Here is a 115,343-nt window from a genome sequence, read left to right as displayed (position 1 = left end):
TTATTTGAAAAGTTAATTACTGATGGACATTCAATTGGCAACCACACCATGAATCATGTTAATGGATGGAAAATCCATACGAATGAATATATCGAAAATGTAAAAAACTGCGCTGCTGTTTTAGATGAGCAAGAGAAAGCTCCTCATCGTCTATTGTTTCGTCCTCCTTATGGAAAAATCAAAAAAGCACAATCTAAAATTCTTAGAAGTTTAGGCTATAAAATAGTTATGTGGGATGTTTTAAGTGCCGATTTCGATCAAAGCATTACTCCAGAAAAATGTCTAGAAAATGTAACCAAAAATGTAAAATCTGGTAGCGTAATTGTTTTTCATGACAGTATTAAAGCTTCTCCAAATTTAAGATTTGCTTTGCCTCGAACACTGCATTTTTTAAAAGAAAACGGGTATAAATTTGATATTATTCACTAAATAACATCAACAAAAGAGAAGTTATTTAGACGTTAAATTGTTCCTGAACAATTCCTATTATAGTATTGGCATCAAGCTCTCCAGATTGCCTCCAGATCATTTGTCCTTCTTTATAAATCATTAAAGTTGGAAGCCCTTTAATACGAAGTGCTTCTGCTAGTTCCTGATTTTTATCTACATCAATTTTGATTACTTTGGCTTTATCGCCAAGCGCAGCAGCTACGTCCTTAATAACAGGATGCATAGAAACTGAAGATTCATTCCAATCTGTGTAAAAATCAATTAACACTGGAACTTGGGCATTTATTAGTTCTCCAAATTTTGACATAAAACCAAAAAATTAAGTTTTTTAAATCTCTTAAAAGAAATAAATATTATACAAATGTAGCATTTTTAACGAATTAACCGACATTACGGCCTTTTTTTAGTTCAATTACTGTTATTTCAGGCATAATTCCTACTCGTCCAGGATAGGCGTGAAAACCAAATCCGCGGTTAACATAAACGTATCTTCCGACGTTTTCGTACAATCCTGCCCATTGTTTATAAATATACTGTGCCAAACTCCATTTAAAATACCCTGGAATCTCGATTCCGAACTGCATACCGTGTGTGTGGCCTGCAAAAGTAAGGTGAAAGTTCTTTGGATGATCTTTAATTTCGGCTTCCCAATGGCTTGGGTCATGGCTCATTAAAACTTTAAAATCGTCTTGATGAACATCTTTTGAAGCTTTATTTAAATCGCCTGCTTTCTTAAAATTCACTCCCCAGTTTTCTACACCAATCAAAGCAATTTTGTCATCGCCTTTCTGAATGTAAGTATGTTCGTTAAGCATAAGTTTAAAACCAATTTGGCCATACAAGTTTTTAATAGCCTTAAAATTTTCGTCTTTTTCTTTTTCAGAAGGCCAAGTCACATATTCGCCATAATCATGATTTCCTAAAACGGCAAACTTTCCATATTTATACTCTTTAATACGGCTAAAAGTTTCCAGCCAAGGATGCATTTCTTTTGCATGAGTATTTACAATATCTCCTGTAAACAAAATCAAGTCTGATTCTTGTGCATTGATCAAATCAATAGCATAATTTATTTTCTCTGGATTATCAAAACTTCCGCTATGAACATCAGAAATCTGCGTGATTTTAAACCCATCAAAAGCATCTGGAAGATCTGGAAAAAATATCGTTTGTTTGATTACCTTGAAATTATATTTCCCTTCAAATATTCCATAAATTATAGACAAAAAAGGAATCGCCGCCAAACCTAATGCAATCTGACTCACAAACTTTCTACGATCAGGCATCATTTCTTTTCTTGGAGCATTGTAAACAAAATAGTTTAAAATACTGGCACCTATTCTAAAAATATCCTCGCCAAACATTATTAGCGTAAGCAAAATTTTAGGCACATATACCGTCAGCATCAATCCTGTAGTAAACATAAATTGTCTAGTTTGACCAACAGAGCGATCTACTTGCGAAAAAGAATAGATGATAAAGACTAAGACCAGTAAGCTTATAACTTGATAACTAATCAAAACCCAACGTGTTTTGATTAAAGTTCGAAAAGCCTGATATGAATAGAACTCAATAAATAATAAAAGAGCACATAGAATTACAAAACGAAAAATCATTTAATATATAGTTTTAAACAAAGTAACAAAGAATGAAAATTCTATTTCTTTTTATTATAAAAAATTTAACGCTGTTAAAATAAAAAAGCTGAAAGATGACTCTTCCAGCTTTAACCTACCAACCTTTAAAACTATTTAATCTTAAGACTTAAAATCTTATATTATTTTGCTTTTGGAGTTTCTGTTTTTGCCGTTTCTGCTTTTTTCTCTCCTTTAGCTTTTTTGTTTGCTTTTTTATCGTGTTTCTCAGTTTTCACCTCTTTTGTTTTTGCTGGTGCTGGAGTTGTTTGTGCGTTTGCCATTGCAAATGTTCCTAAAACTGCTACTGCTAAAATTGCTAATTTTTTCATGACTTTAAATTTTTATGATTGTTATTTTCATTATTTATAAGTCAAAGGTATAACCACAAAATGAAGACAAAATGAAGAAAAAGTCTTACAAGAAATTTTAACTTTTAATTAGCTTTCTCAAACAGTAAAGTAAAAGTAGTTCCTTGATTTAAAACCGATTTTACCTTGATTTGAATATGATGAAAAGAGGCAATACTTTGGGCAATTGCAAGCCCCAACCCTTGTCCTTCTTGATCTGAACTGATTCTAGCAAAACGCGTGAATATTTTTTCCAACTGAGATTCGTCCATACCTATTCCTGAATCTTTTACTGAAATATAATAGTGTTCATCTGCAAAACCGTCTTCTATAATTATGCCTCCTTTTGGTTTATTGTATTTGATGGCATTAGTTACAAGATTATATATAAGGATATGAACTAAGGTTTTATTTCCTATAAAAACAAAATCATTCTCCATCTCGTTCATGAACTGAATATCTTTATCCTCAATTCTATCTTGAAGGTCTTCCTGCAGATCCGAAACAATTTCACGAAGATTAATCTCCTCATTCAATTCATATTGATTATTATCTATCCTAGAAATCAGCAATAAATTATTGATGATTTTTTTCAGCATATCCAGCGTCTTCAAAGAACCCGCAATTTTATCGACTGCATTATCATCTAAAGATTGATTCTGCAGCAAATTTTCAAGTTTGTTTTTGAGCAGTGCAATTGGTGTAAGAAGTTCATGCGAAACATTTGAGATAAACTGTTTTTCTTTTTTAAAAACTTCAGTAATTCGATCCATCATTTGGTTCAAAACAAAGTCTAATTCCCTAAAGTCTCTTGAAGTTGCTTTTATTGGAGTATGATCAAATGTTTCTGGTTCGTTTACACGCCTAATTTTGGTGTCAATAATTTTATAAAATGGTTTTAGAAGGTATTCAATATAAAAAGTGTCTGCCAAAAAAGTAATAAAAAGAATGACCACAAAAACAATTATAATGAAAAGCCTAATTACAAAAGTTAAATCGTTAACCTCACTTAAACTGCTGCCGATTTCGAGCTGATAATCTTCACCCCCATAAGTAAAATGATGCTGCAATATTCTGTATTCGCTTTCTTCATTTTCAATCTTACGATACTCGTTTGTAAAAGTTGTTTTTTTCTGATGCGGTTTTATCGGCATTTTAGAAAGCACCAAGAACTCACTGTGAAGTGTCGAAAATTCAGAAAAAGTTTGAGTCGAGTCATCTTGATTTTCCATAAAATCATTGATTTCCTCCTGATTAAGATGCTCGATAAACTTTTTCTTTTTCTCTAGCAGACTATTATTAATATGATGATAAACTACATTTTCTACCAAAATAGGAAGCATCAACCATAAAACCAAAATGACCAGCAATCTGGTCATGGCGTTAAAAATGGCTAATTGATGTTTTATTTTCACAAGAATAAATTTATTCGTTTATACGATACCCAACATTTCGAACCGTTTCAAACCAATCTATCGAAGTATGTTTGTCTAATTTTTTTCGAAGATTTCGAACATGAACATCTATAAAGTTGGAATCTGAATTGACTTCTAGAATATCTCCCCAAATATGTTCGGTCAATTGGAGCCTCGTAATAACTCGGTTTTTATTGAGAACTAAATACTGAAAAATATCAAATTCTTTTTTAGTGAGACTTAAGGGAATTTCATCAAAACTCACTTTATAATCTTGAAGTTGTAATAAAAAGCCATGAATACTTAAATTGTTTAAAGTAAAACCATGAATCCTGCGGATCACAGCAAACAATCTTGCTCCCAATTCTGTCAAGGCAAAAGGCTTTGTCAAATAATCATCGGCACCAAGATGAAGCCCGTTAATCCTGTCATCCAATTCTCCGCGCGCTGTAAGGACAATTACTGCAATCTTTGATTTTGTTTTTCGAATCGTCTGCAAGACTTCAAAACCATCGCCATCAGGCAAACCCAAATCCAACAGCATGGCATCATAATCATTGCTTCCAAATTCTTCCAATGCGTCGGCACAATTATTTGCAATTTTACAGATATAACCTGCATTGCACAGAAAATCGTAAACCTCTACAGCAAGTTCTTTATTATCCTCAACTATTAAAACATTCATAAACAAAGCATTTAAGCACAACTAAAATTAATCAATTATCAAAAGTCTAGCTGCACATTATTAAAAAATTAACGAATGAAAAAAGCTGACAAATTTCTTCATCAGCTTCTTCAATCGCATTCTCATAATCATTATTCCTGTTTTGCCTTCGTTACAATGCTTCGAAAACAAAACGAGAGCAATTTTTATTTTTTAGCTTTTGCGGTTTCTGCTTTCGGCGCCATTGGTTTTGCAGCTTCTGTTTTTGGAGCTTCCGCTTTTACAGTTTTTGCTTTTTTATCAGATTTGTGTTTAGGATGTTTTGTAGCTTTCACTTCTTTTGCTGGAGCTGTTTTTCCATCTTTTGCAGGAAATGCGTGAACCATTGCACTTGTTCCTAAAACTGCCACTAGTAACATTAATAAATTTCTCATGATTTCTAAGATTTAAGAATTAATACCTTTTATTTTACAGATCAAAATTACCTTCGCAACATGAAGAGAAAATGAAGAAATACCTGAATAAAAAATTTTAACTTGATATTAACGCTTTGCAGATTTTTACCATAATAAGTTATATAAGTTCATTTAAAAACTCTTCACAAATATGTAGACGCACTGCAGTGCGTCTCTACAGGCGCACCTCTACAGGCGTGTCTCAACTAAAATGAACTTATATAACTTATATGGTGGAAAAAAAATCCTGTTAGTCTAATTTTTGAGAACCCAATTGTTTATTTTTACAGACTAATATTTTTAATATGTCAACTCAAAAACGCCTTTTTCTTCTAGATGCTTATGCATTAATTTTTCGTGGTTATTATGCTTTTATAAAAAACCCGAGAATCAACTCAAAAGGAATGGATACATCTGCAATTATGGGTTTTATGAACTCACTTCTAGATGTTATTAAAAGAGAAAAACCAGACCATTTGGCTGTTGCTTTCGACAAAGGCGGTAGTCATGTAAGATCTGAAATGTTTGTTGATTACAAAGCAAACCGTGACGAAACTCCAGAGGCAATTAAAATTGCTGTTCCCTATATTCAAGAGTTATTAAGAGCCATGCATATTCCAATTATTGAACTTGCGGGCTGTGAAGCCGATGATTTGATTGGAACAATTGCCAAACAAGCCGAAAAACAGAACTATCAGGTATTTATGGTAACGCCCGATAAAGATTTTGCACAATTGGTTTCTGAAAATATCTTTATGTATAAACCTGCCCGAATGGGTAACGGAATCGAAATTTGGGGAGTTCCTGAAGTTTTGGCAAAATTTGAAATTGAAAGACCTGAACAAGTAATTGATTTTCTTGGAATGATGGGTGATGCTGTCGATAATATTCCTGGATTGCCTGGTGTTGGTGAAGTAACAGCAAAAAAATTCTTGAAAGAGTTTGGTTCTATGGAAAATCTTTTGGCTAATACAGATAAGCTAAAAGGTAAAATGAAAGAAAACATCGAAGCGAATAAAGAAAAAGGAATTCTTTCTAAAAAACTGGCTGCGATTATTACCGATTGCGATGTTACGTTTAATGAAGAAGATTACGAGCTTTCTCGCCCAGATATCGAAAAAACAGATGCTATTTTTCAAGAACTAGAATTTAGAAGAATGGCTGAGCAATTTGACAATTTGTTTAAAACAGATGGCGCTCAAACTGCTACTGCTGCTACAGATGCAAAACCAGCTAAAAAAACTGCCGCTAAAAATGAAGACCAATTTGATCTTTTTGGAAGCGCTGATGCAGACGAAGATACAGATGCTCCAAGAACTTCTTTTTATAATACTTTAGAAAACACAGAACATTCCTATCAGACCATTCAAGGTGATTTAGGAATTAAATTACTTTTACAGAATCTACAAAAACAACCAGCAGTTTGTTTTGATACAGAAACTACAGGAATCGATGCTCTGCACGCAGAATTGGTCGGAATGTCGTTTTCTTATGAAAAAGGAAAGGCCTTTTATGTTCCGTTCCCAGAAAATCAGGAAGAAGCAAAAGCTTTAGTCGAAAAATTTGTTCCGTTTTTTGAAAATGAAAACATTGAGAAAATCGGACAAAATTTAAAATATGATTTAAAAATCCTTTCTAATTACGGTGTAACTGTAAAAGGAAAGCTTTTTGATACTATGATTGCACATTATCTGATTAATCCAGATATGCGTCACAATATGGATATTTTGGCAGAAACGTATTTAAAATATTCTCCAAAATCTATTGAAACTTTAATTGGCAAAAAAGGAAAAAATCAGCTTAATATGCGCGACGTTCCTTTGGAAGATATTAAAGAATATGCAGCAGAAGATGCCGATATTACGTTACAATTGAAAGAAATCTTCACAACTCAATTAGACAAAACTGGAACTAAAAAGTTATTTGACGAAATCGAAATTCCGTTAGTAAGCGTTTTGGCTGATATGGAAATGGAAGGTATTCGTCTTGATGTTGATTTCTTAAATCAAATGTCGAAAGAAATGGATGTTGAAATCAAATCTTTGGAACAGAAAATTTACGAAACAGCTGGTGAGAAATTCAATTTGGCTTCTCCAAAACAATTAGGAGATATTTTGTTCGACAAACTTAAAATTGGCGGAGCAAAACAAAAGAAAACCAAAACAGGGCAATATGCAACTGGTGAGGAAGTGTTGACTTATTTGGCAAATGACAACCCAATTGTAAAAGATATTTTGGATTGGCGCCAAATGGTAAAACTGCAAAGCACATACATTTTAGCCTTGCCAGAACAGGTTGACAAAAAAACCTTACGCGTTCATACAGATTATATGCAGGCAGTTGCTGCAACAGGCCGTCTGAGTTCTAATAATCCAAACTTGCAGAATATTCCGATTCGTACCGAAAGAGGACGCCAGATTCGTAAAGCTTTTGTCGCACGTGATGAAAACCATACTTTAATCTCTGCGGATTACTCGCAAATTGAATTGCGAATTATTGCCGCTCTAAGTGGCGAAGAAAATATGATTAAAGCTTTCCAAAATGGAGAAGACATTCACAGAGCAACCGCTGCAAAGGTTTTTAATGTTGCTTTAGAAGAAGTTTCCCGCGAACAAAGAAGCAATGCTAAAACGGTAAACTTCGGAATTATCTATGGTGTTTCTGCTTTCGGATTAAGCAGCCAAACTTCACTTTCTAGAAGCGAAAGTGCCGCTTTGATCGATGCATACTACAAAACTTATCCGCGTCTTAAATCTTATATTTCTGAACAAGTTGAATTTGCTCGTGAAAAAGGTTATGTACAAACTATTTTAGGTCGTCGCCGTTATTTAAAAGATATTAATTCTGCTAATGCTGTTGTAAGAAGCGCCGCAGAACGAAATGCTGTAAATGCACCAATTCAAGGAAGTGCTGCCGATGTGATCAAAATTGCCATGATCAACATTCATAAAAAACTTCGTGACGAAAACTGGAAGTCTAAAATGCTTCTTCAGGTGCATGATGAGCTTGTGTTCGATGTTCACAATGATGAACTCGAAAAAATCCAGCCAATGATTAAACACGAAATGGAAAATGCTTTTAAAATGTCGGTTCCTTTAGAAGTAGAACTTGGTTTAGGTAAAGACTGGTTAGAAGCGCATTGATTTACAATGCGCTTTTTACTATTTTTTTTATAGAACTTAAAGATGAATCAGATGTATTCTTTTTAGTATAATTCATTACATTACTTTCAATTATAAACTTAAAGAATAAATATTCAATTTTATTTCCTTTTACTAACATTTGATTAATCTTAGAATTCTCCCAAATAGATGCAGCTGACAACTGATTTACATCTGACGGAGCAAGACATATTAAATAGGCCGCAATAAGATCATTATTCTCTAAATTAATATTTCCTAATGTTTTTTTTGATTGATTAATGGTAATCCATTTGTTTAAATTACCTATGGCAGAATTAATGTCTTTTATTTGATCTGAATTTTTAAATCCTTGCAAATAATTTTTCCTTTTTAAATCAAAATCTAGGAAATCATCAAAATATTTTGGATAAAACTCATGTAGAATTATTAAATACAACACCAAAATAGTCTCAAAATAATTCCTCTCTTCAGCATTCTTCTCATCTATATTAGGAAAAGGATAATATTTTTCAGGTAACTGTAAAAACTTTATATTTCTAAGTATTTGGTATTTGTTTAAAACTTTTTTAATCCTTCTAGGATTTGTAAATTCCAAATACTTAAAAAAAATATTTATTCTATGATTAATTGCTATTTTGCCATCACCTATGTCATAATAAGTATCATCAAAATAATGATTAATTAATTTTTCTAAGTCATCATGCTCAGGCATGGAAAAAGAAATATCAAATATCTTTTCCAAGTATTCATGTGCAATTACAATCTCACCATATTTTGTTTTAACAGCTTGCCCAACAGCTTTTTTATCAACGCCACAAAAGAAAATTGTTTTGCATCCATAAGTAAAAAATAATTTTATAGCTGAAAGCAAGTTTAAAACTTGTTCTGGTTCACATCTGTCTAAATCATCGATAAAAACTATATTATATTTTGGATTATCGCCTTTTGTAATATTGTCTTCTAAACGAATAAATTCTGTTTTAAAATTCCCTAATGCTTTATAAAATGTTAGCTCTTCGCTTTTAGAAACTTCTTCAACGAATGCTGATGGATCTAATTCTATAGCTGGCCCATTTGTAAAGAGTGGTATATTTAATTTTATAGATTTCCCTAAACCTCTTAAAATCCTTCCTCCATATTTAAGAATGTCATCAAAAAACTCTTCAGTGGTATCTTTTCTTTTATATGTAATAAACTCAAGCAAAGACATTGCTAAGTTTTCATCTTTCTCAAACTCCCAAGCTTCAAAGAAAAAAGTATTAAAATCTCCTTTTAATTCTTTTTCAAGATATTTCATTAAACTGCTTTTTCCACTTCCCCATTCACCATAAAGAGAAAACATCTTAATCTCATCAAACTGATCTTTATTTCCTTTTAAAAATGTTTTTATTAAATCTCCTTTATCAATTATTCCTAAATAATCAGTTTGAGAAGTTAAATCTTCAATTGGCAGATTTGATAATAATTTGGGGGTTGTCATAAAAAAGCTTTTTTTCAAATGTAGCTTTTTAACATAAAAAATCCATTCAAAAGAATGGATTTTTCACTTCATTAAAATAAAATGTTTTCAAGCTTTACGAATTTCACTTTTTCTTACATTTACTACTTCGTTTAAAGATTTTTAAAACTTAAAAGAACAGTAATGAAAAAATTTTTTTTCTTCCTATTTCTATTTTATTCAACTATCGCGTTTTCTCAAAACAAAATTTATTATCTCGAAGGAACTTTAGGCAAAAGCACTATTTTTATGACTGTTCAAGTTTATAAATCGGACAATGAAGCCAATTTAAATGCTGTGTATTTCTATAAAAATTCCCTAAAAGATATTAAGCTCGAAGGAAAACTTAAAGACAGCAATAATTTCACTTTCTATTTTAAACCTGGTGATAATATTACTGAAAAATTCTACCTCAAAAAATCGGGCAATAATTTTGATGGCTTTTGGTATGATGCCAAAGACAAGCAGTTAGCCGTTCATCTTGAACCTGTAAATTTTGATAACTATAAATCGAATCTCAAAATCAGATTTGATGATGAACGTCTCAATCTAGTAAAATATAAATTTCTGGAATTCAAAAAGCAGAAAACCACGATTTATAACAACAAAGAGTTTGTATGGTATTCTGAAAAACATTGCGATTCAGATTTCTTTAGATTGGGAAATAATTTCTCAGAGAAAAATAAAACTTTGATTAATCCAATTTTAGAAAAAATACATATTGAAAACACATTAGCTCAGCTTAATTGTGCGTCTAGTTTTGAATATAGCCAAGGGAAAGGCATTGAAGGAAATACAACAATTAATTTTCTGAACAATGACTTATTAGGTTTTCAAGTTTCGATGTTTTGGGATTGCGGAGGTGCTCATCCAGATTTTGGAAGCAGTGGATATCTAATTGATTTAAATAATGGAAAACAATATGGAATTGATGACATTCTAGCTTTTGACAAAAGCGTGACGGGTGACAGTGAAAATAATTTTGATGCTTTTTCAAAATATAGAAATGACTTTTTTTCTCCTAAATTACTTGCTGTAATTAATTCTCAGGAACATTTTGAAAAACCAAAAAATGAAGATGATTATTGCGATTACACCAATGAAGAATATTGGGATTTTCCATCTTGGAATTATACAGAAAAAGGAATTGAATTTACTCCAATCTTTTATAGAGCCGCAAGATCTTGCGAAGAACCTTTTTTAGTTCCTTTTGAGAAATTGAAAAAGTATAAGAACCCTAAATTTCCTTATGAGTTTAAATAAAAAAATCCCTTCAATATGAAGGGATTTTTAGTTTTATTTTTTTCGAGTTGATTCTCTTTCTTTCAATTTTGTCTTAATGACGATCGTTTCATATTCAGAAACTGTCCCTTCAGGTTCTTCCAATCTTTCAATTAATCTTTTGGCAGCCACTTCTCCAATTTCAACACCATGCTGACTTACTGTTGTCAAACTTGGCGATAAACGTCTTGAAGCTAAAATACCATCTGCAAAACCAATAATAGAAATATCTTCTGGAACTCTGTATCCTTTTTTCAAACTTACTCGTAGAGCCGCAACCGAATCATTTTCATCTAAAGCAAAAATTCCATCAATTTTATTGTCAAAAATCGCATCAATTTTAGCTTTCATATCTTCTTCAGAATCGGTACGAAGAATAATTTTTTCATTTACCGGAATATTATTGTCCGCTAAAGCTTTCAAATATCCGTCAGCTCTTAATTTTCCAACACTCAAGTTATCTACAGAAGATATTAAAGCGATATTTTTACATCCAAGATTGATTAAATGCTGTGTTGAATTTAATGCTGAATCGAAATCATCTACAACAACTTTGTCGCAATCTACTTCATCAGCAATACGATCAAACATTACGATTGGTGTTCCGTCGTTAATTATTTCAGAAAAATGATTGTAATCTTGAAGTTTTTGAGCTTCTTCTGAAACCGAAAGGATAAATCCGTCAATGGTTCCATTACTCAACATTTCAAGTGTATGAATTTCTTTCTCTAAAGATTCGTTAGAAATACAAGTAATTACATTATACCCTTTCTTATCGGCAACTTTCTCAATACCGCTAAAAACTTTCGCGAAGAAAGAATTTAGAATATTAGGAATAATTACCCCTATCGTTTTGGTTTTACGATTTTTTAAATTTAGACCAATAACATTCGGCTTATAATTTTTGAGTTTGGCATACTCCTTAATCTTAACCTTCGTTTGCTCACTAATTTCCGGACTGTCATTCAACGCTTTAGACACTGTTGACACAGAAACTCCTAGTTCTTTCGCAATTTGTTTTAGAGTTGCTTTAGCTTTCATCTATAAAAGTTTATGTAATTAATACAAATATAGTAGAATTACCGAAAATAAAACAAAAAACAACCATTTGTCTTTGAAATTATACTGCCTATTCGAAAAAAATCCATAAAAGAAGATTTTTCTGAAACCGCATCTCCTAAAATTTCGTTAATAATTAAATACCAAACAACTATGGCCAATGTTGTTAACCTAATAAAAAACTTGATTATGAAAAACGAAGTTAAAATTCATGAAGTTGACCCTTCACTGAATAGCAGAAGGAGCTTTCTTAAGCTCAGTGGATTAACATTAGTTACCACAGGTTTGGTTCTTGCTGGCTGCAGCGATAATGACGATAACAACAATATGGAGGACACATCCTTGCCTGGAGTCAGAAATGGCGTTTTTGACCTAGGCTCAGGCGACTTTGGTGTTCTCACTTACGCTTATGCTCTAGAACAGTTAGAAGCAGACTTTTATACTAAGGTGGTAAATTCTACAAACTTCAATACTATATTTAATGATACAGAACGTCAAGTTTTGACCGACTTATATCATCACGAAGTAGTTCACAGAGATTTTTTTAAAGCAGCTTTGACTGGAGCACTTCCAGATCCTAGCTCTCAATTACTGCCATCTTTAGCATTCAATTACGGCTCTTTAAATTTCAACAGCCGCACCGAAGTTTTAGCAACCGCAAAAGCACTTGAAGACACAGGTGTTGCCGCTTATAACGGAGCTGGAAAATTGATTAAAACTGCAGATTATTTACTATTAGCAGGAAAAATTGTTTCAGTTGAAGCCAGACACGCATCAGCGATAAGAAGCTTGATCAACCCAAATTCTAAAGATTTTGCTGGAGACGATATAGTAAATATGTCAACAGGATTAGACGATGCAAAAGATCCATCTAAAATCCTGCCGATTGCTGCTGGTTTTATCACCACAAAATTCACAGCTAAATACTTGCCTTAATCTTAACCAGCTAAAACTTAGAAATTATGAACATTTTAAAATTTATAGAATCCTTTACTGATGACAGTTTAATGAACAGTACTGGTTCCCGCAGAGACAGTTTTTCGCATTTTGGAAATATTGGAAAAAATTTAGCATTGGCATCTATCCCTTTCGGATTATCTGCTCTTACTAATAAAGCTTTTGCTAAAGACATAACAGCAACTCCCGCAACTCCAATTGGAGCTTTGCAATTTGCATTGACTTTAGAATATCTTGAAAACGAATTTTATGCGATGGCATTAGATTCAGGGGTTATTCCAGCTTCTGAAAATGGCGGACGCGATTTAAAAGTCTTTCAACAGATTGCAGATCATGAATCTGATCATGTCAAATTTTTAATTGCTGGATTGGGCGGAACGATGAGTCCTAACTTTGTTCCTAAACCAACTTTTGATTTTACTGTAGGTGGAGCATTTGATCCATTTCATGATTACCCAACATTCTTAGCTTTGGCACAAGCCTTTGAGGACACAGGAGTTAGAGCATACAAAGGACAAGCTGCAAATTTGATAACAACGCCAGATTTATTGACGGCAGCATTACAAATTCATTCCGTCGAAGCTCGTCATGCTTCTGAAGTTAGAAGACTAAGAGGCTTAAAAGGATGGATTTCTAATGCCGAAAGAGGCGCTGGCATGCCAGCAGCAACACAAGCAGTTTATGATGGCGAAGGCGTAACTATGCAAGCGGGGTTTAATACCGCAACCGCATTTGGTGCCGCAGCAGGCTCAGAAGCTTATGATGAGCCACTTACAACACAACAAGTGGTTGATATTGCCAATATATTTATTGTATAATCAATTTTATTTCTAAATATTTAACCGTCTTTACTTTATTGTGAAGACGGTTTTTTTATTCACTAAAAAATTAAAAAACTGAAGTCCTGATTTTCAGCAGATAAAATATTCTTTCAGGTATTTGGTTTTAAAATAATTAATTGTACTTTTGCATCCCCTTTATTGGGGATGGAATGTTTAATTAAAATAATATTATGGACGCATTAAGCTACAAAACAGTTTCAGCAAGTAAAGCCACTGTAACTAAAGAGTGGATTGTTGTTGACGCTGAAGGTCATAACTTAGGACGTCTTGCTTCTAAAGTTGCAATGATTTTAAGAGGTAAGTACAAGCCAAGTTACACACCGCACGTTGACTGTGGAGATAACGTAATTGTTATCAACTCAGAAAAAATTAACCTTACAGGTACAAAAATGAATGACAAAATTTACATGCGTCATACAGGTTACCCAGGAGGACAAAGAACTTTAACTGCTAAAGTATTGCAAGCTAAAAATCCAGCTGCATTAGTAGAAAAAGCTGTAAAAGGTATGTTACCTAAAAACAAATTAGGTGCTGAACTTTTTAGAAATCTAAATGTTGTTGTAGGAGCTGAGCACAAACACGGAGCTCAAAAACCTAGAACTGTTAACCTAAATGATCTTAAGTAATGGGAGTTATTCACAAAATCGGTAGAAGAAAAACCGCTGTTGCACGTGTATACGTTTCTGAAGGAACTGGAAACATCACTGTAAACAAAAAAGAATTCGCAACTTACTTTCCAACTGCAACTTTACAATACAAAGTTTTACAACCGCTTTCTATGACAGAAAACGCTAGTAACTTTGACGTAAAAGTAAACGTTTACGGAGGTGGTACAACTGGTCAAGCAGAAGCTGTAAGAATGGCATTAGCACGCGTAATGTGTGAAGTTAACGCTGAAAACAGAGCTATCCTTAAACCAGAAGGTTTATTAACAAGAGACCCAAGAATGGTTGAACGTAAGAAATTCGGTCAGAAGAAAGCTCGTAAGAGATTCCAATTCTCTAAACGTTAATATTACCTGTCTTGTTCAGATGGGACAAGACATTATCAATTATTTATTGAAATTAAAAAACACAGTTATTGTTGCTCTCCTATCGAGGTAGGATATAGTTTAGCATCTAAATGTATAAAGCCAGAGAAATCGCCATTTATACATTGCTAATCAACAGAACGTAAACTAGTACAAAAATGGCAAACAAAATAGAAGTAAAAGAATTACTAGAAGCAGGTGTTCACTTCGGACACATGACTAGAAAATGGGATCCAAATATGGCTCCTTACATTTATATGGAGCGTAATGGTATTCACATTATCAATCTATATAAAACTGCAGCTAAAATTGAAGAAGCTAACGAAGCTTTGAAAAAAATCGCTGCATCAGGTAGAAAAATCTTATTCGTAGCTACCAAAAAACAAGCAAAAGACATCGTTGCTGATAAAGCAAAAGCTGCAAACATGCCTTACATCACTGAAAGATGGCCAGGTGGAATGTTGACTAACTTCGTAACTATCAGAAAGGCAGTTAAAAAAATGTCTTCTATTGATAAAATGAAGAAAGACGGTACTTTCAACACTTTATCTAAAAAAGAGCGTTTACAAGTTGATCGTCTACGTGCTAAATTAGAGAAAAACTTAGGTTCAATTGCTGATATGTCTAGACTACCTGCAGCATTGTTCGTAGTAGATATCAAAGCTGAACACATCGCAATAAAAGAAGCTCAAAAATTAAACATTCCAGTTTTCGCAATGGTTGATACGAATTCTGACCCAAGAGAGGTTGATTACGTGATTCCTGCAAATGATGACGCTTCTAAATCAATTGACAAAATTTTATCTTTAGTAACTACTGCAGTAATCGAAGGTCTTTCTGACAGAGGTGCTGAGAAAGAAGTTGAAGCTGCTGAAGAAGCTCCTGCTGTTGAAGCTGAAGCTCCTGCAACTGAAACTGAAGAATAAATCAAAATTTAAATTCCAAATTTTAAATTCCAAAATCCAAGACAAAATTAAAAACGTTATGTTGATAATTTATTAAAATTGGAGTTTGGGATTTAAAAGCTGGAATTTTTTACTTTTAAAAACATATTAAAACTTAAAATATTATGGCAACAATTACTGCTGCAGACGTAAATAAATTAAGACAATCTACAGGTGCCGGAATGATGGACTGTAAAAAAGCTTTAGTTGAAGCTGAAGGAGATTTTGATAAAGCTATCCAAATCCTTAGAGAAAAAGGACAAAAAGTTGCTGCTAACCGTTCTGACCGTGAGTCTGCTGAAGGAGCTGCTGTTTCTTTTATCAATGCTGACAACACTAAAGGAGCTATCATCACTTTAAACTGCGAAACTGACTTCGTAGGTAAAAATGAAGCTTTCGTTGCTTTAGCTAAAGATTTAGTAGAAAGAGCTATCAACTTCTCTTCTAAAGAAGAATTATTAGCTTCTGATTTCAACGGAATTACAGTTGCTGAGAAATTAATTGAGCAAACTGGAGTTATCGGTGAGAAAATCGAAATCGGTGGTTTCGAAATTTTAGAAGGTGCTTACGTTGGATCTTATGTTCACGTTAATAAAATTGCTGCTTTAACTGCAATTTCTGCTCCAGTTGCTAACGCTGAAGCTTTAACAAAAGACATCTCTATGCAAGTTGCTTCTATGGGAGCTGATACTTTATCTTACAAAGATTTTGATCCTGCTTTCGTTGAATCTGAACTTGCTGCTCGTATTGCTGTAATCGAAAAAGACAATGAAGAAGCAAAACGTTTAGGAAAAACTTTGAAAAATGTTCCTAAATACATCTCTTTCTCTCAATTAACTCCTGAAGTTATCAAACAAGCTGAAGAAGATGCTAAAGCTGAATTAAAAGCTGAAGGTAAACCAGAGCAAATTTGGGATAAAATTCTTCCAGGAAAAGTTCAACGTTTCATCTCTGACAACACTACTTTAGATCAAGAGAAAGCTCTTTTAGATCAAAACTTCATCAAAGATGACAGTAAAAAAGTTGGTGATTACGTAAAAGGATTCAATGTTGAAATTACAGGTTTCAAAAGAGTTACTTTAGGTTAATATATTATTTTCAATATTAAAAAGCCCGAATATTTATTTATTCGGGCTTTTTTATTTTTAGCTTTCAACTGGAAAATTTCTCGCTCTCATCAATGCATCAGATTGTGGTGCATGGCCTCTAAAATTCTCATACATCTCTTCATTATCAATCGTATTCCCAACGCTTAAAACAGTTTCATAAAGACGCTTAGAAATTACTTTATCAAAAGGACCATTTCCTTGCAAAAATGCCTCATACGCATCTGCATTAATAACATCCGCCCATAAATAGCTGTAATAACCTGCAGCATATCCATCACTCGAAAAAATATGGGCAAACTGCGGAATCCTGTGTCGCATTACGATTTCAGACGGCATATTAATTTCACTTAAGATTTTCTTCTCAAATGCATGCGGATCGACTGTTTCGGTTGTTAAATGCAGCTCCATATCTACAAACGAACTTGAAATAGTCTCAACTGTTGCAAAACCTTCATTAAAATTAGCCGCTCTTCCAATTCTTTCCACCAATGATTGAGAGAGAGGCTCATTTGTTTTATAATGAAGCGCAAATTTATTCAGAACCTCCGGAGTCGCTAACCAATGCTCTAATAACTGAGAAGGAAACTCTACATAATCTCTCGCAACCGAAGTCCCAGAAAGACTTGGATAAGTAACGTTAGAACACAATCCATGAAGTGCATGACCAAATTCATGAAACAAAGTTGTCGCATCATCCCACGAAATTAAAACAGGTTCATCGCTATTTCCTTTTATGAAATTGCAATTGTTTGACACAATAGGAAGCACGTTACCTTTTATTTTCTGCTGGTCTCTATGCGAATTCATCCACGCTCCCGAACGTTTTCCTGCACGAGCATAAGGATCAAAATACCATAAGCCAATTGGCTCTCCTGTATTTTTATTATTCACTTCCCAAACGCGAACATCTGGATGATAAACCGGAACATCAAATAATTGCTTAAAACCTAAATCAAACAATTCTCCTGCTGTCCAGAACATTCCTTCGCGTAAATTTTCCAGCTGTAAATATTGTTTGATTTCATTCTGGTCTAAGTCGTATTTTGCTTTACGCACTTTTTCTGCATAATAGCGGTAATCCCAAGGCTGAATTTTAAAGTTATCGCCTTCTCGATCTACCATTTCTTGCATAGCCGCAACATCATTTTTTACTTTTTCTACCGCAGGTTTCCATACAGAATGCATCAAATCGAGCGTCTTTTGCGGATCTTTAGCCATCTTGTTAGACAAACTCCACTCAGCAAAGTTTCTAAAACCTAAAATCTTTGCTTTTTCTGCTCTTAATTTTAATATAGACACAAGAGTTTCATTTGTATCATTTTCGTTCTTATTATCGCCTCGCTTTACGAAAATACCAAAAGCTTTTTCCCTTAAATTCCTTCTGTTTGAAAAAGTCAAAAAAGGTTCAATTGAAGATCTTGTGTTTCCAATACATCCTAAAACATTTAAATTTCTTTCTTTCGCTTCTGCAATTGCTGCATTCTTAAATTCCTCAGGCAAACCGTCAAAATCAGCCACTGCCTCTAACTCTATATACTGATCGTTTTCTTCTGCCAATAACTTTTGACTAAAAGCGGTAAAAAGCGTTGCCAATTCCTGATTGATCTTAGCCACTTTATCTTTACCCTGTTCGTTTAACTCTGCTCCTTCCCTAACAAAATCAGTATAATAAAGCCATAGCAAACGTTGTTGCTCCTTAGTTAAATCCTTCTTTTCATCCGATTTATACAAGGCTTCAATTCTAGAAAACAGTTTGTTATTTTGATACAGTTTGTCATTGATCTCTGCCAATTTTGGCGACATTTCTGTATCAATAATATTAAATTCTGGAGTACTTAAATTAGATCTATAAATACCATAAACCGCATGAATTCGATCTAATTTTGCCCCTGAAAGCTCTAAAGCTTCGATGGTATTTTCAAATGTAGGTTTTTGTGGATTATTGGCAATTGCATCAATCTCTTCCAATTTTTCTTTGATCGCAAATTCTATTGTGGGCTTAAAATCTAAAATTTTATATGCCGTAAAATCTGGAATGCCTCCATAAGGACCAGACCAATCTTTTAGCAATGAATTATCTAACTCTATCGGTGTTTTCATAACAAATACATTAATTAATTCTGTGCAAAATTTCGATCAGAAAAAAGAGCAACAGAATCTCAAAATTAACCAATCGAAAGCAAACTTCATACGCCAACAGATTATAAAAATTAATCTGCTTCTAAGATTTAAAAAGAAATAGTTTATTTTTGAAATACCAATTTAAAAATAACATGTTTAAAACCAGAAAAGAAATTGTTTTTGTAATTTTAGCAGGAATATTTATTACCAATGCCGTTGTGGCTGAGTTAATTGGAGGAAAGCTAATTCAAATTGGCCCTTTTGTAATGAGTATAGGAATTTTGCCTTGGCCAATTGTATTCCTAACTACCGATTTGATTAATGAATATTTTGGTGAAAAAGGTGTAAAAAAACTTTCTTTTATAACTGCATGTCTGATTGCTTATGCTTTTTTGATACTTTTTATGGCAATTGTTATTCCCGCCGCAAAAGGAATTAGCCCAGTAAATGACAGTCAGTTTGAAGCTGTTTTTGGACAAAGTATGTGGATTATTATTGGAAGCTTAATAGCTTTCATGGCATCGCAGCTTATTGATGTATGGATATTTTGGTTCTTTAAAAACAGAACCGGCGAGAAAAAAATATGGCTAAGAACCACAGGTTCTACTGTAATTTCGCAATTATTTGATTCATTCATTGTTTTAGGAATTGCATTTTGGCTTCCTGGAAAAATTGATTTTGACACTTTTATATCTTCAGGAATGATAGGATATACTTTTAAGTTAGCAATTGCTATTTTATTAACTCCAGCAATTTATCTGGGGCATCATCTGATTAAGAAATATTTGGACGAAGATCCTGCACATAAAGGATAAAAAATAAAAACATATTTAGGTCATGAAAAAAAATTACTTGTTTATTTTATTCTCTGTTACCTATTTCTTTTTAAGCTGTGGCAATGACGAAAAAAAACAGCCTAAAGAAGCCATTCAACCTGTTAACAAGTTAACGCCAGCTCCTGTCAAAAAAGGTGTGAAAATTTCATCAAAAAACATTAAGACCTCTAAAGAATTTGGAATAGAAAAAACCGCTGTAAATCAAAAAGCTTTCGCTGTAAAAAATGCCATTGCGATAACTCCAGCTCCTGATCTTGAAAACAAAACTCAAAATGCAAATATTGATATTAAAAAAGAAGCAAATGACAAATTGCTAAACTTTATTAATATTCGAAAGATCCTCGATAATTGTAAAATGGGCCAAACAATGACACAAAAAGAGCTGACGCAAAACTTTGAAATTCCTGAGGAAGCTGTTAAACTAGTTAAAAGCGTCACTAAAACGGCTGAAAATGAGTTGTCTGTTAAATGGAAATCAACTTGGCTTGTTGAAAAAGTATCAGATGCTGAACTTGAAGATGGCAAAATGAAAGTAAAATTCAAAGCAAATAAAATGTACATGTCGGGCAATGCTATCGGCATTAAATACAACAGAAAAATCTACACTAATTTAATTATAATTGGACGCTCAGCTTACATTCCAACTGTAAAAGGATATAGCTGGCAGATTGGAAGATAAAATTAGAATTAAAAAATGGAACCAATAAGATGTGGCTGGTGTTCTGCCAGCGATTTGTATAAAAAATATCATGACGAAGAATGGGGAACTCCTATTTATGACGACCCAACTATTTTTGAGTTTTTAATTCTAGAAACTTTTCAGGCTGGACTAAGCTGGATTACTATTTTAAATAAAAGGGAAAACTTCAAAACTGCTTTTGACAATTTTGATTATAAAAAAATTGCTAATTATTCTGAAGATAAAATCGAAGAATTAATGCAGAATACACGAATCATTCGTAATCAACTCAAAATTAAATCTGCCGTTACAAACGCTCAGGCCTTTATGAAAGTTCAAGATGAATTTGGAACTTTCTCTGATTATATCTGGAAATTTACTGGCGGCAAACCAATTGATAACAATCCAAAAACTTTGAAAGATGTCCCGGCAACTACTCCAATTTCTGATGCGATCAGCAAAGATTTAAAAAAACGCGGTTTCAAGTTTGTTGGTTCAACCGTTATTTACGCTCACATGCAAGCAACCGGAATGGTCAATGATCATGTAGAAGATTGCTTTACTAGAGCTAAATAGTTTTCAGTCACAGTCTCATTTTTCAGTGACTTTTCTTAGTTTTAAAAACTGAAAACTGAGACTGTGACTGAAAACTTAAAAAAATTACATATATTTGCTTCACACTTTAGGGGTGTCTGCATCGCGCAGGCTGAGATTTTACCCTCTGAACCTGATCTAGTTCATACTAGCGTAGGGAAAAGTAAGATGACTTCTTGAATGCATTTCTATGCGTCATTGTAGCCATTCCTAAGGTGTATCTATACACTAAACTCAAAAGAGGAATGGAACTAAAAATCAATCAACAAACCAAACAATTCAATGCTGAATCGCTAAGCGTTCAATCATTGCTCGATCTCGAAATTCCGAACAAACAAAACGGAATCGCCGTTGCTGTTAACAATACTGTTGTTCCAAAACTCAATTGGAACGAATTCTTCGTACAAGAAACCGACGAAATTTTAATTATTTCTGCTACCCAAGGAGGATAATTTTTAAAATCCAATATAATCCCGATAGCTATCGGGACCAAATTCCAATTATATACTGGATGTAGACGCACTGCAGTGCGTCTCTACAGCAACTCATAACATATAACTCATAACTTCTTTTCCTATGACAAACGAAGAACAAATATCCAGAACCCCATTTCCGAATTCTAAAAAAGTTTATATCGATGGAGAAATTCACCCAATAAAAGTAGCCATGCGCGAGATAACTTTAAGCGACACTAAACTTTCAAATGGTGGAATAGAAAAAAATCCTCCTGTAACGGTTTATGACACTTCTGGAGCTTATACAGATCCAAATATCGAAATTGATATTAGAAAAGGATTGCCACGCTTACGCGAAAGTTGGATTCTAGACCGAAACGATGTCGAAATTTTAAACGAAATCACTTCAGATTATGGCCAAAGCCGATTAAAAGACGAAAGCCTCAATCATCTTCGCTTCGAATATCTTCATCAACCAAAACGTGCTAAAAAAGGCGCAAATGTAACACAGTTATACTACGCTAAACAAGGCATTATCACTCCAGAAATGGAATATATCGCTATTCGCGAAAACCAGAGAATTGAACTGTTAATCGAACAAACCAAGGCAATGCAATGCCAGCACAGCGGTCATAGTTTTGGCGCTAATGCTCCAAAAAGTAAAATCACTCCCGAATTTGTGCGCTCTGAAGTTGCTGCAGGACGAGCAATTATTCCAAACAACATCAACCATCCAGAAAGTGAACCGATGATTGTGGGGCGTAATTTCTTGGTGAAAATCAATGCTAATATTGGAAATAGTGCCGTGACTTCGAGCATCGAAGAAGAAGTTGAAAAAGCCGTTTGGGCTTGCCGTTGGGGCGCCGATACGATTATGGATTTATCAACAGGAAAAAATATTCATGAAACCAGAGAATGGATTATTAGAAATTCTCCCGTTCCAATCGGAACCGTTCCGATTTATCAAGCTCTTGAAAAAGTAAAAGGGATTGCTGAAGATTTAACTTGGGAAATTTTCCGCGATACTTTAATTGAACAAGCAGAACAAGGCGTTTCATACTTTACAATTCATGCTGGAGTTTTACTTCGCTACATTCATTTAACTGCCAATCGAGTTACTGGAATTGTATCTCGAGGCGGATCGATTATGGCAAAATGGTGTTTGTTTCATCATAAAGAAAACTTCCTTTACACACATTTTGAAGAAATCTGCGAAATCATGAAACAATACGATGTTGCTTTTTCTTTGGGAGACGGTTTACGTCCAGGTTCAATTGCAGATGCGAATGATGCAGCACAATTTGCGGAATTAGAGACTTTAGGAGAATTGACAAAAATCGCTTGGAAACATGATGTTCAGGTTTTTATTGAAGGCCCAGGACACGTACCAATGCACATGATTAAAGAAAACATGGACAAACAATTGGAACATTGCCATGAAGCTCCTTTTTACACTTTAGGCCCATTAACTACAGATATTGCTCCAGGTTACGATCATATTACTTCGGCAATTGGCGCTGCTATGATTGGCTGGTATGGCTGTGCAATGTTGTGTTATGTAACGCCAAAAGAACATTTGGGCTTACCGAATAAAAAAGACGTTAAAGACGGTGTAATCACCTATAAAATTTCTGCTCATGCTGCCGATTTGGCAAAAGGCCATCCGGGAGCGCAATATCGCGATAATGCTTTGAGTAAAGCTCGTTTTGAATTCCGTTGGGAAGATCAGTTTAATTTAGCTTTAGATCCAGATACTGCAAGAGAATTTCACGATGAAACGCTTCCTGCTGATGGAGCAAAAGTCGCGCATTTCTGCTCAATGTGTGGCCCTAAATTCTGCTCTATGAAAATATCTCAGGAAATTAGAGATGTTGCTGCTGCTGAAAAAGGAATGCAAGAGAAATCAGAAGAATTTATTGAGCAAGGGAAAGAGATTTATATATAACGTGAGTATTAAGATGGAAGAATTAAGTATTAAGATTTAAATAGAAGATCTCTTAATTCTTTCATCTTAATACTTAATACTTAATACTCTCAAAAAATGATTGTGATTACAAATCCTTTTACTGTTGAAGATGAAATAGATATTCTTCATTCTTTATTGGAGGAAGGATTGTCTTTGCTTCATATTCGCAAACCTGATTTTTCAGAATTAGAAATGGCACAGTTTCTTAATCAGATAAAATTAGAATTTCGAAATAAACTGGTTTTGCACAATCATCATCATTTAGCCGAAGATTTTGGCATTGACCGATTTCATTTTTCTGAAAAAGAGAGAAAAAGCAATCTTAATGATCCTGCAAGGTTTTCAAAACCTTGTAGATCTAAATCAACATCGACACATTCGATCGAAGATTTTAATTCGTTAGAAAATGATTTTGATTACGCATTCTTAAGTCCTGTTTTTAAAAGTATTTCGAAGGAAAATTACCATCCAAAAATCAATCTATTTGAAGCTTTAAAATCAAAAACAAACAGTAAAACAAAAGTGATTGCTTTAGGCGGAATTGATATTGAAAACATTCAAAAAACACTTGAAAATGGTTTTGATGATGTTGCGCTTTTAGGAAGTATTTGGAACCATGAGAATCCGTTAAAACAATTTAAATTATGTCAGAAAATCGTCCATTCGTACTCACAATCGCAGGTTTAGATCCGTCTGGTGGCGCTGGAATTTTGGCTGATATCAAAACATTTGAACAGCATAAAGTTTCTGGCTTTGCTATTTCGACAGCTAATACCATTCAGACAGAAAATGAATTTCACAAGATTGAATGGATCAATATCAATTTTGTGATACGATCTATTGAAGTCTTATTTCAAAGCTATACAATCAGTGCTGTTAAAATCGGAATTGTGCCTTCTCTTTCTTATTTAAATCGGATTCTTTCGACGATAAAATTAATTTCTCCTGATACAAAAATTGTCTGGGATCCAGTTTTAAAATCGACAACAGAATTTGATTTTCTAAATATTGAAGATCGTTCAGATTTATTTCAAATCTTGTCAAAAATCAATTTGATTACACCCAATTATATAGAAATCGAACAATTACTTCCTGGTTTCATAAAAGATCATCTTTGGATTGAGAATGAAATTTCGACCGCAATTCTACTCAAAGGCGGACATAATTCAAATGAAATCGGAAAAGATCAATTGTTTTTAAAAAATAAAATTCTTGATTTATTCCCAACGGAAAAAAACTGCCACGAAAAACATGGTTCTGGCTGTGTCCTTTCTTCGGCAATCGCTTCCAATTTAGCACTAAATCAAACTATGGAAGTAGCTTGCAAAAATGCAAAAATCTACATAGAAAAATATTTGAGTTCAACATCAACATTAATTGGATACCATTATGTATAGCAAACTGCAATATATTTCGCAAGGCGAAACAATTGACGACCAATTACGCAACATACATCAGGCACTTGATGCTGGATGCAATTGGGTACAAATGCGATTTAAAAACCAAACCCAAAAAGACGTTTTCACTTTAGCGGAAGCGGTAAAACCCTTATGCGAAGAATATCTTGCGAACTTTATTGTAAACGACGATTTGCATCTCGCAGAACAAATTGCAGCTGACGGAGTTCACTTGGGATTAACCGACACAAAAATCGACGAAGCCAGAGCCATTTTAGGCTCAACAAAAATTATCGGAGGAACTGCCAATACTTTTGAAGATATCGAAAATCATGTAAAAAACGGCTGTGATTATATTGGCTTAGGGCCTTTCAGGTTTACAGCAACTAAAGAAAAACTAAGTCCGATTTTAGGTTTGTCGGGTTATCATGAAATTCTTCAAAAACTGAAAAAAAATAAAATTGACATTCCTGTTTATGCCATTGGTGGCATCACAATGCGCGATGTAAGTCCGTTAATGGAAACAGGAGTTTTCGGAATTGCCGTGTCTGGAATCATTACTGAAAGTGATGAAAAACCAAAATTAATTCAACAATTAAAAGAAAAATTATATGCAGACATCATTGTTTAATATAGGAGATAAAACCTTTAAGTCCCGTTTGTTTCTCGGAACTGGAAAATTTGGTTCGAATGAAGAAATGGAAGATGCTGTTTTAGCTTCAGAAAGCGAATTGGTTACTGTCGCCCTAAAGCGTATTGATCTTGAAACTGATACAGATGCTATTTTATCGCACTTAAAACATCCAAATATCAATTTATTACCCAACACTTCTGGGGCAAGAAATGCAAAAGAAGCTGTTTTTGCCGCACAATTGGCTCGTGAAGCTTTGGAAACCAATTGGGTAAAACTGGAAATTCATCCTGATCCGAAATATTTAATGCCAGATCCGATTGAGACTTTAAAAGCAACAGAAGAATTGGCAAAATTGGGCTTTATTGTACTTCCATACATTCATGCTGATCCTGTTTTGTGCAAACACTTAGAAAGCGCTGGAACATCGGCCGTAATGCCGTTAGGTTCACCAATTGGAAGCAATAAAGGTTTAAAAACAATCGATTTTTTAGAAATCATAATTGAACAAAGCACCGTTCCTGTTATCGTAGATGCTGGAATTGGAGTGCCTTCTGATGCAGCAAAAGCAATGGAAATCGGTGCCGATGCCATTTTGGTGAATACTGCAATTGCCGTTGCTGGAAATCCGAAATTAATGGCTAAGGCTTTTAAGGAAGCTGTTGTTGCAGGAAGAAAAGCTTTTGAAGCGAAGATTGCCAATCAGCAAAATTATGCTTCGGCTTCTAGTCCGTTAACTTCTTTTCTTTATGAGTAATTTTTTTCTAACGCAAAGTTCGCAGAGTTTTTCCGCAAAGTTCGCTAAGCTTTGCGAACTTTTTGTCAAAAACAAGAACTCAAAGCTTAGCGAACTTTGCGTATTCTTAGCGCGCTTTGCGTTAAAAAACTTTTGCAGTAAAACTAAACTCACATGAATACTTTCAAATCCATTTTTGAGCAATATAATTGGGATGAAATCCAATCTAGAATATATAAAACCACATCAAATGATGTCGAACGCACTTTGGCTAAAACCAAATACAATCTCGATGATTTTTTGATTCTAATTTCTCCTATTGCTCAAAATTATTTAGAGCAAATGGCACAAAAATGCCATGAAATTACCAAAAACCGTTTCGGAAAAACGATACAAATGTATGCTCCACTTTATTTGAGCAACGAATGCCAAAATATCTGCACCTATTGCGGATTTAGTTTAGACAATAAAATCAAAAGAAAAACGCTGACTGACGCTGAAATAAAACTGGAAGTTGAGGCTCTAAAGAAAACTGGCTTTGATCATGTTTTATTAGTTACGGGAGAAGCAAATTATACTGTAAATATTAATTATTTTCTTAATGCTATTAATCTAATCAAAGAAAACTTTTCTATTATTTCTGTTGAAGTACAGCCACTTTCTACAGAAGATTATCAGCGTTTGCACGATGCGGGAGTTTATTCCGTTTTAGTTTATCAAGAAACATATCATCAGGAAGTTTACAAAAAATATCATACAAAAGGTAAAAAATCAAATTTCGATTATCGATTGGAAACTCCTGATAGAATTGGAACTGCTGGAATTCATAAAATTGGTTTGGGCGTTTTATTAGGTTTAGAAGACTGGCGAACAGATAGTTTTTTCAACGCCTTACATTTAGATTATCTTCAAAAAAAATATTGGCAGACCAAATATTCCGTTTCTTTTCCTCGTCTGCGTCCAGCTGAAGGAATTATCGAACCGAATTTTATAATGGACGATAAAGATTTGACGCAATTAATCTGCGCTTACAGATTGTGGAATGAAGATCTAGAAATTTCTATTTCAACTCGCGAAAACGAGAAATTTAGAAACCATATAATTCCGATTGGAGTTACGAGTATGAGTGCAGGCTCTAAAACAAATCCGGGAGGTTACGTTGTCGATCCGCAATCTTTAGAACAATTCGAAATCAGCGATGAACGTTCGGCAGAAGAAATTTCGAAAATTATTAAAAATGCAGGTTACGAACCTGTTTGGAAAGACTGGGACAAAAGTTTTATTTCAGATTTTAGAGTTTAGATTTCAGATTTTTTCACACTACTATTCATCAATCTAAAATCTAAAATCAACAATCTAAAATTTACAAAATGAGTGCTATACAAGAATTTTTACGTTACAACAGACAAACTATTCTGCCTGAAATTGGCGATGAAGGTCAGGTAAAATTAAAAAAAGCAAAGGTTTTGGTGATTGGCGCCGGTGGTTTGGGATGCCCAATTTTGCAATATATTGCGACTGCAGGAGTGGGATTTATCGCAATCATGGATTTTGATACGATCGAAATTCATAATCTACACAGACAGATTTTATATACCGAAAATGAAATCGGAAAACAAAAATCAATTGTTGCTCAAGAAGTCGTTTCAAAACTAAATCCGCTGATTGAGGCTGTTGCAATCAATGAAAAACTGACTTTGGAAAATGCCTCAAAAATCATTGAACAGTATGATATAATTGTAGATGGTTCAGACAATTTTACAACGCGCTATTTGGTAAATGATACTTGCGTTCAGCTTAATAAACCTTTGGTTTACGGAAGCATTTTAAAATTTGAAGGCCAGATCGCTGTTTTTAATCATAACGGAAGTAAAAATCTCCGTGATTTATTTCCTGAAATGCCTGACCCAAAAGATGTTCCGAATTGTAATTTGAATGGTGTTCTCGGAACTTTGCCTGGAATTATTGGCAATATGATGGCGCATGAAACTTTAAAATTGATTCTCGAATTGCCAACTTTAAACAATGAACTAGTAATTTTTAATACTTTAAACTGGAATTTTATAAAGTTGAATTTCTAGAAAACAACCTCATCGCCAACGCTGATAATTCCAGAATTCAGACTCACAATATTGGTTCCGAATAAAACCGAATTATCGACATTTCTGTATTTGCTTAACGTTTTTAGCGGTTCCTTTTTCAAACGCCCATTTTCTGGATCATTGTTCACCATAACACATCTTCCGCAGGGTTTTATGTTTTTAAATTGAACCTCTCCTATCGCAAAAGTCTTAAAATCATCTTCTTCGTGAGGATTTTCAGTGCTTACAACAATGTTTGGACGAAATCTTTTTATGGTAATTTTTTCATCCAATTTATCATTCAAAAAATCCAAACTTTTAGATCCAATCATTAAATAAGGATAACCATCTGCCAAGCTAACATTGAATGTTTCTTTTAATCTAGAGCTTTCGTGTTTACGAGCTCCATTTTTAAGTATTTTAACCAATTTGCATTCAAAACCCAAATGCTGGCTAAACCATTTTGACGTTTCAAGATTTACCTCAACCACTTCGCTTTTATCGTCCCAAACATTTACTTCTATTGCATTTTCTAAATGTTCGCTAATAGAAAATTCATGCTTTTGATCCTGAAAAGTAATGCTGATTTTCCCATTTGAAATCTGCGGATAAAACTGACTCATAATGCGATGTTCTCTTTGTGTCAGCATTTGATTTTCTGCATCAATAAGCATCCAACGGCGATCGTTTTCAAATCCCATTTCTTCAGCTTTTGCAGATTCAAGACTGATTCCTGCCAAACTTTTTATTGGATAAATATAAATTTCTTTTACGTTGTAAATGGCACTCATTTTCTATTTGCTTTTTAAAATGGACATAAACTCTTCACGATCAATTTCTCGGCAGCCTAAGCTCTCCAAATGCGGATTGTAAACTTGGCAATCCAATAATTTATAATTTTCTTTCTTTAAATATAGTGCTAAAGCAATAAAAGCTGTTTTGGAAGCATTTGAAACTTTAGAAAACATACTTTCTCCACAAAAAATATTTCCTTTTCCCAAATCAATTCCATATAAACCACCTACCAACACATCATCCTGCCAAACCTCAACTGATTTTGCAACTCCTTCTTCATTCAATTTGCAATAGGCTTCAATCATTTCATCAGAAATCCAAGTACCCTCTTGTCCCTCTCTTTTTATTTGTTGGCAATTTGAAATTACTTCTCTAAAATTTTTATTATAAGTGACCTTAAACACTTTCTTATTGAGAATTTTTCTCATGCTTTTGGATATCACCAACTCATCAAAAAATAATACCATTCTAGGATCTGGCGCCCACCAAAGAATCGGTTCTCCTTCATTAAACCAAGGAAAAATACCGCTTTTGTAAGCCAATAGTAAACGCTCTGGACTTAGATCTCCTCCTATCGCTAAAATTCCCTCTTCATCAGCTTCTTCAACTGGCGGAAAAAACAAATCGTTGAATAAATAATACATCTCTTTTTAATATTCAATTATGAAATTCCAAATTCTAATACAAACAGAAATCTCAATACTAAAAATTCCAAATTCCAAACTTTCAGAATATTGTCTTTTATTTAAAATAAAGCTCTAAACTAAAATTCCAAATCCCAAAACATAGTTATGAATTGGAATTTGGAATTTATAATTTGGAATTTAAACCTTTTTTAGAACGGTAAATCGTCTGGTTCGTCTTCATTTAAGTTTGTTGCTGGAGCAAAAGTTTCTGCCGCTGGCATTGCAGGAGCTTGTCCTGGAGTTTCTGCTGCTAATCTTTCGATTCTCCAACCTTGAATACTATTGAAATATCTAGTTTCTCCTTGTGGATTAACCCATTCTCTTCCTCTTAAATTGATAGAAACTTTTACTGCATCTCCTTGTTTATAGCTACTCAATAAATCGCATTTATCTTGCGTAAATTCGATTAAAATATGTTGTGGATACTGTTCCTCAGTAGTAACAACTAACTCTCTTTTTTTGAATGAGGCACTAACTTGCTGCTCTGGGTTAACCACTTTTACTTTTCCTGTAACTTCCATCTTCGTCTGTATTAATTATTGTTTCTATTTCTTTTATTTTTTAGCTAAAAGCACTTTCCAAGCCGATTCTACATCGCCATTATCCAAGTATTTTTTGGCTTCTAAATGTACTTTTTTCTGGTCGTCTGAGCTTAAAACTCCTTTGACTGTGAAATTTTCTTTCACAAATATACTAACTTCTTCTTTTGTAGGCAAGGCTTCAATGTTACCTAATTTTCCTAAATCATTCCCATCAAAAACAGGGCTTTCTTTTATAAAATCGGGTATTGCATCTACACCAACTCCCAATGTTGTCAAGGGTTTTGCGACTTCAAAAAGTCCTTGATTAGATCTTGAATACCAATTATTTCCAAGTCTTGAAACCAAGTCAATTTTATGCTGATCGATTGCTCCGTTTTCATCTAAAATCGATTCGTCAATATGAATTTTCACTACTTCACATAAAATCAAATTTCCTGCTCCACCTTCTGTTCCCAACGGAATAATCTGCGTAATCTTACATTCAAACTGAACGGGAGATTCTTTTACGCGATATGGTTTTACCAAATCTGAAGGAATTTGGGTTAATCCAGCTTTAATAAACTCATTTACTCCGTCTGCATATTCTGTACTTGCCAATGATGTTTGTTGTACAATATCATAATTAACAACATTTATTACCACTTCTCGAGTCGCTTCTGCATTAATTAAAGTATGTTTAATCGTATTATCGCGAACACGTCTTGATGGCGAAAAAACCAAAATTGGCGGATTGGCACTAAATACATTAAAGAAACTAAACGGAGATAAATTTGGAATTCCTGTTTCGCTAATTGTACTTGCAAAAGCAATAGGTCTTGGTCCGATTGAACTCTGAAGATAGCCTTGCAATTTGGCCGTTGGAATCTCTTTTGGGTTAACGCTGATCATACTTTAAAATTTAGACAGAATCTCATTTTAGCAGCTACAAAAGTATTGAAATGGTTTAATTCGAAGAAATAGTTTTGCAGATAAAAACGAAAAAATCTTTCTACATCGGCAAAATATAAAATGTTTATATTTCGTTATATTTATACCTCAAAAAAACTGATATGTCTTTTTCTGAAAGAACAAATACAACCCGCTGGATTATTATTTCGGTATGTTTTATAATCATTTCTCTAATTCTTTGGAACACTTATACTTTCTTCCAAATTTTTAAAAATGAAGAACGCTTGAAAATGAACCTTTTTGTAAAGGCGCAAATTTCAATAGTTAATGCAGATGAAAATACTGATGTCGAACTTCCACTTCAGATTTTCAACAACAACACTTCGATTCCGGGTATAATAATGCTTTACGATAAAGTGGTTAGCGCAGTAAATGTTCCCGACGAAATTCTTAACGATAAGAAAAAAAGAACTGCTTTCTTAAATAAGCTAAAAAATGAAAATGAGCCAATCACTTTCGAATATGCTCCAGGAAAATATCAGACGTTATATTACGGAAACTCTTCATTACTGAATAAACTCAAATATTATCCTATTGCCCTACTTCTGATTATATTTTTATGCATTGCCTTAATTTATAACTTTTACAAAAGCACTAAAATGGCGACCCAAAACAAACTTTGGGCAGGAATGGCAAAAGAGACGGCACATCAAATTGGCACACCGCTTTCTTCATTAATTGGTTGGGTTGAAATATTAAAAACAGAAAATATAGATCCGTCAATTAGCCTTGAAATTGAAAAAGATATCGAACGTTTGCAGACCATTACTGATCGTTTTTCTAAAATTGGTTCAGTACCCGTTTTAGAACTTCATGATATTGTAAAGGAAACTAAAACAGCTTATGAGTATTTGCAATCTCGTTTTTCTAAACAAGTTGCCTTTTCGTTTCATGCTCCAGATTCTCCTATTTTAGGAATGATAAACCCTACTTTGCATAGCTGGACGATCGAAAATTTGGTTAAAAATGCTATTGATGCCATGAAGGGAAAAGGAACTTTAGACCTTCAAATTGAACAAGACGCCAATCATGTAAAAATTAATATTAAAGATTCTGGAACTGGAATTCCCAAAAAACAGTTTAAAACCATTTTTGAAACTGGATATACCACAAAAAAACGCGGTTGGGGACTTGGACTTTCTTTAACTAAAAGAATTGTGGAAGAATATCATAATGGAAAAATAAAAGTACTGAATTCTGAAATTGGAAAAGGAACCACTTTTCAAATTGCGTTAAATAAAACTATTTAATTTATTGGCGCTCCAAAGAAGGTCACTTTACTGAACATTGTTTTTCTCATGATTTTTGATTTGCCTAGATACTTATCTACAAATAAAACATGTTCTTCTACTTGAGTTAATGTATTGTTTACTCCTGTTTTTAGAGAATTAACATTCGCTTGATTATTTTGTGAAACTGTACCCAAATTATCCAATAATTCTTTACATTTTACAAGTTTTGCTTTAGGTGAATCAATCATTTTCTTTAATTCTTCGTCTGAAACATTAGGCTTAAATTGATTGTTTCTAAATGTTACAAATAAATTAAATTCATTTATCCCATTATTATATAAATTAACAATCTCATTAAATTTCTGAACTTCAGCTTCGTTTCTTTTAAAAGATAAGCGATCAAAAATCATGGCATTTTTAACGCCATTTTTTTCAATTCTGTCTGCAGAATTTGTTAACTGATCAATATAAGATAACGAATTGTACTTTTCTATTTCAGTATCAAAATCAAATAGCGTCTTAGATTTATTTACAACAAAATTACCCACATAAAATTCTTGGTTTGTAATAGGATAATTTAGGAATTGCCACATATAATCAAAAGGCATATGAGTTGTTATGATTTTTGATGGATCTGCTTTAAAATAATAATCATTTATCTTCTTACTATATTTGCCAGCCACTATAACTCCTGAGCCCCAAGTTGGATCAAAAATACACCATTTATTATTTATTTTTGCTCCACACCAAGCATGCGAAATATAATCTACAAAACCTTTTTGCTTCGTAAACCCTTCAATTACAACTGACTTAATTCCAACCTTATTTGCAATTTCATTAAAAACTTCAGCATAATGAATACAAACTCCTTTTCGGGTTTTAAGTACTTTTTCTATTTTATCACGCCCGCTTTCATTAAAATTTACCGCAAACATGTTTTCAACATCGTATGAAATATTTGAAGCCGTCCAGTAATAAACAGCTCTTATTTTATCATCATCACTTTCAAAATTCGATTTAATATAATTGGCAATATCTTCTGTTGAATTATTAAAACTTGCAGGAATATCTTTGATTTTATTATCTACAACCTCATATTTGTTTTTAACTTGCCCTGCACTTACTACTGAGTAAAATGCAATTATTGAAACTATATATTTTTTCATTTAAAACTTTGCATAAAAAAATCACAATTAAAAATTGTGATTTTTTTTCTATATAACTCTTTCTTTTTTACAAATTTGACTGAATATCTTTTGCTAAAGCTTCAAATTCTTCTTTTGAAAGTGACACTTTATCAATAAAACGCATCTCGTCCATATGGTTTAACGGAATCAAGTGTACGTGTGCATGAGGCACTTCCAATCCAACAACTGCGATTCCGATTCTTTTGCACGGAACTGTTTTTTCTAAAGCTGCTGCAATTCTTTTTGAGAATTTCATTAACCCTAAATACAGTTCTTCGTCCATATCAAAAATCTTATCAATCTCTTGCTTCGGAATACATAGTGTATGCCCTTTAGCGTTTGGATTTACATCTAAAAATGCTAAATAATTATCGTCTTCAGCGATTTTGTATGCAGGAATTTCTCCGTTAACTATTTTAGTGAATATTGAACTCATGGTTTATTTTTAAATCTTAATAGTGTGATTGCTTCGTTCCTCGCAATGACTTAGTCTCTCGAAATTTCTAGAATTTCAAATTTCAAAACTCCATTTGGAACTGTAATTTCGGCTACTTCTCCAACAGATTTTCCTAATAAACCTTTCCCGATAGGAGAAGTTACAGAGATTTTACCTGTTTTTAAATCTGCTTCGCTTTCTGCAACAAGTGTATATTTCATCTCCATTCCGTTACTTTGGTTTTTGATCTTTACATTCGATAAAACCAAAACTTTAGAAACATCTAATTGCGATTCATCAATTAATCTTGCATTTGCATATACTTCTTCAAGTTTAGCAATTCTCATTTCTAATAAACCTTGCGCTTCTTTTGCTGCATCATATTCTGCATTTTCAGACAAATCACCTTTATCTCTTGCATCTGCAATATCTTGAGATGCCTTTGGACGCATTACACTCTTTAAATGCTCCAATTCATCTTTTAATTTTTTTAATCCTTCTGCTGTATAATAAGATACTTTACTCATAACTTCATCGTTTATATAAATACAAAAAATCCCATCGCGACGGGATTTTCTTACCACAAATATACTATAATTTTTAATAGTACATAATTATATGTTAATCATATATAGATTTCAAATCTAAATAAATTATTTTTGTTTTAACTAATTCTTATTCAAATAATGAAAAAAATCTGGTTCTTTATCGCATTTACTGCAGTTTTATTCGCTTGCAGTGACAATAACAGAAGTAATAACAATCCGTACATTCCCAATTATTCGATAAACGCGTATCTGGACACTAATCTTCCGACTTACAACAAACTACTGTATCCTAGTAACCCTGTTTATGTTGCTAATTATGGTGCAAAAGGAATTATCGTAATGAAAACTGGTGAAGGAACTTATACTGCTTTTGATGCAGCTTGTCCAAACCAAGCTTTAACTTCTTGCACCGCAATGACAATTGACGGAATTTACGCTGTTTGTTCCTGCGACAAAACTCAATATAATTTATTTACAGGACTTGGCGGAAAAGAATATCCGATGAAACAATATCGTGTCGAATATTCTGGAACTGTTATTCATGTATACAATTAAAAACAAAAAAGCCTGAAAATAATTTCAGGCTTTTTTGTGTTCTAGCTTAATTAAAATTTCAAACTCAAACCAATTAAGAAATTGGTTCCTGCTTGCGGATAATAGTATGGATAAACATCCCACATATAACCGTTTGAAACATATTTTTTATCGAAAATATTATTCACCAAAGCTGTGATTGTTATCGATTGAAAAATCGTTTTTGGTTTTATTTCGTAAGATGCATTAAAATCGTTCACAAAGTAATCTGCCAGTTTAGCGGCCGGAAGCTCAATATTATTCATGTATTGCTCTCCAACATATTTTTGCAATAATGAAAGATACAATCTTTCTATCGGCTTATACACAATCACGTTTCCTGCAATTACTTCTGGAGAATAGGCAATTTTGGTTGTTCCGTAATATTCTCCATCAACTGCTAAATCAACATTTTTATTACTGCTTAAAGTAAAGTTTGGTCTTAATGTGAATTTCTCAGAAAGCGCAATTGTGGCATCAAACTCAAATCCTAAACGGTAACTTTTCTCAGTATTCGCACGAATCGGGTTTCCAACATCGTCTAGTCTTCCTGTTAAAATCAACTGGTCTTTGTATCCCATATAATACAAATTAGAATTCAATTGAAATTTCTCTGAATTGAATCTCCAACCTAATTCAAAATCATTCAGTTTTTCTGGCTTTACATTTCCACCTTCGTAATCTGTTCTATTTGGTTCACGATTTGCTCTTGCGTAAGAGAAATACAAAGTGTTTTTTTCATTGAAAGCATAATTCAAACCAGCTTTCGGATTAAAGAAATTAAAATTATCGTCTACTAAACCAGTTTCTTTACTATTTGCTTTATATTTCACATTTCTGTACTGTAAATCTCCATAGAAACTTAATTTTTCTGTGAATTGATAATTTGCTTTCGCGAAAACGTTACCATCTGTTTTAGACGAATAATCATCATAGTAATGAGCCCCTAATGCTGATTGATCTGAATATTGCGCCCAGATTACTTTTCCGAAATGATCACCTTCATATTTATTCCAACCTCCACCTAAAATAACATTTAGTTTTTCTGTTACATATTTAGCAGAAAAAGTCGTTCCGTAGAAATCATTATCCAACCATTTTTGACGAATCAAATCGGTTACTGGAACTAAATTTCCATTGTCATCTTCAACTGTTTTTGTTGGCTTAATTGGCCCATAACCTTCAACAGGTTCGTCTTCTTTATAATTTTCGTAATATCCTTTTCCTTTTGTATAATGGAATGCCAAGTTTGTGCTCCATTTATCAGAAATAGATTCACTCCAGTGCAATTGATAATGATCCTGATTGTAATTATCGGTTTCGTTATCATAAAAATGAACATTTCCTGCATCGTCTGTGTACATTCCGGCAGAATTAAAAGTACGATTTGCATTAAGAGTTTCTGCATCGATTCCGTTCCAAGATTGATACGTTTTTTCAGTTCCTCCAAAAACCAACGCTTTAATCAAAGTTGTTTTGCCAACATAAGTTCCCTGCAAGAAATATGATTTCAAATCGGCACTTCCGCGATCAATATATCCGTGTGTTTTTATTGTAGACAAACGTCCAGCAATTTCAAAATGATCATTTAATAAACCAGTACTAAACTTTACTGTATTTTTAATTGTATTGAATGAACCTGCAGAACTTGAGATTTCACCTGTCGCTTTTCTAGCATAACTATCGGTCAATAAATTCAAACTGGCTCCGAAAGCTCCTGCTCCATTTGTTGATGTTCCTACTCCGCGCTGTAATTGAAGACTTTCTACAGAAGAAGCAAAATCGGGCATATTTACCCAAAACGTTCCTTGGCTTTCTGCATCATTGTACGGAATTCCGTTTATAGTTACGTTTACACGTGTTGCGTCGCTTCCTCGTACACGAATACCAGTATAACCAACACCATTCCCAGCATCTGAAGTAGTTACGACTGAAGGCATGTAATTCATCAGAACAGGAATATCCTGACCTAAATTTCTATACTTAATTTCCTTTTTATCCATATTGCTAAAACTCACCGGAGTTTTTGAAGTAACACGAACTGCAGAAACCAATACATCATCAAGCTGAGTTACTTTGGTAGAATCCTGCTGCTGTGCAAAAGAAAATAGGGAAAAGAAAATAGAAAATAGAGAAAAGAAAATAGAACTGGTTCTGCTCATCTTTTGAACCTCAGAACCTTTGCAACTTAGTACCTCAGTACCTTTAAAAATAGTTTTCATTCGTAAAGAATTACGAATAAAAGGGGGAATTATTCTTTTGTTAAATTAATAAATGTGTTTCACGACAAAATAAAGTGTGCACGCTCGATAATGTCGTTTTTCCCTTAGCAACATTACTCGCTCAGGTTCTTTGGGTATGATCTCAGCTCGTTATTTGGAGCACCCCTTTGAGACAGTGCAAATTTAGTGTTAAAATATTTAAAACTCCAAAAAAGAAATTCCAAATTCCAAAAACTTACTTTTAATTAGTTTATTGGAATTTGGAACTTTAAAAATTGATATTTAATCTAAGTTAGGTTTTCTTCTGGATTGCTTCAAATCAGAAATATTCTTCTTATCCTTAATTCTTTTTTTAATTACAGCTTTTGGAACTTTTGTCGCCTTTCTAATTTTAGGAACATAAAGTCCTTTTTTAATAATTTCCAGAAATCGTTTGGTTACAATCTCTTTGTTTTTAAGCTGACTACGGTCTTCGTCACAATTCAAGATCAAGATGTTTTCGGAAGTTAATCTTGCTGAAATATTTTCCAGTAAAAGTAATTTTTCGTCTTCAGTCAAAGCTTGAGAAGCATTCAGATCAAAACTCAAAACTACTTTAGACGAAACTTTATTTACGTTTTGCCCGCCAGAACCGCTGCTTCGAACGGCTTTAAAGTTTAATTCTGATATAATTTTTTCTGAATCCATATTATTGTGGCTGATGTGCCGCTTTCAACAAATCGTTTACCGTTTTTACGGGATTAAAAGTAATCAACGGAACTGCAACAAAAACAGTTAACCAATTGGCCATTGATCCGTTCCATAAACCTGGTAATTCGTAATTTTTAACCGATTTCCCTTCAACACTTTTTTCTACAATAAATCCGGCTTCTCGATCTACATATTGCAACAGATCAAACTTTTCGTCTTTATAGTTTTTTATACCACAAACCAAATCTACTGGATTAAAATGTGTTGCCTCAGCCAAAATCTTCTCTTGCTTTTTATCTTCTAAATCAACTTGAGAAGTCTCCACAATCTGAAGCGATTTTATCCCTTTTTTATTCATAACCCAAAACGGTCCACCTCCAGGCTCTCCTTCATTTTTTACCATTCCGCAAACGCGAATTGGTCTGTCTAAAAGTTCTTTTAGCTTACTTACTTTATTCTCAAAAGTAAATTTATTGAAATCCGCAGTCATTTCTACACTAAAACTCTTTTCTAAAAAATGAAGAATTTCTTCAATATTATCTTCTTTGATTCTCTCTTGATCAATTAATCTTAAATATTCAAAAACTTTTTGCTGCATCTCGACCAAAACACCAGCCAAAGCTTTTTTATATAATGTAATTTGATCAATATGATTCTGAATTACATTATCTATATTTTTAATAAAGATCACATCAGCATCCAAATTATTTAAATTTTCAATCAAAGCGCCATGCCCGCCTGGTCTAAAAACTAAATTGTCATTCTTATCTTTTACCAGTTTATTTTTTTCATCTATTGTAATAGAATCTGTGCTTTTATTTTGATAAGAATATCCGATATCAATCTTAATACCTGAAGGTTTTTCGATCTTCTCTTTAATTTCATCAACTGCTACTTCAAATAAATTTTGATGTATTTCTGAAACTGTAAAATGCAAATTGGATACATTTTTTGATGACGCATAATGTACGCACTCATTCAAATGTTCTTCAATCGGATTGGCAATATGTGTATCATATTGATGAAATGGTAATACAGCTTTGGGCTTGTTTGCTGAATTATAATAATCTGGAGACAATAGCAATTTTATAAAATAGTAATTTTTATAATCTCGTTCTAAAGTCTCAAATTCAGGATAGATTTCTCTTAATTTTTTGTCTACTGTTTCAAAAAAGGGAAACTTCTCCATACCAACGATAAAAATGGCAAGTTCTTTATCATTTTTTCTGTTGATGTAAGCGTTTATTGTTTCTCTTGTAATATCAAAATCATTCAGAAATGCCGTTAAGAATTTGTACATTCTTGTCGCTGCACCTGAAGCTGGAACAAATTTTTTAATTTTAAATTTATCCTTCTGCTGATCAAAAAATAACGCTTTCTGTTGAAATTCTTCGTCTGACAAACTCAAAATCCCATCGTTGACTGTAGCGGGTCTAATTAAATTGCTTTTTGCAATTCCTCTTTTAAAACTTTTTAATTGTTTTAAAATAGTCGCAAAAGAGATTCCTCTATTGTATATCTGGACAAAATCATTAGATGAAAAATCATGTTCTTTAGCTAAAGTCAATTCATCAATAATAGCTGTTGCTTTTGCCAAACGTGTTTCTTTATCACCTGATAAGGTTATAAAAGGCTTTTTTGTATCGATTAAAGTTTGTTTAAAAACAGAAAACACGCTTTCTCTTCCTTCAGGAGTATCACGAATATCATCTTTCTCCCAAGGAACATCAATGTCAGTAAGGAAAAACAAATCATATTCATGCTTGAGCGCCGCTTCATTCAAAAGCGGATCGCAAAAGCCATAATACATTTCAGAAAATACTTTGGTTACCATTAAATTGGTATCACAAAACAAGTATTTATTTGCATTGGCCAGTTTTTCGTTTTCTAATGCAGTCTGACCGTACGCAATTGGCATCATATCATCGGCTACACAAATATGCTTATTCTCCTCCCATTTTTCTTGCAAATAATCGCGTGCAAACTCAGGAACCCATTCGGTTTCGTAATAATCTGCAAGCTGTTTTGCTAAGGTTGTTTTTCCTGTACTTTCAGGACCAAACAAAGCAATTTTTATGATGGTTGTTTTTTGCTGTCTAAGATCTTTCTCCATTCTAAATAAGCTGAAATAGCCAAAATTGTAAAAATTATGTACTGAAGTGACAACATCCCTAAGCCACGATAAGCGTAGAGAGGCACAACAATAATATCACCAATAATCCAAAGTGTCCAGTTTTCTATTTTTTTTCTGGCCATATACCACATTCCTGCGAAAAATATTCCTGACGAAATCATATCAACATAATTGTCTTTATGTATTTCGTAATCAAAATATTTATAAATCCCGAAAACTACAAAAACAGTCACAATAAACAGTAAGATTCCGATTATTTTTTCATTAAAATTTGTACGGGTAATTGGCAGATTATCTTCTGCAGTTCCACCTTTTGCCCATACATACCAGCCGTAGATACTCATTATTGAAAAATACGCATTTATAATCATATCGCCGATATAACCTGCAACATAAAGCAGATATACTGATATTGCTGTCGCAATCAGTCCTGTCGGATACACCCAGATATTTTCTTTTTTAGCAAACCAAACGCTTAAAATCCCACAGACAAACACTAGGAACTCCAAAGCAATATGCCATAGCGGTGCGTTCTTATAACTTTCTAAAAAAAAATCTATCATGAAAATGTGGTATTTGTCTTTTATAACTCAAAAAAACGACTGTTATTTTCAAAAGCAGTTCCAATAACAACCAAATCTGCTCCAGCCTGATAGGCTTTTTGAATTCCTTGCAAATCTACAATTCCTCCACCAACAATAACAGGAATTTGAATGTTTTGAGAAATAAGTTCAATCATTTCTGTTGGAACAGACTGTTTTGCACCACTTCCCGCTTCTAAATAAATGAGCTGATTCCCTAGCATTTCACCCGCTTGTGCTGTTGCCAAAACCAAATCAAGATTCTCACGACTTAAAGGTTTTGTTTTACTCACACGGGCAACAGCTGTCTCATTGCCGCTTTCAATTAAAATATAACCTGTAGAAATAACTTCTAAACTTGTTTTCTTAAGAATTGGAGCAGCCTGAACCTGATATTCAATCAAATAATCTGGATTTCGGCCAGACAATAAAGAAAGAAACAAAATACCATCTGCTTTTGGTGAAATCTGAGAAGGGTCTCCTGGAAACAAAATAACAGGAAGGTTTGTTTTTTGCTTTAACTCCGAAATCAATTCTTCTAAAATGTTGTTCTGAACAATACTTCCTCCAACAAAAATGTGAGTCGCAGGCGAACCATTAATTTTTTCAATTAAATGATTGACATTTTCCAATACAATTTTATCAGGATCCAAAAGCACTGCCAGTAATTTTTGGCCATTGCTTTTAGCTTCTAAAATCTGTTGTCTAATAGTGAGTATTTGTTCTTGCATACGGGGTGTAAAAGTAAAAGATTTTTAATGTAGAAGAACTATTTTGAATGAATTATATTTGTTGAGCGTCTTTTGATAACGTAAATAACACATTATGATTACAGTTGGATTACTAGAAAAGTACGGAGTTATAAAAAAATCATTTACTAAAAATGACATTATTTTTGAAGAAGGGAATCTTCCGTCAAATTACTACCAGATTATTTCTGGTGAAGTAAAGATGAGTAATTACAATGATGACGGACGCGAATTTATTCAAGGCATATTTTATAATGGACAATCTTTTGGAGAACCTCCATTATTCTTAAATCAAAAATATCCAGCAAATGCAATAGCTGTTGAAAACACTGAGCTTTTTATTCTTCCAAAAGAAAACTTCATGAAGCTTTTAGAAGAAAATCCAAAAGTAAGTATTCAAATAATCGAAAATCTAGCACAAAGATTGTATTATAAATCAGTTATGGCTGCCGAAATCTCGACGCATGAACCCGAGCATCGCGTTCTAAAACTGATTGATCACGGAATTGCTTATTTCAATTTTCAAAAAGATAAAAATGGCTATCTCATTAATTTTACCAGACAGCAAATTGGAGATTTAACTGGTTTACGTGTAGAAACGGTTATTAGAACAATAAAAGCATTAGAGAAAAAAGGCGAACTGAAGATTATTAATCGAAAAGTATACAGATAAAAAAATTCCCGTTTTATGATTAAAGTCATAAAATGCAGTACTATTGTAGCTGTAATTTTGTTGATATAAAAAACTGAATACCATGACACTATATCAAACAACATTCGACATTTTCAATAGAAATTATATGGGTTCTGCTGCAATGGCAGTAATTGGACAAAGCTGTTTAGGAGGCGCTGCAGCTATGTATGTTTTAGCCAACGGAACTTCTATTCCGCAAATGATTCAATTAGGAATTATTGTTCTAGCCTGTGTTTTTGCAAATACATCTATCTTAGCGCAAATGAAACACAAAGTGGTTTTCAATCTTATTATGCTAAGCACACTTTTAAGCTTGTTCTTTATACTTTTGAATAGTTTTATTCTATGAAAAAACAAATAGAAAATAGAGCTGATGTATCTTTTTTAGTGCATCAATTTTATGCTAAAATAAGAGCCGATCGAGAAATCGGCTTTTATTTTAATGAAATGATTTCTGATTGGGATGCGCATCTCGAAAAACTGACAGATTTTTGGGAAACCAATCTATTTGGTGTCCGAAAATACAAAGGAAACCCTCATGCTGTTCACAACGAAGTTGACGCTCATTTTGATGAAAAAATTACTCCTAATGAATTCGGAATCTGGTTAAATCATTGGTTTCAAACTATTGACGAACATTTTGAAGGTGAGAATGCCGAAACACTAAAAAGACGCGCCCGTAAAATGAGCACTTTTCTGTACATGAGTATGTTTCAGCACAGACAAAAAGAAAGCGAGATTTAAAATTCTTTTATTTATTTAAAAGACATATGATTTACTTTGCGGAGTTTCTTGCGAAGATTCCTCGTTCCTCGAAATGACAAAATTGAAAATAAATCTTCATATTTGGAATTTGGAATTTGGAATTTTTATATTAAAACTTTATTTCTCAAAAGCATAAACCAAAGTAAAAGTTCCCTCAAAATTATCTGATTGAACTTCCTGATAATGAACATCAAAATCCTTAATCAAATTATCAAAATGAAGACTTGCCTGCGTTTGGGTTTCTTCTAAAGAGAAGTTGTTTACATTAATATGATCTTTAAAACTTATACCTTTTTCATTTCTAATTTTAAAGATTGCCTCTTTGGCACCCCAGATAACGGTAAGTTTTTTTATGTATTCTTCTGTAGATTTCGGTTCTAAATACTTGCATTCGAAATCTGTAAATTTATCTGCAATTCTCTGAATTTTATCGCGCTGTAATTCCATATCAATTCCAACCTTTTCTTTGCTTATAATAATCGCCGCAAAATGGTACGAATGTGTAATTGAGATATGATTATCACAATCAAAATACGGTTTCCCGAATTCATCATAATGCAGATCTTTATCTGTAAACCCCATTTCCTGAATCAGCATTCGAACACTTAAAAAAGCACGCTGATGCATTTGAGATTTCATTCCGTCTAGTCTGCGTTGCGTCTTTTCTTTCAAAGTAACGCGACTGTACAATTCTTCAAAAGATTCGGTTATTTCCCAAATTAGAATTTTAGTATTTTCGTTGAATTGTATGGTCTGAAATAAAGGCATTGCTTTTTAATTATAAATGGCAAATGATTAATAATAAAATGTTTTGTGGTAAATTTTAAACCATACAAGTCATTTAAGAAAATATAACTGTTGGATTAAAGAATGCATTAGTAAATATAAGCAATTCGCAACAAAGGTAATAGTTTCCGAATCTTTTTTAAATGAACTTACATCACTTATATAGTTAAAAACGATTTTTAGATTAACATTCTATGGATTAAGAAATTAAAGATTTCACAAATCTTACAGAAATTAGTAAAATTAAAAACCTATTACGTAAATTTGCAAAAATTTTACAATATACAAATATACTATAAATGAGTACTACAACTACGCCTTATGTGGCTTATAAAGTAAAAGACATTTCTCTAGCGGCTTGGGGAAGAAAAGAGATTGAACTAGCTGAAGCTGAAATGCCAGGTTTAATGGCACTTCGCGCTGAATATAAAGACGAACAACCATTAAAAGGTGCTCGTATTGCTGGATGTTTACACATGACGATTCAAACTGCTGTTTTGATCGAAACTTTAATTGCTCTTGGTGCAGAAGTTACTTGGTCTTCTTGTAACATTTTCTCTACTCAGGATCAAGCTGCTGCTGCTATCGCTGCTGCTGGAATTTCTGTTTACGCTTGGAAAGGTTTAAATGAAGAAGAATTTGACTGGTGTATTGAGCAGACTTTATTCTTTGGTGAAGATAGAAAACCATTAAACATGATCTTGGATGATGGTGGAGATTTAACAAACATGGTTATCGATCGTTACCCAGAATTAGTTCCTGGAATTAAAGGTCTTTCTGAAGAAACTACAACTGGTGTTCACAGACTTTACGAAAGAGTAAAAGCTGGAACTTTACCAATGCCTGCTATCAACATTAACGATTCTGTTACTAAATCTAAATTTGATAACAAATACGGATGTAAAGAATCTGCAGTAGACGCTATTCGTCGTGCAACTGATTTAATGTTAGCTGGAAAAAGAGTAATCGTTTGTGGATATGGTGACGTAGGAAAAGGAACTGCTGCTTCTTTTAGAGGTGCTGGTTCTATTGTAACAGTTACTGAAATCGATCCAATTTGTGCTTTACAAGCTGCAATGGACGGTTATGAAGTTAAAAAATTAGATACTGTAATTGCTAATGCTGACATCATCATTACAACTACAGGAAATAAAGATATCGTTGTTGGAAGTCATTTTGAAAAAATGAAAGACAAAACTGTTGTTTGTAACATCGGACACTTTGATAACGAAATCGACATGGCTTGGTTAAACAAAAACCACGGTGCTTCTAAAATCGAAATCAAACCTCAGGTTGACAAATATACTATCGCTGGAAAAGATATCATTATCTTAGCTGAAGGTCGTTTAGTAAACCTTGGTTGTGCTACAGGTCACCCAAGTTTTGTAATGAGCAACTCATTTACAAACCAAACTTTAGCTCAAATCGAATTATGGAAAAACAGCGCAGCTTACAAAAATGAAGTTTACATGTTACCAAAACATTTAGATGAAAAAGTTGCTGCTTTACACTTAGCTAAATTAGGCGTTGAATTGGAAACTTTACGTGAAGATCAAGCTGCTTATATTGGTGTTGAAGTTCAAGGTCCATTCAAACCAGAGTACTACAGATACTAATCTATTTTAGATTTAATCCTGATAGGTATCGGGAGTAGATCTTAGATTTATTACATATTCAAACCCGATAGGTTTTAAAAACCTGTCGGGTTTCTTTTTTTGTAATCTTTAAATTAATCAGATATTTTTGAATAATTTTTCAAAAACAAATCTATATTTGGATTCAAAAAACCAACCAAAAACCAAATTATGAGAATCCATTATATTACAGCTTTATTGATAATGTTGCCGTTTTTTGCTTCAGCACAAATTGACCAAAGAATGCAAATGCACCAACAAATCAATGCACAAAATCAAAAATGGGCAAGTGAGCGATTAAGGGACGAAAATAACTGGTCTCAACAAGCAATGTCCAATCAATTGCACAATCAGAGCTCAAAAGCCCAAAAAACATTGGTTAATGAAGAAAAGAAAAAACAAAAGATAGAAGAAAAAAACGCTAAACTAAATGCTGATTTGAAAAAGCAACAAGACGAATTAGCTGCACTTGAAAATTCTCCTAATAATACAAATAGTGATGTTCAAAAAAACATTCAGAAAACCAAAGAACAAATAGCAAAATCGGAAGAAAAGCTAAACAAATCCAAAACTGATCTAGAAGCAAGCTCTAAAAAAGTGGAGGATTTAAAAAAAGAAATGGAAATTTCGCTAACAAAAAAAGCAGATCTCGAAAAAAAGGAAAAAGAAGATCAAGAAAGAAAACGAAAACAAGAAGAGATAAACAAAGCTCTTTTAAAAAATATAAAATCAAACTAAATACCCCCCATAAAACCTCACAGAAATGTGAGGTTTATTTGTTTTTTAGCTATAGCTAAAAAAGATTTCTTTTCAAAAAATTGTACTTTTATAAATATCTGCTTACTTTTAATAACCAGAATAAGAATCTATTTATCAAATACTTAAATAGTAAAAAATTGAAAAAAACATCTTATTTATTCGTCTTCTTATTTTTACTCAGCCTTCCGCAAATTATTTTTTCTCAAGAAAAAAAGCCTAAAGTCGTATTAGTGTTAAGCGGTGGGGGCGCAAAAGGGATTGCACATATTCCTCTTTTACAGAAATTAGACTCTCTTCACATTGTTCCAGACCTTATTGTTGGAAACAGTATGGGAAGTATAATAGGTGGTTTGTATGCAATGGGATATTCTGGTGACAGTATAGAAAAAATCACTAAAGATATTTATTGGGATAAACTCTTAGGTGGAGGGCAGTCATTACGAGCTGTAAGTGCCGAAGAAAAAAGAGAATTTCAACGCTATTTAGTCGGAATAGGTGTTAAAGATGGGAAACTTAACAGCATTGGTTCCCTCTTAAATGATCAAAATCTAAGAGAATACCTTTCTGAGTTAACCTTTCCGGTATACAATGTCAAAGATTTTGACAGTCTGCCGATTCCTTTCAGAGCTATGGCCACAGACTTGGTTGAAGGAAAAGAAGTTATTTTAAGCAAAGGAAGTTTATCTTACGCCATGCGTGCCAGCATGTCGCTGCCTGCTATCTTTAAACCAATGCCTTACGGAAAAACTGTTTTGGTAGACGGTGGAGTATTAAATAATTTCCCTACTGATGTTGCCAAACAAATGGGTGCCGATATTATTATTGGAAGCGATGTCGGAGGCGGAATGGAGCCTGTCGATAAGCTAAACAATCTTATGACCATATTAATGCAGACCAGTATGTTCCCCAGTAACATCAAGAATCCTGCAAACCGTGATTTATGTACGATATTGGTCGATCACTTACCTAATCTACGTTTTTCTACTGCCGATTTTGCCAATAGCAACGAAATCTACAAAGACGGTAAAATTGCTACAAATCAAAATCTTCCAGCTTTAATTGCCCTATCAGAAAAGCTAAAAGGATTTCCGCAGCGAACTCATAAACTGCCCGATATGCCAAATGAGTTTGTTCTAGACACAATTGTTTACAAAAAAATAAGTCCTGAAAATCTTCCTCTAGTTGTTGGAAGAGCCAACCTCAAAACCCATGTAAAATATACTACCAAAGATTTAATAGCAGGCATCAACAGAGCAATGGGAACCAATCTTTTTGATGAGATTACATATAGTTATTTCATTAAAGACGAAGATAAATTAGGCATTACATTGTTCGGATTTGAACGTGCCAAAAATCAGCTAAACACCTCAATTCATTATGACACTTACAGAGGTGTCGGAATCATTTTTAACTACACAGGACGAAATGTTCTTGCAGATGCATCACGTCTTCTTTTAACGGTTGATATTGCCGAACAGCCAAAAGCAAGAATCAATTATCAGAAAAATTTTGGGCAGCATAGAGAATGGTGGTGGATGTCTGAGGCCTATGGAGCTTTACTTCGCCAAGAAATTTATATTAATGGAAAAGCATCAGACAATATACTTTACAATACTGTTGAAATCAACAATGAAGTAAACAGAAACTTAAACTCTCTAAAAAGTTATGTCGGTTTTGGACTAAATTATAGTTACACAAATCTAAAACCAAAATATGACCGTGAATACAACCCCAATTATTTAAGTATCAACAACTACAGCTTTAACAATATCGAGTTCAACTTTCATTATTCTTATAATGACATGGATAAAGTTTTCTTTGCCACCGACGGAACTATTATAAAATCAAACATAGCGCGATCACTTCTTACCGATCTTGATGCCTCACTTTACGATCCAGACTTTAAGCGTATTTCTGGCTCAACAAATGGCTACACCAAATTGGGTTTAACTTATGAAAAGAGATTGCCCATAAAAAAGAAAATTACAGGAATTGTAGGATTCGACTCTTATTTTATTTTTCAGGATAAAGAGAAAAATGGCGATCTTCCGTTTTCAGGACTTGGTTATGCTGCAAAATATTTTATAGGTGGCATTATTCCAAGTTCGGGAAGCAATCGCTTCTCATTTGCAGGACTTCATGAAGACGAACTTAATGTTACACAATATATGGGGCTCAAACTTGGATCTCAAATAAACTTAATCGGAAAAATTTATCTTACTCCTCATTTCAATCTTGCTTCTGTAGGTTTTGATAATTTCAACGATTATATAAAACATGCCTTTAATCCAAAAGGAAATTGGGATGACAATCTCGATACCAGTCTCGTAATATCTGGAGGAGCAGCGATTTCTTATCAATCTATTTTAGGCCCAATTCATTTTGATACTTCATGGATCAATAATATCGACAAAGTACGTTTATTTTTCAGCGTAGGATTATCACTTAATCCATAGGAGAATTAATCCTAAAAGTTTAAGTTTGAAATCCAAAATATTTAGAAGAATAAAGGAAGAAAAAAATTATGATCGAAAAAGTTTTATGCGAAATACATGGCACAAAAGAAATGACTTTTGGCTGTATTCACATTGCAATGGCAACAGACTCCAAAGAAAAAGTAGGTTTTTACTATTCAGAAGCCGAAGAAGATCTTCCTCAAATTGCCTGGTGTGGAGCATGCGAACAATGGCTTCTTGATAATGGCGAAGAATGGACTGATGTTTTTCAAGCCAAAGCCGATTTTCAAATGTTATGCATTGATTGTTTTGATGAAGTAAAAAATAATGAAGCAGAAATTCATATTCGATAAATAAATTCCCCTTCGTTTTAAACAAAGCTTAACTTTGTAAAAAACGACAATCATGAAGAATTTTTTATTTTTATTTATAGCCATTGTTTTTGAAATCATTGCAACATCAGCATTAAAAAAGTCCGAAGAATTTACCAAACTCATTCCGAGTATCATTACCATTATTGGATATTGTGGCGCGTTTTATTGTTTGAGCTTCGCCATCAGAACCATTCCTGTTGGATTTGCCTATGCCATCTGGTCTGGAGTCGGAATTGTTTTAATTACCGCAATTGGCGCTATTTTCTTCAAAGAAATTCCAGATTTGCCAGCCATTATTGGCTTAGCTTTAATTATAATTGGAGTTGTTGTAATTAATGTTTTTTCTAAAACTACAGCTCATTAAATCAAAAAATATTATTTTTGATAGTATCAAATGATACTATCATGAAGCCTCCTTATGACATTACACCCATAATATTAAAATTGATAACTTCTATTTCTGAAAAAATCGGAGCACTAAACGCTGCATATCTTGACAAACAATCTCCAAAATTAAGAAAGCAAAATAGAATTAAAACAATACACTCTTCATTACAAATTGAAGGAAATACTTTAACAGAAGAACAAATAACTGCATTAATCGAGAACAAAAGAGTAATTGGTCCTCAAAAAGATGTGTTAGAAGTTTTAAATGCTATTAAAGTTTATGATGATTTAGAAAAATATAAATCGACTTCTTCCAAAAGCTTTCTAAACGCTCATCAGTTATTGATGAAAGATCTAATTCTTGATGCTGGAAAATATCGAAAACAGGGAGTTGGAATTGTAAAAGGAAATAAAGTTGCACACATAGCTCCTCCTTATGAGAGTGTTCCATTTTTAATGAATGATTTATTTGAGTATTTGAAAAATAAAGACGAACTAACTTTGATAAAAAGCTGTGTCTTCCATTATGAAATGGAATTTATTCATCCTTTTTTAGATGGAAATGGAAGAATGGGAAGATTATGGCAAACTGTTATTCTGATGGAAGAGTATCCTGTTTTTGAATTTTTACCTTTTGAAACATTGATCAGTAAAACTCAAGATAGTTATTACAAATCTTTAGCCATGAGTGACAGTAGCGGTAAATCAACTTATTTTATTGAGTACATGCTAGATGTAATAAATAAGTCACTAGAAAATCTACTTAATTATGATAATAGAACAATAAAAGACATTGACCGATTAGAGTATTTTTATTCTCTAGGAATCAAAGAATTTACTAGAAAAGATTACATGCATGTCTTCAAAGATATCTCAGCAGCTACTGCAAGCCGTGATTTAAAAAAAGGGTTAGAACTAAAATTTTTCGAAATTACAGGAAATCAAAGCACTGCCAAATATACCTTAATTAAATCTTAGTTTTCTTTAAACAGGACATTCGCAATCATGAACCTCCGCAAAGCTACAATCTCAGACCTTCCCGAAATGCAAAAATTGTATGTAGAAACCATTCAATCCGTTTGCAAAAACGATTATAATGCAGCTCAAAGAGAAGCTTGGATTTCTGGTGTCAAAAATAAAGAACGGTGGATTGAAGTTATCGAAAAACAATTTGTTTTATTAGCCATTATCGAAAACAAAATTGCAGGTTTTGGAACCTTAAAAGATGGAGATTACATTGATTTCTTCTACATACATAAAAATTTTCAGCGACAAGGAATTGCAGACAAAATTCTAAACGAATTAGAAACTGAAGCTAGAAAACATCATTCCAAAATCATAACTTCAGATATTAGTATTACTGCAAAACCATTTTTTGAAAAGAAAGGATTTGTTGTAAAAGCCAAGCAGAAAAATATTCGCTTAGGCGCGGAATTGATTAATTTTAAGATGGAAAAAGAATTGTAAAATTTTGTTTCAAGTTTCAGGTTTCAAGTTAAGCTGGATCTTGAAACCTGAAACTTGAAACAAAAAACAAAGCAAGTTTCGGATTTTTTACCTGCCAAAACCAATCGATCTTTGCCTTATAAAATGGAAGAAAAATGAACACACAAGAAACCATTAATTATAACCGCATTGCAGAAGCAATCGATTATATCAAAGCAAATTTTAAAGATCAGCCCAATCTTGATGAGGTTGCAGAAAAAGTGCATTTAAGTCCGTTTCACTTTCAGAGGCTTTTTAGCGAATGGGCAGGAACGAGTCCGAAGAAGTTTTTACAATATACAAGCATCGAGCATGCCAAAAAATTACTCAAAGAAAATCAGGCGACCGTTTCTGAAACTGCTTTTGAAACAGGATTATCAGGAACAAGCCGTCTTCATGATTTATTTGTAAATATCGAAGGAATGACTCCTGCAGAATATAAAAACGGAGGAAAAAATCTTGAAATAAACTACAGTTTTGCTGAAAGCCCATTTGGAAACATTATCGTTGCATCGACTTCAAAAGGTGTTTGTTTTATGGCTTTCGCCGAAGATGAAATCACGGGATTTATTGCCTTGAAAGATAAATTCCCGAATGCTCAATTTTCTAAAAAGCTGGATTTATCTCAACAAAATGCTTTATTTATTTTCCAAAATGATTGGAGCAAATTATCAGAAATTAAACTGCATTTAAAAGGAACCGATTTTCAACTGAAAGTTTGGGAAGCTTTATTAAAAATTCCGATGGGACAGCTTTCTACTTATGGTTCGATTGCACACCAAATTCAAAAACCAAATGCATCTAGAGCTGTTGGAACTGCAATTGGAAGCAATCCTGTTGCGTTCTTAATTCCTTGCCATCGTGTAATTCAGTCTTCTGGAACCTTTGGCGGTTATATGTGGGGAAACACCAGAAAAACTGCTATTATTGGTTGGGAAGGTTCTCATGTAAATCCATAGTTTTTCTGCCACGACTCGAGCGATAGCGAACAGGCGAAGCAATTCACGAATTAAACTAATTCTATTCGCATAGATTTTACAAATAATTCGTGAATTCGTGGCGAAAAAAAATCTTTATCTAAATTACTATGCAAAATATACAATCAAAAATTGCTTCTCAAAATTGGGAAAGCATCACCGAATCTATGCACGAAAATGGATTCGCAATTATCCCAAAAGTCCTTAATAATGAACAATGCGAAGACTTAAAATTCGATTATGACAATCCATCCATATATCGAAAAACAGTTGTAATGGAACGTTATCGATTTGGTTTAGGAGAATACAAATATTTCAATTACCCACTTCCAGATCTAATTCAGAATATTCGATCTGCAATCTATCCGAAATTAGCTCCAATCGCAAATGCATGGATGAAAGCTTTAAATATAGACACAATATTCCCAGCGAAACATGAAGATTTGCTAAAACAATGTCATGACAATAATCAGCTCAAAGCGACAGTTTTAATTCTAAAATACGGCAAAAGCGGTTTTAATACTTTGCATCAGGATTTATATGGTGATGTTTATTTTCCTATTCAAATTGTGCTTTTTCTAAACGAACCTGACGAAGATTTTACTGGTGGCGAATTTGTTTTGACTCAACAAACTCCAAGAGCACAATCGAAAGCTATTGTTTTGAAACCCAAAAAAGGAGATATTTTAGTTTTTACAACCAATTTTAGACCTGTAAAAGGTTCAAAAGGCTATTATCGCGTAAACATGAAACATGGCGTAAGCGAAGTTCAATCTGGCGAAAGATATACGTTGGGAATTATTTTTCATGATGCCCTTTCTTGATTTTTGCTCGCAAAGTCGCGAAGTCGCAAAGAGATATTTTAAGACTTAGCTGACTTATTTTTTAAGGTTAATAAATCCTAAACTTTGCGATTCTGCGACTTTGTGAGAAATTAATATTTAACAATTTAATTATGATTGAGCATAGTAAAATAACCGATTCAGACCTTCGAAATAAAATTAAAAAAGGCGAAATTTGTTTCGGTGGCAATCAAAAATTAAAAATCTACGGAACGCTCAAATGTTCTTCGGGAAAAAGAATGAAAAGAGAAAATCGTGTCTTCTTTTCCTCTGAAATAGATGCCAAACAAAATGGTTTCAGACCTTGCGGACATTGTATGAAATCGGAATATCTAAAATGGAAAAATGGACTTATTTAATCCTCAAACAGACGAAACAACCAATCTGCTTCCAAAAGATGGAACGGTGAATTATTACGGAAGATTATTTTCGAGGACAGACGCCGATTCCTACCGTGATATTTTATTAAATACAATTGAATGGAAAAATGATGAAGCTGTAATCTTCGGGAAATTAATTTTAACCAAACGAAAAGTTGCTTGGTACGGCAATCAGGAATTTGAATACACCTATTCCAATACGACCAAAAAAGCTTTGCCTTGGACACCTGAACTTTTAGAATTAAAGAAAATTATCGAAGAAAAAACAGGAGAGACTTTCAATTCTTGCCTGCTCAATTTATATCATACTGGTGAAGAAGGAATGGCTTGGCACAGTGATGCCGAAAAAGATTTAAAGAAAAATGGAGCAATTGGCTCAGTAAGTTTTGGAGCAGAACGTAAGTTTGCTTTCAAACATAAAGAGTCTAAAGAAACCGTTTCTCTGATTTTGGAACATGGAAGTTTATTGGTCATGAAAGATGAAACGCAAACACATTGGCTTCATAGGCTTCCTCCAACAAAAACTACGCAAAAACCAAGGGTTAATTTGACTTTTAGAACAATTGTGAGATAGCAATTCTATTTCTTTTGTGAAGCCACAGTTTCGTAAGATAGTATCAAAGCATCTTCAAACATTTCGGGTCTTACTCTTGAAAGTTCGACAATTGTCCAGCCTTGTTTTCCCCATTTATTTGGAATTGGATAGAAAATCTTTTCGCTTGATGAGCAAAAAACCGATTGGTCAATTTCGTTTAACTTTAAAACGGCATGATTATTTTTTTCATCGAAGGTGGCAAAAATTTTCTTTTTGATTCTAAAAGAAGTTTTCTCAAAATGAGGTTCTTCAGTCGCATCTGGAAATGACAATGCTAATTTTCTGAATTCTTCAATTGAAACCATAATATCATTTTTAAGATTAAAGTTTACTTTTTACCAGCCTTGATTCAGTCCGTTTTTAAGAACCTCATCGTATTTTTCTTTATCAAAAGAATATAAGTTTGGAGCTTTGTGCGCTACATTGCTTTTCTTTTCGTCAAGCTTATTTAGAATTCCAATATTGGTGATTTTACGTAAAAAATTTCGACGGTCGAGTTTTTTATCCAAAATCGTTTCATACAATTTTTGCAGTTCTGGAATGGTAAATTTCTCTGGCAATAAATTGTAACCTATTGGCATTAAATTCAATTCTATTCTTAAAGTATCTAGAGCTTTATCCAGAATTTCTCGATGATCCAAAATAAGCTCAGGAACTTCTTTGTGATCAATCCATTCTACTATCTCATGTCTATTTGCTGGATTTGGAAGAATTTTCGAAAAATCTACCAAAGCATAATATCCAATCGTAACAAAACGGCGCATAAGCCATTTTCCTTTTGCTTCTTCAATTTTCAGATATTCCAGCGTTTTTTTATCAAAATGCTGTTTGTTACGATCTACTTTTCCGAAGGTTGCAAATTGTCTTAAAAAAACACCGTCAACACCAGTTCTGCTATTCAATACTGTGATTGCAGCCGTATCTATATCCTGATCTACTGGGATAAATCCGCCGGGTAAAGACCATTTATTGGCACGTTCCACTTTAATCAATAAAACTTTTAATTGATTATCATGAAAACCAAAAATGACACAATCTATAGAAAGTCCAGGCTGGTAATTTTCGTTATTATCTATAATGTCTTTTAACATCAAAAATCTTTATAAAATTCTTTCTTTTAATAACTCTGCAATTTACTTCATTTTTATAAAACTTACGTAATTTTCTAAAGAGATGATTTTCAATCAAAACAGAAGTGTTCAAACTACAATTTTAACGAAAATTTAAAATCAAATTTAAAAAAAATAAGTACATTGCGTCATAATAACACATTAATGATTTTAATTGTTAAAATTGAAATCTAAAAAAAGAACAATAATACAAAGCTACCATTTATCTTCAAAGTGAGTGTAGAAATTTAAATGTAGAAAACCATGAATACCAATACTTTAAAAAATTTTAATCAAAAGATTAGAAGTAAAATTCTAAATTCTTTTGGTTTTGTTTCTAAAACCTATCTCTTAGAAGCTTCTTTGAAATATAGTGAAGAACAAGAAAGAATTTTCAATGAAATGATTGTTGAAACTGACGCAAAAAACAAGAAAGCAAAACAAGAAGCATTCGATAAAGCCTTGTACGCTTCTTATAAAGGAATTGGCGCTATGGATTTTGTAAATACTGTTATAAAATAACCCTGCCCCTGTTTATAATTTATAATGTAGCCTCACTTTTAGTGAGGTTTTTTTTTATTATAAATTTTACAATAAAATGAAAGAAAATGGTCATTTATTAGTTATTTTAGCTGTTTTAAAAGTAAGAATATACTCCTATAGAAAAGTACATGGAAAACATCATTGAATCAGAAAGCTACAAAATTCAAAAACCAGAAAACTGGGCACCTACAATTAACGACGATCAACTTATTGATTATATAAAAGAATCGGATTTCTCCAACAAACAAGTTGAAGAAGGTCGAGATTTCTGTTACTTTTTAGATAAAGTTTACTACACAAGCGATACCGAAAACAGCGAATATGCTTGCGTTGCTTATACGCTTAACGAACCATCAAATCTAGAAAGCGCTTCGGCAAGAGATGTTGTTGTAGAAGAAAACGAGACTTATGTTATACACAGAATAAGTGTCTTGAGAGATGGTGTTTTGATCGATAAAATTGCAGATACCAAAATTAAAGTTTTGGATAGTGAAAATCAAAGCGAAGGCGGTATTTTGAGCAGTAACAAAAAAGTAAACATAACAATTAAAGATTTACGTCTTTATGATATTTTGATTACTGAAGATTCTCGCACAAAGGTTTTTACAGATCGCGATTTTATGAGAAAGGAATTTCTTAAATATGTGTACGTAACACCAAGTTCTTATTGGGCTTACGGAAAATATAAGTTTTCATTTATCAATGATAGAAAAGAAACAATCGCTTACAAAAAAACATTTTTCAGAGATGAAGAGGGAAATGTTATAGAACCCGAAATTAATTACCTGAAAAAAGCAGAGCGTTTTGTTATTGAAAAAGAAGATTATATTAACTCTTTTGACGTTAATAGAGAAATTGCTCCTTTTATTGATTTTGCTACAGATCGCAATTGGATTGATTTATCTAATTATATTTCTCCACTTTACGAAGAAATATACAGTAAAGCTTCTCTAAAAGAATTTGCTCCAAACCTTGTTGAAAAACTAGATGCTATTGCAGATCAAGACGAAAAGTTACAGTTTGCAATTGATTATGTACAAAGTCATGTGTATTACGTTTTTAATGCTGACGAAATGAACGGCCACAAGCCGCAAGAACCATCAGTAACTTATGAAAATAAACAGGGTGACTGTAAGGCAAAATCGGTTTTACTGAAAGTCGTTTTGGATTATATTAATGTTGATTCTTCTGTAGTATTGGTAAACTTTAATTCGGATCATTATATTAAATATTATCTTCCATCTTTATTGACTTTTAATCACGTTATTGTAAAAATCAATTACAAAGGCGAAACGTATTTTGTTGATGCTACTTCTAGAGATGAATTTGGGCTAATTGAAAACCGTGGTTATATCTACTTTATGCATTATTTGGAAGTAAAACCAAATCAGGAATTAGCGATTAAAGAACCGTATAAGTTTCCTTATTATGGTATAGCTGAAAAAGCAGATTTCAGTGCTGAAAATAATATAGGTCAGTTAAAATTGGTTTCGACTTACAAAGGAAATCGTGCCAATTATATGCGTAAGTATTTTAAAAACACGAATAAAAGAGAAATAGTTGACAGCTGGAATAATTTCTTATTCTATGCTTTAAATTATTCTAGTGATCGAAACGGAACAGATATCAGAACTATTTTTAAAGATGCTTCAATTGAGATTGTGAGCGATGATAAAAAGCTGAATGAGTTTACAATTCAGTATAACACTTCAATCGAAAATCCTTATTTTACAGATCCTGAGAAGAATCGTTTTTTAATGTATTTTGATAGAAATGTAGTTAAAAATTCTGCTCGCGACTTTTTGCATAGCGATCTTTCATTCTGGCATAATTTTGATAACGAAAAATACGAAATCAACTTATCGACAGACCAGAAAATAGATACTCAAGAAAAATATACTATTCAAGAAAGCACTATTACAAATCCTTATTTTGATTTTACAAGCCGCAAAAAAGTAACCAAAAATGGCGCTTCTATTTATGTTGATTTTAAACCATTGATCAATCTAGAAATTCCAAGTGAAGATTTTGAAGATTTTAGAAATGCACATCATGAAATTGCCGACAGCAATTATGGAATTGGAATCGATATTATCGAACAAGGTTTAATGAATATGCTGAAATATAGTTTTAAGAAACGTCTTAAATAAAATTTGACATAAAAAAAGCGGGATTTTAAAATCCCGCTTTTTTATTTAATCCATTATACTAAATTCTTTCAACACATAGAAACATAGTTAAAGACTTAAATAAAAGGCGTTTCACTAATTTAAATGCACATAGTTTTGCTATGTGTGGAAACTTATTTCTTTTATTCTCTTTTGTACAAGACAAAAATCTATGTCTCTATATGTTAGTTTGCACTTTTTAATTTCAACCAATGGATTAATTTACTAATTCAAAATCAGATTTTAATTTAATATCTGCTGATGAAGCTCCGATCATAACTTCGAAATCTCCTGGTTCAGCAACCCATTCTACTTTATTGTTATAGAAAGAAAGTTTCTCTTTGTCAATTGTAAATTCGATTGTTTTAGATTCTCCTGCATTTAATTTCACTTTTTGGAAATCTTTCAATTCTAAAACTGGTCTTACAACAGATCCAAATTTATCTTTCAAGTATAATTGCACTACTTCTTCTCCAGCTACTTTTCCTGTATTTTTCAATTGGAAAGAAACTTTAATCGTTTCGTTGTTTTTTATTTTTGTTGAAGATAATTTCAAACCAGAGTAATCAAACGTTGTATAGCTCAAACCATATCCGAAAGGATATTTTGGAGAATTTTTCAAATCGATATAAGCTGAAACATAATTTGTTGAGTTTTCATCTTTAGCTGGTCTTCCTGTGCTGAAGTGATTGTAATAAATTGGCACTTGCCCTACTTCTCTTGGGAAAGTCATTGGCAATTTTCCTGACGGATTATAATCTCCAAATAAAACATTTGCAATTGCATTTCCAGCTTCAGTACCTAACCACCAAGTGTAAACAATTGCAGGAACGTTATCTGCTGTCCAGTTGAAAACTAAAGGTCTTCCAGCATTTATTAAAACTACAACTGGTTTTCCTGTTGCTTGAATTGCTTTTACTAAATCTTCTTGAACACCTGGCAAATGCAAGTCACTTCTGCTTTTTGCCTCACCGCTCATATCACGTCTTTCTCCAATACTCAAGATTACAACATCTGCTTGTTTAGCTGTTGCAACAGCTTCTGCAAAACCATCTTTGTTTGTTCCTTCGATCTCACAACCTTTTGCGTACAATAATTTGGTGTTTTTACCCACTTTATTTTGTAAACCATCCCATTGCGAAACGATCCATTTATTGTAATCAACTTCTGGAAGTTCTACAGACCAGAAGCCCATATTCTCTTTGTATTCTTTAACCATTGGTCCAATAAATGCAATTGTTTTTACATTTTTAGAAATTGGTAAAGTCTGATTTTCATTCTTTAATAAAACAATACTTTTTTCAGCAACTTCAAGAGCCGCTTTTCTGTGTTCTGGGTTGTTTAATGCTTTTTCGGCACGTTTTTCATCAGAATATCTGTAAGGATCATCAAATAATCCTAATTCGAATTTCTTGCGAAGAATACGTCTTACTGCATCATCAACCAAATCAATCGAAACTCTGCCTTCTTTTACTAACTCTGCTAAATTCTTACGGTATGCATTACTTTCCATATCCATATCGCTTCCTGCAGTAATAGCTGAATAAGCTGCTTCTTTAAGATCTTTAGAGTAACCGTGAGCCACCATTTCTCCAATTGATCCCCAGTCTGAAACTACAAAACCTTGAAAATTCCATTTTCCTTTTAAGATATCTCTCTGCAAATGCGCATTTCCTGTTGCAGGAATTCCGTTAATATCATTAAATGAATTCATAAATGTTGCTGCACCAGCATCTAAAGCCGCTTTAAATGGAGGCAAATAGGTCTCCCACAACATTCTTTCGCTCATATCTACAGAGTTATAATCTCTTCCTCCAACACCTGCTCCATAAGCAGCAAAGTGTTTTACGCAGGCCATAACTGAGTTTAAATCTCCCAGTTTATTTCCTTGAAAACCTTTTACTCTTGCATAAGCAATTTTAGAACCTAGATAAGTATCTTCTCCTGCTCCTTCCATTACACGTCCCCAACGAGGATCACGGCTAATATCTACCATTGGCGCAAATGTCCAGTGAATTCCGCTTGCTGCAGCTTCTGTTGCTGCAACTCTTGCTGCCAATTCAATTGCTTGCAAATCCCAGCTTGCTGCTTCGGCTAGCGGAAGCGGAAAAGTAGTTTTGTAACCATGAATAACGTCTTGACCAAATAACAATGGAATTTTAAGTCTTGACTGCATAGCCAATTCCTGGTATCCTCTGGTATATTTTGTTCCGATTACGTTTAGCATCGAACCAATTAAACCTGCTTTTATTTCAGCTTGTTTGTTTGGGTTTATTGTAATTGGACCCGTTGCCTGATTGTCGCCAGTATATTGATTTAACTGACCGATTTTTTCTTCGATTGTCATTTTCTTCAACAGATCATTGACTTTCTGATCTATTGTCTGCTGTTGTGCCGACGCTAAAAGCGAAAGCATAAACAGCATAATTGTTGTTGTTTTTTTCATGTGTTTAAGTTGTTTACCAAACGTAAGTTGCTACTGCACCTGCATTTAGAGTGGTTGTGGTTTGTTTTTGGTTGTATTTAATATTAAATGTTGCAGCCGAAGCTCCATCATTTTCAACAATTAAAACGGTTTGTCCTGATGGAGTTTTGAAAGCCGCATTATATAAGTTTCCTGCAATATTACTTCCAATTCTTACCGAACCTTCTGGAACAAATTTAGAAGCATGCCCAATAATATAATATCCTACTTCTCTTTTGATGTTCTGATTCTGATCAATCATCAAAGCTCCTTTACAAGTCGAACATCCTCCTGGCGTAAAAGGTTTGTAGAACTCATCATTTGCCAATCCCCAAGAAAGTGCATTTTTGCTCCAGTTACGCATTGAACCAATTACTACATTTTTTACGCTCCATTTCAAGTCAGTTTCAAAATTAGTTCCTGAACCTGTGTATTGTTCGGTAAAATACAAATCTTTATTTGGAAATTCGTTATGAACAGTAGTCAAAGCGCTAATATCTCCTTCGTACAAGTGAAAAGCCGATCCAGTTACAAACGGATTCGCTTTTGGATCTCTTAAAATTGTCAAAGGATATTCTGGTTTGTTACAGTTGTGATCGTAAACAATGATTTTAGTTTTTATGTTTGCTTTCGCGAAAGCGGGACCCAAATGATTTCCAATAAAATCTGCCTGCTGTTCTGCCAACATTAACAAACTTGGATTATTTCCAGGGTGCAACGGTTCGTTTTGAGGTGTAATGGCATCAATAACAATTCCGTGAGATTTCATTGCTTGAATATATTTTACAAAATACTGAGCATAAACTCCATAGTATTTTGGCTGTAAGCTTCCTCCTTTAGAGCTTCCGTTATCTTTCATCCAAACTGGAGGCGACCATGGAGAACCCATTATTTTAATTTTAGGGTTTATAGCTAAAATTTCTTTTAAAACCGGAATAACATCGTTTAAATCTGGACCAAGATTGAAATGCTCCAAATTCATATCTGTTTGTCCTTCTGGCATATCATCATACGAAAAAACTTTTTCATTCAAATCTGATGCTCCAATACTTATTCTTAAATAACTTAGACCAATTGCATTGCCTTTTCTTGAAAATAATTCCTGAAGTAACGCTTCTCTTTTTGCCTTATCCAATTTTTTGATAGCCTGAGCGCTTCCTCCTGTTAGCGAGAATCCAAAACCTTCGATGGTTTGAAATTTCTCAGCTGGATTAATCTCGATTGTCTGATTTGAATTTGTTTCTGAACTAAAAGTCAAATCAGTTTGTTTTTTAAGTTTTGAAGTTTCATCTGTAGTAGTAATCCAAGATTCTACTTTTCCAGAATTGGCAGTAACACTTTTTGAAGATCCACAATTGAACTGCATCGCAATTAATGGCAGCAAAACTAGGATTTGAAGTTTTTTGTTGATGTTTTTCATTTTTAATCTATTTCTATTAAGACAGGCAAATGATCTGACGGATATTTTAAATCTTTAGAATCACTTAACACTGCGTGTTTTTGAACTTTTAGACCACTATTTTTTGAAATAAAAATGTAGTCTAATAATAATGTTACAGGTTCATTGTGTTTGAAATCGTTGAAAGTTCCTGAAGGTCCAAAAGGTTTTTCTATTGAAACATCTTTGGTATCATCCATCACTTTTTTGATTTCTCCAATTTGCGTTGTGTTTGGTTCAGAATTGAAATCGCCCATTAAAAAAGCTGGATAATTTTTAGTATTAAGTTCCTTCATTTTAGAAAGAACAAGCTGTACGCCTTTTACCCTTGCTTCTTCTCCCATATGATCCAAATGCAGATTAAAAACCCAAAATGACTTTTTAGTTTTTAAATCTTTAAAAAGCCCATAAGTACAAACTCTATTGCAGGCAGCATCCCAACCTCTTGACACCACATTTGGAGTTTCAGACAACCAGAAAGTGTTCGATTGTTCGACTTTAAAACGATCTTTTTTATAATAAATCGTACAAGCTTCGCCCAATCCTCCTTCTTCTCTTCCTACTCCAAATCTGCTATAATTTGGCAGAGCCGATACAATGTCTAAAACTTGATTTGGCGTTGCTTCTTGAACTCCGAAAATTTCTGGACTATAAAACCCAATTTGAGAGGTAAAATAATCCTTTCGTTTTGGCCACGCATTTTCTCCATCTGAAGCAACATCCAAACGGATATTATAAGTCATAATTTTTAAATTCTGACCATAAAATGAGTTCACGGCTAAAAGCAGCATTACTGCAAAAACAAGTTTGTTTATCTTTTTCATGTTAAAAAATTTTAATCTTGTAAATCTAGTATTTACGGGACTTTAAAGAAAAAAATTTATTTAAAAGTTATGTTAATTGTACACTCTTACATAATCAATTTCGTAAGTCGCTCTTTGAAAGTTTGGATCTACAGTTCCTCCAAAATTTCCTCCCATTGCTAAATTTAGAATCACAAAGAATTTGGCATTAAATGGAGTTGTGCTTGAGTTTTTATACGTGTAAAATAAATTATCGTCTACATAAAATTTGATGTTTTCGGCATCCCATTCGGCAGCGTAAATATGAAACTCAGTTGTCGAATTTGCAACTGTTGTTGTTTTGGTGTCTGGCGTATTTCCTGAACGTCCTGGAGAATGTAGAGACGAATGAATCACATTTGGATTATTTCCAACTGATTCTAAAATATCAATTTCTCCACATAACGGCCATCCCGCTGTGTCTATATTATCTCCCAACAGCCAGAAAGCTGGCCAAGTGCCACCGCCTACAGGCAATTTTGCACGAACTTCTGCTCTTCCATACTTAAAAGAAAATTTACCTCTAGTCAGCATTCTTGTAGAAGTATATTGGTTTCCTTGGTAAGCTTCTTTGATTGCTGTGATTTTCAAAAGGCCACCTTCGATTTTTACATTTTCAGAGCGGTTTGTGTAATATTGTAATTCGTTATTCCCAAAACCGTTTCCATTTCCTAAATCATATCCCCATTTTGAAGTATCTGGCGCTCCATCGGTATTAAATTCGTCTGACCAGATTAATTTTCTGGCTACGAAAATATTTACTGTTGTAGAAGTATTAGTATATTTTATTCCATTAAATGCCGTAACATCAATCGTATAAGTTTTGGTTCCTGGCTGAGTAAACTCATAAGAAAAATTGCTGGTTGTAAACTCTTTTGTTTCATTGTTTACTACTATTTTATATGACTTTGCATTAGAAGCATCAATTTTTAAATTAATTTTTCCGCTTCCGTCTCCATTTGGCATTTCAGCAGTTTTGCCAACTACATCAACTTGTACAGAAATTTTATCAGGAGCTACGACAGGAGTATCAGTTGTATCGTTGTTACTGCTGCAAGACTGGAACACAAACAACATTATTAAAGTAAGAACTCCAGCTCTATTTACGAGATTGATTATTTTCATCTTTTTATTATTTAAATGGTTTAGTTAATAAATTGAATATCAAGATAAATATTATTTCTACTACTTTTTGTTTTTGTTCGCAGCAAAGTCAAAATAGTTCAAATTAAAACCTCCTTTTTCAAATACAGCTTTCACTTTATTTGAACCTGATTTCAATGCGACATTAGATAAAACAGCTGTTTTCCATTTATCATTTTCTCCAGTTGCAGGAAGTGAAATCACTTCTGATTTTGTTCCTCCATCAATTTCTAAATACAATTTCCCTTCTGCTTTTTCGCTCGAATAACGAATCGCAACATTGTAAGTTCCTTCTTTTGCATCAACAGTGTACTGAATCCATTCTCCATCTTCAATGAATGAAACTTGATAGCCGTTTGAATCTTTATCCTTGCAAGGCAAAATATCAACTCCATCATTTCTCATGCTGTTGCCGCGATTCCATTGCTCGTCTTTTCCAGTTACGGATCTGTAATTTATAAAATCATTATCCGAATAAGCTTTTCCGTTGGTTCCTAAATCGTAATGCGTTGCTGCAATTTTGCCCGGAATTGCATTCTTCTTGTATGGTTTTGTATCGTCTGTCTGCACTTGTCTGAACATTGCATCTACCACATCTGGCTTAACAGTTACGTTTTCCATTTTGTAATTGTCGGCCATTTTCATCAAGGTCTTTTTTGCAAATTCTGGAGATGGTTTTAGACCACCATCTTTCCAATATTTCAACAGAGCATCATATTCACGAGTTTTAGTAACAGAAGCTACTCCAGCAATATTGTCTATTTTTTTCATTGGCCAGAATGCCCATCCAATGTTGTTTGTTTCAACCAATGTCAATGCATCTTTAAACCAAACATTAGAATTTTCTCCACTTTCTCCCATCCAGATTGGTACATTGTATTTTTCTCTATAGCCTAACATCTGTTCGATCGAAGCCTTGTCGGTATAGTTCCAATATTTGTGAAAACTTAAAGCTAGATTGTCATCCCAAAGAGGAAAAATGCCGTTGTAGTTATTTCCCCAGCAGTTTCCTTCAATAAAAATTAAATGATTGGTATCGACTTCGCGAATGGCTTTTGTAACCGCAACCATTAAATCTCTTAAAGGTCCGTTTGAATTTTCGTCACAGCCATTTTTATTTGATCCTGTAAAATTCCAGTTGGGTTCATTGATAATATCATAAGCGCCAATCCAAGGATTATCACGGTAACGAGAAGCCAATTTTTTCCACAGCGCAATCATTTTTTTCTGATTGGCTTCGCTTTGCCAAAGCGCTGGTTTTGTTGTATCAAAATCTGAAATCGCGGCGTCATTTCCTTGCCCGCCTGGAGCTGCGTGCAAATCTAAAATCAGATATATTTTATTTTCTGCACACCATTTAAGCAAATTATCGGTCATGGTAAAGCCTTCTTCTATCCATGTGATTTCACCGTTCTTTTCCTGTTCAATTGGCGGAGTGTACAGATTGTAATGCATTGGAAGACGAATAGAATTAAATCCCCATTTTGCCAGAGAATCGATATCTCGTTTTGTGATCCCGTTTGCTTTGTAGGCTGCATAAAATTCTTTTGTTCCCTCTTCGCCAATTACATCTTGTATTTTTTGTCGAATCTGATATTGCGGACTCGCAAATGGCTGTGTCTTTAACATGTAACCTTCCTGCACCATCCATCCGCCAAGACCTAAACCTCTTAAAAGAACATTTTTTCCATTACCGTCAACAATTTTTTGTCCGTCTCTGTGCAAGAAGCCTTGCCCAAAAGAAGCAATAGAAACTAGAAGCTGTATTGTTAAAATTATTTTTTTCATATCAAAAGGTCTCTAAATTTATTTCCAAGTGTAAGTTCCAACCGATCCTCCTTCAAGCGAAGTTGTTACCCATTTTCCGTTAAATTTAATATTGAAAGTCTCTGTAGCAGAACCATCATTTTCAACAATCAATACTTTAGAACCTGAAGGCGTGATAAAAGCTACATTTTGTAAATTGCCAGCTGAATTACTTTCTATCCTAGTTGATCCCATTGGAACAAATTTTGAAGCATGTGCAATAATATAATACGCTACATTACGCTCAAAACTGTTATTAGAAGTTATAGTTATAGCGCCTTTGCACATGTCACAGCCTCCATCTGTATGAGGGCCAAAATTTGCATTGTTAGCCAAATTCCATTCTAATGCATTTTTACTGTAATTTCTCATCGATCCGATAATTACATTTCGAAGATGCCATTTTAAATCGCCTCCAAATTGCCCGTCAGAAGAAGTCCATTGTTCTGTGAAATATACATTTTTGGTCGGGTATGAATTATACACATCTGTTAGCGCGCTGATATCTCCCGCATATAAATGAAAAGCCGATCCGTCTACAAATGGAGAAGCATCTGCATCTGCCAAAATTGTTTTTGGATAATTTGGATTATCGCAATTGTGATCGTAGGCAATAATCTTTACGCTTAAATTTGCTGCCTTAAATGCTGGCCCTAAACTGTTTTTTATAAAACTTGCCTGATCTACTGCAGACATATACATGCTTGGATTGTTTCCGTCATGCAAAGGTTCATTTTGAGGAGTTACGGCGTCGATTGTAATTCCTTCCGCTTTCATTTGCTGAATGTATTTTACAAAATATTTAGCGTAGACATTGTAATATTCTGGCTTAAGTTTTCCGCCTTTAAAACTAGCAACATCTTTCATCCAAATAGGTGCAGACCAAGGCGTTGCTAAGATTAGAATTTTAGGATTAATCGCCAGAATTTCTTTCAGCATGGCAATTAGATTTTTGTCTTTTTCTAAACTAAATTTATCTAAATTTAAATCTGTTTCTCCAGCTGCAAGATCATTATAAGTAAAAGGCGCTGCACTTAAATCTGAAGCCCCAATACTGATTCTAATATAACTTACTCCTATTGCGCTTTCTCCAGAACCAAATAACTCCTGCAATAGAGCAGTCCTTTTTGTTGCATTTAATTGGTTTATAACATCTACGCTTCCTCCTGTCAAAGTATATCCAAAACCATCAATTGTTTGGTATTTTTGTGTATCCTTAACTTCAATGTTTACATATGCATTTGCTGTTGTGCCAAATCCTAATATTACAGATTGTTTTTCCAACAAAGCACTCTGATTGCTCTTTGTGAGCCAGAAATCAACATCTTTTGTAACTACTACTGGAGGATTTACCACTGGCGGATCTACAGGCGGATTTTCTACCGGATCACTTGAAGAGGAACATTTAACCTGAGCCAATACAACCACCATACAGCAAAACGCTTTTATAGTATTCTTTAAATTAAACTTCATTTTCTGTGGTTTTTAGTTAGTTCGGCAATTAGTATACAATAGTTTGTATTGCATGTGCCGGAATTGTAATCGTTATTTTTTCTTTTTGATTTTCTAAAGAATAAACAACCTCTTTTTCAGATTGATTCATTACAATCGTAATCAATTGTCCGTCAGAGTTTTTAAAAGAAGTACTTAATAAAGATTTATCGCTTGTGGTTTCAAATACTCTTTTTGCGTTTGGTCTAATGAATTTTGAGAAATGTCCAATATAATAATACATCGGAGTATAAATTAATTCATCTTTTGTGGTATCAGCATGAATAGGTGCAAAACAGAAATTACCAACGTGGTTTGGCCCTCCATTTTGATCTAATAGAATATTCCAGTCTGTCCAACCAACTGTTCCATTATTAAAATCATGAATCATATTGATTCCGTAACGTTCTGCATTTCCCCAAAACTGATATTTAGAAGCATCAAATTTTTCAATACACCCTTCTGTAAAAAGCAGATTTTTGTTTGGAAATGCTTCGTGAACTTTTGCCACAGACTCAAATTGAGGCGGGCCACCATTCCATGTTTCATACCAATGAAATCCGATTCCCCAAGCATATTTAGAAACTTCAGGATCTGAGAAAACGAGATTGGCTCTTTTGGTTAGCATATCTCCTCGATTATGATCCCAAATAATAACATTTTTAGAACCTAATCCTTCTTTTTCTAAAGTTGGTCCAAGATGGTTTTTAAGAAAATCTCTTTCTGCTTCTGGAGTATAAATACAAGATTCCCATCTTTGTTTTGCCATTGGTTCGTTCTGAACCGTTAATCCCCAGATTGGAATTCCTTCTTTTTCGTATTCTTTTATAAATTTAGCATAATACAATGCCCAAGCTGGAGCAAATTCAGGCAACAAAACGCCGCCGTGCAAAATATCATTATTGTCTTTCATGAAAGCTGGGGGACTCCATGGGCTGACAAATAAGGTTAGTTTTCCGTCGGCTGTTTCAATTGCTTTTTTGATTAAAGGGATTCTATATTTGCGATCGTGGTCAATATTAAAAGTCTTTAGGTCTTTGTCTCCTTCAGAAATATAGGTGTAGCTGTCACTGCTGAAATCACAGCTGTGAATGTTTGTTCTTGCCAAAGAATATCCAATACCTTTGTTTTTATCGTAATAGGCCGTTAAGAATTCTTGCTGTTTTTTTGGTGATAATTTGGCAAAAACTTCTGCACTTGCATCTGTAATTGCACCACCGATTCCGAGAAAGGTTTGGTCTGTTTTTTCAGTATTTACTAAAATAGATACTGTTGATGTTTTTTGTTGTGTAGTGTTGTTTTTTGAAATTAGATCATTTGATAACGACAATTTCAAATTGGTGTTTTCGGCAGTAGTATAAACCTTTATTTTATTATTTTTTTGAGCTGTTATTTTTGAGGTAAAACAGCTTAATTGCATTAAGACAAAGGCTGATAAAAATATTTGAGAGGTAACTTTCATGTTGCTTAAAAAATCGTTTTAAAAAATTAAAAGCAAAGAGAAGACTAATATGGATGATTCAAATTAGTCCTCTTCATTACTTTACTACAAAATATTAATAAACAAGTGTTTGTATAGCGTGTGGCGGAATTTTGACTTCTGCCTTTTTATCTCCAATAATTAAATTGTAGGTAAGGTCATTTGCTGATTGGTTCATGACAATAGTGGCCATAGTTCCATCAGCATTTAAAAAAGAGGTGCTCAATAAGGCGCTTTTGCTCACTGCAGTACTTACTCTCACAGCATCTAAACGGATGAATTTTGAAAAGTGTCCGATATAATAATAAGATGGTGTGTAGATTAATTCTCCTGTTGTAGTATCTGCATGAATTGGTGCGAAACAGAAGTTTCCAACATGATTAGGTCCTCCAAACTGATCTAAAAGAATATTCCAGTCTGTCCAAGCAACTGTTCCGTTATTAAAATCATGAATCATGTTAGTGCCGTAACGTTCTGCATTACCCCAAAATTGATATTTTGATGCGTCAAATTTTTCAATACATCCTTCTGTAAACATCAGTTTTTTATCTGGATAAGCTTCGTTTACTTTTCCAACATTATCAAACATCGGCGCTCCGCCCGACCAAGTTTCGTACCAATGAAATCCCATTCCCCAAACATATTTTGATGCTTCAGGATCTGAGTAAATTACGTTGGCACGGTAATTCATCAAATCACGGTTATGATCCCAAACAATGATTTTTTTATTGCCAAGGTTTTCTTTTTTCAAAGTTGGCCCAAGATAATTTTTGATAAAATCTCTTTCGGCTTCAGCTGTGTAAATACAAGATTCCCAAGTCTGTACCGCCATTGGCTCATTTTGTGTAGAAGTTCCCCAAATTGGAATGCCTTCTTTTTCGTAGGCTTTAATAAATTTTACATAGAAATTTGCCCAAGTCTGATAGTATTCTGGAAGTAAAGTCCCTCCTTTTAATACATTTTTGTTGCTTTTCATAAAAGCATTTGGTGACCAAGGCGCAACGTATGTTGTTAATTTTCCTCCAGCTTTCTGTATAGCTTGTTTTATTAAAGGAATACGATATTGTCTATCATGATCAATAGAAAAAGTCTTCAGATCTTTATCTCCTTCTTCGATATAAGAATAGCTTCCACTGCTAAAATCAGAACTTTGAATTGTTGTTCTTAGCAAAGAATAGCCAATTCCTTTTTGTTTATCGTAATAAGCATTTAAGAATTCTGCTTGTTTTTCTTTTGAAAGTTTAGCAAATATTTCTGCACTAGCGTCTGTAATTGCTCCTCCTATTCCCATAAAAGTCTGAAACTTTTTGGCTGGTTCCACAAAAACAGAAGTTTCTGTTTCTAAGGGTTGTTTTGCGGCAGAAAAAGTCAAATTATCTGTAGTGGTCAATCGTAACTTTGAGTTTTCGGCAGTAGTGTAAACGGTTATTTTTTTTCCGTTGGTTGTAAACTCTTTTTTTGTTTTTGGCTGTTGTGCAAAAGCTGCAGCAGAAAACAAAAGGCATAAAATTTTTAAACTATTTTTTTTCATTCGCTTCCAATTATTATGATTTTAAATTGAAGTTTAGAAGAAATCAAAATCGAGTTCTACCTATGAAGGATTTAAAAAATAGCCCATACTCATAATGATTATGGGCTATTTACAACCAAACTTAAACTTAAACTTAACTTAACTTTTTATTTTCGTCGGAATTCAACTTTTATTGATAGTTAGGATTTTGTTTCAATTTAGTACCGTTAAGTTCTGTGTACGGAATTGGGAAAATCTCATCTGTTCCAGCATCAAAGCCTCTGTCAGATAATGCAGCTGCTGCATCTCCCCATCTTACTAAATCAAAAAATCTGTGTCCTTCACCTGCTAATTCCATTCTTCTCTCGTGCTTAATAGCTGCTAATGTTACTGGTACGTGAGGTAGTTTTACTCTATCTCTAACTGCATCAAGTAATGCTTGTGCTCTTGGTCCAGATCCTAAAGCTTCTGCTTCCATTAGGTAAGTATCTGCAAGTCTGATTACATAAGAGTTTTGTTTGTAGTTCAACTCTGAGTTACCACCACCTGTACTAACATCTGACTGTCTTGGAAGGTATTTGTTCAAGAAATATCCTGTATCTTGGTAAGCTGGAATATAGTTTGCTTTACCTGCTGCTTTTAATGCTTTTAAATCAAGAATTGTAGCTGCCATACGTGGGTCACCTTGCATTGCATCATATAATTTTTGAGTTGCAACGTTGAAAGCCCATCCTGAAGGAAGGTTTGGCGCAGTAGAACCTGCTGGTCTAGAATATCCTCTAGGTCCAACCATAATGTTTAAAGAGTTACCTTCGTCTCTACCATTCCCCCAGAACGTCCAATCAGAGTTACCTGCACTACTGTGAGATACTTCGATTAATGACTCTTCATTGAATTTGTTTGATGTTACCCATAAATCGCTAAATTCAGGCAATAATTTATTACCGTATTGGTTTACAGCTCCTGGCGTACCGTTTACCTCTGCTAAAACAGCTGCTGCTTCAGTTTTTTTGCCTTCAAACAAATATACTTTTCCTAAAAGTGCTTGAGCAGCTCCTTTATTAAATCTTCCAGCTTCAGTATCTTTTACCACAGTATTTGGTAAAACTGCAATAGCTTCTTTTAAATCTTTCTCGATTTGAGCATAAATTACTTCTGGTGCAACTTGCTCAGGATTATAGATTGTTTCTGTAGATAATGGCTCTAAAACTAATGCAATGTTTTTGAATAGTCTTACTAAGTTAAAATAGTAAAAAGCACGTAATGTTTTAGCTTCGGCAGCAAATCTGTTTCTAACAGCATCATTCATTGATGCTGCTGGTAATTTCATTAACAACATATTTGCTCTAGAGATCCCTTGGTAGTGATCATTCCAGTAACTTCCAGGAATAGTAATGGAAGTAAGCGAGTGTGTAGAGAAATTCTGTATTCCTGTTCCATCTGTAGAACTACCTCCTCCAGCATAAAAATCATCAGAACCAGCATTTAGCATGGCTACCAAATTTTCAAATCCTCCTGTATTCTTTCTAATTGGATCATACACCCCAATTAAAGCTGCATAGCATTGCTGTTCATTAGAAAAGTAAGTACTTGTATCAAATTTTCCTTTTGGGTCAATGGTCACAAAATCTTCAGAACAAGATCCTAACACTGCCATTGCCACAGCTACATATATATATTTAAATTTTATCGTTTTCATGATTCTTTAATTTTTTTAAAATTGAACGTTAGCTCCAAACAGAATAGATCTTGCTTGCGGATAAACTCCTTTATCTACACCATAAACCTGACCTCCAATTTCTGGATCAAATCCAGTGTATTTTGTAAAAGTGACTAAGTTTTCTCCTGTTAGGTAAAAACGAACTTTATCTGCTCCAATTTTAGATGATAAATTAGTTGGCATTGTGTATCCAACAGTTACCACTTTTAAACGTAGGTAATTTCCATCTTCAAGATAAAAATCAGACATGTTTGTGTAGTTTTTATTTGGATCATTATTAGTCAATCTTGGATAGTCGTTTGAAGTTCCTTCACCATGCCAACGATCTAAAGCTTTTGTTTGATAGTTTGCATTCAATACATCTAACCTTCTTAAACCTTGGAAAATTTTGCTTCCAGCAGCTCCTTGAGTAAATGCCATAAAGTCAAAGTTTTTGTAATCTAAGTTTACTGTGAAACCAAAAGTGTATTTAGGGATGTTAGTTCCTAAGAATTGCTTATCGTCATCAGTAATTTTTCCATCATTGTTAGCATCAACCCAACGGAAATCCCCAGGTTTAGCATTTGGCTGAATTAAACCTCCATTTGCATTTTTGTACGCTGCAACTTCTGCATCATTTTGGAAAATTCCAGCTGTTTTAAATCCGTAGAATTCGTTAAAAGAGTGACCAACTTGTGTTCTAGTTACAGGTCCCATAGATTGGAAAGAAGCATCTCCAACAATGAAGTTTGTAGATGATCCTACATAAGTAATTTCGTTTTTCAAGTAAGCAAAGTTTGCATTTACACCTAAATTAAATTCTCCAAGTCTTTTCTTGTAACCTAATTCAGCCTCAAAACCACTGTTATCCATATCGGCAATGTTTGCAGAAGGCGCATCAACTACTCCAACATATCCAGGAATTACAATATTTCTTAAGATTCCTTTTGTTGTTTTTTTGTAGTAATCAAGAGTAAGAGAAAAATCATTAAATAATTTTGCATCAAGACCTACAGTAGTTTGAGAAGTTTCTTCCCAACCTAAGTTTGCGTTTGGAAGAGTAGAGTTTCCGTAACCTGTAGTAATACCTCCTGAAGTTCCTACAGCATAGTTATAACCTCCAACAACTGTCGCTCTATATTTAAAGTCATCAATATTATCATTACCTACAACTCCATAACCTCCACGGAATTTTAAAGTATTAACTACATTGTTTTCTTTCCAGAAACCTTCTTTTGAAACTACCCATCCAAGAGAGAATGATGGGAAAACTCCCCATTTTTTGTTTTCACCAAAACGAGTTGATCCATCTCGACGAACAATACCTGTGAAAAGATATTTCTCCATGTAATCGTAGTTCGCACGTAAGAACAATGAAGATAATTTGTGCTCTACAAAATCACTTGCTCTGTTAACTCTATCCGATTGAGGAATATCAAAGTTAAAAGAAGCATCTTTATAGCTTGTAATTGGCAATCCAAACATCGTTACTCCAATAGAACCACCAATATTTTCAACATAAGCTCCTTGTCCAGCTAAAACACTTACGTTGTGATCTCCAAATTTGTTAGCATAGCTTAAAGTATTCTCAAGTGTCCATGCTAAAGATTTATTGTTGTTTTGGCTGTAGTTATTTCTATCAGCTTTCATGTTTGGGTTCAAGAAGAAAACCGGAGTAAACATTTGATCTCCCCAATAAGCTAACTTACCACCAAGAGTAGTTCTAAATTTTAAGTGACTTGTAATGTTAGCCTCTAAATAAGCATTACCTACAAAATCATCTGACCAGCTGTATCCTCCTAATCTTGTTTGGATATATCCAAGAGGGTTTGTCATCTCTTGTTGTACTAAAGAAGATATTCCGTAAGGATTACCATTTGCATCTCTAACAACATTTGGGTTAGTATAAAATCCTGAATTTGCTTCCGTCGGATCAGTAACCACAAATGGAGTAAGTGGATCTAAGTTGATCGCAGAGCTTAAAGGTCCACCAAACTCACTGTTTGTATTACCAATACCTTTTGTTTTTTGGTGTGTATATCCAAAAGTTTGTCCGAAAGTAAAGTAATCAGAAATTTTGTGTGTAGAGTTTAATCTGAAGTTTTTCTTAGTATAGTTAGAAATATCTGTAGTAACGATACCTTCCTGATCTTGAATTCCGAAAGAAGCGTAGAAAGTAGATTTTTCACCACCACCACTAATGCTTAATTCGTGTGTATATCTGAAAGCAGAATCATTAAAAATCGCATCCTGCCAATTTGTACCTTTTCCAAATGCTGAAGGATTAGGATATTTAATAGCTCCTCCGTCATTTAAAGATTTTTCATTCATTAAAGTAGCATACTGAGTAGCATTCAGCATATCTAACTTTTGAGCTGGAGCTGATATACCTGCAAAACCATTATAGTTTACAGAAATTTTTCCAGCTTTACCTTTTTTAGTTGTAACTAAGATAACCCCTGTAGCCGCACGTGTACCATAGATGGCAGCAGAAGCAGCATCTTTAAGCACCTCGATAGACTCAATATCACTTTGGTTGATAAAACCAATTGCGTTTGCATCTACAGCAATACCGTCAACAACCCATAAAGGATCGTTTCCACCTTCTCTAAATGTAGTGATACCTCTAACACGAACTTTAGACTTTTCACCTGGCTGTCCAGAAACTGCAGCAACAGAAACCCCTGCTACTCTACCCTGTAAGGCCTGTTCAACTCTTCCGTTTGGTACTTTTTCAAGATCAGCCGATTTTACACTAGAGATTGCTCCAGTTACAACAGATTTCTTTTGAGTACCATATCCAACCACTACAACCTCATTTAAAGATTGTGATTCTGGTTTTAATTGAATTGTAATTTTTGTTCTTCCGTTTACTGCTTCTGTTACTGTAGAGTAACCAATAAAAGTAATTGTTAATGATCCGTTTGAAGGTGCCTGAATCTGGAACTTTCCGTCAAAGTCTGACGCAGTAGACTTTGTAGTACCTTTTAATAAAACTGTTGCGCCTGGAACAGGCAAACCATTTTCATCGTTAATTATTCCATTTACTGTGACATCCTGAGCCACAGCCATAACCGAGAATAACAAAGATGAAATACAAAAAACAAGTAATTTTGTTAATTTCATTTTTCTAAAAATTTTGGTTAATTAATTAGTAATTTGATGCAATACTAAAACTAAATTTTTACTTTTCACAGGCAAAAATCATTACAAAAACACATCAAATCGAAAAAAATAATATTATAAAAACACATCAAAAAAAACATAATATATTGATTTTTAAATATTTATAAAAACAAAAAATAGTACTAAAGAAAAGTTAATTTTAAAAAATAACACTACACTATATTTATAGAGGAAAACTCTAGCAAAAATTATTAAAACTACAACGTGGTAGTAGCACCAAACACCTCGTAAATAGCTATTTTTTAAATAATTACGAGTGTAAAATCTTGATTTTTCATAAAAATCAAAAAATAAAGAATATGATATTTTTACCCTACTTTTTTTACATTATTGGCAATAATTTTTAACGAAGGAAAAATCTTATTTTCGATAAATTTATACAAAATACCTTACTTTTAACAAGGACTATAAGCAAGAAAAAACGAAATTTCATCTTCTAAAATTGGGAAAAAGGTCATTTTTTAATAAAAATGATCACGCAAGTCTTCTTTATATGCAATTCTAAAATCTCAGGCTACTTTTTTATTTAAAAGACTTTTGAGGAGACTAAGCATCAAAACTGGCAGAAATAATGTCCGATAGTATTTAATCTTTTAACACTGCTCGCATATATGAAGAAAAATGGACTTAAATCAAATGCACTCTTAAAATTGAACTCTCGCAATGTCATTTACACTTTATCTTTTCTATTCATGCTATGCTTTACAATAAATCCACCTTTATCATAGTAAAAGCAAAAAAAATAGCCCATAATCGAAATTATGGGCTACCCAGGCAATAAACTTAACTTAAACTAACCATAGTTTAAATCTTAAAATATGCTTGCACAATTTAGCGTAAGCATAAAATGTTTGAAATTCGAAAAAGGATTTTTTTAGTCTTCCTTTTTCGAAATAACTAACACAAAATATATTATTCAGGTTTGTAAACAAATGTCCAGCCAGTTCCAGGATCTTTTAAACTTCTCGGAACATATAGCACTAATTTGTCTTCTGTTAGTGTAATAATAGTATATTCATTAGCTGTATTTCCAGCCTCGTATCCTAAAATTTTAGAATTACTAATAAATAATTTTTTATTAGCAATATCCATAACAAAACTTCCTTTTTCTGCTGCTGCAGAAGCGGTTTGATAGTGATTATAGTTTGCTGCACCATTTAAGTCAAAGTGCATTTTACCGCTTGCATCCAAAGGAGGACAGCAGTCACCTGCATTCCACCATGCGCTCATAGCAGAATCTGGATTATCAGGAGGAGACATAAACCAGTACTGATCACCTGTACCCGCAACACCATCAAAGACCCATGTTTTACCAGCAGTAGTGTTGTTGCTAACTAAATCATACCAATCCTGATCTAATGGGGTATCAAGCTTATCAACCTGCACGTCTATGGTTTTAGTAAAAAACTCTGTTCCTAACGTACCCACGAACGTAAAAGTTGATTTTCCTGGAATTGGATAAACAATAGTCACTTCGTTAGTTAGTGCTTTTCCTAAATTATAATCCCAATAACCGGTAACACCAGGCGTGTTCATGCTTAAGGTAATCTTATTTCCACCAGCAGGGCTTTGCGAACTCTTTAATTCAACCCCTGCAACGTCTGTAGAATTCTGTAAATGTTGTTCATCTACAATCGGGTCACATGCCGAAAAGACCAGCATAAACACAGCAATTAGTAAATATTTTATATTATGAATTTTCATCTTTCTAATTATTAAAAGTTATTGAATATTACCAACCTGGATTTTGATTGTAAACTCCATTTAGCAGTCTTACTTCTGCTTCTGGAATAGGAACTAAACCTTTCGTTTCTGTTCTGTATTTCACACTATAATTAGCATCTACTCCAGAATTTCTAACTTGGATCACATCATTAAATGCAGTATCAACATCTCCCCAACGAACAAGATCAAACCAATGTATTCCTTCAAAAGCCAATTCGTGCAGACGTTCTGCTTTAATATTATCAAGAGAATATGCAACTGGCCCTAAATGTGCTCTCAATCTTACCGCATTCATGCCATCTGCTGTTTTGGTAATTTCAGAATGCATTAATAGTACATCTGCAAAACGCATGAAAATAAAGTCTTGAGCATGCATTAACTGCATATCTGCATTTGACCAAGCATACATCTGAACAAACATACCTACGTTTGATCCTTTGCCATTATCATGCTGCAACGAAGTATATTTTTTATTAAAATATCCTGTTTCATGATCTCCTTTGTCTTTTGCATAACCATCTGTTCCTTGATCGGCTCTGCCTACTTCTAGTATAGAACCTCTTTTTCTCGGATCTGCATCATCCCAACCACTATACAATTTTGGGTTTACGGTACACCATCCCCATCCTTCTCCAAAAGGAACTAGTGAATTACCACGCAACGAATTAAACAAGGCTAATCTGTTGGTATAAATATTACCATTTGTCCAGCCCCAGTCGCCAAAAGAAAATCTTTGTACAAACATAGTCTCATAGTTTCCTGTTCCAAATGTAGGAGTGACTCCATCTTGACCTACCCATGCCAAACCTTCTGTTGTAGCCCAAGGCAATACATTCTTTCCTGCACTTTTATTTACATAAGAATAAGCCCAAAGATTTCTAAAATCAGATGCCAATTTATGTCCACTATTATTGATGCAATCATTTAAATACGTTGCTACTTGCGCTCCTGTCAAAGAACCTCCTCCTACAAGTGGTAAATCTGTAGTTGCCTTCTTTTCAATATTACTCATGTATCCAGTGTAAAATAAAAATACGCGCCCTAGGTATGCTTCTGCAACCCACTTATTCGCATGACCGTATCTCGAAGTCGGAATACTTGGAAATGGCGTGGCAGGCATAGTCTCGATAGCCAATTTTAAATCGGATGCAATTTGCGCAAATGTTTCGGTATAAGTTGATCTCGCTACCAATCTATCTCCATCATATTTTATGATCATTGGTACTCCTCCAAAGAATTTAGCTAATCTGAAGTAAAAGAAAGCTCTCATAAACAAGGCCTCACCAACAGCCTGTTTTTTAAAATCTTCTGCTTCTTGAGGCGTATTAAAATGCTTGGAAAAATCTGCTAACGACGCTTTTTCTATGATAGCATTCGCTCTCGAAATCCCATTATAAGATTGTTTCCACATATCACGATAAGTGTCTTCCGCAGGATCTTCAAAGTTATCAACCCATTTAGCCGATTTATCATCAGGACCTCCCCCGCCAAACATCATATTATCCATCAAGTTGGCAGCTACCTGTTCTTCGCTATGCACATTTACTGTATAGATGGCATTATAAACACCGGCCATTGCTTCATTTATATCTGTTGGAGTTTTATAAAAATTATCCAAGCTCTTTTCTGAAAGATTCTCTGTATCAAGCTCATCATTGCAGCTAGATACCACAAAAATTGCTGAGATCGCTATTATATATCTTAGTTTTTTCATTGTCAATGTTTTAATATTAAAAATCTGCACTTAATCCAAACATTACTGTTCTAGATTGTGGGTATAAACCTAAATCTACTCCCGAAGCCCATGGAGCATTTGTATTATCTCCTGACCAACGAACCTCTGGATCCATACCATCGTATTTTGTAAATGTGTATAAGTTATTTACAGCAACGTAGAATTTAAGATTTGAAATAAATTTAATGTCCTTCAAAATTTCATTAAAGTTATAACCTAGAGTTACATTATTAATTCTTAGATAATCAGCATTCTGCATATAGATATCAGAAATATAATTTGTGTTTCTGTTTGACACTGAACTTAAACGAGGCATTTTGTTTGAAGTTCCTTCTCCATGCCAACGATCAAAAACATCTGAAGTGTAGTTTTGTTTCGGCATATCAGCAAATGATCTGTAAGATTGCATCACTTGCATTCCGTACTTACCTGCCATTGTAGTATTTAGATAAACATTTTTATATTCCAAGTTTAATTGGATACCTAGTTGGAAGTTTGCATTTGGATCTCCTAAAATTACTTTATCTTTTTCATCAATTACTCCGTCGTTATTTTGGTCCACAAAACGAACATCTCCAGGGCGCTGATCATTAAAATAAGGCTGACCTGTAGGCCCTACATAAGCATCAACTTCTTGTTGATTCTGCAAAATTCCAGCTGTTTTAAAACCATAGAAAGCGCCTATTGGATAACCTACTTGTGCTCTTGAAATTTCAGACGTTCCTTGAGAAAGCACATGAGCTGGCCCATTAATTATACCGTTTGCATTGGCAATTCTTGTAATTTCATTTTTATTAAAGGCGCCGCTCACAGTTAAACCGTATTTAAAATCGCCTACTTTATCTTTCCAGCTTACAGAAAATTCAACACCTTTGTTTTCAATATCCCCGCCATTTTTATAAGGATAGTCGGCACCAGCAGTTCCTGGCAATTCAGATAAAACCAGCCAGTTTTTAGTTTTTTTCTTATACCAGTCAAATGTTATTCCTAATCTAGAATTGAATAAACTTGCATCTAATCCAAAATCTAACTGTTCAGAAGTTTCCCAAGTAACATCTGCATTAGTAACTTTCGCAGGGTACGCAGTCTGGCCAGAAACCGGTTTAGTATCTCCAAAAAAGTAACCCGGGAAGGCATATTTAATATTAGAAGAATAGTAAAAAGCATAATCTGTATATTGATTACCATTTTGCCCCCAACTAGCTCTTAACTTTAAGAAATCAAGATATTTTGATGTGCTAGCCATAAAATCTTCTTTGGTAATAACCCAACCTGCAGATACCGACGGAAAATTACCATACTTATGGCCATCACCAAAGTTAGAAGATCCGTCACGACGAATAATAGCTGAAAGAAGGTATTTTTCTTTATAATCATACTGTGCACGAGCAAAATATGACATAACAGCGCCTCCTCCTGCTGCTTTGTCAAAACCTGTTGTATTGATATCGGCAACAGAACCAGGGCTTTTTGTATTGTCTAAATAAGCGTACTTTGGATCATTAGGAAACGACAAACCGTTTCTTGAACCATAGACGTTATTCTCAACAATTCTTTTCCATAATTCAGTACCAATAACGGCGTTAATATTATGATTCCCAAATTGTTTTTGATAAGCAACAGTGTTAGTCCAAGTTGAATTAGCTCCAAAATATTGAGATTGAGTTGCACCATCAACTGCATCATCATAAAGGACTCCTAAATGATAGGTTGGATTCATTGTTCTATTGTAGCCAAACCATGAATCAATTCCGTAAACAGATTTAAATCTAAGATTAGAAATAGGCTCAATCTCTAAAAACACATTTCCAATAATTTTATGATCTTTTGGATAATTGTAATTACTTCTATAATACATTATAGCCAGAGGATTAGTCTGATTTGTACTTAAGCCGTCTAATGTAGGGGTAAATCCAAATTCGTTAATATTTCTATCGATCGCGGTCTGCCAATAAGCAGGTTGTAACGGGTTTTGAGTTATAGCATTATGCAAGTCATTTCCATAAATATTTCCGCTAGAAACATCTCTTTTTTGAATATTTGTGTATGTCACATTTTCTCCAACGGTAATGATGTTATGGCTGTCATTCTTTTTCAAAACCATTTGAGTATTCAACCTTGTAGTCAATCTTTTAAATCCTGCATCTATAATATTTCCTCCCAAAATACCGTCCTGATCAAAATAAGAAACCCCTAATGAGTATGTGATATCTTCTGATCCACCTGTAATATTAATAGTATGGTTTACCACAGGAGCATCTTTTTTAGACATTTCATTAATCCAATTTGTTCCTGTCCAACCATTTTGTAATTTATTCCAAATTTCTTCTCCAAGCTGTGTTCCTGCGCCAGGGTAATTACGCTCCAACCAATCGTTGCTGGTTAGCATCTTTTTCCAGTCATTTGGCGCAAGTCCATCATTAACCCTTCCTTCGTCCATGATATACATGTATTCTTGTGCATTTAAAGGATCCAGATTTTTGTAGATGTTTTGAATTCCAAAATAAGAGTCATAAGAAATTCTAGCTGGTTTTCCTTTACGTCCTTTCACTGTAGTTACCAGAACAACCCCGTTTGCTGCTCTAGAACCGTAGATTGCAGCAGAAGCCGCATCTTTAAGAACGTCTATAGATTCAATATCCGAAGGGCTCAAATAATCGATATCTCCCACAGAGACACCATCCACGATATACAAAGGATTTGAATTTCCGATTGTACCAATACCACGTATAACGACTTTTGTACCAGCTCCTGGCGCACCGCTATTTCTTGTAATACTAATACCTGGTGCAATACCTTGAAGAGCTTCCATTGCAGATCCAGTATTCAGTTCCTGCAATGTTTCTCCTTTTAGGTTTGTCGAAGCACCAGTAATCAAAGCTTTCTTTTGTGTACCGTAACCGATAACCACAACTTCATTTAAGCTTTGAGATACTGCCTTAAGAGCAATTGTAAGCTTTGTTTTTCCGCCTATTGGCTCATTTACAGTTTCAAAACCAACAAAACTAATTGTTAAAGTTCCATTAGAGGGAGCACTAATCTGAAATTTCCCATCAAAATCAGATGCAGTTGCTTTATTGGTTCCCTTTACTAAAACCGTCGCTCCTGGGACGGGTAATCCACTTTCGTCATTAATGATTCCATTTATAGTCACATCCTGAGCAAATGCGACTACAGAAAACAGTAAAGACGAAACACAAAAAATAAATAATTTTGTCAATTTCATTTTTCTAAAAATTTTGGTTAATTAATTAGTAATTTGATGCAATTATAATGTTAAATTTTAATAAGTATTAGATTAAATTTCTTTACAAAAACACTTCAAATTAAATTTTAACACTCTACAAAAACACAACATATAACTCATAATTAATTAATTCACAATGATTTAATTTTTAAAAAAAAATGTTACAAAAATGTTAATTAAAAAAAACGTATATTACATTAGTTTAACAGCAACTATTGCGTTATAAATTAGAAATAATTTAAAAATCATGATTTATTATGATTGATAAATCAACAATTTAAAATCAAAATAAAGCATTTATAATAAAAATATATTTAAAATTTTATGAAATCCACAGTTAGATCTTTTGTATTAATTTTATTATTTTTCTTACAAATAAAAAGTTTCTCTCAAGTAAAAAATATTGGAATTCCAGACATAAAAAACTATAAAAGATCAGAATATAAAGGAGGAACTCAAAACTGGAGCATTGATCAGGACAAAAATGGAAATATTTATTTCGCAAATAATAGCGGTCTGATTCAATTTGATGGTTCAAACTGGCACAAATACTCCTTACCAAACAAATCTGAGATTAGAAGCTTAAAAATTGATGCTTTAGGAAGGATATTTGTTGGAGGAAACAATGAATTTGGGTATTTTAAAAATGACGAGAAGGGAATCTTAAAATATCATTCTTTATACAATCTCTTAAGCCCAATAGACAAAGAAAACATTAATCTTATCTGGAGGATTCACATTTTTAATGGAGAAGTTATTTTTCAATCCTTTAGCAAAGTATTCTTTCTAAAAAATGAAAAAGTGACTACTTTAACTGCCCCGCATAAATTTCAATTTTCATTTTTGGTAAACAACCGTCTGTATTTTCAGGACAAAACTTTAGGCCTGCTAGAATATAAAAACAGAAAACTTACCGCAATAAAAGGCACTACTATTTTTAATGATAAAGAAATATGGTCACTCTTTCCATTATCAAATAATAGATTATTATATGCCACTCTAGAAAAAGGTCTTTTCGTATCAGAAAACGGTATTATCAAGCCTTGGGCAACAGAAGCCAACGAGTTTATCAAGAAAAACACCTCTCTTGGAGGAGCCATCATCAAAAACAGATTTATAATACTAAATTCTGTATTAGACGGAGCCATTATCTGCGATTTAAATGGAAAAATAATTCAACATTTAAATCGTCAGAAAGGAATTCAAAACAATACTATTTTAGCCTCTTTTGTAGACAAGAAAAATAATATCTGGCTAGGACTTGATAATGGTATCACTTTTATAAATGAAAACTCACCCTTCTCCTATTTTGATTATAGTTACAATATAGGAACAGTATATGCTTCAACAACCCATAACGGAAATCTTTATGTGGCTACAAACCAGGGATTATTTTATCATGCATGGGGAAGCTCCTTTAAAGACAGTCCGTTTACAAGGGTTGAAGGGACAATTTCTCAAGTTTGGAATATTCAAGTCATAAATAATGTTTTAATATGTGCCAGTAATAGTGGAGCATTAATTATTGAGAACAATAGGGTTTCAAAAATACTTGACAACAAAGGTTATTTCGGATTTAAAAAAATACCCGATCATGAAAACTATATAATAGGCGAAAGTTATAACGGTTTTTCGGTTTTCAAACGATCAGCAACAGGATACGACTATTTACATCAAGTAAAAGGTTTTGACGAAACGACCAATAATTTTTCTGTGGAAATAGATGCAAATTATTTGTGGTTGAAGAAAAATCCGTTCCTATATCAAGTAAAGTTATCGGAAGATTTACAAAGGTTTGATTTCATAAAAAAACATGTTAACATTTCAGAAAAATTTAAAGGAATAAACAGTCTACAGAACATTAACGGTAAAGTATACTTCCAAGTAAAAAATCATTTTTACAGATATTCTGTCGAACAGGAAACATTTTTTGAAGATAAAAAAATAACAAACTTATTCAACGGAATCCCAACTATAAATACCTTAATTGAGGATTCTGCAGGAAATCTGTGGTATGCTTTTAACGAATCACTTGGCGTATTGGTCAAAAATAAAAATGGAACTTTTACTAAGAAACAGGCCATATTCTCTAACTTAACCGGAAATTTGGTAAACAATTATATTTCGGTTAACGCTATAGATCCGCAAAATATTTTTATTGGTTTAACAGATCGTTTAGCGCATTACAATTCGACTATTCCAAACACTTTTATGACAAAGCCGAAAGCTTTTATTGAAAGTTTTACCAATCCTGGAGATACGATTTTAACTGGAAATCTAACCAGCAAACTGGAATCATACAGCATACCTTACAAGTACAATCGTGTCAAATTTACTTTTGCATCGCCAACGTATGAAAATCAGGAAAACGTAATGTATTCGTATAAATTAGAACCTTTTGAAGAAAATTGGCGTGGCTGGTCATCTACAGCGATAAAAGAATATACCAATTTAAGGGAAGGTAATTATGTAATGAAATTAAGAGCCAGAAATAGCTATGGCATAGAATCAAACATTACTGAAGTCGAATTTACAGTATCTCCACCTTGGTACAGGCATTTTCTGGCTTATTTGTTTTACCTGATGCTCATTTTACTTGGAGCATACTTGATCTCTGTTAGGATAAAACTGAAAATCAGAAAAAATAGGTATTACGAAACCATAGAACAAAGAAGATTATACCTAGAAAAAGAATCAAAAATCAGACATGAACAGCATGATTTAGAGAAAGAAATCGAAAAACTGAAAAACGATAAGCTTCAAATTAAAATTTTAGCAAAAGACAAAGAATTAGTAAACAACTCTTTACAAGTAGTTAAAAAGAATAAAGTTTTAAACGGAATTATTCATAAACTGAAAGACATAGACACTGCCATATTAGACGATACTACTAAAGCAGAATTTAGCAAACTTCATAAAAGTATTGTAAAAGAAGTAAACACCGACAAGAGCTGGAAAGACTTAGAAAAACACATTAAAAACGTTCACTTCGAATTTTTAAAGCGATTAAAAGGACAATATCCTACCATCTCTCCTAGAGAATTAGATTTGTCTACTTATTTATTAATGAATATGTCTACCAAAGAAATAGCTGAAATTATGAATATTTCTACAGGCGGAGTTGAATTAGCACGTTACCGTCTAAGAAAGAAACTAGGACTAAACAAAAAAGAAAACCTAATTGGGTTCTTAATGAGTATTTAAAAAGAAAGCCATTCAGTGTTGAATGGCTTTCTTTTTAAATATAATCTAACGTTCTTTCTAAGGCCATGCCTCGCGAACCTTTTATTAATATCATATTAGAATCGAACTTGAAGGTCTTTAGGAATTCAGCAAAGGCATCAAATGTCTCAAAAAACTGAATATTCTCATTCGAAATCTTGTTAGCAAAAAAAGATTTACCCAATAAGAAGCATTGAGCATCATTCTGATTTGCTAAAGAATCGACAATAACCTTATGCTCATAAAGGCTTTCGTCGCCTAATTCGAACATATCTCCAAGAACCATAATCTTATTTTTCTTGTCTAATTGTAGAAAATTGGTAATAGCAACAGCCATACTGCTAGGATTAGCATTATAAGCATCCAAAATAATCTCATTTGATCCTTTTTGCATCATCTGAGATCTATTGTTTGCTGGGATATAATTTTCAATAGCGCTCTTTATATCGCTTTCTTTTACATCAAAATACTTTCCAATTGCTGCTGCTGCATTAATATTATTAGCATTATAAAGTCCGATTAAATGCGATTCTATAGCAAAATCATTGTACTCTATAGCCACAAAAGGATTTGCGGTAATACTCTGAATATTTAAATCTGCATTTTCCTTTTTTACTCCAAAAGTAAATGATTTTATCCCTTTTGATTTTTCAATCTGAATAGGATCTTCTAGATTTACAAAAACAATTTTCTGGTTTGCGGCAAGGTACTGATACATTTCGCTTTTACCAGCAATTACTCCTTCAACTCCACCAAAACCTTCCAAGTGCGCTTTTCCGAAATTAGTTATGTATCCAAAATCAGGTTGCGCAATCTGACATAGAAATTCGATTTCTTTTTGATGATTGGCTCCCATTTCGACAATTCCAATCTCTGTTTCTTTTGTAAACGAAAGCAAAGTTAATGGCACGCCAATATGATTGTTTAAATTGCCAATAGTCGCTTTTGTTTTAAACTTTTTTGACAACACAACATTGATTAATTCTTTTGTCGTTGTTTTTCCATTACTTCCTGTCAAAGCAACAATCGGTAACGCTAAATAAGTTCTATGGAATTTTGCTAATTCCTGAAGTGTTTGCAGACTATTTTCCACCAAGATAGTCCTATCATCAATAAAATAAGATTCGTTGTCAATAACGACAAATAAAGCGCCTAAGTCTAATGCTTCTTTGGCAAATGTATTAGCGTCGAAATTCTCTCCTTTGATAGCAAAAAACATCGAATTATTTTCAATCTTTCTAGTATCAATAGATAAAGAACTGCACTGTAAAAACAAGTTATGAATGTCTTGAATATTCATCTATAATTTTTTTAATAAGTCATAAAAGTAGAAAAAAAACAATAAAAAAATTCCAAATTCCAGACTGAATATTCAGCTTTTGGAATTTGGAATTTTTATTATTTGAATTCCTAAATTTTAGTTTCTAGGAGATTTTCTTTTTTCAGCTTTAGAACCTACTCTAGACATTGCACATCTGAAACCAATATAATCTGTTGCCATATCTTGAGGGAAGTATCTTCTTTGAGCTGGATCTAACCAGTAAGCTCTATCTCTCCACGATCCTCCTTTGTAAACTCTTACTTTATCATCAATTAAAGTTGTACGTTTACTAGAGTTATCATATTTTCTGATCATTTTTCCTAAACTGTCTGTTGTAACGTTGTGCTTAGGAGAGTTGTACATTGCCTGATCTGCTTTAGGTCCAGACTCTGAATCACCAAAATCAAAAAATCTAGAAGATTGTTTGTCACCATCTCTGTAGTTGATGTTATCGCTTGTACTGAAATTTGTTCTCAAGTATGTTTCTTGCTCATCAACTGGAACTTGTGCAATTTCTCCAGGAAGGTTTCTTGCAATAACTTTACCGTTACTTAAAGTGTCATATTTAATAGTAGATGTTGTAACGATTTCGATTTTACCATCTTTACCAATTTTGTTTTTAGCATATTGGTTACCTCTGTAATAGTTGAAATCATTTGCTTCGTTATCAATAATAGGTCTGTAAACGTCAGCTACCCATTCTGCAACGTTTCCTGCCATATCATATAGACCGAAATCGTTTGGCGCATAACTTTTCACAGCATTTGTGATATCTGCTCCATCATCTGACCAACCTGCAATTCCACCGTAATCACCGTTTCCTTGTTTAAAGTTAGCCAATTGATCACCTTTGTTTTTACGTTTGTTAGAACGTGTGTAATCTCCAGACCAAGGATATTTCTTTTGTCCTTTGTAGATATTGTACTCTCTTTGTCCAACATCAGCAGCAGCAGCATATTCCCATTCTGCTTCAGTAGGAAGCCTGTATTCTGGTAAAATAATTCCAGAAGAACGTTGTGCATATACATTTGTCTGTTCAGGTACTACACCGTCTTTTCCTGCTTTTGGTTTTCTTCCATCAGGGCTTTTCTTTAATACGATTTCTTCGCTTGCACCGCGTGATGTACTTGGAGACATTAAATATCCTTCCGTATTAAATGCATTTTCAGCATTAACATCATTTGTTTTAGCTCCTTTTTTAAGATATCCGCTTTTCTCTAAAACAGCCTCGTTTACACGGTCTGTTCTCCATTTACTAAATTCAACAGCTTGAATCCAGTTAACACCAACTACAGGATAGTTAGCATAAGATGGGTGTCTTAAATAGTTGTTAGTCATCGTTTCGTTATATCCTAAACGATTTCTCCAAACTAATGTATCAGGAGACGCTCCTTCGTAAATGTTTTTGTAATTTTCTTCTGTTGGTGGAAAAACTTTCTTTAACCACTCTAGGTATTCTAAGTACATACCGTTCGTAACTTCGGTTTCATCCATATAGAATGATTGAACGTGTTGTTGAGTTGGCGTGTTATTCCAATCGTGCATAACATCATCCTGTACTTTACCCATAGTAAACGTACCTCCTTCAACAAAAACCAAACCAGGACCAGCCTGTTGTTTTTTACCTGCATTTCTGGCAGCAGTTCCATTCTGACTATCTACATCCCAGCCAGTAGCTCTAGAAGCGTGAGTGGAACTCGATTTTTTGCTACAACTAGCCGTGCCCAACATCAATACCATTGACATCATTAACTGCAAGACTACAATTTTGTTTACTTTCATACTCATTCTTAGGTGATAAATTTAGGTGCTGCAATATAATAATTAACATTTAATTGGCAACATCTGTTCTAATAATTTTATTTAGCTGTTTTTTACCAGAAAATAACCTTTAGTTACGAACGCAAAAATATACTTTTTATTATTACTATAACATGAAATACTATATTTTTACTTACTAATTATTTTTTAATTAAATTTCGCCTTTTTAACCGATGAAGCAAGCATTTCTAATTTACTTTTTTTTAATTCCAATTCTCTCGTTTTCACAGACAAATGGGACTATAACAATCGATTGGCAAAACAAAAAAGAGGTAAATTATGGCGAAAACAAAATCACAATTCCATACTTCTCAGGAAGCAGTTTTCGCTTCGACATTACAAAAAAAAGCATAATATTGCTTCAAAATCTAAATCAATCTGGCATTTCAGCTGGCAGTTCTGCGCAAATTAGCAACATTGTTTACGAATCAATTTCCAGAACAGATTTAGGCGATTTAACACCTGAAAACATCCCTGAAAAACCAAACGAATCGGTAATTGTGACCAACGCAAGAGACATACAATATTCTTTCCTTTCTTTGTCTCCTATAATTAAAGAAGGAAACAGCTACAAACGAATAAAGTCCTTTTCTTACTTTATTAACAATACAACCGCACGAACTGCATCTGTTTCCTCGTTTCAAAAATCTGCCGCAATTGTAAATTCTGTTTTGGCTTCTGGAGATTGGTATCGCTTTTATATTCAGAAATCAGGAGTTTATAAAATAGACAGGTCTTTTTTACAAAGCTTAGGTTTCGACGCATCTAAAGTTGATCCGAGAAGAATCAAAATCTATGGAAACGGAGGACGAATGCTTCCTCTTGCCAACAGTGCTTATTATCCTAATGATTTAACAGAAAACGCAATTCAGATAGCTGGCGAAAACGACGGTGTTTTTAACAATGAAGATTATATTCTTTTTTATGCTGAAGGAACTGACAACTGGAATTCCGAAAGCCAAACCAACATTAACTTATACGACAACAAGTCCTATTATTATATCACCGTTTCTGGCGGTGATGGAAAGCGAATTCAGAACCTAAATCAACCGACAGGAAACAGCACTTTAGAGTTAAACACGTTTGATGACTATCAATACCATGAAATTGACCAAACCAACATTGTGCATCTTGGACGTCAATGGCTCGGAGAATCATTTGACATTAATCAAGAGCAGGAGTTCACTTTTAGTTTTCCAAATCTTGACACTTCTGTACCTGTGAAAATAGAGTTAAGCGCAGCCGCTGCGTCTTTAACGCCTACTTCTTTTGCCATAACAGCCAACGGACAAAGCGTAGGTTCTATAAGCTTCCCATCTTTAATAGCTAACTCTGACACGAAATACACAATAGGCAAACTCCCTGCAAATGCTCAATTTACTGGAACAGACAATATCAAAATAAAACTTACTTATAATAATAATGGTGTTCCAGGATCAAAAGGCTATTTAGATTACATCAACCTAACTGCAAAACGAAAACTTTTAGGCACAGGAAAACAATTTCATTTTCAATACAACGCTGCGGGTTCTACAGCTGGAATTGCCAATTATACAATTGGAAACGCATCAGGAATAACTCAAATCTGGGACGTTACAGACCTATACAATGCTTCTAAAATTGAAAACACCAATCTGCCTTCTTTTAGCTTTAAAGCTAATTTAGGAGAGGTTAAAAAATACATTGCAATAGATCCTTCTGATTATTACGCTCCATTAAAAGAAAATCAGTCAAAAATTGCCAATCAGAATTTAAAAGGAACACTTTTTAGAAACAGCCAAAATATTTTTCAGGATATTGATTATGTTATAATAACTCCAAAATCTTTAGCTTCTCAAGCCGAGAGATTGGCCAATTTCCATAGAACAAACTCCCATTTAAATGTAAAAGTTATTGCATTAGAAAACATCTATCAAGAATTTTCTTCTGGCAAACAAGATATTGTCGCTATCAGAAATTGTATCAAATATATTTATGACAATGCTTCGTCTACAGAGAGAAAAGTACGCTACATAAATCTATTCGGAGATGCTTCGTATGATTACAAAGACAGAATTTCGAATAACACTAATATTGTACCTATATATCAATCCTTAATAAGTAATACCGTAGGTGAAGCTTCATTTGCTTCTGATGATTTTTACGGATTGATGGACACTAACGAAGGAGTTGTCATTCCGTCTCTTGCCGGAATTGATATTGCCTTAGGAAGAATGTTAGTTTCAGACAATGCGCAAGCGCAGGAAATGGTAAATAAAGTTTTAGAATATCATGACACAAAATCTTATGGGAACTGGCGAAACAATGTAGTTTTAATTAGCGATGACTCCGACAAAGCAGGCGACCAGACTTTACAAGCAAACCAAAATGCTCTTGCAGATCAAATCGCGACTGAAAAACCTTTTTTCAATATCGACAAAATTTTTCTAGACGCTTACACTCAAGAAGCTTCTGCAGGCGGATCGAGATACCCAAAAGCAAGAACCGACTTTTTTAATGCTTTTGAAAAAGGTGCCCTAATATTTAATTATTTAGGACATGGCGGCGAGGATGGATTGGCCAGCGAAAGAATTTGGGAGAAATCTGATGGACAAAACCTTACCAATCAATACAAATATCCACTATTCATTACAATCACATGTGAATTTTCTCGTTTTGACGATCCAACAAGACCTACAGCTGGAGAATATGTGTATTGGAATCCAAAAGGAGGTGCAATTTCAATGCTGACTACAGTTCGCGAAATCGGACAGACAAACGCCGAAGAATTCAACAGAACAATTAACAAAAACCTTCTTTCTTATGGCTCAAATCAATACAATACTATTGCAGAATCCTTAAGAATATCCAAAAATGAAAATCCGAGCTCTTCTAGCAATGTTGTATTTTATATCGGCGATCCCGCTTTAATGCTCGCTATTCCAAAACCGAGAATTAATTTAACAAAAGTAAACGATATTGTGATTTCGCAAGCAATTCCTGATTTGAAATCATTGTCAAAAATTAAAATTTCAGGAGAAATCACAGACGAAAACAACATCCTTTTAAGCAATTATAATGGAGAATTGGCTACCGCTATATTTGACAAATTAATTACGAATACCACTTTAAATAATGACGGTTTTAGCCCTCCAATGCAATTTAAGACTCTTGGCGAAACCATTTTTAGAGGAAATGCATCAGTTACCAACGGTCAATTTGAATTTAGCTTTGTTGTTCCTAGAGACATTAGAATCCCTGTTGACAATGGCAGAATCAGCTTTTATTCAAAAAAAAATGAATCATTAGAAAACCAAACTGGCTATAATAATACCATAAAAATTGGAGGAATTAACGAAAATGCACCTCAGGACAATATAAGTCCAAAAGTGAAGTTATATATGAACGATGAAACTTTTGTATCTGGTGGAATTACAAATGAATCGCCATTTCTTTTGGCTTTTTTAGAAGATGAGAACGGAATTAATACAGCAAGCGGAATCGGACATGATATTGTCGCTATTTTAGATGGAGACGTAAGTAATCCTTACATTTTGAATGATTATTATCAGACAAAATTAGATGATTACACCAACGGAAATCTACGTTTTCCATTCCGAAATTTAGCTCCTGGACTGCATACCGTAAGTTTTACCGCTTGGGATGTTTACAATAATCCCGTTACGAGTGAGATTCAATTTACAGTTGTAGGAGATGATTCTTTGACATTATCACACGTTCTTAATTACCCAAATCCATTTTCAACTTATACACAATTTTGGTTTTCCCATAATAGACCTTATGAACCATTAGACGTACAAGTTCAGGTGATGACAATTACAGGAAAAGTAGTCTGGACAAAAAACCAAACTGTTACAACAGAAGGGTTTTTATCAAGAGAAATAACATGGGACGGAAGAGACGATTTTGGCGACAGAATCGGAAAAGGAGTATATATTTACAAACTGACTGTAAAATCGAATTTAACAAATAAAAAAGCAGAAAAATACGAAAAGCTTGTCATCCTATAATATTATATATATTTGCACTACCAAAACACTAATCCCATAAATGAAAAAACTATCACTTTTACTAATTTGTATTTTTAGCATTTACACCTCAAAGGCCCAGGAATCAAGGCCTATTGTTACTGGAGTACCTTTTTTATTAGTCGCTGCTGATGCTAGAGCAGCTGGTTTGGCAGATCAAGGTGTAGCCACTTCTGCCGACGTTTTCTCACAACAATGGAACCCTGCCAAGTATGCATTTTCTGAAGATGCACAAGGCCTTTCCATCAGTTACACCCCTTATTTGACAGATCTCGCCAATGATATTTCGCTAGGTCAGGTTACGTATTACAACAAAATCAACGAGCGAAGTGCATTTGCAGGAAGTTTTCGTTATTTTGGTTTTGGAGGAATCGAGTTGAGATACACTGGAGACCCAAATGAAGCGGTGCGAGAAGTAAATCCAAACGAATTTGCTTTAGACGGATCATACTCACTTAAATTAAGTGAAGAGTTCTCTATGGCAGTTGCTGCTCGTTTTATTAACTCGAATTTAAAAGTCGCTTCAGAAGAAGTTGATGCCACATCTGCAAGTTCATTTGCGGTAGACGTAGCTGCTTTTTACCAATCGGAAGAAATTGCTTATCAAGATTTCAACGGTAGATGGAGAGCTGGTATCAACCTTCAGAATATGGGGCCAAAAATCAGTTATGATAATGACAATGTAAGTTCAAACTTCCTACCAGCTAATTTAAGATTAGGAGGAGGATTTGACTTTATTTTTGATGATTACAACAAACTTACTTTAAGCGCTGAACTTACTAAACTTTTAGTTCCAACTCCTCCAGGAATCGGAACACCTGTAGATGTAAATGGTGACGGAGACTTTGATGACCCTGAAGATATTTCTCAACAAGAAGCAACAGATATCGGCTATAGAAATTATAATGATATTGGCTGGTTTGAAGGAATGTTCAAATCTTTTGGAGATGCACCAGGCGGATTTAAAGAAGAAATGAAAGAAGTAACCTACAGTATCGCTGGAGAATATATGTATCAAGATGCTTTTGCATTCCGTTTAGGATACTACCACGAAAGCCCAGAAAAAGGTGCTAAACAATTTTTCTCTTTAGGAGCAGGATTTAAATACAACATTATGAAAATTGATGTTTCGTACTTATTCTCAGCATCTAAAATAAAAAACCCGTTAGAAAACACGCTTCGTTTCTCTTTAACGTTTAACTTTGGAGACAAATACGACACTTATTAAGAAAGGCGATTAACATAAAAATAATTCAATCCAAATTCCGGCATTTTAGGAATTTGGATTTTTTTTCCCTTATAAACAGATGAAAGAAATTAATTTAACCACTTCATTTACACTATTTGATAATTTAAATGAACTTCCAGCCGAAATTCAAGATTTAATGAACCAAGCTGTCGAAATCAGAAAAAAAGCTTACGCCCCTTATTCACAATTTAAAGTTGGCGCGGCTTTACTTTTAGATAATGGAAAAGTTATCTTAGGTTCTAATCAAGAAAATGCAGCTTATCCGTCTGGACTTTGCGCAGAACGCACTGCTATTTTTTATGCAGGAAGCGCATACCCGGAGGCCAAAATCTTAAAAATGGCAATTACAGCCGCTTCAGACCTCAATCAGACTACTGCCCCTATTCCGCCATGTGGATCGTGCCGACAATCAATCGCCGAATACGAAATAAAACAAGATACCCCTATTGAAATCTATTTTATGGGAGAAATTGGTGAAATTTATAAATCATCATCCCTAAAAAATTTGCTCCCATTGATGTTCGACAAAAAGTTCTTGTAAAAAAAAGCCAAAAAGTAGCGTTTTAATTTTAGTTCTTAAATGTAATGTCTTATTTTTGCATCCCGACCTTTCGGGCGCAAATTTGTGGGAGGAAACTATTTTGCGTTACAGGCACAATAATCGATAACACAAACAACTTTAGCAAAAGAAAGAATTCAGATGAAAGAAGTTACAAAAGAGGTATATTTAAAGTGGTATGAAGACATGCTACTTTGGAGAAAGTTTGAAGACAAACTTGCAGCGTTATACATCCAACAAAAAGTTAGAGGTTTTCTACACTTATATAATGGTCAAGAAGCTGTACTAGCAGGTGCTTTGCACGCTATGGATTTGACCAAAGATAAAATGATTACTGCTTACAGAAACCACGTTCAGCCAATCGGTATGGGAGTTGATCCTAGAAACGTAATGGCAGAACTTTTAGGAAAAGCAACAGGAACTTCTAAAGGTATGGGAGGTTCTATGCACATTTTCTCTAAAGAACACGGTTTTTACGGTGGACACGGAATCGTAGGTGCTCAAATCCCAGTTGGGGCGGGTATCGCTTTCGCAGATAAATATTTTAATACTGGCGGTGTTACTATGACTTATTTTGGTGATGGTGCTGCTAGACAAGGTTCTCTTCACGAAGCTTTCAACATGGCTATGTTATGGAAACTTCCAGTTGTATTTATCGTTGAAAACAACGGTTATGCAATGGGAACTTCTGTAGAAAGAACTGCAAACCATACTGACATCTGGAAACTAGGTTTAGGTTACGAAATGCCTTGCGGACCAGTTGACGGAATGAACCCTGTAAAAGTTGCCGAAGCAATGCACGAAGCTATCGAAAGAGCGCGTCGCGGAGACGGACCAACTTTCCTTGAAATGAAAACGTACCGTTACAGAGGACACTCTATGTCTGATGCACAATTATACCGTTCTAAAGAAGAGGTTGAAGAGTACAAAAAAATCGACCCAATTACGCAAGTTCTTGACGTAATCTTGGATCAAAAATATGCTACTGAAGAAGAAATTGAAGTAATTGACCAAAGAGTTAAAGACTTGGTTGAAGAGTGTGCGAAATTCGCTGAAGAATCTCCATACCCAGACTTAAAACAATTATACGATGTAGTATACGCACAAGAAGACTATCCATTTACACCTCATAAATTATAATATCATGGCGATTAAAGTAACAATGCCTCGTTTGAGCGATACTATGACTGAAGGAACGGTAGCAACTTGGCTTAAAAAAGTAGGCGACAAAGTAAGCGAAGGTGATATCTTAGCTGAAATTGAAACAGACAAAGCAACAATGGAGTTCGAATCTTTTAACGAAGGAACTCTTTTACATATCGGAATTCAAGCTGGAGAAACTGCTCCTGTTGATTCATTATTAGCAATCATTGGTAAAGAAGGAGAAGATATTTCTGCTCTTTTAGCTGGTGGTGACGCTCCTACTGCTGAAGCTCCAAAAGCAGATGCTCCTGCTGAAGCAAAAACTGAAACTGCTGCTCCTGCAAAAGCTGCGGCTGAATTACCAAAAGGTGTTATAGTTGTAACTATGCCACGTTTAAGTGATACAATGACTGAAGGTACTGTAGCAACTTGGTTGAAAAAAGTTGGCGATACAGTAGCTGAAGGAGATATCTTAGCAGAAATTGAAACAGACAAAGCTACTATGGAGTTTGAGTCTTTCAATGCTGGAACATTATTATACATCGGAATTCAAGAAGGAAGCACTGCTCCTGTTGACAGCTTATTAGCTATCATTGGGCCTGCAGGAACTGACATTTCTGGAGTTGCCGACAACTTTACTGCTGGCGGCGCTGCAACTGCAAGTGCTCCTGCTGCTGAAGAAACAAAAGCCGCTCCTGCTGCACAAGCTACAGAAACTGTTGCTGAAACTTCAAACGGAGGAAGAATTTTAGCTTCTCCATTAGCTAAAAAAATCGCTTCTGATAAAGGAATCTCATTAAATCAAGTTAAAGGATCTGGAGAAAACGGAAGAATCGTAAAAAGCGATATCGAAAACTTTACTCCATCTGCTCAAGCACAAACTGCTGCTTCAGCTCCTGCTGCTAAACAAGAAGCATCTGCTCCTGCTGCTCCAAAAGTATTTGTTCCTGCTGGTGAAGTTTACACAGAAGAGATCAAAAACTCTCAAATGCGTAAAATCATTGCAAAACGTCTTTCTGAATCTTTATTCACTGCTCCTCACTACAACTTAGTGATCGAAGTAAGCATGGACGAAGCAATGCAAGCTAGAGCTGCTATCAACAGCGTTCCAGATACAAAAGTATCTTTCAACGATATGGTAATCAAAGCTTGTGCTTTAGCATTGAAAAAACACCCAAAAATCAACTCTACTTGGAAAGAAGATGCTATCATCATCAACCACCACGTAAATATTGGTGTTGCCGTAGCTGTTGAGGACGGATTAGTAGTTCCTGTATTGAAATTTACAGATGCTATGAGTTTATCTCAAATTGGTGGATCTGTAAGAGATCTTGCTGGAAGAGCTAAAAACAAAAAACTTGGACCACAAGAAATGGAAGGAAGTACTTTTACAGTATCTAACCTTGGTATGTTTGGTATTACTGAATTCAATTCAATTATCAACCAACCAAACTCTGCAATCCTTTCTGTAGGTGCAATTGTTGAGAAACCAGTAGTTAAAAACGGTCAAATCGTAGTTGGAAACACAATGATGTTATCATTAGCTTGTGACCACAGAACAATTGACGGTGCAACTGGAGCTCAGTTCTTACAAACATTAAAACAATACATCGAAAGCCCAGTTACAATGTTGGCGTAATCGTTGTTAATTTTATAATTAAATCCCGTTTTGTTTATTCAAAACGGGATTTTTTGTTTAATTTTCATCCTCAAATTCAAAACCTCACAAAATGAAGAAACTAATTCTTGTCGCTTTATTTCTGACAGCAATTGCTTGCCAGAAAAAAGAGCAAACAGAAAAAACAGCTGCTGTTGCAGACGAACACAGTTACTCTAAACCAGAACTTGCTATTGCAAAGCATCTTGATCTTGATATCAAAGTTGATTTTGACACACAAACTATTTCTGGAAAAGCATCTTGGACAATTGACAACATCAGTAAAGGAAACGAAATTATTTTTGACGAAAACACTTTAAACATTACAAAAGTAACTTTAGGTGACGACGAAAAAGAAACAAAATTCGAGCTTGGTGCAGCCACAGAATTTCACGGAAAACCACTTCATATTACAATCGAGCCAAACACAACCAAAGTAAATATTTATTACAATACCACTAAAGATGGTGTAGCTTTGCAATGGCTAAAACCAGAGCAAACTGCCGACAAAAAGAAACCTTTTGTTTTCTCTCAAGGCGAAAGTGTTTGGTCTAGAACCTGGATTCCGTGTCAGGATTCACCAGGAATTCGTTTTACTTATAATGCAAAAGTTACGGTTCCTAAAGATTTATTGGCGGTTATGAGCGCTGTAAATCCGCAGAAGAAAAATGACACTGGAATTTATACTTTCAAACAAGACAAAGCAATTCCTTCTTATTTAATGGCAATTGCAGTTGGAGATATTGAATTTCAAGCAATCGATAACAGAACTGGAGTTTATGCAGAACCATCTGTTCTAAAAAGCGCGGCGTACGAATTTGCTGAACTTGGAAAAATGGTAAATGCTGCTGAAAAATTATACGGACCATACAGATGGGGACGTTATGATGTTTTGGTTTTACCTCCAAGTTTCCCTTATGGCGGAATGGAAAATCCGAACTTGACTTTCTTGACTCCTGGAGTACTTGCTGGAGATCGTTCGCTTACAAGTTTGTTAGCACACGAATTAGGGCACAGCTGGAGCGGAAACTTAGTCACAAACGCAACGTGGGATGATATTTGGTTAAACGAAGGTTTTACTACTTATGTTGAACATAGAATTGGAGAAGCTATTTTCGGGAAGAAAGAATTTGACATGCAAAACGTTATCACCAATAAAGAATTGGTTGACAATGTTGCCGAATATGGAGACACAAGTCCAGATACGAGATTAAAAGTTAGTTTGACAGGAAGAAACCCTGATGACGGAATCAGCATGATTCCTTATGTAAAAGGATATTCTTTTTTAAGAGTTATTGAAAATGCGGTTGGACGCGAGAAATTTGATCCGTTTATTAAGAATTATTTCGATTCTCATGCTTTTCAATCTATTACAACAGAAGATTTCGTCAAATATTTGAATGAAAACCTAATCAAAGGCGACAAAGTTTTAGCAGATAAAATCCAATTGGACAACTGGATTTACAAACCTGGAATCCCATCAAACATTCTTCCAGTTAGCTCTGCAGAATTTGATGCTATTGACGTAATCCAAAAAAGCTGGAGAGAAACTGGTGTTGCAGGTTTAAGCAAAAAAATCACTACAACTGCAGAAAGACAACATTTTATAGATCATCTTCCTGCTGATATCACAGTTAAAGAAATGGAAGCCATTGACAACGAATTCAACTTTACAAAAGGCGGAAATTTCATTATCAAACGTCAATGGTTTGTTCAGGCATTACGTCATCAATATAAACCTGCCTATCCTGCAATTGAGCAATTTTTAATCGGAATCAGCAGAACAGGTTCTGTAATGATGCTTTATAAAGAAATGGTTAAAACTCCTGAAGGAAAAGTTTGGGCTAAACAGGTTTTTGACAAAGCTAAATCTGGTTATCATGCTACAACTATTCAAGCTGTTGAAGGGGTTTTGAAATAAATAATTACAAACAATTTCGTTTATAATTTTATATCCCGAAGGGATTACATATCGGTAGAAAAAAAATTACGATCGTTTCTATTGTCCCGTCAGGGACTAAACCGATTCGTCATAATGTATAGTCCCTAACGGGACAAATGACCATAATTCGCGCTATTCTTTTTCTACCGATATGCAATCCCTACGGGATAAATCATAATGTTAAATCCCCGATTACAATATGTAATCGGGGATTTTTTGTTTCAAAAAACAATCAGGGAAAATTATCCATCACATAGCGTACTTTCTCCATGTTCTAAAATCTGCAATCGTCGCAACTTTGTAATATCAAAAGACAACAACAAATAACAACTTTAAAAATTAAATAAAATGGCACGATTAACAGCTTTAAACCCAGAAGAAGTAACAGGAAAAACTAAAGATTTATTCAACGCAGTTCAGGCAAAATTAGGCGTTGTACCAAACATGATGAGAACAATGGGAAATTCTCCAGCGGTTTTGGAAGGATATTTAAACTTAAGCGGCGCATTGAGCCACGGAAAATTAAGCGCAAAAACAGGTGAATTAATTGCCTTAGCCGTTTCAGAAAGCAACTCTTGCGATTACTGTTTGGCAGCTCACACCTTTATTGGAGAAAAACTAGTAAAAGCAGATCCAGCGGTTTTACACGCTGCAAGAACAGGAAATTCTACTGATGCAAAAACAGAAGCGATTTTACAATTAGCAAAAACATTAATCAGTAAAGGCGGCTTAGTAAATGACGAAGATGTAAACAAAGCTAAAAACGCTGGAGTTTCTGACGCTGAAATTGCAGAAACTATTGGTCATGTAGCTTTAAACGTTCTGACAAACTACTTTAATAACGTAGCCAATACAGAAATTGACTTTCCAAAAGTTTCCAACTTGGAATTGCAAAACTAATCTAGACGACAAAAAACAAGTTATAGAGATAGTTGTGAATTCATTTCATAACTATCTTTATATTTTTAAAAATGAAACCGAATATGAGCTCTCAGAATGTTTTCACTTTAATCAATCCGCAAAACGGTAATTTGGCTTTTAAAATTCTTCCTTTTGACGACAACAGCCATTTTGATCATTTACAGCGCAACAATTACTACTCATTAATTTGGGTGACCAAAGGAAAAGGCAAAGTAAAAGCTGATTTTGCGGAGCATCATTTTGAAGAAAACTCTCTTCTTGCCTTTTCGCCTTATCAGCCTTTTATGCTTTGTGTGAATGAGCCAATTGAAGGAGTTGCGATTCATTTTCATCCCGACTTTTATTGCATTCACATGCATCAAAAAGAGGTTTCGTGCAATGGCGTTTTATTCAATAACATTTATCAGCCACCTTATGTTCAGGTTACAGAACAAGCGGAACAGACTTTTAAAATGGTGATTGACCAAATGAAAGCTGAGATTCAAAATGCAGAATTAGCGCAGTACGAATTATTGATTTCTTATTTAAAGATCTTTTTAATTACAGCTTCAAGATTAAAAACAGAACAATTAGAAGACATGAAATCGGTTCCAGATTCAAAAGAGCCTTTAATTCTTCAAAGCTTGAAAGATGCAATTGAACTCAATTTTAAAACTAAACATTCAGCTGGAAATTATGCTGAGTTATTAAACATTTCCCCAAAAGCATTAGCAAAATTGTCTAAGAATTATTTCAACAAAACCTTAACCGATTTGATTTCAGAAAGAATTATTATTGAAGCTAAAAGAGAATTATACTTGACTAATAAAACAGTAAAAGAGATTGCCTACGAATTAGGTTATGATGACGAACATTATTTCAGCCGTTTCTTTAAAACCAATGCAGATGTTTCACCTCAAATGTATCGTGAAACTGTTGGTTTTGGCAAAATGGAAGCCTAGTTTAGAGTTTTCAGTTTTCAGTCGCAGTCTTCAGCAATTACAGACTTGAAAACTGTGACTATTTGTTCTTCGCTTCAATCCATTTTGACATATACATCGTGCTTTTAAAAGCGTGATGTTGCAACAAATTCCCCATAAAATTATGAAGACGATGGCTTTTTGAATCAATCAAAAATGAATTTGTCAATGAAATCAATTTCTCTGAATAATCCTTTTTTTGATAGCATTTATTTATGATTTCAATTCCATTTTTTTGAGATTGTTTCCAAAGATTTTCATTCTGGTAAAGCTCAATCGCTTTTTTAGCAAATTCTGCTGAATCATCTTCAATGAAACCATTCCAAGGCAAATTTGCATGCATGGCTTCAGAACCAACAGAAGTAGTTATGCTTGGCGTTCCACACTGCATGGCTTCCAGCAATTTTCCTTTTAATCCTGCTCCAAAACGAATTGGCGCCAAAACTACTTTTGCATTTTTTACAATTTCATTGGCGTCTTCTGCCCTTCCCATAATGTAAAAACCGTTTTTAGGCTGATGCAATTGCAATACTTTTTGTGACGGATAAGCGCCAAAAACCTTCAAAACTGCTTCTGGAAAATCTTTTTTTACAGAAGGCCAAATGGCTTCTTTCAAATATTGAACGGTATTCCAATTGGGTTCATGAAGAAAATTTCCAATAAAAACAAAATCATTTCGGTTTTCAAAAGAAGGCAATTGCTGCAAATCTTCTTCTTTCATTTCATCAACTAAAAAAGGAAGATAAAAAAGTAAGTCTTCATTAATCCTGAAAACCTCTTTTAGAATATTCATTTCAAATTCTGAAATAATCAAAGATAAATCGCAACGCAAAATACTGGCAATTTCTCTTTTTGCCACTTCTTCTGACAATAAATCTTCTAATTCAAAAATGCGGTTTTCTTTGAAAGCTTTTTGCCTTGCAGTTCTTAAACAATGTAAATCTTCTGTATCTAAAATTCGAATCGCTTTTGGACACTTTTCAACAACTCTCCAGCCAAATTGTTCTTCGATCATAAATCGATCAAACAAGACAACATCTGGATTTAATTCGGCTACAAAATCATCAAAACTTGAAGAATTAAGTTCGATGCTTTTTTTTATTACTCCAAATTCAGATAAATCAACCATAAAATCGCTGTCCTGAGCCGCGCTTGCAAATGTAATTTCAAATCCATTTTCCTTGAAAATAGAAATCAATTGCATCATTCTTCCGCCTGCAGCAGAAGACTTTGGCTCGGGCCAAACGAACCCAACAATTAAAAGTTTTTTTATTTGATTCATAAACTTTGTTTCACATTACAAAATAATGCTTTTTTCCGCGGATTTGCACCCAATTTCCTGAAATTCGGTCGCAAAAAAACACTAATTTTGCAAAATCTAAATGCTGGGAAATTATGTTGGGATTAAAATTAGCTACAGACCCTCGCTGGGTAAATATCGTTGAGTCAAATATCGAAGAAATTTTAACGGATCATGCCTGGTGCGAGCAAAAAGCGGCTTCAAACGCGATTAGTATCGTCACTTATAACTCTGAAATTGAAGAACTGGTAACCGAAATGCTTGAAATTGCCAGAGAAGAACTGGAACATTTTCAGATGGTTCACAACATTATCAAACAACGCGGACTTACTTTAGGTCGTGAACGAAAAGATCATTATGTAAATGAACTTTTTAAATTCATGAAAAAAGATGGAAGCCGAAGAGATGCTCTTTGCGACCGATTATTGTTTTCTGCAATGATTGAAGCCAGAAGCTGCGAACGTTTTAAAGTGCTTTCAGAAAATATCAAAGATGAGGAATTAGCTAAATTCTACCGTGATTTAATGATTTCTGAAGCAGGACATTACACTACTTTTTTAGGATTTGCCAGAAAATATCAAGACAATATCGATATCGATAAACGCTGGAAGGAATGGATTGAATATGAAGGTTCTATCATTACCAATTATGGTAAACAAGAAACCGTTCACGGATAAATTACGCTCTTTTTCAACTCTATCTTTTACACTTAAAAATCACATTTTGCTATGGAGAAAAGTAAATCCAGATCAATCGTTTTTAAAATTGCGAAGTATACCGGAATAACTTTCGCAGTTATCATAGGATTATTATTTTTAACGCCTATCGTCTTTGAGGATCAGATTAAAGAGCAAATAAAGAAAACGGCCAACGAAAGGTTAAGTGCAGAATTGAATTATTCTGATGTTTCGGTGTCGTTTTTTCACCATTTCCCCTCACTTACTTTAACCTTAGACAACCTAAGCCTGAATGGTTCGGCTCCGTATACGAACGAAAAATTCATTACCGCAAAAGAGGTTTCTTTCGGAATAAATGTAGCAAGTTTGATTTTCAGCAAATCGGTGAAAATTGATCAGATTTATTTATCGGATTCTTTTATAAACGTAAAAGTAAATCCAGAAGGAGAAGCAAATTACAATATTTACAAATCGCAGGAACAGGCTTCTAAAGCTAAAGATAGCAGTGACACAGCACTAAAACTAGAACGAATCGAGATTTTAAACAGTAAAATCGTTTACGATGACAAATCGACTAAAGTTCATTTTGACGCATTCGGTTTTAATTATTTAGGAAAAGGAGATTTAAACAAAGCTGTCTTTGATTTATATTCTAAAGCAAACATCGAAAAATTAAATATCGTTTACGAAGATGAACCGTATTTAATGAACAAAAAGGTTGATGCCGATTTGATTACAAAAGTAAACATCAACTCACTTTCTTTCTTTTTCCAACAGAATAACCTTAAAATCAATCAGCTTTTGGTCGATTTTAAAGGAAAATTTGATTTTTTGAAGGACGGTTATAATATGGATTTTGTCATTAAATCTGACAACAGCAAACTTTATGATGTCTTTACAGCCTTACCGCCAAAATATATTACATGGCTTTCTAAAACAGAATTAAAAGGAAATACAAATCTACTGCTGACTTTAAAAGGAAAATATATTACTTCTGAAAATATCGCTCCAGATCTGAATTTGGATGTAAAAGTAACTGATGGTTTTGTTAATTATAACAAAAGCGCATTCCCAGTTTCAAACTTAAACTTAGACGTTAAAACGACCGTTCCTTCTTTAAATCCAGATTTGGTAATTGTTGATGCAAAAAACTTATCGTTAAACATTAATCAGGATTATTTAAAATCGAAATTCTTGGTTAAAGGTGTAAACACGCCAGATATCAATGCTGATTTTAAAGCCAAAATTGATCTTGAAAAATTAATGAAGGCACTTGGAATCCCTGACATTGAATTAAAAGGAACTCTGGCTGGCGATGTAAAAGCAAACGGAATATTTGACCAAAAAAACAAGCGTTTTCCTGTTATAAACGGAGTCCTTAATTTGGATAATGGATATTTAAAAACGCCATATTATCCAAACCCGATTACCGATATTACGATTAAATCTAAAATCGAAAACCAAAAAGGAACATTTGCTGATCTAAAAGTAAATTTACAGCCAACGCAATTTACTTTTGAAGGAAAACCCGTTTTTGTTCAGGCCGATTTAAGCAATTTTGATGATTTGAGTTATGATGTAAAAGCTAAAGGTGAATTGGACATTAGCAGAATTTATAGAGTTTTCTCCCAAAAAGGCCTTGATCTAGACGGTTTTGTAAAAGCTGACGTATCCTTAAAAGGAAAACAAAGCGATGCCGAAAAAGGAAATTACAGCAAATTAAACAACAAAGGAACACTCGAATTAAGAAATATCGGAATTGCTTCTGAATACCTTCCGAAGAAATTTATTATCAAAGAAGGAATTTTCAAAATCAATCAGGATAAAATGTCTTTTAATAATTTCCTTGCTGCATACGGACAGTCTGATTTTAAAATGAATGGTTATTTACAGAACGTTTTTAATTATGTAATGACTAATACAGGCGTTTTAAAAGGTTCTTTTAAAGTTACTTCTCGATACATCAATGTTGACGAATTCATGTCTAGCGTTGACCCAAACACACCTGTAACACAGAGTTCTGCTCCTAAAACTGAAACAAAACCATCTGAAAACACTCAGACTGGCGTTATTATTATTCCAACCAATTTAAATTTACAGTTGATTGCAAATGCTCAAAAAGTAAATTTTGACAAATTAAATCTTCAGAACGCAACTGGAAATTTATCCATGAAAAATGGCAAATTAACCATGCAGAATACTGGTTTTAATTTAATTGGATGCAACGTTTCAATGAACGCCAATTACCAAGCTGTAACACCGCAAAAAGCCAATTTTGATTATGCTATAAAAGCAACAGATTTTGACATCAAGAGAGCATATAACGAAGTCGAAGTTTTCAGAAAAATGGCTAGCGCCGCAGAAAAAGCACAAGGAATTGTTTCTTTAGATTATCAGCTAAAAGGTCGTTTAAACGCAAATATGGATCCTGTTTATCCTTCACTTGTTGGAGGCGGAACTCTTTCTGTAAAAGATGTAAAAGTGAGAGGTTTGAAAATGTTTAATGCTGTAAGCAAGCAAACCAATTCTGAGTCTATGAAAAACCCAGATCTTTCTAAAGTTGATATTAAAACGACAGTCAAGAACAATATCATAACCGTAGAACGCTTTAAATTTAAGTTTGCGGGCTTTAGACCAAGAATTGAAGGAACAACCAGCCTAGACGGAAAACTAAACTTAAAAATGCGTTTAGGATTGCCTCCTTTTGGTATTTTCGGAATTCCATTAACTGTTACCGGAACTCAGGATAATCCAAAAGTAAAAGTCGGTAAGAAAACGGAAGATTTAGAAGAAACCAAGGATAGTGAGGAATAAAAATTTTAAATTCTAATCAACAAAATTCCAAATTCCAAACTGGATCTCAACATATCAACCTTTGTCAAAGTTTTGCACTTTGTCAAAGGTTTTTTTTGCAATCTTCTCATTCGATTAACGAAACAATATTCACCAGGAAATCTTAAAAGAAATTCCATAATCTAGATCAGACCTGACAGGTTTTAAAAACCTGTCACGTCTACTATTAGAAAAAATATATCAAAAAGCACATAAACAGAAAGCCTTAACTAAGCTACAAATAACATCTTAGAAAAATACAAAATCACTTTACCCATCAGCCATAACAACAAAGCTAAACCAAGCAATTTCCAAGCCCAACCTTTTCCTCTTTTCCAATCTGAGAAAAAAGAAAAAACCTCCATATACTTTATTATTACATAAAGAGTTGACCCTATAATTGCGAACCCGATCACTTCGTTTAATCGAAGATTAAAACCATACATAAAAACGGCACTAAGAAAAAGAAACGTTACAAATTGTATAAAATAATAGTTTCTTAAACTATGTTTATGATTCGTTTTTAACGATAAAATTAAAAATGACAAAATCAATAAACTTATTAGAGCTGAGATAATATTATAAAAAATAAGATTTCCTTGCAGTATAAATGCTACGGCGGCGACAAGCGCAACAACAGTACAAGCCGCGAGAGAATTGATGCTTCTATCTCTATAATCTTCTTTATAAAAAGGAAATAAAACAGGATAAATATACTTTTCTAATGAGCGCCAGAATGGCAAAGCATAAACCGCCGCAATCGCCGACAAAACTATTTCGTAATTATAAAAAACATCGGCAGGAACTTTATACAACACATATAAAAGCGCAAGTGTAACTATAAAAGCCGGAAAACATATCGTTTTAATAGTCTCCCAAGAATCTTTGCCCCAAAAGTTATTTTCTATTTCGTAAACATATCTTTTAATCCAATATTCTTTTGTAAACAAAGCCGTAGACTGGCTCCACAATAAAAACAAGCCTAAATGCATAATTACGGTTCGAAGCACAAATTCTTCAACCATACAGCCGCAAATTACACATACAACTCCAATTAAAAGCAATTCAAGAGTTAATAGAACTGGTGAAAACAAAATTTTCAATACTGGAGCAATATGACGAACTAAAAACTGAATCAGCAAACTCCAATACCTTTTGAACAAAGCAACGACAGCACAAATAGCAATAAAGGCAGAAAGATAAAACATCCAATTGGTCAGCAATTGCGTCTGCATCCACAATTGAACCGCGGAATCTTTTTTGGGCGTATAAACAATATCTGAATTTAAAAAAACTTCCTTAGCTAATTCATCCCTTAAATAATTACTTAACCTAGGGAATTCATTTTTATGTACGCTCCAAAACCTGTCCGTACTGAAACCATTATTTTTCAGAACCTCAAATTCATACAGAACATTTTTCTGCTTATCGTTTAGCGCACTCAAATGAATGGCAACACTATCTGAGACAACCTTACCGTAAGTGCTTATACAGAACAAAAGGGCAAATAAGACTATTTTTTTCAACTTATAACATTTAAAGAATTGAAGATATCTAATTTTCATCAGTCTTACAAATGTAAATCTTCATTAAACGTCTAGCGTTAAAAATAAAAAACCCGCTCTTTTCAGAACGGGTTTTCTATAAAAAGTAATCTATGATTATTATGCCTCGAATGGGATAATAGATACATAAGATTTGTTATCTCTTTTCTTTTGGAACTTAACAACTCCAGCAACTCTTGCGTGAAGAGTGTGATCTTTACTGATGTAAACGTTTTCACCTGGATTGTGTTTTGAACCTCTTTGTCTAACGATGATGTTTCCAGCAATAGCAGCTTGACCACCATAAATCTTAACGCCTAGACGTTTTGATTCTGATTCTCTACCATTCTTCGAACTACCGACACCTTTCTTGTGAGCCATGACGTATGAGTTTAAATATTGTTATTATTCTTTAGTAGTCTCTTTTTTTGCTTTTGGAGCTGCTTTTTTTGCTTTTGGAGCTGCTTCTACTTCTTCAGTAGCTGCTGCATCTTCTGCTACAACTGCTTTTTTAGCTGCTGCTTTTTTAGTTCCTCCTGCTGCAGTAATACCTTCAATTACAATTTGAGTAAGATATTGTCTGTGACCATTTCTTTTTTTGTATCCTTTTCTTCTTTTCTTTTTGAAAACGATAACTTTATCTCCTTTTAAGTGTTGTAACACTTTAGCTTCTACTGAAGCACCTTCTATAGCTGGGGCGCCTAAAGTTACATTTCCATTGTCATCTAATAAAAGAACTTTGTCAAAAGAAACTTTTGAACCTTCTTCATTAGCCAAACGGTGAACATAAACCTTTAAGTCTTTGCTTACTTTAAATTGTTGCCCTGCTATCTCTACGATTGCATACATATCAAATTGATTTATTGAATTTTAAGGTTGCAAATATACAACTAATAATTTACTATGCAACCAATAAAAGCAAAAATATTTTTACCCGAAAAGACCTTGTTTTTCAAGCACTTCCACTAAGAAAATTAAAATAATTTAAAGTAAAAGATTGTTAAAATATCATTTATTTGAAAACAAATCTGTAATACGTAACTAAAAAAAACTATTTTTGATGTAACCAAAATCAACTCTTGTCTACCTACTATTGTTGATATTTTAAAATTATTAATCTTTATGAAAAAATCAATAATGATGTTAAGTGCTGCATTAATGCTTGGCGGTGTGGCTCATGCCCAAAAAGTAGCTTTTGAAGAATACGATTTAGACAATGGATTACATGTCATTTTACACAATGATCCGTCTGCTCCTGTTGTGATCACTTCGGTAATGTATCATGTTGGATCAAAAGACGAACGTCCAGACCGAACAGGTTTTGCACACTTCTTTGAGCATTTATTATTTGAAGGAACTCAAAATATTAAGCGCGGAGAATGGATGAAAATTGTTACTGCAAATGGAGGAGTGAACAATGCCAACACATCTGACGATAGAACGTATTATTATGAAGTTTTTCCTTCTAACAGCCTAGAGCTTGGTTTATGGATGGAATCTGAGCGATTGATGCACCCTATCATCAATAAAATTGGAGTTGATACTCAAAATGAAGTCGTAAAAGAGGAGAAAAGAATGCGTTACGACAATCAGCCATATGGAAATATTCTTCCTGAAGTTAAGAAGAACATGTTCAAAAACCACCCTTATAGATGGACCACTATTGGTTCTATGAAGGATTTGGATGCTGCAACTCTTGAAGAATTTCAGGCTTTCAACAAAAAATTCTATACGCCAAACAATGCTGTTTTGGTTGTTGCTGGAGATTTTGAAAAGACAAAAACTAAAGAATGGATTCAGAAATATTTTGGACCAATTCCGAGAGGTGAAGAAGTTAAAAAACAAACTTACACTGAAGACCCAATCACACAGCCAATTAAAGCTACTTACGAAGATCCGAACATTCAGATTCCAATGATTGTTGCTTCGTACAGAACGCCTTCAATGAAAACAAGAGACGCTAGAGTTTTAGATTTGATTTCCTCTTATTTAAGCGACGGAAAAAGCTCTAAACTTTACAAAAAAATAGTTGACGACAAAAAAATGGCGTTACAGATTGGCGCAGTTGGATTTAGCCAAGAAGATTACGGAACGTATATTCTTTACGGCCTTCCAATGGCACCATACACAATTAATGATATTTTAAAAGAAATGGATGAGGAAATTGTAAAAATTCAAACTGATCTTATTTCTGAAAAAGATTATGAAAAATTACAAAACAAATTCGATAATAATTACGTAAATGCCAATGCAAGCGTAGAGGGAATTGCAGAAAATCTGGCCTCTTATTATCTTTTGTATGGTGATGTCAATTTAATTAATACTGAAATCGACATTTATCATTCTATCACAAGAGAAGAAATTAGAGAAGTTGCCAAGAAGTATTTGAACCCGAATCAGCGTTTGATTTTAGATTATATTCCGACAGCCAAATCTCAAAACTAAGAATATCGAATCATGAAAAAAATATATACTTTTTTAATCCTTACTTTCCTAACTGGAATTATGCAAGCACAAGATCGTCCACAACCCAAACCAGGAAATGCCCCAGTAGTCAACATCAAAAAACCGCAGACCTTTGTTTTATCAAACGGCATGAAAGTTTTAGTTGTTGAAAACCACAAATTACCTAGAGTGAGCTATACACTTACTTTGGATAATGCGCCATTTACTGAAGGCAACAAAAAAGGAGTTGACGAATTAACGAGCAGTTTAATCGGAAACGGAACTAAAAAAACAACTAAAGAGGCTTTTAACGAAGAAATTGATTTTTACGGAGCCAACATAAACTTTACTTCTCAAGGCGCTTACGCAAGTACATTATCCAAATATTCAGGACGTGTTTTAGAGCTTTTAGCGGAAGGTGCTTTACAGCCAAATTTTACTCAAACGGAATTTGACAAAGAAAAAGCAAAACTTTTGGAAGGCCTTAAAGCAGATGAAAAAAGTGTTCCTGCCATTTCAAATAGAGTGGTTGATGTTTTAGCTTTTGGAAAAAATCACCCTAACGGAGAATATCTTTCTGAACAAACTGTGAAAAATGTTACACTTGCAGACGTTCAAAACAATTACAATACTTATTTTGTTCCAGAAAATGCCTATTTAGTAGTAATTGGCGATGTAAAATTTAAAGATGTAAAAACAGCTGTTGAGAAATTATTCAGCGGATGGAAAAAACAAACAGCACCAAAAAACACTTATCCAAATCCGACGAATGTCTCGAACTTACAAATAGATTTTGTTGACGTTCCAAATGCGGTTCAATCTGAAATTTCATTAGTAAATACTCTTAATTTAAGAATGAGCGATCCAGATTTTTTCCCAGCAGTTATTGCTAATCAAATTTTAGGAGGCGATTTTAATAGTTATTTAAACATGAATCTTCGTGAACAGCACGCGTGGACTTACGGTGCAAATTCAAGCATTGGAAGCGGAAAATATGTAACTAAATTTAAAGCTTCTTCGGCCGTTAGAAATACGGTTACAGATAGCGCTGTTGTTCAGTTTGTAAAAGAAATTAAACGAATTAGAACCGAAAGAGTTGATCCAGAAGTTTTAAGAAACGTAAAAGCAGGTTATATTGGAAGATTTGTAATGCAGGTTGAAAAACCACAGGCTGTTGCGCGTTATGCTCTAAACATTGAAACAGAAAAACTTCCTGCTGATTTCTACGAAAAATACATTCAAACCATCAATAATGTTACTGCTGACGATATTTATCGTGTTGCCAACAAATACTTTTTATTGGACAATATGCGAATTGTTATTGTTGGAAAAGGTTCTGATGTGCTTCCTGGTTTAGAAAAACTGCAGATTCCGATATCCTATTTTGACAAATACGGAAATCCAGTTGAAAAGCCTTCAACGAAAAAAGAAGCGCCAAAAGATATTAGTGCAAAAACAGTTTTCGAAAACTACATTAAAGCTATTGGTGGAGAACAAGCCGTTACAGCAGTAAAAACATTATATATGAATGGCTCAACAACGATTCCGCAAGCTCCTACTCCATTAACTTTTACTTCTAAATTAGATTCAAAAGGAAAAATGATGGTTTCGCTTTCTATGGGAACGATGAATTTGATGAAACAAGTGGTTAATGAAAAAGGCGCTTACGTTGAACAGCAAGGCCAAAGAAAAAACCTTGAAGGTGAAGATTTAGCCGAAATGAAAGCCAATGCCGCTCCTTTTGAAGAATTACAGCTTGTAAAAAGAACCGACCTTAAAGTGGAAGGAATTGAACCAATCAACGGAAATGATGCTTACGTAATTAAAGACGGCAAAACAAAATATTATTACGATGTTAAATCAGGCTTAAAAACTGCCGAATCTAAAGTTCGCGAGCAAGCTGGAAAATCAGTGGAACAAATCACTAATTTCAATGATTATAAAGAAGTAAAAGGTGTTAAAATTCCTTTTAACTTAGTTCAGAATGTTGGTTTTGAATTAGACATTAAAATGTCTGATATCAAGATTAACGAAGGAGTTTCTGAGAAAGATTTTCTTTAAGATACTAAGTTCTGAGATACTAAGATACTAAGCTGCTAAGTATTTAAGATTTTAAGGCTTTGTCAAAGTTTGAAACTTTGACAAAGCTTTTTTATTTACTAGGTTTTGTCAAGTTGAACGGAGTCGAAGGCCATTCATAACTTATAACTCATAATTCATAACTCAAAAAAATCACTTTTTCGCCGATAAATAAACCCCAATCAAAATAATAAAAGCTCCTACAGATTGAATTGGCGTCAAGAATTCATTATCTAATAATCCCCAGAAAAAAGCAACTATCGGAATTAAATACGTTACTGATGTTGCAAAAACTGGCGATGACATTTGAATCAGTTTAAAGAAAAGAATATTGGCGATTCCAGTTCCTAAAATCCCTAAAATTGCCACAAAAAATATAGAATGCTGTGTTTCTGCAAAATGTATTTTCTCGCTAATATCGGTTGTACTTAAAATGATTAATGCTGGCAAAAGCAAAACCGCAAAATTTCCTGTTGTGATGCTCACAGAATTTAAATCGTGAAGATATTTTTTAATCAGATTTACGTTGATAGCGTAACTAAGTGTTGCAACAACCACCAATAAAACATATAAATAGTTTTGCGTTCCACTTGTAGAATCTCCGCTTAAAACCAAAAGCAGACAGCCTATAAGTCCGACAAAAACACCTAAAACCTGTCGCTTTTGAAACTGAATACCAAATGCTATAATTCCTAAAACTAAAGTATTTAATGGCGTTAGCGAATTTAAAATCGCCACAATCGAACTATTAACCTGAGTTTCTGCAATAGCAAAAAGATATGCGGGCATGAAAGTTCCAAAAAGTGAAGTTATGGCAACAAACTTCCATTGGCGGCGTGAAATCTTTTTCAAACTGTTAAAACCTACAATCAGCAAAAACAAAGCGGCAAAAATGATTCGGAACGATCCGACCTGAACAGCACTTAAACCGACCAATCCTTTTTTTATCAGAATAAAAGAACTTCCCCAAATAAGAGAAAGAATAGTTAAGTAAATCCACTTTAACTGTTTTGTTTCCATAAATTGTATTTTACTGCAAATTTGTAATTATTTTACGAACTGACGGCTCTCTTTTTATTAATTTTGCAAACAAGTAATTAGCAATCTAAAATTTAATATATAATGAAAATTTCAAAAATCTTAATCGCTGCAGCAGTCGCTAGTTTAGTATTCGTTGGATGCAAAAAAGCAGAAGACAAAAGTCTTGAAGTTGTAAATGCAGAAAAAAGCGCCCCAAAAGAACACAAACCAATCGCTGCTGAAAATCTTCAGACTGCAAGCTTTACAATTGACGGTATGACTTGCGCTGTTGGATGCGCTAAAACTATCGAAGAAGAATTAGCAAACCTTGACGGAGTCGAAAAAGCAACTGTTGATTTTGACAAAAAAACGGCAACTGTAAGTTTTGATAAAACAATCCAAAACCCAGAGTCTTTAACAAAAGTGGTTCAGGAAACTGGAGATGGAAAAACATATAAAGTTTCGAATTTTAAGTCTTAATACCGAACTATCTCATAAAAAAAGGAATCCAATTGGATTCCTTTTTTTTTATTACAGGCATTAAAAGCCTTTAGATTTTAAATTTATATTTGTTAAAAATTAAAAACTTTAAAGGCCTCTCAATCTATATGCTTAACTATATTTATATGCTTTTTTTCTTGTCACTAAATATATACATTTATGTGTATTTAAATAAAGTGTCAAAACTAAAACCAGTTTTTCATTTCTTCTTAGCATCAATATTTGTCGTTATAATTTTATTACATGAGTTCGAGTTTATTACATACCAAATAACGAAATCTCAATTTAATCTTATAATCTTCTTTAGCTATATACTAATATTTTTCTATTTTTCCAATAAAATGCTAATTCGTGAAATAGCAAAAAAGCAATCTTTTAATACCTTTAATACCGCAATAGTTTCTATAATCGAGAGAAAGATCTTTTTGAAATTCATCTTTCTAGTTAGTTCTGTAATACAGTTACAGATAATTTATAAACTGAAACAACTATCAAATCTTTGAGCATACACGAGCGAGACGCTCGCGCCAGCAAGAGGAATTATGAATGTTGGATTAGGTAATGGCGCTGCATTAGATATTTTTAATTCAAACATTAATTATTTTACTAGAATAAAGAAATGATAAAAGAAATTAATCAATTTATAAATGAATTTAGAGTTGAAAAATTAATCTCAAAAAGATTAATAACAGACATCTTTGGTTCTGAAGTTAACATTAATCAAATAGTAGAAGTTTTAAATACTTCAAAAGTACATAAAAATGAACTATTTTTAGAAGTTCTTTTAATATTGATTGACCATTATAAACTTAAAGATAAAAGACTGACTAATCTATTATGTGAATTAATTGTTGAGGAATGGCATTTCAAACATGAAGACATCGCTTTATCTCTTAAAGAAACTTCTGACCCTGAAATAGTTGACTTTCTAAATATTGCTATTTTTCTTAATTTAAAATACTTAGAATATGATGAAACTTATCAATTAGCGAGAAAGTGTATTAAAGGTATTGCTTCTATAAATAATTTCAATTCATTATCGAAATTGCAAAATCTATTAAATAATGAAAACAAAATTATTTCGGGATATGCTAGAAGAGAACTTGATCGTCTTAATAATAATTGAAATTTCAAAATCACTTAAACAAAAATCACACAAATTAATGTGCTTTTTTACAAAGAGAACTACCAATTTTTACGTGAACGGATTGCAACAGTAAGGCACGAAACAAACCACTAAAACAAAAGGCGTTCAAATTTGAGCGCCTTTTTTAAACCCGATAACGCGGATTTGTAATCCATGCCCGCAGCAATGGGACACGACAAAATATTAAATATAAAAGCGTTTGGGTTAATATACTTATTTTTGAAACGCTCAACTGTTGCGCTTACTCAACTTTGTCGGCACAGATTGCAAATCTGCGCTAACGGAGCTTTTAGGTGCTTGCGTAAGATTCATTTATTTAAATTTAATAATTGCCTTTAAAAAAGATGATGATTTTATTGTTTTTTCTGAAATGAGGCCTCCCAAGGAAAGTACGAATAAAAAGAATGCAAATAGCGAGAGAAACCACATGATAGGGGTAATTTTATAGGAGGATTTGTCTTTTTACTGATAGTCCTTAACTCATAAAAAAAGGATTCAAATTGAATCCTTTTTTTATTTATTTCCATTTCAACGTTTCCATCAAACGCTGCATATCGTTTTTGACATAACTCGCGGCAGGCATAATCGAATCAAAGTTTGGTTTTGCGTAAAAGTACATCGAACCAATTAAAAAGTGTTTGGTACTGTCGGTAACGTAAAACTGAGAATTTGTCGCTGCATTTCCATCTACTTGATAAAACATTCCGTAAACCTTTTTCTGTGGATTTAAGTACGGCTGTTCCAGAATATCATCGGCTTTAATAACGTGCTCGTAAGTCAGTTTTTGAGCGTCGCGTAGTAATTTATCAATATTGCCATTTACTGGCTTGTACGTCAAATAAATGGTCGCTTTCATCTTTGGATACGTGATGGCAAAACCGCATTCTTTTTCTCCTTTGATAATCGCATCCTCGTTCATTTGAAAAGTGAACGGGCAGGTGTTTTCAAAATTCACATATTTTGCTTCTGGATAATCTAATCGCAGGAAACTCGCTGGTTTAGGCAGAACATCATTTTTACAGCTTATAACCGTTAGCGCAAGCAAAATTGCTGTTATTGAAAGTATTTTATTAAGCATTTTTATTTATCGTTACTTTTATTTGTTTTACACGCTTTTTGTCTACTGTTTCTACGGTGAAAACACAGTTTTCAAAAGGCACTTTTTGATCTTTTTTCGGGAAATTACCTAAAATTTCCAGAATAAATCCAGCCAATGTTTCAGCTTCTCCTTTGTGAGCCTCAAAAACATCTTCGTCAACGTCTACAATTCTGTAGAAATCTTTCAGGTTTATCTTCCCTTCAAAAAGAAAATTATTTTCATCTATTTGAGAGAAGTTCAGATTCTCATCATCAAACTCATCACTAATATCACCCACAATTTCCTCGATAACATCTTCTAAAGAAACCAATCCAGAAGTTCCGCCATATTCATCAACTACGATTGCAAGATGGCTTTTTAAACTCTGAAAATCCTTCAATAGATTATCCAGTTTTTTATTCTCTGGAACAAAGAACGCCTCTCTAATCAAAGAAGTCCAATCAAATTCTTCTTTATCAATATGAGGCAGTAAATCTTTTACGAAAAGCACGCCCTCAATCTGATCGA

The 115,343-nt window shown here is 33.8% G+C and carries 100 protein-coding genes and 1 riboswitch (2 of these 101 running past the window's edge); of the genes, 54 read left to right on the top strand and 46 right to left on the bottom strand.

What is annotated here, in order from left to right:
- A protein-coding gene (locus tag PQ463_RS21115) for a polysaccharide deacetylase family protein (protein ID WP_111368015.1) crosses the window boundary here: on the top strand, window positions 1-429 show its 3' portion. It extends 213 nt beyond the left edge of the window; 429 of the gene's 642 nt are visible here — the last part of the coding sequence; its start codon lies off the left edge, out of view; its stop codon occupies window positions 427-429.
- A gap of 25 nt (window positions 430-454) precedes the next feature.
- Here PQ463_RS21115 and PQ463_RS21110 read toward each other — a convergent pair whose 3' ends face one another.
- The 6 genes from PQ463_RS21110 to PQ463_RS21085 all read right to left on the bottom strand — a co-directional run bounded on the left by PQ463_RS21110 (window position 455) and on the right by PQ463_RS21085 (window position 4,947).
- A complete protein-coding gene (locus tag PQ463_RS21110) occupies window positions 455-757 on the bottom strand; it encodes a thioredoxin family protein (protein ID WP_008466807.1) in 303 nt (100 codons plus the stop codon).
- A gap of 73 nt (window positions 758-830) precedes the next feature.
- Window positions 831-2,066, bottom strand: a complete 1,236-nt coding sequence (locus tag PQ463_RS21105) for a metallophosphoesterase (RefSeq protein WP_274255359.1) — start codon at window positions 2,064-2,066, stop codon at window positions 831-833.
- 161 nt (window positions 2,067-2,227) lie between these two features.
- The gene (locus PQ463_RS21100; RefSeq protein ID WP_111379251.1) at window positions 2,228-2,416 is read right to left on the bottom strand and encodes a hypothetical protein; all 189 of its coding nucleotides are present in this window, start codon (window positions 2,414-2,416) and stop codon (window positions 2,228-2,230) included.
- Window positions 2,417-2,520: 104 nt separating this feature from the next.
- Window positions 2,521-3,849 carry a sensor histidine kinase gene (locus PQ463_RS21095; protein ID WP_274255358.1) on the bottom strand — a complete coding sequence of 443 codons (1,329 nt, stop codon included), beginning with the start codon at window positions 3,847-3,849 and terminating at the stop codon, window positions 2,521-2,523.
- Between the two features lie 10 nt (window positions 3,850-3,859).
- On the bottom strand, window positions 3,860-4,534 hold the full coding sequence (locus tag PQ463_RS21090) for a response regulator transcription factor (protein WP_274255357.1): 675 nt from the start codon (window positions 4,532-4,534) through the stop codon (window positions 3,860-3,862).
- 185 nt (window positions 4,535-4,719) lie between these two features.
- Window positions 4,720-4,947 carry a hypothetical protein gene (locus PQ463_RS21085; protein ID WP_111426212.1) on the bottom strand — a complete coding sequence of 76 codons (228 nt, stop codon included), beginning with the start codon at window positions 4,945-4,947 and terminating at the stop codon, window positions 4,720-4,722.
- 326 nt (window positions 4,948-5,273) lie between these two features.
- Here PQ463_RS21085 and polA point away from each other — a divergent pair, with 326 nt between their 5' ends.
- Entirely contained in the window at window positions 5,274-8,111 is a 2,838-nt protein-coding gene (gene polA / locus PQ463_RS21080; RefSeq protein WP_274255356.1) for a DNA polymerase I, read from the top strand.
- A gap of 1 nt (window position 8,112) precedes the next feature.
- Here polA and PQ463_RS21075 read toward each other — a convergent pair whose 3' ends face one another.
- On the bottom strand, window positions 8,113-9,591 hold the full coding sequence (locus PQ463_RS21075) for a KAP family P-loop NTPase fold protein (RefSeq protein ID WP_274255354.1): 1,479 nt from the start codon (window positions 9,589-9,591) through the stop codon (window positions 8,113-8,115).
- Between the two features lie 162 nt (window positions 9,592-9,753).
- Between PQ463_RS21075 and PQ463_RS21070 the strand changes: the two genes are divergently transcribed.
- Window positions 9,754-10,872, top strand: a complete 1,119-nt coding sequence (locus PQ463_RS21070) for a hypothetical protein (protein WP_274255353.1) — start codon at window positions 9,754-9,756, stop codon at window positions 10,870-10,872.
- Between the two features lie 33 nt (window positions 10,873-10,905).
- Here PQ463_RS21070 and PQ463_RS21065 read toward each other — a convergent pair whose 3' ends face one another.
- Window positions 10,906-11,931, bottom strand: coding sequence for a LacI family DNA-binding transcriptional regulator (locus PQ463_RS21065; protein ID WP_111379258.1), 1,026 nt, complete (start codon window positions 11,929-11,931; stop codon window positions 10,906-10,908).
- A gap of 207 nt (window positions 11,932-12,138) precedes the next feature.
- On the opposite strand from PQ463_RS21065, the gene PQ463_RS21060 reads away from it, so the two are divergent.
- The 6 genes from PQ463_RS21060 to tsf all read left to right on the top strand — a co-directional run bounded on the left by PQ463_RS21060 (window position 12,139) and on the right by tsf (window position 16,810).
- Entirely contained in the window at window positions 12,139-12,885 is a 747-nt protein-coding gene (locus PQ463_RS21060; RefSeq protein ID WP_274255352.1) for a ferritin-like domain-containing protein, read from the top strand.
- A gap of 26 nt (window positions 12,886-12,911) precedes the next feature.
- Window positions 12,912-13,724 carry a ferritin-like domain-containing protein gene (locus PQ463_RS21055; protein ID WP_274255351.1) on the top strand — a complete coding sequence of 271 codons (813 nt, stop codon included), beginning with the start codon at window positions 12,912-12,914 and terminating at the stop codon, window positions 13,722-13,724.
- A gap of 194 nt (window positions 13,725-13,918) precedes the next feature.
- Window positions 13,919-14,374: a 50S ribosomal protein L13 gene (rplM, locus tag PQ463_RS21050; protein WP_111379262.1), complete on the top strand. Its 456-nt coding sequence runs from the start codon at window positions 13,919-13,921 to the stop codon at window positions 14,372-14,374.
- Window positions 14,374-14,760, top strand: a complete 387-nt coding sequence (gene rpsI, locus PQ463_RS21045) for a 30S ribosomal protein S9 (RefSeq protein ID WP_008466792.1) — start codon at window positions 14,374-14,376, stop codon at window positions 14,758-14,760. The genes rplM and rpsI overlap by 1 nt, the downstream gene beginning before the upstream one ends.
- A gap of 176 nt (window positions 14,761-14,936) precedes the next feature.
- Window positions 14,937-15,704 (top strand): 30S ribosomal protein S2, encoded by a 768-nt coding sequence (rpsB, locus tag PQ463_RS21040; protein WP_111367996.1) that lies wholly within the window; start codon window positions 14,937-14,939, stop codon window positions 15,702-15,704.
- Between the two features lie 143 nt (window positions 15,705-15,847).
- Complete coding sequence (tsf, locus tag PQ463_RS21035; RefSeq protein ID WP_111288029.1) at window positions 15,848-16,810, top strand: translation elongation factor Ts; 963 nt, start codon at window positions 15,848-15,850, stop codon at window positions 16,808-16,810.
- A gap of 57 nt (window positions 16,811-16,867) precedes the next feature.
- On the opposite strand, the gene PQ463_RS21030 is transcribed toward tsf, so the two are convergent.
- On the bottom strand, window positions 16,868-18,931 hold the full coding sequence (locus PQ463_RS21030; RefSeq protein ID WP_274255349.1) for a M3 family metallopeptidase: 2,064 nt from the start codon (window positions 18,929-18,931) through the stop codon (window positions 16,868-16,870).
- A gap of 173 nt (window positions 18,932-19,104) precedes the next feature.
- Here PQ463_RS21030 and PQ463_RS21025 point away from each other — a divergent pair, with 173 nt between their 5' ends.
- The 11 genes from PQ463_RS21025 (at window position 19,105) to PQ463_RS20975 (ending at window position 28,327) form a co-directional block, all read left to right on the top strand.
- Window positions 19,105-19,767 (top strand): queuosine precursor transporter, encoded by a 663-nt coding sequence (locus PQ463_RS21025; RefSeq protein WP_274255348.1) that lies wholly within the window; start codon window positions 19,105-19,107, stop codon window positions 19,765-19,767.
- Between the two features lie 22 nt (window positions 19,768-19,789).
- Window positions 19,790-20,467 (top strand): hypothetical protein, encoded by a 678-nt coding sequence (locus PQ463_RS21020; protein ID WP_274255347.1) that lies wholly within the window; start codon window positions 19,790-19,792, stop codon window positions 20,465-20,467.
- Between the two features lie 15 nt (window positions 20,468-20,482).
- Window positions 20,483-21,043, top strand: coding sequence for a DNA-3-methyladenine glycosylase I (locus PQ463_RS21015; protein ID WP_274255346.1), 561 nt, complete (start codon window positions 20,483-20,485; stop codon window positions 21,041-21,043).
- A gap of 98 nt (window positions 21,044-21,141) precedes the next feature.
- Window positions 21,142-21,238, top strand: a riboswitch (TPP riboswitch).
- 68 nt (window positions 21,239-21,306) lie between these two features.
- Window positions 21,307-21,513 carry a sulfur carrier protein ThiS gene (thiS, locus tag PQ463_RS21010; protein ID WP_274255345.1) on the top strand — a complete coding sequence of 69 codons (207 nt, stop codon included), beginning with the start codon at window positions 21,307-21,309 and terminating at the stop codon, window positions 21,511-21,513.
- Window positions 21,514-21,637: 124 nt separating this feature from the next.
- On the top strand, window positions 21,638-23,461 hold the full coding sequence (gene thiC, locus PQ463_RS21005; protein WP_274255343.1) for a phosphomethylpyrimidine synthase ThiC: 1,824 nt from the start codon (window positions 21,638-21,640) through the stop codon (window positions 23,459-23,461).
- Between the two features lie 96 nt (window positions 23,462-23,557).
- Window positions 23,558-24,169 carry a thiamine phosphate synthase gene (locus tag PQ463_RS21000; RefSeq protein WP_274255342.1) on the top strand — a complete coding sequence of 204 codons (612 nt, stop codon included), beginning with the start codon at window positions 23,558-23,560 and terminating at the stop codon, window positions 24,167-24,169.
- Window positions 24,127-24,879, top strand: a complete 753-nt coding sequence (locus tag PQ463_RS20995; protein ID WP_274255341.1) for a hydroxymethylpyrimidine/phosphomethylpyrimidine kinase — start codon at window positions 24,127-24,129, stop codon at window positions 24,877-24,879. The genes PQ463_RS21000 and PQ463_RS20995 overlap by 43 nt, the downstream gene beginning before the upstream one ends.
- Complete coding sequence (locus tag PQ463_RS20990; protein WP_274255340.1) at window positions 24,872-25,510, top strand: thiamine phosphate synthase; 639 nt, start codon at window positions 24,872-24,874, stop codon at window positions 25,508-25,510. Before PQ463_RS20995 ends, PQ463_RS20990 begins: the two co-directional genes overlap by 8 nt.
- Window positions 25,491-26,267 carry a thiazole synthase gene (locus PQ463_RS20985; RefSeq protein ID WP_274255338.1) on the top strand — a complete coding sequence of 259 codons (777 nt, stop codon included), beginning with the start codon at window positions 25,491-25,493 and terminating at the stop codon, window positions 26,265-26,267. The genes PQ463_RS20990 and PQ463_RS20985 overlap by 20 nt, the downstream gene beginning before the upstream one ends.
- Before the next feature lie 153 nt (window positions 26,268-26,420).
- Window positions 26,421-27,548, top strand: a complete 1,128-nt coding sequence (gene thiH / locus PQ463_RS20980) for a 2-iminoacetate synthase ThiH (RefSeq protein ID WP_274255337.1) — start codon at window positions 26,421-26,423, stop codon at window positions 27,546-27,548.
- Window positions 27,549-27,616: 68 nt separating this feature from the next.
- Window positions 27,617-28,327, top strand: coding sequence for a HesA/MoeB/ThiF family protein (locus tag PQ463_RS20975; protein ID WP_274255336.1), 711 nt, complete (start codon window positions 27,617-27,619; stop codon window positions 28,325-28,327).
- Here the strand turns inward: PQ463_RS20975 and PQ463_RS20970 are convergent.
- From PQ463_RS20970 to PQ463_RS20955, 4 genes are all read right to left on the bottom strand, one after another.
- A complete protein-coding gene (locus PQ463_RS20970) occupies window positions 28,324-29,118 on the bottom strand; it encodes an MOSC domain-containing protein (protein WP_274255335.1) in 795 nt (264 codons plus the stop codon). The genes PQ463_RS20975 and PQ463_RS20970 overlap by 4 nt on opposite strands.
- Before the next feature lie 3 nt (window positions 29,119-29,121).
- On the bottom strand, window positions 29,122-29,766 hold the full coding sequence (gene aat, locus PQ463_RS20965; protein ID WP_274255334.1) for a leucyl/phenylalanyl-tRNA--protein transferase: 645 nt from the start codon (window positions 29,764-29,766) through the stop codon (window positions 29,122-29,124).
- Between the two features lie 191 nt (window positions 29,767-29,957).
- The gene (locus PQ463_RS20960) at window positions 29,958-30,329 is read right to left on the bottom strand and encodes a DUF3127 domain-containing protein (protein ID WP_111379285.1); all 372 of its coding nucleotides are present in this window, start codon (window positions 30,327-30,329) and stop codon (window positions 29,958-29,960) included.
- A gap of 33 nt (window positions 30,330-30,362) precedes the next feature.
- Window positions 30,363-31,238, bottom strand: coding sequence for a flavin reductase family protein (locus tag PQ463_RS20955; RefSeq protein ID WP_274255333.1), 876 nt, complete (start codon window positions 31,236-31,238; stop codon window positions 30,363-30,365).
- 161 nt (window positions 31,239-31,399) lie between these two features.
- Between PQ463_RS20955 and PQ463_RS20950 the strand changes: the two genes are divergently transcribed.
- The gene (locus PQ463_RS20950) at window positions 31,400-32,548 is read left to right on the top strand and encodes a sensor histidine kinase (RefSeq protein WP_274255332.1); all 1,149 of its coding nucleotides are present in this window, start codon (window positions 31,400-31,402) and stop codon (window positions 32,546-32,548) included.
- Here PQ463_RS20950 and PQ463_RS20945 read toward each other — a convergent pair.
- From PQ463_RS20945 to greA, 3 genes are all read right to left on the bottom strand, one after another.
- Complete coding sequence (locus tag PQ463_RS20945) at window positions 32,545-33,696, bottom strand: transglutaminase domain-containing protein (RefSeq protein WP_274255331.1); 1,152 nt, start codon at window positions 33,694-33,696, stop codon at window positions 32,545-32,547. The two genes, PQ463_RS20950 and PQ463_RS20945, sit on opposite strands and share 4 nt — an antisense overlap.
- A gap of 67 nt (window positions 33,697-33,763) precedes the next feature.
- Window positions 33,764-34,153, bottom strand: coding sequence for an HIT family protein (locus PQ463_RS20940; protein WP_274255330.1), 390 nt, complete (start codon window positions 34,151-34,153; stop codon window positions 33,764-33,766).
- Window positions 34,154-34,203: 50 nt separating this feature from the next.
- Window positions 34,204-34,680 carry a transcription elongation factor GreA gene (gene greA, locus PQ463_RS20935; protein WP_026728641.1) on the bottom strand — a complete coding sequence of 159 codons (477 nt, stop codon included), beginning with the start codon at window positions 34,678-34,680 and terminating at the stop codon, window positions 34,204-34,206.
- Window positions 34,681-34,839: 159 nt separating this feature from the next.
- Between greA and PQ463_RS20930 the strand changes: the two genes are divergently transcribed.
- Window positions 34,840-35,256, top strand: a complete 417-nt coding sequence (locus PQ463_RS20930; RefSeq protein ID WP_274255329.1) for a Rieske (2Fe-2S) protein — start codon at window positions 34,840-34,842, stop codon at window positions 35,254-35,256.
- Window positions 35,257-35,306: 50 nt separating this feature from the next.
- Here the strand turns inward: PQ463_RS20930 and PQ463_RS20925 are convergent, their stop codons facing one another.
- From PQ463_RS20925 to PQ463_RS20905, 5 genes are all read right to left on the bottom strand, one after another.
- Window positions 35,307-37,496 carry a TonB-dependent receptor gene (locus PQ463_RS20925; protein ID WP_274255328.1) on the bottom strand — a complete coding sequence of 730 codons (2,190 nt, stop codon included), beginning with the start codon at window positions 37,494-37,496 and terminating at the stop codon, window positions 35,307-35,309.
- A gap of 282 nt (window positions 37,497-37,778) precedes the next feature.
- Window positions 37,779-38,183: an alternative ribosome rescue aminoacyl-tRNA hydrolase ArfB gene (gene arfB / locus PQ463_RS20920; RefSeq protein ID WP_274255327.1), complete on the bottom strand. Its 405-nt coding sequence runs from the start codon at window positions 38,181-38,183 to the stop codon at window positions 37,779-37,781.
- Between the two features lies 1 nt (window position 38,184).
- Entirely contained in the window at window positions 38,185-40,299 is a 2,115-nt protein-coding gene (locus PQ463_RS20915) for a DUF4301 family protein (RefSeq protein WP_274255326.1), read from the bottom strand.
- Complete coding sequence (gene pnuC / locus PQ463_RS20910; RefSeq protein ID WP_111379299.1) at window positions 40,260-40,883, bottom strand: nicotinamide riboside transporter PnuC; 624 nt, start codon at window positions 40,881-40,883, stop codon at window positions 40,260-40,262. The genes PQ463_RS20915 and pnuC overlap by 40 nt, the downstream gene beginning before the upstream one ends.
- A 20-nt stretch (window positions 40,884-40,903) precedes the next feature.
- Complete coding sequence (locus tag PQ463_RS20905; protein ID WP_274255325.1) at window positions 40,904-41,632, bottom strand: phosphoglycerol geranylgeranyltransferase; 729 nt, start codon at window positions 41,630-41,632, stop codon at window positions 40,904-40,906.
- Window positions 41,633-41,726: 94 nt separating this feature from the next.
- On the opposite strand from PQ463_RS20905, the gene PQ463_RS20900 reads away from it, so the two are divergent.
- The 3 genes from PQ463_RS20900 (at window position 41,727) to PQ463_RS20890 (ending at window position 43,088) form a co-directional block, all read left to right on the top strand.
- Complete coding sequence (locus PQ463_RS20900; RefSeq protein ID WP_274255324.1) at window positions 41,727-42,323, top strand: Crp/Fnr family transcriptional regulator; 597 nt, start codon at window positions 41,727-41,729, stop codon at window positions 42,321-42,323.
- Window positions 42,324-42,405: 82 nt separating this feature from the next.
- Window positions 42,406-42,693: a hypothetical protein gene (locus PQ463_RS20895; protein ID WP_274255323.1), complete on the top strand. Its 288-nt coding sequence runs from the start codon at window positions 42,406-42,408 to the stop codon at window positions 42,691-42,693.
- Window positions 42,690-43,088: a group III truncated hemoglobin gene (locus tag PQ463_RS20890; protein ID WP_274255322.1), complete on the top strand. Its 399-nt coding sequence runs from the start codon at window positions 42,690-42,692 to the stop codon at window positions 43,086-43,088. The genes PQ463_RS20895 and PQ463_RS20890 overlap by 4 nt, the downstream gene beginning before the upstream one ends.
- Before the next feature lie 138 nt (window positions 43,089-43,226).
- Here PQ463_RS20890 and PQ463_RS20885 read toward each other — a convergent pair whose 3' ends face one another.
- Window positions 43,227-43,877 carry a 4'-phosphopantetheinyl transferase family protein gene (locus PQ463_RS20885; protein ID WP_274255321.1) on the bottom strand — a complete coding sequence of 217 codons (651 nt, stop codon included), beginning with the start codon at window positions 43,875-43,877 and terminating at the stop codon, window positions 43,227-43,229.
- Between the two features lie 317 nt (window positions 43,878-44,194).
- Here PQ463_RS20885 and ahcY point away from each other — a divergent pair, with 317 nt between their 5' ends.
- The 11 genes from ahcY to PQ463_RS20830 all read left to right on the top strand — a co-directional run bounded on the left by ahcY (window position 44,195) and on the right by PQ463_RS20830 (window position 53,763).
- Window positions 44,195-45,511, top strand: coding sequence for an adenosylhomocysteinase (ahcY, locus tag PQ463_RS20880; RefSeq protein WP_111426181.1), 1,317 nt, complete (start codon window positions 44,195-44,197; stop codon window positions 45,509-45,511).
- Window positions 45,512-45,733: 222 nt separating this feature from the next.
- Window positions 45,734-46,267 carry a hypothetical protein gene (locus PQ463_RS20875; RefSeq protein ID WP_274255320.1) on the top strand — a complete coding sequence of 178 codons (534 nt, stop codon included), beginning with the start codon at window positions 45,734-45,736 and terminating at the stop codon, window positions 46,265-46,267.
- 158 nt (window positions 46,268-46,425) lie between these two features.
- Window positions 46,426-48,744, top strand: a complete 2,319-nt coding sequence (locus tag PQ463_RS20870; protein ID WP_274255319.1) for a patatin-like phospholipase family protein — start codon at window positions 46,426-46,428, stop codon at window positions 48,742-48,744.
- A 68-nt stretch (window positions 48,745-48,812) separates the two neighbouring features.
- On the top strand, window positions 48,813-49,097 hold the full coding sequence (locus PQ463_RS20865) for a hypothetical protein (RefSeq protein ID WP_274255318.1): 285 nt from the start codon (window positions 48,813-48,815) through the stop codon (window positions 49,095-49,097).
- Window positions 49,098-49,149: 52 nt separating this feature from the next.
- Window positions 49,150-49,482 carry a DMT family transporter gene (locus PQ463_RS20860; protein ID WP_111367936.1) on the top strand — a complete coding sequence of 111 codons (333 nt, stop codon included), beginning with the start codon at window positions 49,150-49,152 and terminating at the stop codon, window positions 49,480-49,482.
- 41 nt (window positions 49,483-49,523) lie between these two features.
- On the top strand, window positions 49,524-50,483 hold the full coding sequence (locus tag PQ463_RS20855; protein ID WP_274257982.1) for a Fic family protein: 960 nt from the start codon (window positions 49,524-49,526) through the stop codon (window positions 50,481-50,483).
- Window positions 50,484-50,510: 27 nt separating this feature from the next.
- A complete protein-coding gene (locus PQ463_RS20850) occupies window positions 50,511-50,972 on the top strand; it encodes a GNAT family N-acetyltransferase (protein WP_274255317.1) in 462 nt (153 codons plus the stop codon).
- A 134-nt stretch (window positions 50,973-51,106) separates the two neighbouring features.
- Window positions 51,107-51,949 (top strand): bifunctional helix-turn-helix domain-containing protein/methylated-DNA--[protein]-cysteine S-methyltransferase, encoded by an 843-nt coding sequence (locus PQ463_RS20845; RefSeq protein ID WP_274255316.1) that lies wholly within the window; start codon window positions 51,107-51,109, stop codon window positions 51,947-51,949.
- A 128-nt stretch (window positions 51,950-52,077) separates the two neighbouring features.
- Window positions 52,078-52,791, top strand: a complete 714-nt coding sequence (locus PQ463_RS20840; RefSeq protein ID WP_274255315.1) for a 2OG-Fe(II) oxygenase — start codon at window positions 52,078-52,080, stop codon at window positions 52,789-52,791.
- A 131-nt stretch (window positions 52,792-52,922) separates the two neighbouring features.
- Window positions 52,923-53,168, top strand: coding sequence for an Ada metal-binding domain-containing protein (locus PQ463_RS20835; protein WP_274255314.1), 246 nt, complete (start codon window positions 52,923-52,925; stop codon window positions 53,166-53,168).
- Window positions 53,155-53,763, top strand: a complete 609-nt coding sequence (locus PQ463_RS20830) for an alpha-ketoglutarate-dependent dioxygenase AlkB family protein (RefSeq protein WP_274255313.1) — start codon at window positions 53,155-53,157, stop codon at window positions 53,761-53,763. Before PQ463_RS20835 ends, PQ463_RS20830 begins: the two co-directional genes overlap by 14 nt.
- Before the next feature lie 5 nt (window positions 53,764-53,768).
- Here the strand turns inward: PQ463_RS20830 and PQ463_RS20825 are convergent, their stop codons facing one another.
- Together PQ463_RS20825 and PQ463_RS20820 are read right to left on the bottom strand one after the other, a co-directional pair.
- A complete protein-coding gene (locus PQ463_RS20825; protein ID WP_274255312.1) occupies window positions 53,769-54,089 on the bottom strand; it encodes an MmcQ/YjbR family DNA-binding protein in 321 nt (106 codons plus the stop codon).
- 30 nt (window positions 54,090-54,119) lie between these two features.
- Window positions 54,120-54,875, bottom strand: coding sequence for an NUDIX hydrolase (locus tag PQ463_RS20820; protein WP_274255311.1), 756 nt, complete (start codon window positions 54,873-54,875; stop codon window positions 54,120-54,122).
- A gap of 282 nt (window positions 54,876-55,157) precedes the next feature.
- On the opposite strand from PQ463_RS20820, the gene PQ463_RS20815 reads away from it, so the two are divergent.
- Both PQ463_RS20815 and PQ463_RS20810 read left to right on the top strand, forming a co-directional pair.
- Window positions 55,158-55,415, top strand: coding sequence for a hypothetical protein (locus PQ463_RS20815; RefSeq protein ID WP_111426170.1), 258 nt, complete (start codon window positions 55,158-55,160; stop codon window positions 55,413-55,415).
- A 149-nt stretch (window positions 55,416-55,564) separates the two neighbouring features.
- Window positions 55,565-57,586 (top strand): hypothetical protein, encoded by a 2,022-nt coding sequence (locus PQ463_RS20810; RefSeq protein ID WP_274255310.1) that lies wholly within the window; start codon window positions 55,565-55,567, stop codon window positions 57,584-57,586.
- Between the two features lie 235 nt (window positions 57,587-57,821).
- Here PQ463_RS20810 and PQ463_RS20805 read toward each other — a convergent pair whose 3' ends face one another.
- The 13 genes from PQ463_RS20805 to PQ463_RS20745 all read right to left on the bottom strand — a co-directional run bounded on the left by PQ463_RS20805 (window position 57,822) and on the right by PQ463_RS20745 (window position 81,349).
- Window positions 57,822-60,050 (bottom strand): glycoside hydrolase family 3 N-terminal domain-containing protein, encoded by a 2,229-nt coding sequence (locus PQ463_RS20805; RefSeq protein ID WP_274255309.1) that lies wholly within the window; start codon window positions 60,048-60,050, stop codon window positions 57,822-57,824.
- Window positions 60,051-60,063: 13 nt separating this feature from the next.
- The gene (locus PQ463_RS20800) at window positions 60,064-61,488 is read right to left on the bottom strand and encodes a glycoside hydrolase family 30 protein (RefSeq protein ID WP_274255308.1); all 1,425 of its coding nucleotides are present in this window, start codon (window positions 61,486-61,488) and stop codon (window positions 60,064-60,066) included.
- Between the two features lie 2 nt (window positions 61,489-61,490).
- On the bottom strand, window positions 61,491-62,330 hold the full coding sequence (locus tag PQ463_RS20795; protein ID WP_274255307.1) for an endonuclease/exonuclease/phosphatase family protein: 840 nt from the start codon (window positions 62,328-62,330) through the stop codon (window positions 61,491-61,493).
- A 72-nt stretch (window positions 62,331-62,402) separates the two neighbouring features.
- On the bottom strand, window positions 62,403-63,473 hold the full coding sequence (locus PQ463_RS20790; protein ID WP_274255306.1) for a glycoside hydrolase family 16 protein: 1,071 nt from the start codon (window positions 63,471-63,473) through the stop codon (window positions 62,403-62,405).
- A gap of 60 nt (window positions 63,474-63,533) precedes the next feature.
- The gene (locus PQ463_RS20785) at window positions 63,534-65,279 is read right to left on the bottom strand and encodes a cellulase family glycosylhydrolase (RefSeq protein ID WP_274255305.1); all 1,746 of its coding nucleotides are present in this window, start codon (window positions 65,277-65,279) and stop codon (window positions 63,534-63,536) included.
- A gap of 18 nt (window positions 65,280-65,297) precedes the next feature.
- Window positions 65,298-66,770 carry a glycoside hydrolase family 30 protein gene (locus tag PQ463_RS20780; RefSeq protein ID WP_274255303.1) on the bottom strand — a complete coding sequence of 491 codons (1,473 nt, stop codon included), beginning with the start codon at window positions 66,768-66,770 and terminating at the stop codon, window positions 65,298-65,300.
- A 28-nt stretch (window positions 66,771-66,798) separates the two neighbouring features.
- On the bottom strand, window positions 66,799-68,250 hold the full coding sequence (locus tag PQ463_RS20775) for a glycoside hydrolase family 30 protein (RefSeq protein WP_274255302.1): 1,452 nt from the start codon (window positions 68,248-68,250) through the stop codon (window positions 66,799-66,801).
- A gap of 94 nt (window positions 68,251-68,344) precedes the next feature.
- The gene (locus tag PQ463_RS20770) at window positions 68,345-69,799 is read right to left on the bottom strand and encodes a glycoside hydrolase family 30 protein (protein ID WP_274255301.1); all 1,455 of its coding nucleotides are present in this window, start codon (window positions 69,797-69,799) and stop codon (window positions 68,345-68,347) included.
- 169 nt (window positions 69,800-69,968) lie between these two features.
- Window positions 69,969-71,477 carry a RagB/SusD family nutrient uptake outer membrane protein gene (locus PQ463_RS20765; RefSeq protein ID WP_274255300.1) on the bottom strand — a complete coding sequence of 503 codons (1,509 nt, stop codon included), beginning with the start codon at window positions 71,475-71,477 and terminating at the stop codon, window positions 69,969-69,971.
- A 15-nt stretch (window positions 71,478-71,492) separates the two neighbouring features.
- Window positions 71,493-74,603: a SusC/RagA family TonB-linked outer membrane protein gene (locus PQ463_RS20760; RefSeq protein WP_274255298.1), complete on the bottom strand. Its 3,111-nt coding sequence runs from the start codon at window positions 74,601-74,603 to the stop codon at window positions 71,493-71,495.
- A 972-nt stretch (window positions 74,604-75,575) separates the two neighbouring features.
- Complete coding sequence (locus PQ463_RS20755; RefSeq protein ID WP_274255296.1) at window positions 75,576-76,367, bottom strand: hypothetical protein; 792 nt, start codon at window positions 76,365-76,367, stop codon at window positions 75,576-75,578.
- A gap of 28 nt (window positions 76,368-76,395) precedes the next feature.
- Window positions 76,396-78,102 carry a RagB/SusD family nutrient uptake outer membrane protein gene (locus PQ463_RS20750; protein ID WP_274255295.1) on the bottom strand — a complete coding sequence of 569 codons (1,707 nt, stop codon included), beginning with the start codon at window positions 78,100-78,102 and terminating at the stop codon, window positions 76,396-76,398.
- A 16-nt stretch (window positions 78,103-78,118) separates the two neighbouring features.
- On the bottom strand, window positions 78,119-81,349 hold the full coding sequence (locus PQ463_RS20745) for a SusC/RagA family TonB-linked outer membrane protein (protein WP_274255294.1): 3,231 nt from the start codon (window positions 81,347-81,349) through the stop codon (window positions 78,119-78,121).
- Between the two features lie 345 nt (window positions 81,350-81,694).
- On the opposite strand from PQ463_RS20745, the gene PQ463_RS20740 reads away from it, so the two are divergent.
- Window positions 81,695-84,574 carry a triple tyrosine motif-containing protein gene (locus PQ463_RS20740; protein WP_274255293.1) on the top strand — a complete coding sequence of 960 codons (2,880 nt, stop codon included), beginning with the start codon at window positions 81,695-81,697 and terminating at the stop codon, window positions 84,572-84,574.
- A 34-nt stretch (window positions 84,575-84,608) separates the two neighbouring features.
- Here PQ463_RS20740 and PQ463_RS20735 read toward each other — a convergent pair whose 3' ends face one another.
- Together PQ463_RS20735 and gldJ are read right to left on the bottom strand one after the other, a co-directional pair.
- Window positions 84,609-85,892, bottom strand: a complete 1,284-nt coding sequence (locus PQ463_RS20735) for a UDP-N-acetylmuramoyl-tripeptide--D-alanyl-D-alanine ligase (RefSeq protein ID WP_274255292.1) — start codon at window positions 85,890-85,892, stop codon at window positions 84,609-84,611.
- 117 nt (window positions 85,893-86,009) lie between these two features.
- Window positions 86,010-87,695, bottom strand: coding sequence for a gliding motility lipoprotein GldJ (gldJ, locus tag PQ463_RS20730; RefSeq protein WP_111426152.1), 1,686 nt, complete (start codon window positions 87,693-87,695; stop codon window positions 86,010-86,012).
- A 212-nt stretch (window positions 87,696-87,907) separates the two neighbouring features.
- Between gldJ and porU the strand changes: the two genes are divergently transcribed.
- The 8 genes from porU (at window position 87,908) to PQ463_RS20690 (ending at window position 100,174) form a co-directional block, all read left to right on the top strand.
- The gene (porU, locus tag PQ463_RS20725; RefSeq protein WP_274255291.1) at window positions 87,908-91,744 is read left to right on the top strand and encodes a type IX secretion system sortase PorU; all 3,837 of its coding nucleotides are present in this window, start codon (window positions 87,908-87,910) and stop codon (window positions 91,742-91,744) included.
- A gap of 40 nt (window positions 91,745-91,784) precedes the next feature.
- Window positions 91,785-92,990 (top strand): type IX secretion system outer membrane channel protein PorV, encoded by a 1,206-nt coding sequence (gene porV / locus PQ463_RS20720; RefSeq protein ID WP_274255290.1) that lies wholly within the window; start codon window positions 91,785-91,787, stop codon window positions 92,988-92,990.
- A 79-nt stretch (window positions 92,991-93,069) separates the two neighbouring features.
- Entirely contained in the window at window positions 93,070-93,552 is a 483-nt protein-coding gene (gene cdd / locus PQ463_RS20715) for a cytidine deaminase (protein ID WP_274255289.1), read from the top strand.
- A gap of 159 nt (window positions 93,553-93,711) precedes the next feature.
- Entirely contained in the window at window positions 93,712-94,710 is a 999-nt protein-coding gene (gene pdhA, locus PQ463_RS20710; RefSeq protein WP_111379359.1) for a pyruvate dehydrogenase (acetyl-transferring) E1 component subunit alpha, read from the top strand.
- A gap of 4 nt (window positions 94,711-94,714) precedes the next feature.
- Entirely contained in the window at window positions 94,715-96,352 is a 1,638-nt protein-coding gene (locus PQ463_RS20705; RefSeq protein ID WP_274255288.1) for a dihydrolipoamide acetyltransferase family protein, read from the top strand.
- A 91-nt stretch (window positions 96,353-96,443) separates the two neighbouring features.
- Entirely contained in the window at window positions 96,444-98,291 is a 1,848-nt protein-coding gene (locus PQ463_RS20700) for a hydrolase/aminopeptidase (RefSeq protein WP_274255287.1), read from the top strand.
- A 369-nt stretch (window positions 98,292-98,660) separates the two neighbouring features.
- Window positions 98,661-99,212 carry a carboxymuconolactone decarboxylase family protein gene (locus PQ463_RS20695; RefSeq protein ID WP_274255286.1) on the top strand — a complete coding sequence of 184 codons (552 nt, stop codon included), beginning with the start codon at window positions 98,661-98,663 and terminating at the stop codon, window positions 99,210-99,212.
- 71 nt (window positions 99,213-99,283) lie between these two features.
- Entirely contained in the window at window positions 99,284-100,174 is an 891-nt protein-coding gene (locus tag PQ463_RS20690) for a helix-turn-helix domain-containing protein (protein ID WP_274255285.1), read from the top strand.
- 58 nt (window positions 100,175-100,232) lie between these two features.
- Here the strand turns inward: PQ463_RS20690 and PQ463_RS20685 are convergent, their stop codons facing one another.
- Window positions 100,233-101,474, bottom strand: coding sequence for a glycosyltransferase family 4 protein (locus tag PQ463_RS20685; RefSeq protein WP_274255284.1), 1,242 nt, complete (start codon window positions 101,472-101,474; stop codon window positions 100,233-100,235).
- A 113-nt stretch (window positions 101,475-101,587) separates the two neighbouring features.
- Between PQ463_RS20685 and PQ463_RS20680 the strand changes: the two genes are divergently transcribed.
- On the top strand, window positions 101,588-102,169 hold the full coding sequence (locus PQ463_RS20680) for a MiaE family protein (RefSeq protein ID WP_111379367.1): 582 nt from the start codon (window positions 101,588-101,590) through the stop codon (window positions 102,167-102,169).
- A 51-nt stretch (window positions 102,170-102,220) separates the two neighbouring features.
- The gene (locus tag PQ463_RS20675) at window positions 102,221-104,983 is read left to right on the top strand and encodes an AsmA family protein (protein WP_274255283.1); all 2,763 of its coding nucleotides are present in this window, start codon (window positions 102,221-102,223) and stop codon (window positions 104,981-104,983) included.
- A gap of 248 nt (window positions 104,984-105,231) precedes the next feature.
- Here PQ463_RS20675 and PQ463_RS20670 read toward each other — a convergent pair whose 3' ends face one another.
- From PQ463_RS20670 to rplU, 3 genes are all read right to left on the bottom strand, one after another.
- Window positions 105,232-106,527, bottom strand: coding sequence for a hypothetical protein (locus PQ463_RS20670; protein WP_274255282.1), 1,296 nt, complete (start codon window positions 106,525-106,527; stop codon window positions 105,232-105,234).
- A 138-nt stretch (window positions 106,528-106,665) separates the two neighbouring features.
- Entirely contained in the window at window positions 106,666-106,926 is a 261-nt protein-coding gene (gene rpmA / locus PQ463_RS20665; RefSeq protein ID WP_012023622.1) for a 50S ribosomal protein L27, read from the bottom strand.
- Between the two features lie 24 nt (window positions 106,927-106,950).
- Window positions 106,951-107,394, bottom strand: coding sequence for a 50S ribosomal protein L21 (gene rplU / locus PQ463_RS20660; RefSeq protein ID WP_008466656.1), 444 nt, complete (start codon window positions 107,392-107,394; stop codon window positions 106,951-106,953).
- Between the two features lie 273 nt (window positions 107,395-107,667).
- Between rplU and PQ463_RS20655 the strand changes: the two genes are divergently transcribed.
- Window positions 107,668-108,990 (top strand): M16 family metallopeptidase, encoded by a 1,323-nt coding sequence (locus tag PQ463_RS20655; RefSeq protein WP_111426140.1) that lies wholly within the window; start codon window positions 107,668-107,670, stop codon window positions 108,988-108,990.
- Between the two features lie 12 nt (window positions 108,991-109,002).
- Window positions 109,003-111,051: a M16 family metallopeptidase gene (locus PQ463_RS20650; RefSeq protein WP_274255281.1), complete on the top strand. Its 2,049-nt coding sequence runs from the start codon at window positions 109,003-109,005 to the stop codon at window positions 111,049-111,051.
- A gap of 171 nt (window positions 111,052-111,222) precedes the next feature.
- On the opposite strand, the gene PQ463_RS20645 is transcribed toward PQ463_RS20650, so the two are convergent.
- Window positions 111,223-112,089, bottom strand: coding sequence for a DMT family transporter (locus PQ463_RS20645; protein WP_274255280.1), 867 nt, complete (start codon window positions 112,087-112,089; stop codon window positions 111,223-111,225).
- 102 nt (window positions 112,090-112,191) lie between these two features.
- Here PQ463_RS20645 and PQ463_RS20640 point away from each other — a divergent pair, with 102 nt between their 5' ends.
- From PQ463_RS20640 to PQ463_RS20635, 3 genes are all read left to right on the top strand, one after another.
- The gene (locus PQ463_RS20640) at window positions 112,192-112,569 is read left to right on the top strand and encodes a heavy-metal-associated domain-containing protein (protein ID WP_274255279.1); all 378 of its coding nucleotides are present in this window, start codon (window positions 112,192-112,194) and stop codon (window positions 112,567-112,569) included.
- Between the two features lie 563 nt (window positions 112,570-113,132).
- Window positions 113,133-113,213, top strand: a complete 81-nt coding sequence (locus PQ463_RS23425; RefSeq protein WP_504222726.1) for a hypothetical protein — start codon at window positions 113,133-113,135, stop codon at window positions 113,211-113,213.
- Window positions 113,210-113,716: a hypothetical protein gene (locus PQ463_RS20635; protein WP_274255278.1), complete on the top strand. Its 507-nt coding sequence runs from the start codon at window positions 113,210-113,212 to the stop codon at window positions 113,714-113,716. Before PQ463_RS23425 ends, PQ463_RS20635 begins: the two co-directional genes overlap by 4 nt.
- Window positions 113,717-114,254: 538 nt before the next feature.
- Here PQ463_RS20635 and gldD read toward each other — a convergent pair.
- Together gldD and PQ463_RS20625 are read right to left on the bottom strand one after the other, a co-directional pair.
- Complete coding sequence (gene gldD / locus PQ463_RS20630; RefSeq protein WP_066032864.1) at window positions 114,255-114,815, bottom strand: gliding motility lipoprotein GldD; 561 nt, start codon at window positions 114,813-114,815, stop codon at window positions 114,255-114,257.
- Window positions 114,808-115,343: the final stretch of a gliding motility-associated protein GldE gene (locus PQ463_RS20625; RefSeq protein WP_274255277.1), read on the bottom strand. 769 nt of this gene lie beyond the right edge of the window; the window shows 536 of its 1,305 coding nt (coding positions 770-1,305); its start codon lies beyond the right edge, outside the window; the stop codon is at window positions 114,808-114,810. Before PQ463_RS20625 ends, gldD begins: the two co-directional genes overlap by 8 nt.

Origin of the sequence: Flavobacterium sp. KACC 22763 (assembly GCF_028736155.1) — a bacterium.
In the GTDB taxonomy this organism is placed as follows: domain Bacteria; phylum Bacteroidota; class Bacteroidia; order Flavobacteriales; family Flavobacteriaceae; genus Flavobacterium.
This window is presented reverse-complemented; position numbering and strand designations above follow the sequence as displayed.

Bases quoted from the DNA above. Each gene is read 5' to 3' on its own strand.
- PQ463_RS21110 (WP_008466807.1), bottom strand. From the start codon at position 757: ATGTCAAAATTTGGAGAACTAATAAATGCCCAAGTTCCAGTGTTAATT.
- PQ463_RS21105 (WP_274255359.1), bottom strand. From the start codon at position 2,066: ATGATTTTTCGTTTTGTAATTCTATGTGCTCTTTTATTATTTATTGAG.
- PQ463_RS21100 (WP_111379251.1), bottom strand. From the start codon at position 2,416: ATGAAAAAATTAGCAATTTTAGCAGTAGCAGTTTTAGGAACATTTGCA.
- PQ463_RS21090 (WP_274255357.1), bottom strand. From the start codon at position 4,534: ATGAATGTTTTAATAGTTGAGGATAATAAAGAACTTGCTGTAGAGGTT.
- PQ463_RS21085 (WP_111426212.1), bottom strand. From the start codon at position 4,947: ATGAGAAATTTATTAATGTTACTAGTGGCAGTTTTAGGAACAAGTGCA.
- polA (WP_274255356.1), top strand. From the start codon at position 5,274: ATGTCAACTCAAAAACGCCTTTTTCTTCTAGATGCTTATGCATTAATT.
- PQ463_RS21075 (WP_274255354.1), bottom strand. From the start codon at position 9,591: ATGACAACCCCCAAATTATTATCAAATCTGCCAATTGAAGATTTAACT.
- PQ463_RS21070 (WP_274255353.1), top strand. From the start codon at position 9,754: ATGAAAAAATTTTTTTTCTTCCTATTTCTATTTTATTCAACTATCGCG.
- PQ463_RS21065 (WP_111379258.1), bottom strand. From the start codon at position 11,931: ATGAAAGCTAAAGCAACTCTAAAACAAATTGCGAAAGAACTAGGAGTT.
- PQ463_RS21060 (WP_274255352.1), top strand. From the start codon at position 12,139: ATGAAAAACGAAGTTAAAATTCATGAAGTTGACCCTTCACTGAATAGC.
- PQ463_RS21055 (WP_274255351.1), top strand. From the start codon at position 12,912: ATGAACATTTTAAAATTTATAGAATCCTTTACTGATGACAGTTTAATG.
- rplM (WP_111379262.1), top strand. From the start codon at position 13,919: ATGGACGCATTAAGCTACAAAACAGTTTCAGCAAGTAAAGCCACTGTA.
- rpsI (WP_008466792.1), top strand. From the start codon at position 14,374: ATGGGAGTTATTCACAAAATCGGTAGAAGAAAAACCGCTGTTGCACGT.
- rpsB (WP_111367996.1), top strand. From the start codon at position 14,937: ATGGCAAACAAAATAGAAGTAAAAGAATTACTAGAAGCAGGTGTTCAC.
- tsf (WP_111288029.1), top strand. From the start codon at position 15,848: ATGGCAACAATTACTGCTGCAGACGTAAATAAATTAAGACAATCTACA.
- PQ463_RS21030 (WP_274255349.1), bottom strand. From the start codon at position 18,931: ATGAAAACACCGATAGAGTTAGATAATTCATTGCTAAAAGATTGGTCT.
- PQ463_RS21025 (WP_274255348.1), top strand. From the start codon at position 19,105: ATGTTTAAAACCAGAAAAGAAATTGTTTTTGTAATTTTAGCAGGAATA.
- PQ463_RS21020 (WP_274255347.1), top strand. From the start codon at position 19,790: ATGAAAAAAAATTACTTGTTTATTTTATTCTCTGTTACCTATTTCTTT.
- PQ463_RS21015 (WP_274255346.1), top strand. From the start codon at position 20,483: ATGGAACCAATAAGATGTGGCTGGTGTTCTGCCAGCGATTTGTATAAA.
- thiS (WP_274255345.1), top strand. From the start codon at position 21,307: ATGGAACTAAAAATCAATCAACAAACCAAACAATTCAATGCTGAATCG.
- thiC (WP_274255343.1), top strand. From the start codon at position 21,638: ATGACAAACGAAGAACAAATATCCAGAACCCCATTTCCGAATTCTAAA.
- PQ463_RS21000 (WP_274255342.1), top strand. From the start codon at position 23,558: ATGATTGTGATTACAAATCCTTTTACTGTTGAAGATGAAATAGATATT.
- PQ463_RS20995 (WP_274255341.1), top strand. From the start codon at position 24,127: ATGTCAGAAAATCGTCCATTCGTACTCACAATCGCAGGTTTAGATCCG.
- PQ463_RS20990 (WP_274255340.1), top strand. From the start codon at position 24,872: ATGTATAGCAAACTGCAATATATTTCGCAAGGCGAAACAATTGACGAC.
- PQ463_RS20985 (WP_274255338.1), top strand. From the start codon at position 25,491: ATGCAGACATCATTGTTTAATATAGGAGATAAAACCTTTAAGTCCCGT.
- thiH (WP_274255337.1), top strand. From the start codon at position 26,421: ATGAATACTTTCAAATCCATTTTTGAGCAATATAATTGGGATGAAATC.
- PQ463_RS20975 (WP_274255336.1), top strand. From the start codon at position 27,617: ATGAGTGCTATACAAGAATTTTTACGTTACAACAGACAAACTATTCTG.
- PQ463_RS20970 (WP_274255335.1), bottom strand. From the start codon at position 29,118: ATGAGTGCCATTTACAACGTAAAAGAAATTTATATTTATCCAATAAAA.
- aat (WP_274255334.1), bottom strand. From the start codon at position 29,766: ATGTATTATTTATTCAACGATTTGTTTTTTCCGCCAGTTGAAGAAGCT.
- PQ463_RS20960 (WP_111379285.1), bottom strand. From the start codon at position 30,329: ATGGAAGTTACAGGAAAAGTAAAAGTGGTTAACCCAGAGCAGCAAGTT.
- PQ463_RS20955 (WP_274255333.1), bottom strand. From the start codon at position 31,238: ATGATCAGCGTTAACCCAAAAGAGATTCCAACGGCCAAATTGCAAGGC.
- PQ463_RS20950 (WP_274255332.1), top strand. From the start codon at position 31,400: ATGTCTTTTTCTGAAAGAACAAATACAACCCGCTGGATTATTATTTCG.
- PQ463_RS20945 (WP_274255331.1), bottom strand. From the start codon at position 33,696: ATGAAAAAATATATAGTTTCAATAATTGCATTTTACTCAGTAGTAAGT.
- PQ463_RS20940 (WP_274255330.1), bottom strand. From the start codon at position 34,153: ATGAGTTCAATATTCACTAAAATAGTTAACGGAGAAATTCCTGCATAC.
- greA (WP_026728641.1), bottom strand. From the start codon at position 34,680: ATGAGTAAAGTATCTTATTATACAGCAGAAGGATTAAAAAAATTAAAA.
- PQ463_RS20930 (WP_274255329.1), top strand. From the start codon at position 34,840: ATGAAAAAAATCTGGTTCTTTATCGCATTTACTGCAGTTTTATTCGCT.
- PQ463_RS20925 (WP_274255328.1), bottom strand. From the start codon at position 37,496: ATGAAAACTATTTTTAAAGGTACTGAGGTACTAAGTTGCAAAGGTTCT.
- arfB (WP_274255327.1), bottom strand. From the start codon at position 38,183: ATGGATTCAGAAAAAATTATATCAGAATTAAACTTTAAAGCCGTTCGA.
- PQ463_RS20915 (WP_274255326.1), bottom strand. From the start codon at position 40,299: ATGGAGAAAGATCTTAGACAGCAAAAAACAACCATCATAAAAATTGCT.
- pnuC (WP_111379299.1), bottom strand. From the start codon at position 40,883: ATGATAGATTTTTTTTTAGAAAGTTATAAGAACGCACCGCTATGGCAT.
- PQ463_RS20905 (WP_274255325.1), bottom strand. From the start codon at position 41,632: ATGCAAGAACAAATACTCACTATTAGACAACAGATTTTAGAAGCTAAA.
- PQ463_RS20900 (WP_274255324.1), top strand. From the start codon at position 41,727: ATGATTACAGTTGGATTACTAGAAAAGTACGGAGTTATAAAAAAATCA.
- PQ463_RS20895 (WP_274255323.1), top strand. From the start codon at position 42,406: ATGACACTATATCAAACAACATTCGACATTTTCAATAGAAATTATATG.
- PQ463_RS20890 (WP_274255322.1), top strand. From the start codon at position 42,690: ATGAAAAAACAAATAGAAAATAGAGCTGATGTATCTTTTTTAGTGCAT.
- PQ463_RS20885 (WP_274255321.1), bottom strand. From the start codon at position 43,877: ATGCCTTTATTTCAGACCATACAATTCAACGAAAATACTAAAATTCTA.
- ahcY (WP_111426181.1), top strand. From the start codon at position 44,195: ATGAGTACTACAACTACGCCTTATGTGGCTTATAAAGTAAAAGACATT.
- PQ463_RS20875 (WP_274255320.1), top strand. From the start codon at position 45,734: ATGTTGCCGTTTTTTGCTTCAGCACAAATTGACCAAAGAATGCAAATG.
- PQ463_RS20865 (WP_274255318.1), top strand. From the start codon at position 48,813: ATGATCGAAAAAGTTTTATGCGAAATACATGGCACAAAAGAAATGACT.
- PQ463_RS20860 (WP_111367936.1), top strand. From the start codon at position 49,150: ATGAAGAATTTTTTATTTTTATTTATAGCCATTGTTTTTGAAATCATT.
- PQ463_RS20855 (WP_274257982.1), top strand. From the start codon at position 49,524: ATGAAGCCTCCTTATGACATTACACCCATAATATTAAAATTGATAACT.
- PQ463_RS20850 (WP_274255317.1), top strand. From the start codon at position 50,511: ATGAACCTCCGCAAAGCTACAATCTCAGACCTTCCCGAAATGCAAAAA.
- PQ463_RS20845 (WP_274255316.1), top strand. From the start codon at position 51,107: ATGAACACACAAGAAACCATTAATTATAACCGCATTGCAGAAGCAATC.
- PQ463_RS20840 (WP_274255315.1), top strand. From the start codon at position 52,078: ATGCAAAATATACAATCAAAAATTGCTTCTCAAAATTGGGAAAGCATC.
- PQ463_RS20835 (WP_274255314.1), top strand. From the start codon at position 52,923: ATGATTGAGCATAGTAAAATAACCGATTCAGACCTTCGAAATAAAATT.
- PQ463_RS20830 (WP_274255313.1), top strand. From the start codon at position 53,155: ATGGACTTATTTAATCCTCAAACAGACGAAACAACCAATCTGCTTCCA.
- PQ463_RS20825 (WP_274255312.1), bottom strand. From the start codon at position 54,089: ATGGTTTCAATTGAAGAATTCAGAAAATTAGCATTGTCATTTCCAGAT.
- PQ463_RS20820 (WP_274255311.1), bottom strand. From the start codon at position 54,875: ATGTTAAAAGACATTATAGATAATAACGAAAATTACCAGCCTGGACTT.
- PQ463_RS20815 (WP_111426170.1), top strand. From the start codon at position 55,158: ATGAATACCAATACTTTAAAAAATTTTAATCAAAAGATTAGAAGTAAA.
- PQ463_RS20810 (WP_274255310.1), top strand. From the start codon at position 55,565: ATGGAAAACATCATTGAATCAGAAAGCTACAAAATTCAAAAACCAGAA.
- PQ463_RS20805 (WP_274255309.1), bottom strand. From the start codon at position 60,050: ATGAAAAAAACAACAACAATTATGCTGTTTATGCTTTCGCTTTTAGCG.
- PQ463_RS20800 (WP_274255308.1), bottom strand. From the start codon at position 61,488: ATGAAAAACATCAACAAAAAACTTCAAATCCTAGTTTTGCTGCCATTA.
- PQ463_RS20795 (WP_274255307.1), bottom strand. From the start codon at position 62,330: ATGAAAAAGATAAACAAACTTGTTTTTGCAGTAATGCTGCTTTTAGCC.
- PQ463_RS20790 (WP_274255306.1), bottom strand. From the start codon at position 63,473: ATGAAAATAATCAATCTCGTAAATAGAGCTGGAGTTCTTACTTTAATA.
- PQ463_RS20785 (WP_274255305.1), bottom strand. From the start codon at position 65,279: ATGAAAAAAATAATTTTAACAATACAGCTTCTAGTTTCTATTGCTTCT.
- PQ463_RS20780 (WP_274255303.1), bottom strand. From the start codon at position 66,770: ATGAAGTTTAATTTAAAGAATACTATAAAAGCGTTTTGCTGTATGGTG.
- PQ463_RS20775 (WP_274255302.1), bottom strand. From the start codon at position 68,250: ATGAAAGTTACCTCTCAAATATTTTTATCAGCCTTTGTCTTAATGCAA.
- PQ463_RS20770 (WP_274255301.1), bottom strand. From the start codon at position 69,799: ATGAAAAAAAATAGTTTAAAAATTTTATGCCTTTTGTTTTCTGCTGCA.
- PQ463_RS20765 (WP_274255300.1), bottom strand. From the start codon at position 71,477: ATGAAAACGATAAAATTTAAATATATATATGTAGCTGTGGCAATGGCA.
- PQ463_RS20760 (WP_274255298.1), bottom strand. From the start codon at position 74,603: ATGAAATTAACAAAATTACTTGTTTTTTGTATTTCATCTTTGTTATTC.
- PQ463_RS20755 (WP_274255296.1), bottom strand. From the start codon at position 76,367: ATGAAAATTCATAATATAAAATATTTACTAATTGCTGTGTTTATGCTG.
- PQ463_RS20750 (WP_274255295.1), bottom strand. From the start codon at position 78,102: ATGAAAAAACTAAGATATATAATAGCGATCTCAGCAATTTTTGTGGTA.
- PQ463_RS20745 (WP_274255294.1), bottom strand. From the start codon at position 81,349: ATGAAATTGACAAAATTATTTATTTTTTGTGTTTCGTCTTTACTGTTT.
- PQ463_RS20740 (WP_274255293.1), top strand. From the start codon at position 81,695: ATGAAATCCACAGTTAGATCTTTTGTATTAATTTTATTATTTTTCTTA.
- PQ463_RS20735 (WP_274255292.1), bottom strand. From the start codon at position 85,892: ATGAATATTCAAGACATTCATAACTTGTTTTTACAGTGCAGTTCTTTA.
- gldJ (WP_111426152.1), bottom strand. From the start codon at position 87,695: ATGAAAGTAAACAAAATTGTAGTCTTGCAGTTAATGATGTCAATGGTA.
- porU (WP_274255291.1), top strand. From the start codon at position 87,908: ATGAAGCAAGCATTTCTAATTTACTTTTTTTTAATTCCAATTCTCTCG.
- porV (WP_274255290.1), top strand. From the start codon at position 91,785: ATGAAAAAACTATCACTTTTACTAATTTGTATTTTTAGCATTTACACC.
- cdd (WP_274255289.1), top strand. From the start codon at position 93,070: ATGAAAGAAATTAATTTAACCACTTCATTTACACTATTTGATAATTTA.
- pdhA (WP_111379359.1), top strand. From the start codon at position 93,712: ATGAAAGAAGTTACAAAAGAGGTATATTTAAAGTGGTATGAAGACATG.
- PQ463_RS20705 (WP_274255288.1), top strand. From the start codon at position 94,715: ATGGCGATTAAAGTAACAATGCCTCGTTTGAGCGATACTATGACTGAA.
- PQ463_RS20700 (WP_274255287.1), top strand. From the start codon at position 96,444: ATGAAGAAACTAATTCTTGTCGCTTTATTTCTGACAGCAATTGCTTGC.
- PQ463_RS20695 (WP_274255286.1), top strand. From the start codon at position 98,661: ATGGCACGATTAACAGCTTTAAACCCAGAAGAAGTAACAGGAAAAACT.
- PQ463_RS20690 (WP_274255285.1), top strand. From the start codon at position 99,284: ATGAAACCGAATATGAGCTCTCAGAATGTTTTCACTTTAATCAATCCG.
- PQ463_RS20685 (WP_274255284.1), bottom strand. From the start codon at position 101,474: ATGAATCAAATAAAAAAACTTTTAATTGTTGGGTTCGTTTGGCCCGAG.
- PQ463_RS20680 (WP_111379367.1), top strand. From the start codon at position 101,588: ATGTTGGGATTAAAATTAGCTACAGACCCTCGCTGGGTAAATATCGTT.
- PQ463_RS20675 (WP_274255283.1), top strand. From the start codon at position 102,221: ATGGAGAAAAGTAAATCCAGATCAATCGTTTTTAAAATTGCGAAGTAT.
- rpmA (WP_012023622.1), bottom strand. From the start codon at position 106,926: ATGGCTCACAAGAAAGGTGTCGGTAGTTCGAAGAATGGTAGAGAATCA.
- rplU (WP_008466656.1), bottom strand. From the start codon at position 107,394: ATGTATGCAATCGTAGAGATAGCAGGGCAACAATTTAAAGTAAGCAAA.
- PQ463_RS20655 (WP_111426140.1), top strand. From the start codon at position 107,668: ATGAAAAAATCAATAATGATGTTAAGTGCTGCATTAATGCTTGGCGGT.
- PQ463_RS20650 (WP_274255281.1), top strand. From the start codon at position 109,003: ATGAAAAAAATATATACTTTTTTAATCCTTACTTTCCTAACTGGAATT.
- PQ463_RS20645 (WP_274255280.1), bottom strand. From the start codon at position 112,089: ATGGAAACAAAACAGTTAAAGTGGATTTACTTAACTATTCTTTCTCTT.
- PQ463_RS20640 (WP_274255279.1), top strand. From the start codon at position 112,192: ATGAAAATTTCAAAAATCTTAATCGCTGCAGCAGTCGCTAGTTTAGTA.
- PQ463_RS23425 (WP_504222726.1), top strand. From the start codon at position 113,133: ATGAATGTTGGATTAGGTAATGGCGCTGCATTAGATATTTTTAATTCA.
- PQ463_RS20635 (WP_274255278.1), top strand. From the start codon at position 113,210: ATGATAAAAGAAATTAATCAATTTATAAATGAATTTAGAGTTGAAAAA.
- gldD (WP_066032864.1), bottom strand. From the start codon at position 114,815: ATGCTTAATAAAATACTTTCAATAACAGCAATTTTGCTTGCGCTAACG.